This is a genomic window from Candidatus Pantoea gossypiicola (assembly GCF_008632075.1).
Classification (GTDB): domain Bacteria; phylum Pseudomonadota; class Gammaproteobacteria; order Enterobacterales; family Enterobacteriaceae; genus Pantoea; species Pantoea gossypiicola.
In genome coordinates this window covers 1-115,343 of the sequence record NZ_VWVM01000001.1, presented here as the reverse complement: position 1 = coordinate 115,343, position 115,343 = coordinate 1, and the positions used below count along the sequence as shown (strand labels likewise).

92 protein-coding genes, 1 pseudogene and 1 other annotated feature (1 of these 94 running past the window's edge) are annotated in these 115,343 nt (G+C 53.6%); of the genes and pseudogenes, 54 read left to right on the top strand and 39 right to left on the bottom strand.

Annotated elements, in window-relative coordinates:
- From F3I20_RS00485 to F3I20_RS00420, 12 genes are all read right to left on the bottom strand, one after another.
- A protein-coding gene (locus F3I20_RS00485) for a mannitol dehydrogenase family protein (protein ID WP_150037008.1) crosses the window boundary here: on the bottom strand, nt 1-603 show its start. It extends 858 nt beyond the left edge of the window; the window shows 603 of its 1,461 coding nt (coding positions 1-603); its start codon is at nt 601-603; the stop codon falls past the left edge of the window.
- 67 nt (nt 604-670) lie between these two features.
- Nucleotides 671-1,954, bottom strand: a complete 1,284-nt coding sequence (locus tag F3I20_RS00480) for an MFS transporter (protein ID WP_150037009.1) — start codon at nt 1,952-1,954, stop codon at nt 671-673.
- An 81-nt stretch (nt 1,955-2,035) separates the two neighbouring features.
- Complete coding sequence (locus F3I20_RS00475; protein ID WP_150010397.1) at nt 2,036-3,046, bottom strand: Zn-dependent oxidoreductase; 1,011 nt, start codon at nt 3,044-3,046, stop codon at nt 2,036-2,038.
- Nucleotides 3,047-3,056: 10 nt separating this feature from the next.
- Nucleotides 3,057-4,271 carry a D-mannonate dehydratase ManD gene (gene manD / locus F3I20_RS00470; RefSeq protein ID WP_150010395.1) on the bottom strand — a complete coding sequence of 405 codons (1,215 nt, stop codon included), beginning with the start codon at nt 4,269-4,271 and terminating at the stop codon, nt 3,057-3,059.
- Between the two features lie 482 nt (nt 4,272-4,753).
- Nucleotides 4,754-5,653 (bottom strand): lipid kinase YegS, encoded by a 900-nt coding sequence (yegS, locus tag F3I20_RS00460; protein WP_150037011.1) that lies wholly within the window; start codon nt 5,651-5,653, stop codon nt 4,754-4,756.
- A 221-nt stretch (nt 5,654-5,874) separates the two neighbouring features.
- Nucleotides 5,875-7,257: a prephenate-dependent tRNA uridine(34) hydroxylase TrhP gene (trhP, locus tag F3I20_RS00450; protein ID WP_150053154.1), complete on the bottom strand. Its 1,383-nt coding sequence runs from the start codon at nt 7,255-7,257 to the stop codon at nt 5,875-5,877.
- Nucleotides 7,258-7,377: 120 nt separating this feature from the next.
- Nucleotides 7,378-8,085, bottom strand: a complete 708-nt coding sequence (baeR, locus tag F3I20_RS00445; RefSeq protein WP_150037013.1) for an envelope stress response regulator BaeR — start codon at nt 8,083-8,085, stop codon at nt 7,378-7,380.
- Nucleotides 8,086-8,091: 6 nt separating this feature from the next.
- A complete protein-coding gene (gene baeS / locus F3I20_RS00440) occupies nt 8,092-9,480 on the bottom strand; it encodes an envelope stress sensor histidine kinase BaeS (protein ID WP_150010389.1) in 1,389 nt (462 codons plus the stop codon).
- Nucleotides 9,477-10,883, bottom strand: coding sequence for an MFS transporter (locus F3I20_RS00435; protein WP_150037014.1), 1,407 nt, complete (start codon nt 10,881-10,883; stop codon nt 9,477-9,479). The genes baeS and F3I20_RS00435 overlap by 4 nt, the downstream gene beginning before the upstream one ends.
- A gap of 51 nt (nt 10,884-10,934) precedes the next feature.
- Nucleotides 10,935-14,009, bottom strand: coding sequence for a multidrug efflux RND transporter permease subunit MdtC (gene mdtC, locus F3I20_RS00430; protein WP_150037015.1), 3,075 nt, complete (start codon nt 14,007-14,009; stop codon nt 10,935-10,937).
- Nucleotides 14,006-17,128 (bottom strand): MdtB/MuxB family multidrug efflux RND transporter permease subunit, encoded by a 3,123-nt coding sequence (locus F3I20_RS00425; protein WP_150010383.1) that lies wholly within the window; start codon nt 17,126-17,128, stop codon nt 14,006-14,008. The genes mdtC and F3I20_RS00425 overlap by 4 nt, the downstream gene beginning before the upstream one ends.
- Nucleotides 17,128-18,366: an MdtA/MuxA family multidrug efflux RND transporter periplasmic adaptor subunit gene (locus F3I20_RS00420; protein WP_150037016.1), complete on the bottom strand. Its 1,239-nt coding sequence runs from the start codon at nt 18,364-18,366 to the stop codon at nt 17,128-17,130. Before F3I20_RS00420 ends, F3I20_RS00425 begins: the two co-directional genes overlap by 1 nt.
- A gap of 239 nt (nt 18,367-18,605) precedes the next feature.
- Here F3I20_RS00420 and F3I20_RS00415 point away from each other — a divergent pair, with 239 nt between their 5' ends.
- Nucleotides 18,606-19,565 carry an aldo/keto reductase gene (locus F3I20_RS00415; RefSeq protein WP_150010379.1) on the top strand — a complete coding sequence of 320 codons (960 nt, stop codon included), beginning with the start codon at nt 18,606-18,608 and terminating at the stop codon, nt 19,563-19,565.
- Between the two features lie 208 nt (nt 19,566-19,773).
- Entirely contained in the window at nt 19,774-21,117 is a 1,344-nt protein-coding gene (locus F3I20_RS00410) for a carbohydrate porin (RefSeq protein WP_190286135.1), read from the top strand.
- A 370-nt stretch (nt 21,118-21,487) separates the two neighbouring features.
- On the opposite strand, the gene yegD is transcribed toward F3I20_RS00410, so the two are convergent.
- From yegD to F3I20_RS00395, 3 genes are all read right to left on the bottom strand, one after another.
- Entirely contained in the window at nt 21,488-22,840 is a 1,353-nt protein-coding gene (yegD, locus tag F3I20_RS00405; protein ID WP_150010377.1) for a molecular chaperone, read from the bottom strand.
- 75 nt (nt 22,841-22,915) lie between these two features.
- Nucleotides 22,916-26,251 carry a diguanylate cyclase gene (locus tag F3I20_RS00400; RefSeq protein ID WP_150010375.1) on the bottom strand — a complete coding sequence of 1,112 codons (3,336 nt, stop codon included), beginning with the start codon at nt 26,249-26,251 and terminating at the stop codon, nt 22,916-22,918.
- Nucleotides 26,252-26,414: 163 nt separating this feature from the next.
- On the bottom strand, nt 26,415-27,029 hold the full coding sequence (locus F3I20_RS00395; RefSeq protein ID WP_150010373.1) for a phosphatase PAP2 family protein: 615 nt from the start codon (nt 27,027-27,029) through the stop codon (nt 26,415-26,417).
- A 284-nt stretch (nt 27,030-27,313) separates the two neighbouring features.
- Between F3I20_RS00395 and udk the strand changes: the two genes are divergently transcribed.
- From udk to asmA, 3 genes are all read left to right on the top strand, one after another.
- Nucleotides 27,314-27,955, top strand: coding sequence for a uridine kinase (gene udk / locus F3I20_RS00390; protein ID WP_004571279.1), 642 nt, complete (start codon nt 27,314-27,316; stop codon nt 27,953-27,955).
- Between the two features lie 81 nt (nt 27,956-28,036).
- The gene (gene dcd, locus F3I20_RS00385) at nt 28,037-28,618 is read left to right on the top strand and encodes a dCTP deaminase (RefSeq protein WP_150010371.1); all 582 of its coding nucleotides are present in this window, start codon (nt 28,037-28,039) and stop codon (nt 28,616-28,618) included.
- Between the two features lie 12 nt (nt 28,619-28,630).
- Entirely contained in the window at nt 28,631-30,454 is a 1,824-nt protein-coding gene (asmA, locus tag F3I20_RS00380; RefSeq protein ID WP_150010369.1) for an outer membrane assembly protein AsmA, read from the top strand.
- Nucleotides 30,455-30,484: 30 nt separating this feature from the next.
- Here asmA and F3I20_RS00375 read toward each other — a convergent pair whose 3' ends face one another.
- Entirely contained in the window at nt 30,485-32,056 is a 1,572-nt protein-coding gene (locus F3I20_RS00375; RefSeq protein WP_150010367.1) for a TerC family protein, read from the bottom strand.
- A 790-nt stretch (nt 32,057-32,846) separates the two neighbouring features.
- On the opposite strand from F3I20_RS00375, the gene wbaP reads away from it, so the two are divergent.
- The 27 genes from wbaP to gnd all read left to right on the top strand — a co-directional run bounded on the left by wbaP (nt 32,847) and on the right by gnd (nt 68,579).
- On the top strand, nt 32,847-34,280 hold the full coding sequence (gene wbaP, locus F3I20_RS00370; RefSeq protein ID WP_150010365.1) for an undecaprenyl-phosphate galactose phosphotransferase WbaP: 1,434 nt from the start codon (nt 32,847-32,849) through the stop codon (nt 34,278-34,280).
- 294 nt (nt 34,281-34,574) lie between these two features.
- Nucleotides 34,575-35,714 carry a polysaccharide export protein gene (locus F3I20_RS00365; RefSeq protein WP_150010363.1) on the top strand — a complete coding sequence of 380 codons (1,140 nt, stop codon included), beginning with the start codon at nt 34,575-34,577 and terminating at the stop codon, nt 35,712-35,714.
- 9 nt (nt 35,715-35,723) lie between these two features.
- Nucleotides 35,724-36,158, top strand: coding sequence for an arsenate reductase/protein-tyrosine-phosphatase family protein (locus tag F3I20_RS00360; protein ID WP_150010361.1), 435 nt, complete (start codon nt 35,724-35,726; stop codon nt 36,156-36,158).
- Between the two features lie 12 nt (nt 36,159-36,170).
- Nucleotides 36,171-38,348 carry a tyrosine-protein kinase Wzc gene (gene wzc, locus F3I20_RS00355; RefSeq protein WP_150037017.1) on the top strand — a complete coding sequence of 726 codons (2,178 nt, stop codon included), beginning with the start codon at nt 36,171-36,173 and terminating at the stop codon, nt 38,346-38,348.
- Between the two features lie 275 nt (nt 38,349-38,623).
- Complete coding sequence (locus F3I20_RS00350) at nt 38,624-39,763, top strand: EpsG family protein (protein ID WP_150010357.1); 1,140 nt, start codon at nt 38,624-38,626, stop codon at nt 39,761-39,763.
- Nucleotides 39,764-39,774: 11 nt separating this feature from the next.
- On the top strand, nt 39,775-40,479 hold the full coding sequence (locus F3I20_RS00345; RefSeq protein ID WP_150010355.1) for an SGNH/GDSL hydrolase family protein: 705 nt from the start codon (nt 39,775-39,777) through the stop codon (nt 40,477-40,479).
- Nucleotides 40,480-40,513: 34 nt separating this feature from the next.
- Entirely contained in the window at nt 40,514-41,692 is a 1,179-nt protein-coding gene (locus F3I20_RS00340; protein ID WP_150010353.1) for an acyltransferase family protein, read from the top strand.
- Nucleotides 41,693-41,766: 74 nt separating this feature from the next.
- Entirely contained in the window at nt 41,767-42,684 is a 918-nt protein-coding gene (locus F3I20_RS00335; RefSeq protein WP_033733239.1) for a glycosyltransferase family 2 protein, read from the top strand.
- A 69-nt stretch (nt 42,685-42,753) separates the two neighbouring features.
- On the top strand, nt 42,754-43,506 hold the full coding sequence (locus tag F3I20_RS00330) for a glycosyltransferase family 2 protein (RefSeq protein WP_150037018.1): 753 nt from the start codon (nt 42,754-42,756) through the stop codon (nt 43,504-43,506).
- A gap of 46 nt (nt 43,507-43,552) precedes the next feature.
- Entirely contained in the window at nt 43,553-44,587 is a 1,035-nt protein-coding gene (locus tag F3I20_RS00325) for a glycosyltransferase (RefSeq protein WP_150010349.1), read from the top strand.
- Between the two features lie 82 nt (nt 44,588-44,669).
- Nucleotides 44,670-46,886, top strand: coding sequence for a phage tailspike protein (locus F3I20_RS00320; RefSeq protein WP_150037019.1), 2,217 nt, complete (start codon nt 44,670-44,672; stop codon nt 46,884-46,886).
- A 158-nt stretch (nt 46,887-47,044) separates the two neighbouring features.
- On the top strand, nt 47,045-48,307 hold the full coding sequence (gene wcaK, locus F3I20_RS00315) for a colanic acid biosynthesis pyruvyl transferase WcaK (RefSeq protein ID WP_150037020.1): 1,263 nt from the start codon (nt 47,045-47,047) through the stop codon (nt 48,305-48,307).
- Between the two features lie 4 nt (nt 48,308-48,311).
- Nucleotides 48,312-49,535, top strand: coding sequence for a glycosyltransferase (locus F3I20_RS00310; protein ID WP_150037021.1), 1,224 nt, complete (start codon nt 48,312-48,314; stop codon nt 49,533-49,535).
- A complete protein-coding gene (locus F3I20_RS00305; RefSeq protein ID WP_150010341.1) occupies nt 49,532-50,872 on the top strand; it encodes a lipopolysaccharide biosynthesis protein in 1,341 nt (446 codons plus the stop codon). Before F3I20_RS00310 ends, F3I20_RS00305 begins: the two co-directional genes overlap by 4 nt.
- Before the next feature lie 277 nt (nt 50,873-51,149).
- Nucleotides 51,150-52,052 carry a UTP--glucose-1-phosphate uridylyltransferase GalF gene (gene galF, locus F3I20_RS00300; RefSeq protein WP_150013637.1) on the top strand — a complete coding sequence of 301 codons (903 nt, stop codon included), beginning with the start codon at nt 51,150-51,152 and terminating at the stop codon, nt 52,050-52,052.
- 42 nt (nt 52,053-52,094) lie between these two features.
- The gene (galE, locus tag F3I20_RS00295) at nt 52,095-53,108 is read left to right on the top strand and encodes a UDP-glucose 4-epimerase GalE (RefSeq protein ID WP_150037022.1); all 1,014 of its coding nucleotides are present in this window, start codon (nt 52,095-52,097) and stop codon (nt 53,106-53,108) included.
- 434 nt (nt 53,109-53,542) lie between these two features.
- Entirely contained in the window at nt 53,543-54,622 is a 1,080-nt protein-coding gene (gene rfbB / locus F3I20_RS00290; RefSeq protein ID WP_150037023.1) for a dTDP-glucose 4,6-dehydratase, read from the top strand.
- Nucleotides 54,622-55,509, top strand: a complete 888-nt coding sequence (gene rfbD, locus F3I20_RS00285; RefSeq protein ID WP_150037024.1) for a dTDP-4-dehydrorhamnose reductase — start codon at nt 54,622-54,624, stop codon at nt 55,507-55,509. The genes rfbB and rfbD overlap by 1 nt, the downstream gene beginning before the upstream one ends.
- A gap of 44 nt (nt 55,510-55,553) precedes the next feature.
- The gene (gene rfbA, locus F3I20_RS00280) at nt 55,554-56,435 is read left to right on the top strand and encodes a glucose-1-phosphate thymidylyltransferase RfbA (RefSeq protein ID WP_150037025.1); all 882 of its coding nucleotides are present in this window, start codon (nt 55,554-55,556) and stop codon (nt 56,433-56,435) included.
- Nucleotides 56,435-56,968 (top strand): dTDP-4-dehydrorhamnose 3,5-epimerase, encoded by a 534-nt coding sequence (rfbC, locus tag F3I20_RS00275; RefSeq protein ID WP_150037026.1) that lies wholly within the window; start codon nt 56,435-56,437, stop codon nt 56,966-56,968. Before rfbA ends, rfbC begins: the two co-directional genes overlap by 1 nt.
- Nucleotides 56,969-57,253: 285 nt before the next feature.
- Entirely contained in the window at nt 57,254-58,090 is an 837-nt protein-coding gene (locus F3I20_RS00270; protein WP_150037027.1) for an ABC transporter permease, read from the top strand.
- A complete protein-coding gene (locus F3I20_RS00265; protein WP_150037028.1) occupies nt 58,080-59,471 on the top strand; it encodes an ABC transporter ATP-binding protein in 1,392 nt (463 codons plus the stop codon). The genes F3I20_RS00270 and F3I20_RS00265 overlap by 11 nt, the downstream gene beginning before the upstream one ends.
- Complete coding sequence (locus tag F3I20_RS00260; RefSeq protein WP_150037029.1) at nt 59,464-63,390, top strand: glycosyltransferase; 3,927 nt, start codon at nt 59,464-59,466, stop codon at nt 63,388-63,390. The genes F3I20_RS00265 and F3I20_RS00260 overlap by 8 nt, the downstream gene beginning before the upstream one ends.
- Before the next feature lie 44 nt (nt 63,391-63,434).
- Complete coding sequence (locus tag F3I20_RS00255; protein WP_150037030.1) at nt 63,435-65,222, top strand: HAD family hydrolase; 1,788 nt, start codon at nt 63,435-63,437, stop codon at nt 65,220-65,222.
- The gene (locus F3I20_RS00250; protein ID WP_150037031.1) at nt 65,216-66,148 is read left to right on the top strand and encodes a glycosyltransferase family 2 protein; all 933 of its coding nucleotides are present in this window, start codon (nt 65,216-65,218) and stop codon (nt 66,146-66,148) included. Before F3I20_RS00255 ends, F3I20_RS00250 begins: the two co-directional genes overlap by 7 nt.
- Before the next feature lie 13 nt (nt 66,149-66,161).
- Entirely contained in the window at nt 66,162-66,977 is an 816-nt protein-coding gene (locus F3I20_RS00245; RefSeq protein WP_150037032.1) for a glycosyltransferase, read from the top strand.
- 192 nt (nt 66,978-67,169) lie between these two features.
- Nucleotides 67,170-68,579 carry an NADP-dependent phosphogluconate dehydrogenase gene (gene gnd / locus F3I20_RS00240; RefSeq protein ID WP_010248093.1) on the top strand — a complete coding sequence of 470 codons (1,410 nt, stop codon included), beginning with the start codon at nt 67,170-67,172 and terminating at the stop codon, nt 68,577-68,579.
- Between the two features lie 35 nt (nt 68,580-68,614).
- Here gnd and F3I20_RS00235 read toward each other — a convergent pair whose 3' ends face one another.
- The 12 genes from F3I20_RS00235 to hisL all read right to left on the bottom strand — a co-directional run bounded on the left by F3I20_RS00235 (nt 68,615) and on the right by hisL (nt 78,695).
- On the bottom strand, nt 68,615-69,913 hold the full coding sequence (locus tag F3I20_RS00235) for a succinylglutamate desuccinylase/aspartoacylase family protein (RefSeq protein WP_150013665.1): 1,299 nt from the start codon (nt 69,911-69,913) through the stop codon (nt 68,615-68,617).
- Between the two features lie 106 nt (nt 69,914-70,019).
- On the bottom strand, nt 70,020-70,811 hold the full coding sequence (locus tag F3I20_RS00230) for an ABC transporter substrate-binding protein (RefSeq protein WP_150037033.1): 792 nt from the start codon (nt 70,809-70,811) through the stop codon (nt 70,020-70,022).
- Nucleotides 70,812-70,877: 66 nt separating this feature from the next.
- A complete protein-coding gene (locus F3I20_RS00225) occupies nt 70,878-71,354 on the bottom strand; it encodes a YbaK/prolyl-tRNA synthetase associated domain-containing protein (RefSeq protein ID WP_150037034.1) in 477 nt (158 codons plus the stop codon).
- Nucleotides 71,355-71,468: 114 nt separating this feature from the next.
- Nucleotides 71,469-72,080 carry a bifunctional phosphoribosyl-AMP cyclohydrolase/phosphoribosyl-ATP diphosphatase HisIE gene (hisIE, locus tag F3I20_RS00220; RefSeq protein WP_150037035.1) on the bottom strand — a complete coding sequence of 204 codons (612 nt, stop codon included), beginning with the start codon at nt 72,078-72,080 and terminating at the stop codon, nt 71,469-71,471.
- On the bottom strand, nt 72,074-72,850 hold the full coding sequence (gene hisF, locus F3I20_RS00215; protein ID WP_033783632.1) for an imidazole glycerol phosphate synthase subunit HisF: 777 nt from the start codon (nt 72,848-72,850) through the stop codon (nt 72,074-72,076). Before hisF ends, hisIE begins: the two co-directional genes overlap by 7 nt.
- Complete coding sequence (gene hisA, locus F3I20_RS00210; RefSeq protein WP_150037036.1) at nt 72,832-73,569, bottom strand: 1-(5-phosphoribosyl)-5-[(5-phosphoribosylamino)methylideneamino]imidazole-4-carboxamide isomerase; 738 nt, start codon at nt 73,567-73,569, stop codon at nt 72,832-72,834. Before hisA ends, hisF begins: the two co-directional genes overlap by 19 nt.
- Complete coding sequence (hisH, locus tag F3I20_RS00205) at nt 73,569-74,159, bottom strand: imidazole glycerol phosphate synthase subunit HisH (RefSeq protein ID WP_150013675.1); 591 nt, start codon at nt 74,157-74,159, stop codon at nt 73,569-73,571. Before hisH ends, hisA begins: the two co-directional genes overlap by 1 nt.
- Entirely contained in the window at nt 74,159-75,226 is a 1,068-nt protein-coding gene (gene hisB, locus F3I20_RS00200; protein WP_150013677.1) for a bifunctional histidinol-phosphatase/imidazoleglycerol-phosphate dehydratase HisB, read from the bottom strand. Before hisB ends, hisH begins: the two co-directional genes overlap by 1 nt.
- On the bottom strand, nt 75,223-76,299 hold the full coding sequence (gene hisC / locus F3I20_RS00195) for a histidinol-phosphate transaminase (RefSeq protein ID WP_150037037.1): 1,077 nt from the start codon (nt 76,297-76,299) through the stop codon (nt 75,223-75,225). The genes hisB and hisC overlap by 4 nt, the downstream gene beginning before the upstream one ends.
- Entirely contained in the window at nt 76,296-77,600 is a 1,305-nt protein-coding gene (hisD, locus tag F3I20_RS00190) for a histidinol dehydrogenase (protein ID WP_150037038.1), read from the bottom strand. The genes hisC and hisD overlap by 4 nt, the downstream gene beginning before the upstream one ends.
- Before the next feature lie 3 nt (nt 77,601-77,603).
- A complete protein-coding gene (gene hisG / locus F3I20_RS00185) occupies nt 77,604-78,503 on the bottom strand; it encodes an ATP phosphoribosyltransferase (protein ID WP_098052877.1) in 900 nt (299 codons plus the stop codon).
- A 48-nt stretch (nt 78,504-78,551) separates the two neighbouring features.
- Nucleotides 78,552-78,672, bottom strand: a sequence feature (His leader region).
- Nucleotides 78,648-78,695: a his operon leader peptide gene (gene hisL, locus F3I20_RS00180; protein ID WP_100396937.1), complete on the bottom strand. Its 48-nt coding sequence runs from the start codon at nt 78,693-78,695 to the stop codon at nt 78,648-78,650. (Overlaps the previous feature by 25 nt.)
- A 179-nt stretch (nt 78,696-78,874) precedes the next feature.
- On the opposite strand from hisL, the gene F3I20_RS00175 reads away from it, so the two are divergent.
- The 8 genes from F3I20_RS00175 to F3I20_RS00140 all read left to right on the top strand — a co-directional run bounded on the left by F3I20_RS00175 (nt 78,875) and on the right by F3I20_RS00140 (nt 87,289).
- Nucleotides 78,875-79,702 carry an SDR family oxidoreductase gene (locus F3I20_RS00175; protein WP_150037039.1) on the top strand — a complete coding sequence of 276 codons (828 nt, stop codon included), beginning with the start codon at nt 78,875-78,877 and terminating at the stop codon, nt 79,700-79,702.
- 342 nt (nt 79,703-80,044) lie between these two features.
- The gene (locus F3I20_RS00170) at nt 80,045-81,163 is read left to right on the top strand and encodes an NAD(P)/FAD-dependent oxidoreductase (protein WP_150037040.1); all 1,119 of its coding nucleotides are present in this window, start codon (nt 80,045-80,047) and stop codon (nt 81,161-81,163) included.
- Between the two features lie 2 nt (nt 81,164-81,165).
- Nucleotides 81,166-82,170, top strand: a complete 1,005-nt coding sequence (locus F3I20_RS00165) for a glycosyltransferase family protein (protein WP_150037041.1) — start codon at nt 81,166-81,168, stop codon at nt 82,168-82,170.
- A 15-nt stretch (nt 82,171-82,185) separates the two neighbouring features.
- Entirely contained in the window at nt 82,186-82,959 is a 774-nt protein-coding gene (locus tag F3I20_RS00160; protein ID WP_150037042.1) for an NAD-dependent epimerase/dehydratase family protein, read from the top strand.
- Entirely contained in the window at nt 82,956-83,789 is an 834-nt protein-coding gene (locus F3I20_RS00155; protein ID WP_150037043.1) for a sugar phosphate isomerase/epimerase family protein, read from the top strand. The genes F3I20_RS00160 and F3I20_RS00155 overlap by 4 nt, the downstream gene beginning before the upstream one ends.
- A complete protein-coding gene (locus F3I20_RS00150; RefSeq protein ID WP_150037044.1) occupies nt 83,786-84,142 on the top strand; it encodes a DMT family transporter in 357 nt (118 codons plus the stop codon). The genes F3I20_RS00155 and F3I20_RS00150 overlap by 4 nt, the downstream gene beginning before the upstream one ends.
- 13 nt (nt 84,143-84,155) lie before the next feature.
- The gene (locus F3I20_RS00145) at nt 84,156-84,962 is read left to right on the top strand and encodes a glycosyltransferase family 2 protein (RefSeq protein ID WP_150037045.1); all 807 of its coding nucleotides are present in this window, start codon (nt 84,156-84,158) and stop codon (nt 84,960-84,962) included.
- Between the two features lie 20 nt (nt 84,963-84,982).
- Complete coding sequence (locus tag F3I20_RS00140) at nt 84,983-87,289, top strand: hypothetical protein (RefSeq protein WP_150037046.1); 2,307 nt, start codon at nt 84,983-84,985, stop codon at nt 87,287-87,289.
- A 37-nt stretch (nt 87,290-87,326) separates the two neighbouring features.
- Here the strand turns inward: F3I20_RS00140 and F3I20_RS00135 are convergent, their stop codons facing one another.
- From F3I20_RS00135 to puuD, 3 genes are read right to left on the bottom strand one after another with little or no spacing between them, the layout of a single operon-like run.
- Nucleotides 87,327-88,604, bottom strand: a complete 1,278-nt coding sequence (locus F3I20_RS00135; RefSeq protein WP_150013685.1) for an NAD(P)/FAD-dependent oxidoreductase — start codon at nt 88,602-88,604, stop codon at nt 87,327-87,329.
- A gap of 19 nt (nt 88,605-88,623) precedes the next feature.
- Nucleotides 88,624-89,181, bottom strand: a complete 558-nt coding sequence (gene puuR / locus F3I20_RS00130; RefSeq protein WP_150013687.1) for an HTH-type transcriptional regulator PuuR — start codon at nt 89,179-89,181, stop codon at nt 88,624-88,626.
- Entirely contained in the window at nt 89,174-89,941 is a 768-nt protein-coding gene (gene puuD / locus F3I20_RS00125) for a gamma-glutamyl-gamma-aminobutyrate hydrolase (protein ID WP_150037047.1), read from the bottom strand. Before puuD ends, puuR begins: the two co-directional genes overlap by 8 nt.
- A 204-nt stretch (nt 89,942-90,145) precedes the next feature.
- Between puuD and F3I20_RS00120 the strand changes: the two genes are divergently transcribed.
- Together F3I20_RS00120 and F3I20_RS00115 are read left to right on the top strand one after the other, a co-directional pair.
- The gene (locus tag F3I20_RS00120; protein WP_150013691.1) at nt 90,146-91,561 is read left to right on the top strand and encodes a glutamine synthetase family protein; all 1,416 of its coding nucleotides are present in this window, start codon (nt 90,146-90,148) and stop codon (nt 91,559-91,561) included.
- 402 nt (nt 91,562-91,963) lie between these two features.
- Complete coding sequence (locus F3I20_RS00115; RefSeq protein WP_150013693.1) at nt 91,964-93,322, top strand: APC family permease; 1,359 nt, start codon at nt 91,964-91,966, stop codon at nt 93,320-93,322.
- A 49-nt stretch (nt 93,323-93,371) separates the two neighbouring features.
- Here the strand turns inward: F3I20_RS00115 and ygbI are convergent, their stop codons facing one another.
- Nucleotides 93,372-94,133, bottom strand: a complete 762-nt coding sequence (ygbI, locus tag F3I20_RS00110; RefSeq protein WP_150037048.1) for a DNA-binding transcriptional repressor YgbI — start codon at nt 94,131-94,133, stop codon at nt 93,372-93,374.
- A gap of 267 nt (nt 94,134-94,400) precedes the next feature.
- Here ygbI and ltnD point away from each other — a divergent pair, with 267 nt between their 5' ends.
- The 5 genes from ltnD (at nt 94,401) to F3I20_RS00085 (ending at nt 99,473) form a co-directional block, all read left to right on the top strand.
- Nucleotides 94,401-95,306, top strand: a complete 906-nt coding sequence (gene ltnD, locus F3I20_RS00105; protein ID WP_150037049.1) for an L-threonate dehydrogenase — start codon at nt 94,401-94,403, stop codon at nt 95,304-95,306.
- Nucleotides 95,306-96,568: a 3-oxo-tetronate kinase gene (otnK, locus tag F3I20_RS00100; RefSeq protein ID WP_150013699.1), complete on the top strand. Its 1,263-nt coding sequence runs from the start codon at nt 95,306-95,308 to the stop codon at nt 96,566-96,568. Before ltnD ends, otnK begins: the two co-directional genes overlap by 1 nt.
- Complete coding sequence (gene otnC / locus F3I20_RS00095) at nt 96,561-97,205, top strand: 3-oxo-tetronate 4-phosphate decarboxylase (RefSeq protein WP_150013701.1); 645 nt, start codon at nt 96,561-96,563, stop codon at nt 97,203-97,205. The genes otnK and otnC overlap by 8 nt, the downstream gene beginning before the upstream one ends.
- A complete protein-coding gene (locus F3I20_RS00090) occupies nt 97,205-97,990 on the top strand; it encodes an HPr family phosphocarrier protein (protein ID WP_150013703.1) in 786 nt (261 codons plus the stop codon). Before otnC ends, F3I20_RS00090 begins: the two co-directional genes overlap by 1 nt.
- Nucleotides 97,991-98,117: 127 nt before the next feature.
- Nucleotides 98,118-99,473, top strand: a complete 1,356-nt coding sequence (locus F3I20_RS00085; protein ID WP_150037050.1) for a GntP family transporter — start codon at nt 98,118-98,120, stop codon at nt 99,471-99,473.
- Between the two features lie 60 nt (nt 99,474-99,533).
- Here F3I20_RS00085 and sbcB read toward each other — a convergent pair whose 3' ends face one another.
- From sbcB to F3I20_RS00060, 3 genes are all read right to left on the bottom strand, one after another.
- Complete coding sequence (gene sbcB, locus F3I20_RS00080; protein ID WP_150013707.1) at nt 99,534-100,961, bottom strand: exodeoxyribonuclease I; 1,428 nt, start codon at nt 100,959-100,961, stop codon at nt 99,534-99,536.
- Between the two features lie 589 nt (nt 100,962-101,550).
- On the bottom strand, nt 101,551-102,042 hold the full coding sequence (locus F3I20_RS00070; RefSeq protein WP_150019393.1) for an Hcp family type VI secretion system effector: 492 nt from the start codon (nt 102,040-102,042) through the stop codon (nt 101,551-101,553).
- Between the two features lie 248 nt (nt 102,043-102,290).
- Nucleotides 102,291-102,809 carry a DUF2778 domain-containing protein gene (locus tag F3I20_RS00060; RefSeq protein ID WP_150037051.1) on the bottom strand — a complete coding sequence of 173 codons (519 nt, stop codon included), beginning with the start codon at nt 102,807-102,809 and terminating at the stop codon, nt 102,291-102,293.
- Between the two features lie 523 nt (nt 102,810-103,332).
- Between F3I20_RS00060 and dacD the strand changes: the two are divergent.
- The 3 genes and pseudogenes from dacD (at nt 103,333) to tmaR (ending at nt 106,277) form a co-directional block, all read left to right on the top strand.
- Nucleotides 103,333-104,471: pseudogene (dacD, locus tag F3I20_RS00055) on the top strand (serine-type D-Ala-D-Ala carboxypeptidase DacD).
- 260 nt (nt 104,472-104,731) lie between these two features.
- Nucleotides 104,732-105,790: an FUSC family protein gene (locus F3I20_RS00050; protein WP_033733196.1), complete on the top strand. Its 1,059-nt coding sequence runs from the start codon at nt 104,732-104,734 to the stop codon at nt 105,788-105,790.
- A gap of 160 nt (nt 105,791-105,950) precedes the next feature.
- A complete protein-coding gene (gene tmaR / locus F3I20_RS00045) occupies nt 105,951-106,277 on the top strand; it encodes a PTS system regulator TmaR (RefSeq protein WP_004571340.1) in 327 nt (108 codons plus the stop codon).
- Nucleotides 106,278-106,366: 89 nt separating this feature from the next.
- Here the strand turns inward: tmaR and F3I20_RS00040 are convergent, their stop codons facing one another.
- From F3I20_RS00040 to F3I20_RS00025, 4 genes are all read right to left on the bottom strand, one after another.
- Nucleotides 106,367-107,428 carry a LacI family DNA-binding transcriptional regulator gene (locus F3I20_RS00040; RefSeq protein WP_150037052.1) on the bottom strand — a complete coding sequence of 354 codons (1,062 nt, stop codon included), beginning with the start codon at nt 107,426-107,428 and terminating at the stop codon, nt 106,367-106,369.
- Nucleotides 107,429-107,555: 127 nt separating this feature from the next.
- A complete protein-coding gene (locus F3I20_RS00035; protein ID WP_150037053.1) occupies nt 107,556-108,470 on the bottom strand; it encodes a ketopantoate reductase family protein in 915 nt (304 codons plus the stop codon).
- A 180-nt stretch (nt 108,471-108,650) separates the two neighbouring features.
- Nucleotides 108,651-109,424 carry a phosphate/phosphite/phosphonate ABC transporter substrate-binding protein gene (locus F3I20_RS00030; protein ID WP_150037054.1) on the bottom strand — a complete coding sequence of 258 codons (774 nt, stop codon included), beginning with the start codon at nt 109,422-109,424 and terminating at the stop codon, nt 108,651-108,653.
- On the bottom strand, nt 109,417-110,379 hold the full coding sequence (locus F3I20_RS00025) for a fatty acid desaturase (protein ID WP_150037055.1): 963 nt from the start codon (nt 110,377-110,379) through the stop codon (nt 109,417-109,419). Before F3I20_RS00025 ends, F3I20_RS00030 begins: the two co-directional genes overlap by 8 nt.
- 208 nt (nt 110,380-110,587) lie before the next feature.
- Here F3I20_RS00025 and F3I20_RS00020 point away from each other — a divergent pair, with 208 nt between their 5' ends.
- The 4 genes from F3I20_RS00020 to F3I20_RS00005 all read left to right on the top strand — a co-directional run bounded on the left by F3I20_RS00020 (nt 110,588) and on the right by F3I20_RS00005 (nt 115,192).
- Nucleotides 110,588-111,610, top strand: coding sequence for an LLM class flavin-dependent oxidoreductase (locus F3I20_RS00020; RefSeq protein ID WP_150037056.1), 1,023 nt, complete (start codon nt 110,588-110,590; stop codon nt 111,608-111,610).
- Between the two features lie 443 nt (nt 111,611-112,053).
- On the top strand, nt 112,054-114,273 hold the full coding sequence (gene katG, locus F3I20_RS00015; protein WP_223813079.1) for a catalase/peroxidase HPI: 2,220 nt from the start codon (nt 112,054-112,056) through the stop codon (nt 114,271-114,273).
- Between the two features lie 328 nt (nt 114,274-114,601).
- The gene (locus tag F3I20_RS00010) at nt 114,602-114,859 is read left to right on the top strand and encodes an AbrB/MazE/SpoVT family DNA-binding domain-containing protein (RefSeq protein ID WP_150013725.1); all 258 of its coding nucleotides are present in this window, start codon (nt 114,602-114,604) and stop codon (nt 114,857-114,859) included.
- Nucleotides 114,860-115,192 (top strand): type II toxin-antitoxin system PemK/MazF family toxin, encoded by a 333-nt coding sequence (locus F3I20_RS00005; protein ID WP_150037057.1) that lies wholly within the window; start codon nt 114,860-114,862, stop codon nt 115,190-115,192.
- Nucleotides 115,193-115,343 lie beyond the last annotated feature (151 nt).

Below are 115,343 nucleotides of genomic sequence, written 5' to 3'. Positions count from 1 at the left end.
CTGCCGCGCCAGTTGCACAATCACGTTGCGGGTGACGTGACCATTTTCCGGCATGTTGTCACAGGACATCACGCTGAAGGCAGGTAACCCCTGGTCACGGCGGCGGCGGATCGCGGCCAGAATCAGACCTGGCAGCGAGCGCGGCGCATCCGGATGCTGCAAATCATGGACGATATCGGGATGATCGGGATTTAAATTGCCACTGGCGGGCTGATGGCAGTAGCCTTTTTCAGTGACGGTCATGGAGACAATCGCCACTTCAGGTTGACTCATGGCGTTAATCACCGCCTCAATACCGTCACTTTTACCGTGCAGCGCCTGGGTAATAACGCCAATCACCCGGGTATGCAAAGAATCATCGGCCATCTCTGTCAGGGTATAGTGCAGATGCTGCTCACGCAGGGCCTGAATCAGCGCGCCGCTGTTGAGGTTAACTTCGCAATATCCCCAGTCGCTGCCCTGTTCAGCCAGCCTGTCGCTGCAGAGTGCCTGATGAGCGCGATGAAACGCACCAAAACCGATATGCACCATGCGGGTTTTTAACTGGCTGCGGTCGTAAGCGGGGCGCCGGACCTCAGCGGGGAGGCGATCAATCTGTAACATAGTCCGTCCTTATGGCAAACGGGGCGCAAAGCGCCCCAAAATCATCGTTCTGTTAGCGGAACAACACTCAGACCGAAACCGGTTTATCCTCAGGTTTCGGACTGCGAATCACAAACAGCACCAGGAAAGCCCCCAGCGCGGCGATACAACCCGCCAGCACAAAGGCGCTATCGAATTTACCAGTGTGCTGAACAATAAAGCCGGTGACGATCGGCCCGATGATGCCGGAAAGGCTCCCCACCAGATGGATAAAGCCGCTGATGCTGCCGATACGGCTCTTGTGCACCACATCCTGAATAATCGCCCAGTAGATCGCGCCGGTGATGTAGAGAAAGAAAATGGAGACCGACATCATCATCACGGCGGGAACCACCTCTTTTATCGTACCCGCCAGCGCCACACAAATCGCGGCTGCCAGCAGTGAGACCACCAGCACAATTTTGCGGGACAACAACAGTTTGCCGGTGATATTAAAGATTTTATCGGAGATCCAGCCACCCAGTGCCAGGCCAACGAACCCGACAATCCACGGGATCATGGTGGTGATACTCATCGATTTGATATCCAGGCCGTGCGCCTGTACCAGATAGGCCGGGAACCAGCTCAGGAAGAAGAACAGGATGTAGTTGTAGCTGAAGAAGGCGAACGCCGTGACCAGGATAATCGGCTGGCGCAGATAGTAACCAAAGGGATGCGGCGTTTCAGACAGGTCTACCTCATCATTCGGGCTGGTGGCTTTCAGGCGATCGATCAGCTGACGCTCTTTTTCGGTGACAAGTTTGCTCTTCGCCGGATTATCAGCGGCAAAGAAAAGCCAGAACGCCATCCATACCAGACCGATACAGCAGACGATCACAAAGGCCGGACGCCAGCCGTAGGCCAGGGCAAGATAACCAATGATCGGGCCGGCGACTGCGCCACCTAAGGGTGACCCGGCACTCAGTAAGCCCATCGCCGTGGCGGCCTGTTTCTTCGGGAACCAGCCATTAATCGCTTTGTTAGCTGAAGAGCAGATCGGGCCTTCAGCCATACCGAACAGCACTCGCAGGATCAGCAGCGACCAGAAGCCGGTGGCCAGCGCGGTCATGCCGCAGAAAATGGACCAGGCACCCACGGCCACGGCCAGCACGATTTTGGGTCCATAGCGGTCAGTGGCGAGGCCACCGACAAAGTTAAACAGGGCATAGCCGAAGAAGAAGCTGCCGAAGATCATGCCGAACTGCTCAGCATTAATCGCCAGATCTTTCTCAACCAGCGGCACCGTCAGCGACAGGGCAACACGATCAAGGTAATTGATCATATAAACCAGGAACAGCAACAAAACGAGGGTCCAGCGCAGATTCTTGAACATACATACTCCGTGATCTGTTTTATCTTTTTAATTATGCCGGCGGGTACACACCGGCAGAGGAGACCTGGTGTTCAGTAGGCATTAACCCATCTGAAGGATCACTTTGCAGCAGGTGCGCGGATCTTTTTCGAACAGGGTCATCGCGCGTTCAATCTCCTGCAGCGGGAAGTAGTGGGTGACCAGCTTCTCTGGCTGGATTAACCCTTTTTCCATCCATTCAATCACCTGCGGGAAGCGGTTACTGTTAAGACGCGACGTAAACAGCGACAGCTCTTTGCTGGTAAGACTTTGCTGAGTAATGCTGCACGGTTCGCCGGAGAAGCCCAGCAGACCGATGCGCGCGGCGGGTGAGGCGAGAGCAGCCGCCTCTGCCAGAATGGTGGGGTGGCAGGCTGCGTCGATAACCAGCGTAGGCTGCACGCCCTCAAGCTGCGCCGCCAGAGGGATTTCGCTGTTATCGAACAAGTGATCGGCACCGCTCTGCTCAGCCAGCGCCAGACGTTCCGGCAGGCGATCCACTACCATCACCGTTTTCACCTGATAGACGCCCTTCAGCACCTGAATGGCGGTGAGCCCCATCGGACCGGCACCATAAATCAGCGCCACATCATCCGGCTGTGGCTTGAGGAATGCCGTGATATTGGCGGCGATAGTGAAAGGCTCGACCAGGCTGGCGAGTTTATCGGGAATCGCGTCCGGCAGGTGCCAGGCATTTCTGGCCGGGGCCAGCGCATACTCGCTAAAGCCGCCGTCGCGGTGCACGCCAATTACCTGCAGGGTGGTACAGACATTCGGACGGCCTACCGAGCAGGGATAGCAGTGACCGCAGCTTACCACCGGATCGACTGCGACGCGCTGGCCCAGCCGTGCCGCGTCGACACCGTCACCCACCGCATCAATCACGCCAAAAAACTCGTGACCAATCACTCGCGGATATTTCGCGAACGGGTTATGACCGTGCCAGATGTGCACGTCCGATCCGCAGATGCTGGCATAGGCCACTTTAACCCGGACTTCGCCCGCCGCGGGTTGTGGCAGTGGACGTTCAGCTACCACCAGTTCACCCGGCTGTTCAATAACAACACTTTTCATGTGTTTCTCCTTACCAGTTCCACAGCGTGCCATCTTCAAGACGGGCGACCGGCAGATAGGCAGGCTCATAGGGATATTTCGCCGCCAGTTTCTCGTTGAATTCAATGCCCAGGCCCGGCTTGTCGCCAGGATGCATGTAGCCCTGGTCAAAGGTCCAGTTAGCATCAAACAGTTCCATCATCTGTTCGGAGAAGCCCATGTACTCCTGCACGCCGAAGTTCGGCACCCAGAGGTCAAAGTGCAGTGCAGCCGCCATGCAGACAGGGGAGAGATCAGAAGGACCGTGCGAGCCGGTGCGTACCTGATAAAGCGAGGCAAAATCAGCGATGCGCCGCATCCCGGTAATACCGCCTGCGTGAGTGATGGTGGTGCGGATGTAGTCGATCAGCTGCTCTTCAATCAGCTGCTTACAATCCCAGATGCTGTTAAACACTTCACCTACCGCAATCGGCGTGACGGTGTGCTGGCGGATCAGACGGAAGCATTCCTGATTCTCGGCAGGCGTCGGATCTTCCATCCAGAACAGACGATAATCTTCCACGCTCTTGCCGAAGCGCGCCGCTTCAATCGGCGTCAGGCGATGGTGCATGTCATGCAGCAGATGCTCATCGAAACCGAATTTATCGCGGATCGCGGCAAAGAGTTTAGGGGTGAAATCGAGGTATTTTTCCGTTGACCAGAGCTGCTCTTCCGGCCAGTTACCTTTGGTTGCAGGTTCGTAGGCCAGGCCTTTGCCTTTTGCCATGCCGTAGGTGGTTTTCATGCCCGGTACGCCGCACTGCGCGCGGATCGCTTTGAAGCCCAGCTCTTTGTGTTTCGCGTAGTCATCCATCACTTCATCGATGGTGTGGCCGGTGGTGTGGCAATAAACCATTACGCCGGTGCGTGAAGCGCCACCCAGCAGTTGGTAAACCGGCATATTCGCGGCTTTACCTTTGATATCCCACAGCGCCATATCAACCGCAGAGATAGCCGACATGGTAACCGGACCACGACGCCAGTAAGCGCCTTTATAAAAGTATTGCCAGATATCTTCGATCTGATGCGCATCGCGGCCAATCAGCTGTGGGCAGACATGATCTTTCAGGTAGGAGGCGACCGGCAGTTCGCGGCCATTCAGCGTGGCATCACCCACGCCAGTCAGCCCCTGATCGGTGGTGATCTTCACGGTAACAAAGTTTCTGCCTGCGCAGGTTACAAATACTTCCGCCTTAACAATTTTCATCCGGTTTGCCTTTCAGTCAGCGTTCAATGATGAAAAAATACGCGGTTTAATACTACCATACAAGTTTGCCTGGCAGAGTTGTGAAGCCAGTCACAGAGAGTTTTCTGGGGTAAAAAGGGGTGGTGAACAGCAGTATCATTGTCACGCGTTGGCCCGTTTACGGGCGCACCTCAGGGATGAGGTGCGTACTAAAAACGCCGGGAGCGTTTTTGAACAACGCCACGCGTTGGCCCGTTTACGGGCGCACCTCAGGGATGAGGTGCGTACTAAAAACGCCGGGAGCGTTTTTGAACAACGCCACGCGTTGGCCCGTTTACGGGCGCACCTCAGGGATGAGGTGCGTAATCGCGCGGGCCGAGCGGCCATGGAGGGGTTAAGCGACTTTCCAATCTGCCCGTGTTCCCTTCACAGGCTCGGTCTTACAGGTGACTGGGGCAGACTTTGCCAACACTCTCAGGGGACTTTCATCCCCTTAATCATCTTCAGGCAAGTAAATCACACTGTGGTGGCAGGCGACAGCTCAGCGCACCCGCCATCACCTCAATCACGAATTCACGCCCGGAGAGCGGTTCACCATCAAGGTTAAAGGTCATCTCGTGCGGAGAGCGAATCGTCAGCGACTCCAGTTGCGTGGTGACAATGCCGGGATTGTCATCGTCGCCGGTCAGCGAGTGCAGCAGCGTCGGCAGCAACTCCTGCGCGGTAACAATACTGACGTCAAGCCGGCCATCGTTGATCAGCGCACCAGGGCATAAGCGCTGACCGCCGCCCGCCTGACGCCCGTTACCGATACCGATAACCAGCGCATCACCCTGCCAGGCGAAATCGGGACCGCTGATTTCGCAGGTATCGGGTTTCAGCGTATCCATGCGCATCAGGCCGTGAATAAAGTAGGAGACACCACCCAGCGCGGATTTCAGCTTTTCCGGTGTTTCTGTGGTGATGCGGGTGCCAAATCCGCCTGTTGCCATATTGATAAAGTAGTGGCTCTTGTTGACTCTGGCCAGATCGATGGCATTCGCTTTGCCCTGAATCGCCAGTCGCAGTGCCGGTTCCATCTCTTCCGGGATGCCGACGCTGGTGGCAAAGTCGTTGGCGGTTCCCAGCGGCAGGATACCCAGCACCGGGCGATGATCGGCATCTGATGCCGCCAGCGCTGTCGCGATCTCATTTATGGTGCCATCGCCACCGCCTGCAACGACGGTTTCCGCCTGCAGCGCAATCGCCTCTTTGACGTACCTGTCGCCATCGCCTTTTTCGAACGTGACACGCACCGCAATGTTGAAGCCTTCTTCACGCAGGGTGGTAATGGCTTCGCGCAGATCATCATTACCCGCGCCTTTCCCATTCAGGATGAGCAGCGTAAGCGGTTTATTATCCATTTTGCGTTCCTTGAAGAACTACAGAGTAAGAAGGGAATGTATAGCACAGCTGCCAGCAGTAAATTATTGGCGAAAGAGAGGAAAAAGAAAACCCGCACGGGGGAGCCGGGCGGGTAAATGAGGTGGTTCCTGGTAAATCTGCCGTTAGTTGTTACTCGTTAGCAGCAGGCGGGACTATAAAGCAGCGCTACGCAGGGGTCTGTGATCCTGTTCTGATTTCCTCAAATTGTTTCCGTTGGTAAACGATTATGAGGATCCCGGGTATCTTCGCTATGGTCAAAGTTGCGCAGCAGCAGCGCAAAACGCAGATCGACCTCTTCCGGCACCCGCAGCCAGACGCGATGGCCATCGCCGGGTGCGACCTCCGTGGGTTCACCGCGGGCATTCTGCAGCGCATCCAGCTGACCATTCAGGTTGCCTTCGGGCGTCATGATCTCCACGCTGTCGTGCAGCATAAACTTGTTCTTCACGGCCACTTCCGCCCATTCGCCCCGACGCTCGCCGGTAAATTCACCAACAAACTGCTGGCGATCCGAGACCGAAAAGCCCTGCTGATAATTCTGGTAGCTGTCGTGAGTATGACGGCGCAGGAAACCTTCGGTATAGCCGCGATGGGCCAGGCCTTCCAGCGTTAACAGCAGTGTGGGATCAAACGGCTTACCGGCCGCGGCATCATCAATCGCCCGGCGATAAACCTGAGCGGTGCGGGCGCAGTAGTAGTAGGACTTGGTGCGTCCCTCAATCTTCAGTGAATGTACGCCCATCTCGCTGAGCCGCTCCACGTGCGCCACTGCGCGCAGATCCCGTGAGTTCATGATGTAGGTGCCGTGCTCATCTTCGAACGCGCTCATCACCTCGCCCGGCTTCATTTTCTCTTCCAGCAGAAATACCTTGTCGGTGGGCTGACCGATGCCCAGCGTGGGCATCACATCCTGTACCGGGATAGGCTCATGAATACCGACGATATTCCCCACTTCATCCTGCTGGCCTTCCGCCACTTTATATTCCCAGCGACAGGCGTTGGTGCAGGTGCCCTGATTCGGATCGCGTTTATTCATATAGCCCGACAGCAGGCAGCGACCGGAATAGGCCATACAGAGCGCGCCATGAACAAAGACTTCCAGCTCCATCTCCGGCACCTGCTGGCGGATCTCAGCGATCTCCTCCAGTGACAGCTCGCGTGACAGAATCACCCGGCTCAACCCCATCTGCTGCCAGAATTTTACCGTGGCCCAGTTGACCGCATTGGCCTGTACCGACAGGTGAATCGGCATCGTCGGGAAAGCCTCACGTACCAGCATGATCAGGCCGGGATCGGACATGATCAGCGCGTCGGGCTGCATCGCCACCACTGGCGTTAAGTCACGAATAAAGGTTTTCAGCTTGGCGTTGTGCGGCGCAATGTTCACTACCACATAGAATTTTTTTCCCAGCGCGTGCGCTTCGTTGATGCCCAGTGCGAGATTCTCGTGGGTAAATTCGTTGTTGCGCACCCGCAGGCTGTAGCGCGGCTGGCCAGCGTAGACGGCATCGGCACCATAAGCGAAGGCGTAACGCATGTTCTTCAGCGTGCCGGCGGGGGAAAGCAGTTCGGGTTTCATGATGTTCTCACTGATGTCAGGTCAGTATGCCGCCTTAAGCGGCAGAAGCAGGGCCGTCAGGCCCTGCAAAAGGTGCGGAATTGTAGGCAGTGAGAAAAGGGAAGTAAATTGATCGGGATCAAACTAGATCAAATGACAGGCGTCCGCTTCCCAGCGATAGCCCATGCCGTAAACGGCACGAATAAAGGGCTGCTCGCTGTCAAGATTCTCCAGCTTGCGTCGCAGATTCTTGATATGGCTGTCGATGGTGCGGTCGGTGACCACGCGATAGTCATCATAGAGATGGTTGAGCAGCTGTTCGCGTGAAAAGACCTTGCCCGGCTCCAGCGACAGGGTTTTCAGCAACCGGAACTCCGCCGGGGTAAGATCCAGCGGCTTTTCACGCCAGCTGGCGAAGAATCGGCTCTCATCAACCCGCAGTAACGAGGCGCTCTGCGGCTCCTCCGCCGACCGTTTTACCCGGCGCAGAATGGTTTTGACCCGCGCCACTACTTCACGCGGGCTGAAGGGTTTACAGATGTAGTCATCCGCGCCCAGCTCCAGCCCCAGCAGCCGATCAATCTCTTCAGTGCGGGCGGTGACCATAATAATCGGCAGCTCGGAATGACGACGGATTTCGCGGCACAGCGTTAAGCCATCAGTGCCCGGCAGCATCAAATCCAGCAGCATTAAATCGGGTGGCGTCTGGCGCACATACTCCAGCACCGCATTGCCGTCGGCGATGTGATGGGTACGGTAGTTCGAGGCGTGCAGATAATCGATCATCAGCTGCGCCAGTTTCGGCTCATCTTCGATCACCAGAATCAGCGGGTCATGGTTTTCCTGGCTCATAAGCGTCTACACAGGGGGAACATAGCGCAAGTGTAGCGCGATTTTCAGTCCACCTAAATCAGAGTGCGCCGCATGAATGTCGCCGCCGTGCGCGTCAGCGATATTTTTACAGATGGCCAGGCCCAGGCCCGAGCCGCCGCTGGCGCGATTGCGCGAGCCTTCGGTGCGGAAAAAACGCTCAAAAATCTGCACCTGATGTTCTCTGTCCACCCCTGGTGCGCTGTCATCAAACTCGATGTGCCAGTGGGGGGCTTCATACTTCAGCGTCACTTCAACCCGTCCACCGCTGTCGGTGTAGCGCAGGCTGTTCTCAAGCAGGTTGGTGAACAGCTGAATCAGGCGGTCGGGATCGCCGAAGAAAGGGGCGTGGTCGGGCAGATTCAGCTTCAGCGTCAGGCCGTGCGCGCGATAACGTTCGGCAAAGCTGCCTGCGGTCACTTCCAGCAGTTGCACCAGATCGGTCGCCTGCTTGCGGTAGGCGAGGGCACCCACGTCCGACAGCGACAGCTGATGCAGGTCTTCGACCAGCTTGGTCAGCACCACGACTTCACTCTGCAGTGAGGCGATAGCGTCTGGCGTCAGTTTGCGTACGCCATCCTGCATCGCTTCCAGTTCACCGCGCAGGATCGCCAGCGGCGTGCGCAACTCATGGGAGATATCAGCCATAAAGGCGCGGCGCATGCTTTCGTTTTTCTCCAGTGAGCTGGCCAGCAGGTTAAAGTCACCGGCCAGCTGGCCCAGCTCATCCCGGCTGCTGACTTCAACGCGGGTGGCAAAATTACCCGCCGCCAGATGATGCGTGCCGTCGACCAGCCGCTTGACCGGTGCCAGCAGGCCACGCGCCATCAGCCAGGTCGCCAGCGCCGCCAGCAGCGTTGACAGCCCCACGATAATCCAGCTGGTTCGCCGCTGCTGTTGATCAAAGTTAATATCGGTACTGCGCGTCAGCCGCTCCGGCGGCGAGCCGATGACCCAGCCGACCACCTTGCCGGTGCTGGTGGTAATGTTGCGGCGTGTCCCCTCCGGCGGCACCGGCGCACGTGGCCCGACCATCACTTTATATTGTTGATCGAGGATCCAGAACTGGGTGCGCCAGCCGTGTGGCGGCAGCTGGCTGTTGCTGTCGGGATTCTGCTCCAGTGAACGCAACATGGTGAAGACCAGCCGATCGTTGTGGCGCAGAAAATCCCAGTTACCGTGTTGCTCATACTGATCGGCCAGCGCATCGCTGAGCAGATTTAACCGCTGCTCATTGCCGCGCTTGATATAGTCGACAAAGCCGTGTTCGAAACTGAGACGAACGCCCCAGTGCATGGTGATCAGCACCAGCATGCAGGTGGCGAAAATCGCCATAAACAGTTTGGCCCCGATGCCCAGGCGCAGGTTAACTCTCATTTTTTTCTCCGGCGTCGCAGATCAACGTTGGTACTTACCTGTGGCGGGACGCGCCAGAACACCAGCGCGGGCAGGATGATAATCAGCGACATGCAAAGGTAGGTATAAATAAACATCTGGTGCTCCGCTGCGCTGTTTGCTGCGCTCTCCTGGGCAAACGCGCCCAGCAGCAGCCCGGCCACAGTGACGCCAATACTCATCGACAGCTGCATAATCATCGACAGCAGACTGTTCCCGCTGGAGGCCAGCTCATCGGGCAACTCCTTCAGCGTCAGGGTATTCATTGACGAGAAGCGGATGGCGTTGACCATGCCCTGCAGAAACAGCACCAGCGGCAGTAGCCAGACCCAGCCCAGGATTGCCACCAGCGGGAACAGCAGGACCACCAGCGCCAGTGCTATGGTCGACATCACCAGCACATTGCGGTAGCCATAGAGATTGACGATGCGCACCACAATGCGCTTCATTCCCATGTTGCCCAGCACCATCGGAATCATCATCAGACCGGCGTGAAACGGGCTGTAACCCATGCCGAGCTGCAGAAAGATTGGCGTCATAAAGGGCAGCATACCGCTGCCGATGCGACCGGTAAAACTGCCGAGCAGGCCAATAGCGTAAACGCGATGATCAAACAGCTTCAGGCTGAACAGAGCGTTATCATTGCCGCGCGCATGCATCAGGTAAAACAGCAGAGAGAACAAGCCAGTGAGTATCATGGCACCCAGCAGCAACGGCGAACCGCCGCTGCTGCGCTGACCATCCAGCGCCAGTGTCAGGAGGGCCATGCCGGTTGCCAGCAGGATAAAGCCGCCGAAATCAAAGCGGCGTGTCTGCATGCTGTAGTTGGGCATCAGCATCAGGGTGGCGATAGCGCCTGCAATGCCGACCGGGATATTAATCAGAAAGATCCAGTGCCAGCTGGTGTACTCCACCAGCACACCGCCCAGCGCCGGGCCGAGCAGCGGACCAATCTGACCGGGGAGGGTCACAAAGGTCATGGCGGACATATATTGCTCGCGCGGCACGATTTTCATCACCGTCAGGCGACCCACCGGCACCATCATGGCCCCGCCAATCCCCTGAACCACGCGCGACAGCACCAGCTGATCCAGCGTGCCGGACAGAGCGCACAGCAGCGAACCCAGGCTGAACAGCACAATCGCGCAGAAGAAGATGTTGCGCACGCCAAAGCGATCCGCCAGCCAGCCGCTGACCGGCAGCATGACGGCCACCGTCAGCACGTAATAGACGATCACCGAGTGCATGTGCAGCGGGCTGACGCCCAGGTCGTGTGCCATCGACGGGATCGCGGTATTGACGATGGTGGTATCCAGCGTCTGCATAAAGAAACCGATGGCAACAATCCACAGTTGCCAGCGGACGTTAGTGCTTTGCGTAGTCATCAATCCCCCCGATCAAGGCGTCACATCCGCCGTCCGTCGTCGCCAGACCCATTACTGTTGCTGCGCGGTGGCCAGCGGGCGTTTTCTGCGCCGCAGCTTATCCATCATTAAATAGACCACCGGCGTTGTGTAGAGCGTCAGCAGCTGACTCATCACCAGGCCGCCCGCGATGGTAATCCCCAGCGGCTGGCGCAGTTCCGCACCGTCGCCGCTGCTCAGCACCAGCGGCAGCGCGCCAAACAGCGCCGCCAGCGTGGTCATCATAATGGGCCGGAAGCGTAACAGGCAGGCCTGGAATATCGCCTCCCGCGCGCTGAGCTGGCCGTTGCGTTCGGCTTCCAGCGCAAAGTCGACCATCATGATGGCGTTCTTTTTCACGATGCCGATGAGCAGCAGAATCCCGATCAGCGCAATCAGGCTGAAGGGCGTATCGAACAGTTCCAGCGCCAGCAGCGCACCGACACCCGCCGAAGGCAGGGTAGAGAGGATTGTCAGCGGATGGACATAGCTCTCATAGAGGATCCCCAGCACGATATAGACTGCCGCTATCGCCGCCAGCATCAACCAGAGCTGGCTGCTCTGCGACTGCTGAAACACCTGCGCGGTTCCGGCAAAGCTGCCGCGCACGCTGGATGGCACGCCGATCGCCGTCATGGTGCGTTCAATCGCTTCCGACGCCTGTGACAGCGATACACCCTCTGGCAGGTTGAACGAGATGGTCGATGCCGCCGACAGCCCTTCATGGTTAACCGACAGCGGCGCATTCGCTGGCTGCCAGTGGGCGAACCACGACAGCGGTATCGCTTTACCTTCGCTGTTAATGACAAACATCTGCGACAGGGCGCTGATATCCTGGGTGTAGCGTGGATCGACCTCCATCACCACTTTGTACTGGTTTAATGGCTGATAGATGGTAGAAATCTGACGCTGACCAAAGGCGTTATTCAGCAGGGCATTGGCCTGAGAGACGTCGATACCGAGCCGCGCCATGCTTTCGCGGTCATAGGTCAGCGCCATCTCGCTGCCTTTATCCTGCTGATCGGAGTTCACGTCCGCCAGCTGCGGCAGGGCAGAAAACGCCTCGCGGATTTTCGGCTCCCACGTCCGCAGCGCGGCGAGATCGTCCGACAGCAGTGAATACTGATAGCCGGCATTCGACTCCCGGCCACCGACCCGCAGATCCTGCACCGCATTCAGATAGAGGCTGGCACCCGGCTCTTTTGCCAGCTTTGTGCGCAGCCGCGCGATGATCTCCACGGCACTCTCTTTGCGCTCTGACAGCGGCTTCAGGGAGATAAACATTGAGCCGCTATTGGTCCGCATGCCACCGGTAAAGCCCACCACGCTGTCTACAGCGGGATCGGCACCGACGATCTCCATAAAATCCTGCAGCTTACTGCGCATCGCCTGAAACGAAATGCTCTGGTCAGCAGAGATAAAGCCGGAGAGTCGCCCGGTATCCTGTTCCGGCATAAAGGTCTTTGGGATATGAACAAACAGCCAGCCGGTCAGGAAGATGGTGGCGAAAAGCAGCAGCATGACCCAGCGTGCATGGTTCAGTACCACGTTAAGCGAACGACCATAACCCTGCTGAATCGCCATCAGCAGCCGGCCTGCGCCGCGCCGACGGGGCTGGCTGCGCGGCCCGTGGGGCTTCAGCAGATACGCGCACATCATCGGTGTCAGGGTGATGGAGATAAATAGCGAGATGATGATCGACACCGACAGCGTAATGGCAAACTCAGAGAAGAAACGACCAATCAGTCCGCCGATCATCAGCAGCGGCAGGAACACGGCAACCAGCGACAGGCTCATCGACAGCACGGTAAAGCCGACTTCCCGTACCCCTTTCAGCGCGGCGGCCAGCGGTTTCATGCCCGCTTCGACGTGGCGGGCAATGTTCTCCAGCACCACAATCGCATCATCCACCACAAAGCCGGTGGCGATGGTCAGCGCCATCAGCGACAGGTTATTCAGGCTGAAGCCGCACAGGTACATTGCGGCAAAGGTGCCGATCAGCGAAACCGGTACGGCGACGGCGGGGATCAGCGTGGCGCGACCGGAGCGCAGGAAAACAAACACCACCAGAATCACCAGCGCCACGGCGATTAACAGAGACTGCTCCACTTCATGCAGCGAGGCGCGAATGGTGGGCGAGCGATCCTGAGCAATCTGCAGATCGATGGCGGCCGGTATCACCTCATGCAGCAGCGGCATTTCGGCACGGATGCGGTCAACCGTATCGATAACGTTGGCTTCAGGCGTTTTGCGGATCAACAGCAGCACGGCCGGTTTACCGCGTGACATCCCGGCGTTGCGTACGTCCTGAACCGAATCTTCCACGGTCGCCACATCTGACAGCTTCACCGCCGCGCCGTTTTTATAATGCACGATCAGCGGCTGATACTCGCGGGCGGTCTGCAGCGCGTCATTGGTGCGCAACTGCCAGCGCTGCTGCACATCATCCAGTGCGCCCTGCGGGCGGCGCTGGTTGGCGTTCGAGATCGCGGTGCGCACCGCATCCAGCGAGACACCTTGATTAAACAGCGCCTGCGGATTCAGCGCTACCCGCACGGCGGGCAGCGAACTGCCCCCCACGGTAACGTCGCCCACGCCCTCGATCTGCGACAGCTTTTGTGCCAGCTGGGTCGAGGCGTAATCATAGAGCTGACCGGGATTGTAGGTATCCGAGGTCAGCGTCATGATCATAATTGGCGCATCAGAGGGGTTCACTTTGCGGTAAGTCGGACGTGAGGGCATCCCGGTCGGCAGCAGGCTTTGCGCCGCATTGATCGCGGCCTGCACATCGCGCGCCGCGCCGTTGATGTCACGATCAAAATCGAACACCAGAATGATGCGGGTGCTGCCCAGCGAACTGGTGGAGGTCATTTCACTGACGCCCGCGATGCGTCCCAGCGAGCGCTCCAGCGGCGTGGCCACCGACGACGCCATAATCTCCGGTGAGGCACCCGGCAGTGATGCCGAGATAACAATCACCGGGAAATCGACCTGTGGCAGCGGGGCAACCGGCAGCAGCCGGAACCCCAGCATGCCCGCAAGGGCGATGGCCAGCGTCAGCAGGGTCGTCGCGACGGGCCGGTGGATAAACAGGGCAAAGAATTTCACTCTGCGGCCTCCGTGCGGCCAAAGCGGCGGCGGGTGGCATACGCCAGCCGATCAAACAGCAGGTAGATCACCGGCGTGGTGAACAGCGTCAGCACCTGGCTCAGAATCAGCCCGCCGACCATGGCAATGCCCAACGGATGACGCAGCTCGGCACCTACGCCGGTGCTGAGCATCAGCGGCAGCGCGCCAAGCAGGGCCGCCAGCGTGGTCATCAGAATCGGGCGGAAGCGCAGCAGGCAGGCCTGATAGATGGCATCTGCCGGCTTCATACCCTGTTCACGTTCGGCTGCAAGCGCAAAGTCGATCATCATGATGGCGTTCTTTTTCACGATGCCGATCAGCAGGATGATGCCGATAATCGCCACGATATCCAGCTCATTGCCGCTGAGCATCAGCGCCAGCAGTGCGCCGACACCTGCGGTGGGCAGCGTCGAGAGAATGGTGATCGGGTGAATAAAGCTCTCATAAAGCACGCCCAGCACGATGTACATCGCGACGATGGCCGCCACAATCAGCCAGACGGTGCTGCTCAGTGCGGCCTCAAACGCCAGCGTGCTGCCCTGGAACTGAGTCATCAGCTCGGCGGGCATGCCAAGCTGCGCTTCCGCCTGCGACACGGCTTTTACCGCGTCTTCCAGTGAATAGCCGTCAGCCACGTTAAACGAGAAGGTCGCCGACGGGAACTGGTCGAGATGGTTAATACTCAGCGGCGTGTGGCGCTGCTCGATGCGGGCAATGGCGCTCAGCGGCACGCTGCCGCCGTCGCTGCTGTTCAGGCGAATCGCATCCAGACTCGCCAGCCCTGGCGTGGCGTTGTTATCCTGCTCCAGCACCACACGATACTGATTCGCCTGGGTATAGATAGTGGAGATCAGCCGCTGCCCAAAGGCGTTATAGAGCGCATTATCGACATCCGCCATGCTGATGCCGAGGCGGCTGGCACTGTCGCGGTCCACGTTGACATAGGCTTCCAGCCCCTGATCCTGCCAGTCGCTGCTGACATCGCGCAGTTGTGGCAGGGTGCTGAGCCGGGTCAGCAGGGCCGGAACCCAGGTGCTGAGCGACGACAGTGAACCCGATTGCAGTGTGAACTGGTACGGTGTGCGGCTGGCCTGGGTATCAATGGTGAGATCCTGCACCGCCTGCAGCCACAACTGCACGCCCGGCACTTCACTGACCTGCTGTTGCAGGCGCTGCTGAATAGCAGGAATACGATCGTCGCGCTGATCCAGCGGCTTGAGGTTGATCTGCAGCCGCGCGCTGTTCAGCGAAGCATTGGTGCCATCCACGCCGACAAACGAGGTCATGCTCTCAACCGCCGGATCTTTCATGATGATGGAGGCAACATCGCGGGTGCGCTGCGCCATACTGGCGTAGGAGACCGACTGCGGGGCCTGCAGCGTACCCTGAATAATGCTGTTGTCCTGCTGCGGGAAAAAGCCTTTCGGGATCACCATCCACAACAGCAGCGTCAGGACCAGCGTGCCCAGCGCCACCGACAGCGTCAGCCAGGGATGATTCAGCACCCGGCTCAGGCCACGACCGTAGGTGGCGACGATACGATCAAACATCGCTTCACTGGCCCGCGAAAAGCGGTTCTGTTTGCGCAGCGACTCCGCGCTCAGCATTCTGGCGCACATCATCGGCGTCAGGGTCAGTGACACCACCGCTGAAATCAGAATCGCCACCGCCAGCGTGACGGCAAATTCACGGAACAGGCGGCCAATCACGTCGCCCATAAACAGCAGCGGAATCAGCACCGCAATCAGTGAGAAGGTGAGGGAGATGATGGTGAAGCCAATTTCTCCGGCCCCTTTCAGCGCGGCGGTCAGCGGTTTTTCCCCTTTCTCGATGTAACGCGAGATGTTCTCAATCACCACGATGGCATCATCGACCACAAAGCCGGTGGCGATGGTCAGTGCCATCAACGTGAGGTTATTAATGGAGAACCCGAGGAAGTACATCGCCGCAAAGGTACCGATCAGCGAAAGCGGCACCGCTACCGCCGGGATTAGCGTGGCGGGTACGTTGCGCAGAAACAGATAGATGATCATCACGACCAGCGCCATCGCCAGTATCAGCTCAAACTGCGTATCGTTGACCGAAGCGCGAATATTGGTGGTGCGGTCAGTGAGCAGTTTAACCTCTACCGATTTTGGCAGAGCGGCGGTCAGGGCGGGCAACATGGCACGGATATTATCTGCCGTGGCGATGATATTGGCGCCAGGCTGACGCTGAACGTTGAGCACAATCGCCGCATCGCGGTTGGCCCAGGCACCGAGCCAGCTGTTTTCTGCTCCCTGTTCGATGGTTGCCACATCCCCCAGACGGACCGGCGCACCATTTTTATAGCTGATGATCAGCTGGCGATAATCTTCTGCCGACTTCATCTGGTCATTGGCTGACAGGGTAACGGAGCGTGTCGGGCCATCCAGGCTGCCTTTAGCCGAGTTGACGTTGGCATTGCTGATCGCGGTCCGCACCGTTTCGCTGGTCAGGCCCAGTGCCGCCAGCGCCTGCGCATTCATCTTCACCCGCACTGCCGGACGCTGACCGCCTGACAGCGTCACCAGCCCGACGCCGCTGACCTGAGAGATTTTCTGTGCGACGCGCGTTTCCACCATATCCTGCACCTGCGTCAGCGGCATGCTGCGAGTGGTAACGGCCAGCGTCATGATCGGCGGATCGGCCGGATTCACTTTGCTGTAGACCGGCGGATTAGGCAGGTCGTTGGGCAGCAGATTAGTGGCAGAGTTAATGGCCGCCTGCACCTCCTGCTCGGCCACATCCAGCGGCAGCGTCAGCTGGAACTGCAGCGTCACTACTGAGGCACCGCCGGAGCTTTGCGACGCCATCTGTTTCAGGCCGGACATCTGACCAAACTGGCGCTCAAGCGGGGCAGTAATCGATGAGGTGACCACATCCGGGCTGGCACCCGGATAGAGCGTGACGACCTGGATGGTCGGATAGTCGACTTCGGGCAGCGCCGAGACCGGCAGGAAGCGGTAGCCCAGTATCCCGGCCAGCAAAATCGCAATCATCAACAGCGTGGTGGCGACCGGGCGCAGAATAAACTGGCGTGACGGCCCGCCACTGTGATCGGGAGGCATGACCTGCATTACTCACGCTCTCCTTTTGACGGCAGGGTCGCGCAGGTGGCGCGCGGCGCGTTGCTCTGTGGCGCGACCACCTCAACTTTCGCGCCTTCGGTCAGGCGATCCAGCCCGTCTGTCACCACGCGCTCACCCGCCTCCAGACCGGCGCTGATCACCACTTTCTCACTATCCTGCAGGCCAGCAATTACGCTTTTTTTGCTGACCTTATTGTCACTGTTAACCACCCAGACAAAGTGGCCTTCGTTGCCCATCTGCAATGCGGCAGGCGGAATGACCACCGCATCCTGCAGGGTGTTGACCTTCAGCCGCACATTGACGAACTGGTTAGGGAACAGCGTGTCGTCCTGATTATCAAAGCGCGCTTTAATTTTGATGGTGCCGGTGGTGACATCAATCTGGTTATCCAGGCTCAGCAGTTTGCCGCTGGCGATCAGATTCTGATTACTGCGATCCCAGGCCTCCACCAGCAACGGCTGGCCGCTTTTCTGCGCCTGCAGAATCGAACTGATGCTGTTTTCTGCAAGGGTAAAAACCACATCAATCGGATGCGTCTGGGTGATCACCACGATACCGGTGGTGTCGCCGCTGGTGACATAGTTGCCAACATCCACCTGTTTCAGCCCGACACGGCCAGCAATCGGCGCGGTGATCCGGCTGTAGGTCAGATTAAGCTGTGCACTGGCGACGCCGCCCTCATCCGCTTTCAGGGTGCCGAGCGTTTCACTCACCAGTGAGCGCTGAGTGTCCAGCTCCTGTTGCGATACCAGCGAGGTTTTTGCCAGCTTCTCGAAGCGTGCCAGGTCGCGACGGGCATTCGCCAGCGTCGCCTGATCTTTCGCCAGCTGGCCCTGAGCCTGGGTTAACGCCACCTGATAAGGCCGCGGGTCGACTTCTGCCAGCAGATCGCCTGCGTTAACCTGCTGGCCTTCGGTGAAGTGGATCGCCAGCAGGTCGCCATTGACCCGACTGCGCACCGTGGCCGTGTTAGCGGCGGTCACCGTTCCCAGTCCGCTGAGGAACTGCGGCACGCTCTGTCGGGTGGCGGTTGCCGCCTGAACCGGTGCGAGGGGACGACGCGCGCCATCACCCCCGCCTTTGCCGCCACGCGGCGCTGGCGAATCGGTCTGGCTGCTGCTCTGCGGCTGGGCATTGTGATGCCAGGCGTAGTAGCCGCCAGCGGCCACGGCGATCAGGGCCAGCACGATCAGGGTTTTCTTCATAACAGGATGTCGGGTGCTCATGATTGTTGATGCTCTCCAGCAGTGACGTAGTCCCAGGCGCAGGCATGAAAGGGGTAGCCTGCAAACGAAAGATTGTAGTCGCCTCTGACCGGCAGAAGTTGAAGGAAATAAGGATATCTGTCAGGGCGGGGTAATTATGCCTGTTCCTGCATTAATCGCAGCACAATCGTCATAAAGGCGTGAAATGACTTTGCTATGCTAAAAAACAGACCGTTTGTCAGGCAAATCAGGAGCAGATAATGAGTCAGAATCAAACCCGGCAGTTGGGTGACAGTGGTATTACGGTGCCGTTACTGACGTTTGGCGGCAACGTGTTTGGCTGGACAGTGGATCAAACCACCTCCTTTTCGCTGCTGGATGCGCTGGTGGATCGAGGGCTGTGGTTTATCGACACCGCCGATGTCTATTCCCGCTGGGCACCCGGTAACAAGGGCGGTGAGTCGGAAACCATTATTGGTGAGTGGCTGAAAAAAAGCGGCAAACGCGATCGGATCGTGCTGGCAACCAAAGTCGGTATGGAACTGTCGCCGGAAAAAACCGGGCTGAAGCCGCAATATATCCGTCAGGCGGTCGAAGATTCACTGCGCCGGTTGCAGACCGACTACATCGACCTCTATCAGGCGCACCGTGACGACCAGGATACGCCGCTGGCCGACACCCTGAGTGCCTTTGACAGTCTGATCCGCGAGGGGAAAGTGCGCGCCATTGGGGCCTCTAACTACAGTGCGGCGCGGCTTGAGGAGGCGTTGCAGGTCAGTGAAACGGAAGGGCTGGCGCGTTATGAAACTCTGCAACCTGAATATAACCTCTATGATCGTCAGCCCTATGAGTCGGAGCTGGAACCAGTGGTCAGGGCACAGGGTCTGGGCGTCATCAACTACTACTCACTGGCCAGCGGTTTTCTCAGTGGTAAATACCGTGATGCAGCGGATGCCAGTAAAAGTGCGCGGGGGCAGGGCGTGGTAGACAAATACCTTAACCCGCGTGGTTTGCGGATCCTCGACGCGCTGGATGCGATTAGCGACGCGCATCAGGTGACACCGACGCAGGTGGCGCTGGCCTGGCAGATTGCCCGGCCCGGTATCACCGCACCGATTGTCAGTGCTACTTCACTGAAGCAGCTCGACGATTTGACGGGCGCGACGCAACTCACGCTGACCCCGGCACAGATTGATCAACTGGACCAGGCCAGCCGCTAATCACAGGGGCGCTAGCGCCCCTTTTTACTTTGTGCCTGTTAAAAAGTGCGCATCCTGCCCGAAGAATAACCATTCAGAGATCCCGATCACAAATGCGTTAATAAACTGATGTTTCAGGAAATTATGCGCACGTATTTACAATAAATGAAGATTAGCCAGCATTATCCTCTGCCCGTCACTTTCCGTAACTTACATAAGAATAAGCAAGATGAAAAACAGACTCGCAGAACAGCGTTTTCCGCTGCGCCGTGTGGCAACCGGCACCCTGATCATGGCCATGTTTTCCGCACCGGCCATCGCCGCTGATGCTTTCAACCCGGACTCCGAATGGATGTTTGGTGACTGGGGGGGTTACCGAACGCAGTTGCAGGACGACGGCATCAAATTTGACGTCAACTACACCATGGAAAGCGCTGCTAACTTAGGCGGCGGAGCAGATACTAACACCACCATGCGCTACAGCGACCAGTGGACGTTCGGCACCAATTTCGACCTGCAAAAGCTGCTGGACTGGCAGGATGCCGAGTTTCAGATGACCGTCACCAGCCGTAACGGGCAGAATCTTTCCGATCAGGTCGCCGATCAGCGCACCGGCATGCTCTCCTCAGTCCAGGAAGTTTACGGTCGTGGTCAGACCTGGCGTCTGACGCAGTTCTGGTTGCGCAAAGGGCTATTCAACAATGTGGTCGATATTAAAGCCGGGCGGGTAACGGTGGGTGAAGATTTCGATAATTTCGATGGCAATCTGTTCCAGAACCTGGCGCTGGGCAGCGGACAGGCGGGTAACTGGCGTGGCGACCGCTGGTTCAACTGGCCGGTGTCGCAGTGGGGTGGCCGGGTTAAACTCAATATCACGCCGGACGTCTTCTTCCAGGTCGGTTTCTATAATCAGAACCGTGCTAACTACGATCGCGGCGATGGGTTCCGTCTGGATACCAGCAACTCCGAGGGCAATCTGGTGCCGGTCGAACTGGGCTGGAAACCGACCTTCGGGCCGGAGAAATTACCGGGTAACTACCGTATCGGCTATTACTATTCGTCAGTGGATGGCGATGTCTATGGCAGCTGGCGCAACGGCGGCTATCAGGATCAGGCCCATTCCTATGGCGGCTATCTGCTGTTACAGCAACAGCTGACCGCGCAGGATGGCGATGTGAACCGTGGTCTGGGCGTGCGTGTTCAGGCGGTGATGAACGATCACAAGACCTCAAAGACCGATAACTACCAGTCTATCGCCTTTACCTGGACTGGACCGTTCGATGCCCGTCCGCAGGATGAGATCGGTGTGGGCGCATCGCGTATTCACGTGAACAGCGACTATACCCGCTCATTGCGTCAGCAGAATCAGGCCAATGGCGAGAGCCGCTTTGACAGCCCCACTTATCTGCCGATTCAGGAAGGTTCAGAGTACAACTATGAGGTTTACTACAACGCCAAAGTGACGAACTGGATGTCACTGCGACCTAACCTGCAGTATGTGGTGGCACCGGGTGCGGTGAGCGAAGTGAAGGATGCGTTTATCGGCGGTATCAGCGCAAATATCGCATTCTGATTTTCCGGGCGAGCGAGCCGCAGTGCGGGCCTGAGCACCTCTGCTGCTGCCGGGCCGTCCTCGCGCCGCTCACGCGGGACCTTCGGCTTTGACGTCATGCCGACGAACCGTTCGGGGCTGGCCGGCCCCGAACTGTCCACGCTTCCCGGCGTGGACTTCTGGCCCACCGTCACGCCTCAGCGCTGCGGATAGCCCTCTCAGCAGCAGAGGCGCTCAGGCCTTCACTCTCGTACCCTTTTTAACAATACACACTGAAGTTTAAGAGCAGGCCCCTGCCCGGCACCAGACTGCGTTATCACCTGTCGCTTAACTGACTGGCATTACACCTTCAGGTGCCGTTTTTTTGATTACAGAGCAGGGCATAGCACGATTAGCGGAACATCACTTCCGCCCAGCGGGCCAGCCCTGCGGTGACGGAGGCGAAATCATCGCCGCCGGCAATTGGCGTGTCCGGCAGCGTCTGCTGCAGCGCTGCGCGCAGCAGTGGCGAACGCGCACTGCCGCCGGTAAGGTAAATGACATCGGGCTTGATCTGGCTGGTGGCCAGCGCGAGCTGCACCTGCTCCAGAATTTTCTCCAGCGGCTGACTGATGGCGTCCTGCAGCTGACTCACCCCAATCTCTGTCTCAAGTGCCGCGGCAATAAAGTCCAGTGAAGCGGTATGCACCGGGCTGGCAGACAGCGCAATCTTGCTCTCTTCTGCCGCACGCACCAGCCGGTAACTGAGCTTCTGCTGCCACACTTTCAGCAGGCGAGCCACGACGTCACCCTGTTCAGCATCCCGCACCAGATCCCGCAGCCACTTACCGCAGGCCGGACTGTAAAAGTCACTCTGCGCCGGAACATCATTGATAGCGATGGCGTTCCACCACGGCAGGGCAGGCAGCGCGGTGCCTTTCTGGGTGTTACCGCCCAGGCCCAGCAACGGCATCAGGGTCTTAAACGTCAGCATGATATCCAGGTCGTTTCCGCCCACGCGGCAACCGCTGTGACCCAGCAGGCTTTCACGGCGGTCCGCCTTATCACGCCATTTTGGTCCCATCAGCAACATCGAGCAGTCAGTCGTACCGCCGCCGATATCCACCACCAGAACCGTCGTCTCCTGCTTCAGCGTCGCTTCGAAATCGAGTCCGGCAGCGACCGGTTCAAACTGGAATTCCACGTCGCGGAAACCGGCGCGGTGGGCGGCACGCAGCAGAATGCCTTCTGCCTGCTGGTTAGACTCTTCGCTGCCCAAGCCCTGGAAGTTGACCGGCCGCCCGATTACCGCCTGATCGATGGCCTGATCAAGCTGGCTTTCACCCCGCTGGCGGATGTGCAGCATCATGGCGCAGACCAGATCTTCAAACAGGGCGATCTGCTGCGGCTTCAGGCCACTGGCACCGAGGAACGATTTGGGGGATTTAACGAACCAGACATCTTCGGGGTCGGCCATGTAATGCTGCAGCGCGGTGAGGCCGAACTGCACGCTGTTGGGCTGGACCTCGATATCCTCTTCGCGGTTATAACGCATCGCACGCTGCAGCAGCGCCGTGGTCTCGCTGTCTGGTGTCGCCACCTGATGATGACGATAGAGCCATTCGCTAATCGACTCGCGGGTCGGCGCACAGATCATTGACGGCAGCAGGCGCTGATCATTTTCCAGCGTTAACAGACGTGGCGCGCCATTTTCGCTGACTGCAATGGAGCAGTTAGCCGTGCCGTAATCGAATCCTATGAACATTTTCGCCCCCATGCCGGAAAAAAGGGGGCGACTTTAGCGCAGCTTCAGCAGGGTGGCAAGCAGGCAGCGCGGGAATTAACGGATAGCGAAGATGTGATCTTCAGCCAGTGAACGCAACGGCTGGCGCTCGGCTACGGCACTGCCCCAGACGCCATCCACGTCAAGGGTAGCCAGCGTGCTGAGTACGGCGGGCACTGAAATCGGACCGGCCAGCACCGAGATATTACGCTGTGTTGCCAGGCCCTGAATGATGGTCAGCAGCATCTCGTCCATCAGGTTATTATGAACGTTAGCAACCAGTTCAGGGGCCAGCACCAGATAATCAACCACTTCGTTACTCAGCAGATTGAAGGCATCCAGATTACGGCCAAAATGCTGTAACACGATACGACAGCCACACTGACGCAGTTGCATCAGCGCGGCATAAATCTGGTCGCCTTTGCTGAGCACGCTGGCGGCAGGGAAAGCTAAACCACAGCGGCTGTCACAGAGACCTTCAGCAACAAAGCGCTGACAGAGTTGCTGCACGAAGGCGGCATCGCTCAGTACCTGTGCATTGAGTGGCAGGATCACCGGAATGCCTTTGTTATTGAGCTTCTGCACATCATGACGAAAAAAAGCATCCACAATAGCGTTATCCAGCCGGCGACGCAGCGAATCGTCAGGCAGGTTATTGCGCAGCAACGTTTCATCCACCAGCAGCCCGTCAGCCGTTAATAACTGCACTTCAAGCAGCCAGATAAAGGCCGCCTGCGGTGTTTTGGGCGGAGCCACGGCCCAGGCTGGCAGTTCAATCTGCAGCGCATCAACCATTGCTGCATTCATGCCCTGATGATTACCTGGCAGCGGTAACCGATGCTGTTCATAGATGACCAGCCGTCCGCGTCCGCTGCGTTTGGCGTTATAACAGGCGATATCCGCCTGCGAAAGCACGTCGCCGCTCTGGCAGTTATCCGCTGAAATCTGCGTTACGCCCGCGCTGGCCCCCACATGATAAAGGCGGCCCAGCCACTGGAACCGGTAATCATTGACCGCGGCGACGATGCGCTGCACCACGTCACGTGCCTGAGCGACTTCGCAATCGGGCATCAGCAGCGCAAACTCGTCGCCGCCCAGTCGGGCCAGGAAATCGCTGCTGCGCAGATGGTGCTGCATTAAATCGGAGAGCTCACGCAGTAACGCATCGCCTGCGGCGTGTCCGGCGCTGTCGTTGACCGCTTTAAACTTATCCAGGTCGATAAACACCAGCACATGCTGATGCTGATGCTCAGCGGCATCAAACAGCAGGCGCTTAAGCTGAAGCTCGAAACTGGCACGGTTCGGCAGGCGGGTCAGGGTGTCATGCAGCGCGCTGTAGCTCAGCCGCTTCATCAGTTTGCGCGATTCGCTGACATCCTGAATAACCATTACGGCACCCTGTTCCAGGCCCGCTTCGGAGCGCAACGGCGTGATGCTGTAGTGAATATCGATATGACCGCCATCGGGCGTATGCAGCACCAGATCTTCCGCGAGCCCGGGGGTGATTTTTTCCGCTGGTAGCTGGCATAACAGCAGATTCTCGACTTCGGGACCGTTACGCCCCTGAGTGATATGCAGCAGTTCACTCAGGGGCTGACCGGCTGCCTGTTCCTGCGACAGGCCACTCATCTTCTCAGCTACCGGGTTCATAAAGGCGACGCGCATCTCTTTATCGGTGCTGATCACCGCTTCGCCGATGGAATCCAGGGTGATCGCCATGCGCTCTTTCTCCTGAAACAGCGCTTCATTCAGGTTGCGGAGTGGCGTGATATCCTGGCAGATACCCAGCATGCGCTCAATGCGCCCCTCTTTGCTCAGTTGCCGGTTAGCCTGGGTACGTACCCAGCGCTGTCCTTCAGCATTGACTACGCGATACTCCATGTGAAACGCGCTGCGCAGTTCAATTGCCTGCTGTACCGTCATCGCGGCATATTCCCGATCGGCGGTGTGCAGCAGATGGATCCAGAGGTCATAGCTGGGTGACTCATGCGGCGCAAGGCCAAACAGGGCGTACATGCGCTTGTCCCACAACATCTCGCCGGTCAGCAGGTTCCACTCCCACACGCCGATGCCGCCCGCCTCGTTGGCCAGCGTAATACGCTCCATCAGCCGGCGGTTTACCTGCTCACTCTGCTTCAGCTCTGAGATATCGATAATCTGCGCAATAAAGTAGAGCGGGGCATGACTGCTGTCGCGCACCAGCGAGACCGTCAGCCGCGCCCAGACAATTTCGCCATCCTTACGGAAATAGCGCTTTTCGAAAGTATAAGTATCAATCTCGCCTTTCAGCAGCCGACTCACATGCTGCAGATCGAGTGACAGATCGTCGGGATGGGTAATCTGCTGAAAGGTCAGACGCTTCAGCTCTTCTGCCGGATAACCCAGAGTCTGACAGAGAGATCGATTCACCTGCAGCCAGTTGCCCTCCGGTGCGACGAGCGCCATACCGATGGCGGAGTACTCCATAGCATGCCGGAAGCGGGTTTCGCTGTCGGTAATGTGGAGTTTTTCGCGTCGGGACGCATCCATCACCAGCGACATAATGTGGCTGGGGATTAACACCAGCAAAAACGGCAGCCATCTGGAGACCGGGCCGAGGGCGCTATTGTTATTGACCACGTTGACCAAATCAAACGCCAGCAGCATCGAGATAAAACTGGCGTTCAGGAAGAACAGGACAAATGCCTGCAGCTTGGGCAGGCGAACGGCGCACCAGAACAGGATCACCACAATAAAGGTAAAGGGCCACGGCAAAAAACGCAGTGCCAGATAACTGGCTCCGAGGGTAAGCAGCAGCGTCAGCAGAGATTCGGCCAGGCGCAGATCGCTGAACTGTGCGCGCCGCAGCGGCCAGGGCAGCAACAGCAGCATCGGGCCTAACACCAGCATGCCGATGATCTCGGAAATGACCCAGGTATAAAAGAAGGGAAATGAAGCGTGGCCACTGACCTGCAGCGTCCAGAGCGCGAGCAGGCCGCCGAGCAGCGGGGTCACGATGCCGACTGACACCACCATCCTTGCCCAGTCATGCAGCGAGTTCAGCGGCGCGCGCCTATCCAGCAGGGCGCGCAGCAGCATGCCACCCACGCCGGCCTGAATAAGATTAAGCAGCGCGAATTTAATATTAGCGAGGGCAGGTCCGATGATGATGGCATTCGCCCCCGCGGTGCCCAGCACACAGGCGGTCAGCAGCAGCGGCAGCTGTCGCGACGGGCAGCGGAAAACCACGACGGTCATTAAGGTGGTCGGGAACCAGAGCGGGGAAATCTTCCCACTGACAACAATCAGTTCAAGACAGAACATCGTCAGGACAAACACCACGCAGCCAAGCACCAGGGCCGAGAGCCAGCGGTTTGGCATATTATTTTGCGGGGAAAGGATCTCTATCGTCATGCGGACTTCCGGCAGGGTGCAGGGCTCCGCAACGGCGAATCAGGCACCAGTCATTCTCTGACTGCATGCTAGCACATTCGGCAAAGAAAAAAGGTGTGAAATCAATATTGCCCGTTATTCGGCGAATTGACGGGCAGGGTAAAAATGATTGCCAGCGTATTGATTACTGGCGGAAAAGGTCGGCGCGGGTGTAGGGTTTCTCCAGGCCCGCGAGGCTGGCGGAGAAGCGCTCCAGAAACTGCTGCGTCGTCGCGACGCGACCGTGACCCATTAATACAAACGGCACTAACAGCGCGGCACCCACCTGTGGCCAGCTGAAGCCTTTTAATGAGGTACGGCGCTGGGAGATCAGAAACGCGGTGCTCAGCGTAAAGCCCAGCAGCAGACCGGTAGCGACCTCACTTTTAGAGTGGGCGTGGATCACCAGGCGGGAGAAACCGACCATCAGGGGGATCAGATAACCGACGCCAATCGCCGCGATGCGCCACACGGCTTTCCAGCGTCCGGAAATCAGCCATAACATGACCGGCCACAGCGTGGCGGACATGGCGCTGTGACCGCTGAAACCGGTGAAATTAAAGCGGGCGCTGCCAATGCCAAATCCCAGAAACAGGATTTTCGAGAGGCTGACTGTCAGCCCAGCCAGGCCAAAGGCCACAATCCAGTAAAAGACCGTAAGACGATTGTCACTCTTCCACGGCAAAATCAGCGCAATAATCACCGCTGTCGGAATCAACAGCATGCTGTCGCCAAAATAGGTCAAAGTCTTCCAGTGCATACCACTCCTGATGCATCATTCGGTCGGAACGTTTGTGGCACGCGTCATCAGAACAGCGTGCCGTGCAGGCCATTTTATTTATTGTAGGGTGTGACGTTAGTTTATCGGTGAAATGAGTGGCGTCCAAAGGAGAAAGTCTGAAAAGTCGCCGACGCCATTTTTGTGGCATCAAAAGGCCGAAATCCCTATACTTAGCGCGAACACACCCTCTCCATTTCGGCCCGTCCACTGCCCGCGTAATGTGTGACCAGTGGCAGGCTCCAGTTATCAGGTCCTAAAATAGTATGACTGACAAGTCTCATCAGTGCGTGATTGTAGGCATTGCCGGCGCTTCCGCATCCGGTAAAAGTTTAATTGCCAGCACGCTCTATCGTGAAATCCGTGATCAGGTAGGTGACGAGCACATTGGGGTTATCCCGGAAGATGCTTATTACAAAGATCAAAGTCACCTCACCATGGAAGAGAGGGTTAAAACCAATTATGACCATCCGAGTGCGATGGATCATGATTTGCTGTTGCAGCATCTGCAGGCGGTGAAAGCCGGTCAGGATATTGAGCTGCCGGTTTACAGCTATGTTGAACACACCCGCACCCAGCAAACGCAACACCTGAAGGCCAAAAAGGTCATTATCCTTGAAGGTATTCTGCTTTTAACCGATGCCCGTCTGCGCCAGGAGCTCAATTTCTCTATCTTTGTGGATACGCCACTCGATATCTGTCTGATGCGCCGCATGAAACGTGACGTCAATGAGCGTGGCCGTTCAATGGATTCAGTCATGAGTCAGTATCAGAAGACCGTGCGTCCGATGTTCCTGCAGTTTATCGAGCCATCAAAACAGTACGCCGATATTATTGTGCCGCGCGGCGGAAAAAACCGTATCGCCATCGATATTCTCAAGGCGAAAATCAACCAGTTTTTTGAATAACGCACGTCCGTCCGGACGTGGTGCAGACCGGCGGCAGGCACGCATGCCGGTTTGCTACACTAATGTCATGGAGTTACCGCAATGAGATTATGCGATCGCGATATCGAAGCCTGGCTCGACAGTGGCAAACTGGCCATTGAACCGCGGCCGCCGGTCGAGCGCATTAATGGAGCCACGGTCGATGTGCGTCTGGGCAATCAGTTCCGTACCTTCAGCGGTCATACCGCGGCTTTTATCGACCTGAGCGGCCCAAAACAGGAAGTGAGTGCGGCACTGGACCGGGTGATGAGCGATGAGATCGTTCTGCCTGATGGCGAAGCCTTTTTCCTTCATCCGGGTGAACTGGCGCTGGCGGTGACGCTGGAGTCCGTGACCCTGCCCGATGATCTGGTCGGCTGGCTGGATGGCCGCTCATCGCTGGCGCGTCTCGGGCTGATGGTTCACGTGACGGCTCACCGCATTGATCCAGGCTGGCAGGGCCGTATCGTGCTGGAGTTTTACAATTCAGGTAAACTGCCGCTGGCGCTGCGTCCCGGTATGTTAATCGGCGCGTTGAGTTTTGAACCGCTTTCAGGCCCGGCTGCACGCCCCTATAACCGGCGTGAAGATGCGAAATATCGCGGTCAGCAGGGCGCTGATGCCAGCCGTATCGATAAAGACTGATTTGAGGATGTAATGAAAAGAGTGATAACCACGCTGGCCATCCTGTTAGTGGTGGTCGTAACGGGAATGAGCGCGCTGGTGCTGCTGGTCAATCCCAACGACTTTCGTGCCTATATGGTGCAACAGGTCGAACAACGCAGTGGTTATCGCCTTGACGTCAGCAGCGATCTGCGCTGGCACGTCTGGCCTCAGCTCAGCATCCTGGCAGGGCGGATGAGTCTCACCGCGCCGGGTGCCAGCCAGCCGCTGGTCTCGGCAGAAAATATGCGGCTTGATGTTGATCTCTGGCCTCTCTTATCCCACCAGCTCAGCGTCAGCCAGGTGCTGTTGAAAAATGCGATTGTGCGGGTCACGCCAGAGAGCAGCGCGCAGCGTGCTAAAAATGCGCCTCAGGGGCCGCGCGATGCGGAGCCCGCCTCGGCGTCCAGCGGCTGGTCATTTGATATCGCTAAACTGCGGGTAGCCGACAGTCTGCTTATCTGGCAGCAGCCGGGCGGCGACGAATATAATTTCCGCGACCTCAACATCAATATGGAACAGGACGCGAACAAGCTGGCGACCCTGTCGCTGAGCACCAGCCTGATGCGTAATCAGCGCAACGCGACCCTGAATCTCAAAGGCCAGCTCGATGCCGCGCAATATCCCCATCGTCTCAGCGGCCAGCTGCAGCAGCTTGATTACGCCCTCTCCGGTGCCGATATCCCGGTTCAGGGAATCAAAGGCTCACTGAGCCTGCAGGGCGAATGGAATGGCGACCGCCAGCAGTTCTCCTTCAGCAATCTGCAGCTCACTGCCAACGACAGTATGCTGACCGGCCAGGGCAGCGGACAGGTTGCCCTGCCACAGCAGCTCGTGCTGGATCTGAAAGCCAGCACGCTAAATCTTGATAATTTACTCACCAGCACGCCTGTCCCGGAAACACCTGGCGTGCAGCATGCTACTGTGGCCCGTTCGCCAGTGATTGCGGCCCCCCGGGAGCGCAGCAATGCCGACTCTCCGCTGAATGACCTGAACCTGGCGCTGAAATTACAGGCGGACAGTGTGGTGTGGCGCGGCCTCTCCCTGACCGGCCTTGTGGTAAACGCCAGCAACCAGCAGGGACTGATGACACTAAACACGCTCAGCGGCAAACTGGGCAATGGCAGCTTCTCGGTTCCCGGCAGCATTGATATTCGTCAGCCGGAAACGCAGGTCAGCCTGAAACCCCAACTCCGGTTGATTGCCATTCAGCCACTGCTTAAAGCGTTTGAACTGCCGGAAAGCCTGCAGGGAAATCTGAGTCTTGATGGCGAGCTGTCGGGCAATACGCTGACTGTTGACGCGGCCAAACGAAGCTGGCAGGGCAGGGCGACCGTCAGCGCCAGTAACCTGAAGCTGGCACAGCTTAATCTGCAGCAGATGGTGCAGCGTGCCGTGGCACGGGTCAGTGATAAAGTCAGTAGTCAGGAAGCTGTCGATGAAGGCATTGAGTCGATCAGTGGTCAGGTCGCGCTGAATAAAGGCGTTATCAGCTTCAGTGATATCAATGGCAATGGTCAGAATCTGGGCCTGCAGGGCGCGGGTAAAGTCGACATGGTGCAGCAACAGCTCGACGTCACGCTGGGGCTGAAAATCAGTGGCTGGCATGGGGACGAGGCGCTGGTGAAGACGCTCTCCAGTCAGCCGGTTCCACTGCGTATGTATGGTGACTGGAACAGCCTGCAATATTCTCTGCCGGTGGATGCCGTGCTGCGTGACCGTCTTCAGAGTGAAGCGAAGTCCCGGCTGAATCAGTGGATCGATCGTCAGAAAGAGGGCGAGAACAAAGAGAACCTGAAGAAAATCATGCGCCCGTAGCGGGCGCATGCTGTCAACCTGGGTGACTGCTTACACCTCGTCATCGTTATCGGGCTGCAGCAGAATTTCGACTTTCTGAATCCGATGATTTTCCACCTGCAGGGTTCGCAGCAGATAATCACCCAGCTGCAACATTTCCCCCTCCTGAGGGATATGTTGCAGCTTATCCATCAGTAAACCTGCCAGCGTATGATAGTCACGCTGCTCGTCCAGCGGCAGTTTCACATAAAGCGCCAGATCTTCCAGCGGCATATGGCCGTTGGCAATCCAGTGTCCCTCTCCCTGAATCTGAATATCGTAGCGGGCATCAATCTCTCCCGCCTCATTGGGCAGATTACCGGCGATGGTCTCCATCACATCGCTCAGCGTCACCACGCCCTCCACTGAACCAAACTCATCCACGACAAAAGCAAAGTGAGTGTGAGCCTGACGGAACTGTTCCAGCGCCTGCAACAGGGTCAGCCGCTCAGGAAAGACCAGCGGCTGACGAATCAGGGCGCGCAGATCGAGTGAATTATGGTGCAGCGACTGGTGCAGCAGATCGATAACGTGCACTACGCCCAGCGGTTCGCTGGAGTTGTCCGTTATCAGGATGCGCGTGTGCTGATTGCGGTCGAGGCGGGACATGATCTCGACCGGATCGTCACTGAGGTCGATATGGTCGACGTCATGGCGCGACGTCATGATGCTGTTAACGTGGCGCTGACCCATGCCCAGCACCCGGGCAATCATCACCCGTTCCTGCCGGTTGAACAGCATGCTGGCGTCGCTGTCAGCAATCAGGGACGACGTTTTCGCATCCAGTTCCGCCGGTTCCGCGGCACCCCGCAGCATCCGTAACACCGCTTCCGCCGTGCGCTGGCGCAGCGGGCGACCCGCCGACAGCACACGGCGGCGGTTAAAGTGAGCCAGCTGGTTCAGTGCCTCAATGATTACCGAGAAGCCGATAGCCGCGTAGAGATAGCCTTTAGGTATGACAAAGCCAAAGCCCTCCGCCACCAGGCTGAAGCCAATCATCAGCAGGAAGCTTAAGCAGAGGATGACAATAGTAGGATGGCTATTCACAAAGCGGGTCAGCGGCTTGCTGGCAAGCAGCATCAGCAGAATGGCGATGGTGACCGCAATCATCATGACCGGCAGGTCATTTACCATGCCGACAGCGGTAATCACCGCATCCAGCGAGAAGATGGCATCCAGCACCACGATTTGCGCCACCACCGGCCAGAATTTAGCGCCGCCTTTTTGTTGACCGGCATCTTCATCATGACCTTCAAGGCGCGCATTCAACTCTGTTGTGGCTTTAAATAACAGGAAAATCCCGCCTGACAGCAGCAGTAAGTCGCGCGCACTAAAGGGGTGGCCCGCCAGCGTAACCCAGGGTTCTTTGAGCGTAACCAGCCAGGAAAGCGAAGCCAGCAGCAATAAGCGGCACACTAACGCCAGTAGCAGTCCGATGATGCGTGCGCGGTCGCGCAGGGGGCCGGGAAGTTTCTCAACCAGGATGGCAATGAAGATCAGATTGTCGATGCCTAAAACCAGTTCCAGAACGATTAGCGTTACTAATCCCGCCCATAGCGAGGGATCTGCAATTACCTCCAGCATGCGTTGTTCACCTGAATGTCTTAAATTGGGTTTTCTCTGATGATAGTGGAGTGCGAAGCCGCGTACAAATGGCAGGACAGGGGAGGATAACCCGCACAGCGCAATATATCGTGCAAAATCTGAACATAACAGTGTGACGCTTTGATTAAATTCACAGGGTTCAGGGGAGACTATTCTGAGTCATTTTGTCACGGGAAAGTGATATTCACCTGCCGGGCTTATGAGATTTATCCCACCGCGAGTATGGCATTAATCCGAATTGTACAGAAAGGATTGCACTGCCTGTCAGGCATCAATACTAATTGCTGGTAGTCTTTTTCCTAAAATAGTCCAGGGATGGCGGGACCTGCTTGTAAACAAGCCAGTAATAACTAGTATAGCAACAAGTTAGCAAACTCTGCCCCAGAGTCGTAATTTGCGTACCGATTCTACATTAATCGCAATGTAAGGAATCAGTAATTCATCTATGAACACTTGTATGATGAGTTACGGTTACCTGTTACTGGGAGCAATATGAATGATGACAGCGATATTGGCAGCGACAGCCAAGGGCGGTAGCGTGCCTGAATCGCGTTTTTCGTTGATTAAATGAGCAATGCTGGCGGTGATTAAAGTCAGAGTAATCTGTTGGTATTCATCACAATATTATTGGTGTCATAGTTAAGATCACGGGCGTAAACGCCGCAGGAGCTCCCCTTAGAAACGGCTCAGTCTGGAAAGGTTTCATCGCTTAACGATTAAACAGGCGATAGCCGTTGCGGGTTTAAGGAAATAAAATAAAGAGTTAAATATGCGCGATACAGAATTTACGTTTAAAAGTCTTATTACCAAATTAATGCTGGCATGTTCAGATTTAATTTGTTTCAACGCAGCGTTATTTGTGGCGATGATGCTAATTAATGCTCAATCAGGTTCGCCGCTGGCAGATATTTCTGAAAAAGAAATGAATTTAAAAATTGCCACACACATTTGTCTGTCGGTAATTTGTATTGGCTGGTTCTGGGTAAGGCTGCGTCACTACACTTACCGCAAACCTTTCTGGTTCGAATTAAAAGAAGTTTTTCGTACCATTCTTATATTTTCTGTTATCGACCTGTCGATTACCGCGCTGTCACAATGGCAGATGTCGCGTTTCGTCTGGTTACTGACCTGGGTACTGGCGCTGATTTTGATTCCGACCTGTCGCGCGCTGGCGAAACGTCTGCTGAATAAAAATGGCTTGTGGAAAAAACAGACCATTATTATCGGCAGCAGCAAAAATGCGCACGAAGCCTGGCAGGCGCTGCAAAGCGAAGAGGTCATGGGATTTGACGTCATCGCCTTCTATGACGTTGATGGAACCTGTCCTCAGGAGATCATGAACGGCGTACCCGTTCTGCGCGACGAACAGGAACTCTGGAGCCTGACGAACAGCGAAACCCAGTTTATTGTGGCAGTAGAATATGAGCAGAGTCAGTATCGTGATGTGTGGCTGAAATCGCTGGCGATGCACAACTGCCGTTCAGTTTCTGTCATCCCGACGCTGCGTGGTGTACCGCTTTACGGTACGGATATGGCCTATATCTTCAGCCACGAAGTGATGATCCTGCGCGTTCAGAATAACCTGGCAAAACGCACTTCGCGTTTCCTGAAGCGAGCCTTTGATATCGTCGGTGCGCTGTCAATTATTCTGATGCTGATGCCAGCGCTGCTGGTGCTGGGCTTCCTGGTTGGCCGTGATGGCGGACCCCCGATTTATGGTCACGAACGTGTCGGCATGAATGGCCGTAAATTCAAATGTCTGAAATTCCGTTCGATGGTGATTAATTCAAAAGAAGTGCTGGAAGAAGTGCTTCGTACCGATCCGATTGCGCGTGCGGAATGGGATAAAGATTTCAAACTCAAAAATGATCCACGTATTACTAAAGTGGGCCACTTCATCCGTAAAACAAGCCTCGATGAGTTGCCTCAGCTCTGGAACGTAGTGCGCGGTGATATGAGTCTGGTCGGGCCTCGTCCGGTCATTGAAGATGAACTCTGTCGTTATGCTGGTGATGTTGATTATTACCTGATGGCTAAACCAGGCATGACGGGATTGTGGCAGGTCAGCGGTCGTAATGATGTTGACTATGAAACCCGCGTCTATTTCGACTCGTGGTACGTGAAAAACTGGTCACTGTGGAATGACATCGCCATTCTGTTTAAAACAGTGGGCGTGGTGTTGAAACGCGACGGTGCCTATTAATCGTGAGTCGGAATGAGCGTGCTCACGCGCGCTCCGAGGTGTTATGCCGTTGTCAGGCGTGTCGTTAATAGCGGCCATCATCAGGGATATCGCAGTGCATCCAGAGTCCGCTATGATGCAAGGCGTTTCGGGTACACCCTGATTGATGGCCACTACTTATAACAAGTGGAGCAAGGATAATGAACGACAGGTTCAGAGCTTAAGGCTTAAGTCAGCCAGGATTTACTTTTTGTTGGACGCTTACACAGCGGCGGTTTCGCCTCTATCAATAAATAACTGATAGCGAAGATCTAAATGATTACAATCAAAATGAAATTGATACCCTTGCTGGTATCCGCCACATTCCTTGTCGGGTGTACAGTCGAACCCGGTTCTCGTCTTTCTACATCAGGAAAAGATGTTATTGAGCAACAGGATAGCAACTTTGACATTGATAAATATGTCAACGTCTTCCCATTAACGCCTTCACTGGTTGAGAAAATGCGTCCTAAGCCTCTGGTGGCTCAGGCGAACCCTTCACTGCAGAACGAAATTCAGAACTATGAATACCGTATCGGTGTAGGCGATGTCCTGACCGTGACGGTCTGGGATCACCCGGAACTGACAACCCCTGCGGGTCAGTACCGTAGCGCCAGCGACACCGGCAACTGGGTACATTCTGACGGCACTATTTTCTATCCCTATATTGGCCGTGTACGTGTAGCAGGCCGTACTGTTAGCGAAGTGCGTAATGAAGTGGCACGCCGCCTGGCACAGTACATTGAAAGCCCACAGGTTGATGTGAGCATCGCCTCGTTCAAGTCACAGAAAACCTATGTCACCGGTTCGGTGACGACCTCAGGTCAGCAGCCAATCACTAACGTGCCATTGACGATTCTGGACGCGATTAACGCCGCTGGCGGCCTGGCCGCTGATGCTGACTGGCGTAACGTTGTACTGACGCACAATGGCCGTGAACAGCGCGTCTCTCTGCAGGCACTGATGCAGAATGGCGACCTGAGCCAGAACCACCTCCTCTATCCAGGCGATATCCTTTACGTTCCGCGTAACGATGATCTGAAAATCTTCGTGATGGGTGAAGTGAAGCAGCAGGCGACCCTGAAAATGGACCGCAGCGGCATGACGCTGGCGGAAGCACTGGGCAACGCGGCTGGGATGGATCAAACCACCTCTGATGCCACCGGCGTCTTCGTTATCCGTCCACTGCGCGGCACCGATCGCAATAAGATTGCCAACATCTATCAGTTGAACACCAAAGATGCGGCATCCATGGTGATGGGAACCGAATTCCAGCTTCAGCCATATGACATCGTATATGTCACCTCAACGCCGCTGACGCGCTGGAACCGTGTGATCTCGCAATTACTGCCAACCATTGCGGGTATCAACGATGTGAGCGAGAGCGCACTGCGTATCCGCAACTGGTCGAACTAAGGTCTGACCATGATTACGTCCGTGTTAGTCGTTTGCGTTGGCAATATCTGCCGCTCTCCGACCGGAGAGCGCCTGTTTAAACGTGCGCTGCCCGATTTAGATGTTCGCTCTGCCGGCCTGGGGGCGCTTGTCGGCCACCCGGCCGACAAAATGGCATCCTCCGTTGCCGAAGCGCAGGGTCTGTCGCTGGAAGGCCATCAGGCACAACAGTTAACGGCCGAAATGTGCCGCCACAGTGACCTGATTCTGGTCATGGAGAAGCGACATATTGAACAGGTGAATCGCATCGATCCCGCCGCACGTGGCAAAACCATGTTGCTTGGGCACTGGCTCAATCAGAAAGAAATTGCGGATCCGTACCGAAAAAGCCGTGAGGCCTTTGAAGAGATTTACGGATTACTGGAAAACGCTACCCAGAAGTGGGTCAACGTATTAAGCCGATAGTTGGGATTATCCATGAATATAAAAAATAAGGTCAGAACCGCGCCGGGCGAGGAGTCGAATGGATGGGATCTGGCGCATCTTGTGGGACAGCTAATTGACCATCGCTGGATCATTGTTGCCGTTACTGCATTTTTCATGCTGGCGGGAACACTCTACACACTGTTTGCGACACCGATTTATAGCGCTGATGCGTTAGTTCAGGTCGAGCAGAAGAATGCCAGTACCGTTCTGAACGAGATTGACAGCATTCTGCCACCGACGCCTGCCTCTGATACGGAAATCGAGATTCTGGAATCCCGTATGGTCATCGGCAAAACCGTTGACGATCTGGGTCTGGATACCGTGGTTGAGCAGAACTACTTCCCGGTCATCGGCAAGGGGCTGTCGCGTCTGATGGGCAACAAACCCGCCAGCATCGCGATTTCGCGCCTGGAAATCCCACGCACTATCGACAAACGTAACGTTGAACTGGAAGTGACCGGTCCGGATAGCTACACCGTCTCTAAAGATGGCGATGAGCTGTTCAAAGGTAAAGTTGGCCAGCTGGAGTCGCACGGCGACATCAGCATGCTGGTCAGCGAGATTCACGCCGATGAAGGCACCAGCTTCACCGTGACCAAGCTGAATGACCTGCAGGCGATCCGTTCTGTGCTCTCTAACCTGACCGTGGCAGACAAAGGTAAAGACACCGGCGTGCTGGGTCTGGAGTATCTGGGTGAAGATCCGGAGCAGATCAGCAAAGTGCTGAACCAGATTGTAAATAACTATCTGTTACAGAACGTTGAACGCAAGTCAGAGCAGGCCGAGAAAAGCCTGGAGTTCTTACGCACTCAGCTGCCTGCCGTTCGCAGCAAGCTGGATGAAGCAGAGAACAAGCTGAACACCTTCCGTCGTCAAAATGAATCTGTTGACCTGTCACTGGAAGCGAAATCTGCCCTGGACTCCTCTGTCAGCGTGCAGAGTCAGTTAAACGAACTGACCTTCCGTGAAGCAGAAGTCTCACAGCTGTTCACTAAAGATCACCCGACTTACCGCGCGCTGCTGGAAAAACGCAAAACGCTGGAAGGTGAGCAGGCTCAGCTGAACAAGAAAATTTCTGGCATGCCACAGACTCAGCAGGAAATCCTGCGTCTGACCCGTGACGTTCAGTCTGGTCAGGAGATCTACATGCAGCTGCTGAACCGTCAGCAGGAGCTGGGCATTAGCAAGGCGAGCACCGTGGGTGATGTCCGCATCATTGACAGCGCGCAGACAGCTAACGCGCCGGTTGCACCGAAGAAGATGCTGATCATTGCCGCAAGCCTGATTCTGGGTCTGTTCGTGTCAGTGGGTCTGGTTCTGCTGAAAGCACTGCTGCATCACGGCATCGAGAACCCGGATCAGCTGGAAGAGCTGGGTATGAATGTCTATGCCAGCGTTCCACTGTCTGACTGGCAGCGTAAAAAGGATACCGAAGCACTGGCGCGTCGCGGCAGCAAGGTGAAAACCGATCCGCACGAAACGCTGCTGGCATTGGGTAATCCGACTGACCTCTCCATTGAAGCGATTCGTAGCCTGCGTACCAGCCTGCATTTCGCCATGATGGAAGCGAAGAACAACATCCTGATGATCACCGGTGCCAGCCCGGGTATCGGTAAAACCTTTATCTGTGCCAACCTGGCGACGCTGGTCGCGAAAGCAGGTCAGCGTGTTCTGTTTATCGATGGCGACATGCGTCGTGGTTATACCCACGAACTGCTGGGCGCGGATAACAAATCTGGCCTGTCAAACGTGCTGTCTGGCAAAACTGAGTTCAGCCCGGCGCTGATTCAGCAGGGCGTGTACGGTTTCGACTTCCTGCCACGTGGTCAGGTTCCGCCAAACCCGTCTGAGCTGCTGATGCATCGTCGCATGGGTGAGTTGCTGGATTGGGCGAGCAAGAATTACGACCTGGTGTTAATCGATACGCCACCAATTCTGGCCGTTACCGATGCCTCCATTATCGGTAAGCTGGCCGGCACCTCACTGATGGTGGCGCGTTTCGAAGCCAACACCACCAAAGAAGTGGACGTCAGCTTCAAACGCTTTGCCCAGAACGGTATTGAGATTAAAGGTGTGATCCTCAACGCCGTGGTGCGTAAAGCGGCTAATTCATATGGCCATGGTTATGACTACTATGCCTATGACTACAGCAAGCCCGAAAAAAGCTGATCATTGAGTAATAAACAGGGGGCGGTCTGACCGCCCCTTTTTATCGTCCCTTTGAATGACGACACGCATCAATTTACACAGGTTATTCTGTCCAAACCCACTAAAGCGATACCTCTATAAATCGCATGGCGAGCGTCACTCAACAGAATTCATCACCAGCATGGCATCGCCTGCACGCAAATTGTGACCGTGCTATCAGACCCGGAAAAGCAAGCCGGGAAGGCGAAGCGTGATTATTGCTGGCATGAGAACTTGTGGAATTAAGGAATCACACCATGGCTCCATATTGGTATGTATCAGGCTTTTTACTGCTGCTTTCGCTGTTTGAAATATTGCTGAAAAAAGACGAACGCACCTCCCATATTCTGACTTATCTGCTCTGCATCGCGACCGTGACGCTGATTGTGTTCGGCGGTATCCGCGGACTTGGCACGGGCATGGATGATTATCAGTACCGCAGCTTCTTTGAAGATTTCGTCCGGCGCATCGAGGTCAATGGCTTCTTCAATACCGTGGCATTTTTCCGCTATGAACCGCTGATCTTTGCCATTGCCTGGCTGACCAGTCTATTTTCCCATAATGCCAGCGCCTTTCTGTTTGTCTTCGCGATCCTCGCGGTGGGGACGAACGCCATCTTCTTTAAAAAGATGTCACCTTATCCGGTGCTGGCACTGGCGCTCTATTCGGCCCATATCTTCATCAACAAAGATGTTAACCAGATCCGTTTTGGTCTGAGCTCGGCACTTTTTCTGGGGGTGCTCTGGACGCTTTATCTGAAGCGTTACTGGCTGGCGTTTGGCTTCTTTGTTCTCTCATTTATCAGCCACAATACCGCGGTCATGGTGGTCACGCTGATCCCCTTCCTGTTCCTGCGTGAACGTCGCTGGTTCCCGATTGCGATTATTGTATTGAGTATTCCGGCGTCGAAAGTGGGTGGGATGGGCTTCGTTACAGCCATTGCCGGCCATCTGGGGGGATTAGGGGAGAGGGCCGCTGGCTACAACAATGACAACGCAGCGACAGCCAGTACCGGCAGTGTTTTCTCGGTCTCGAACCTGAAAAACGTGGCGCTGGTCTTTATTTTTGTCTACTTCATGCTGTCGAACCGCCTGAAGCGTGACAATTATGATGTCTGGCGACTGAATTACCTGCTGATTATTACCTTTGCAATCGGCGGGGGTATCAGGATCTTTTTGTACAACTACTCATCGGGCGCTCGTCTCTCAAACTACCTCCTGCAGGTAGAGCCAATAGTGCTGACGCTGTTGATCTACCAGTCTAAGAGAGCCTGGAAGCCCGCGATGTTTGCGATGTTTGTCTTCTTCCAGATGTACTACCTCTACTACAACACCATCTCGCTTAAACAGGCGGTTGTTGGGTATGAAGTGGCGCGTGAATTTAAGTTAGTTCACTAAGAGAGCTGAAAATGATTCGACTCCTTCCCCTGTTAGTGCTTGCTGCACCGTTACTGGTGCAGGCAGCAGATGCGCCGGCTGCGGTTGTCATCGCAGCCTATGGCGACTCGACAACCGCCGGTGTGATCTCTTCTGGCGGACGTAATGTCATCAGCAAAGAGAATGAAATGAGTTATCTGCAGCAGATGCTGCAGGAAAAATATGGCCCGGATATCCGTATTGAGAATCATGGTTCGCCAGGCGCGCAGGTTTCAGAACTGATTAACGCGAAAGAGAGCTGGGAACAGCGTATGGCGCAATCCGATGCCAGCATCATTCTGATCAACTATGCCATCAATGATGCGCGCGTCTTTTCCGGTAAGAACCACGCTCATGGCGCGGAAAGCCCGCAGGATTTTAACCGTATCCTGACAGAACTGGTGAAAACGGCTAAAGCGCATGGCAAACAGGTGGTGCTGCAGCAGCCTAATCCGCTGTGTGGCCGTGCAGAGCAATGGAATGTCTGGCCTTATGTCTATCAGATAAATGCGGTAGCCCGCGAACAGCAGGTTCCGGTGGTAAGACAGTATGAACTGATTAAGCAGCAGAAAACGTGGAACAGCCAGATGTCTCCTGACTGTATTCACCCGACGAAAGAGCTTTATCAGATAAAAGCACAGCAGACGTTTGCGCTGCTGAGCCAGAATTTTGATGCCGTTTTTAAATCGACTCACTAATTAAGTTATTTAAAAACAGAAGGAGCAGGGCGGTATGTACGTACTCATGATGGTGCTGTCATTAATTATGGCACTGATGGTATTACGGTTGTTTTCATTCCATCGCGGCGTTTATAACGGCAGCGGTATTAAAAGTATCTCGGGATTGCGTGCGCTGCTGGCCAGCATCGTCGCCTTTTCACACTTTGCACATTACGTCTATTCACTCGACCATGAGTGGGTTTTTGATAAAGACTATTTTGCATGGGTGTCGCAGGGAAACTTTTTTGCCAACTCCGGTAAATTTGGTGTCGCCCTGTTTTTCATGATCTCTGCTTTTCTGTTCTATCGCTGGCTGGACAACGACAAGCTGACTCCCGCTGAACTGACACGCAAATTGCTGAAGTCACGCGTGCGACGCATTGTGCCGATGTTCTGGTTCTCTGCACTGCTGATCGTGGTCATCGGCTGGTTCAGTGGGGATGTGGTTGCGAGCGGCGCAATGCTGGTGGACGGTCTGCGCTGGTTCCTGTTTATCGGCAATTACCATATCGGTTCAATTCCGACGGCTAATATCAACGCCGGTGTCGAGTGGACGCTGCGACTGGAATGGCTGCTCTATCTGTCGATTCCGTTCATCTACCTGCTGAATCGTGCCACCGGTGGCCGCTTTAAGATGCTGCTGATCATGGGGTCGATTGGCGGGATTTTAGCCGTCGCTATCGCGCTGCGTCTCTGGGGCACCGCCTATACCGATCCCCGTCCGGTGCTGGGCTTTGCAACCGGCTATCTGGCATGGCATTACCGCGACCGCTTTATGGCTTTCCGCTCCTCGGGTCTGGCGGCGGCACTGGCCATTGCTCTGGCCGTTATCGCGCTGTTCTTTACCAGTAGTACGTTCTACTACCTGATTTTCCTCTGCCTGCTGGCCGTGGTGTTTTTCATTATCAGCAGCGGCAATTCGCTGTTCGGCCTTCTGGAAAGTAAAACCCTGATGTCGGTCGGTGAGGTCAGCTACAGCCTCTATCTGATCCACGGCATCGTGCTCTATTTCATCAAGATGATTCCAGAATCATTGATTCAGCATAACTTTATCTTCTACACCTTGCTTTCCACGCTGTTCTTTGTGGCCTCCTTCTATATCGCCAGACTGACCTATCTCTGCGTTGAGAAGCCATTTATCACCAGCAGTCAGAAGAAAAAAGAGGCGGCCAACGCTTCGGCAACAATTTAGGACATCACCGGTTACCCTGCCACGTCCAAACGTTATATATTTGAATTGTAATTGTTTTTAATGAGGTGCTGGCAATGAAGGACATTCGCTTCTCTATCGTGATCCCCGCTTACAATGCGTCAGAATCGATTGTAACCACGCTGGATTGCGTTAAAGCGCAGACGTATCGCAATTTTGAAGTCATCATCGTGGATGATAAATCTGCGGATGCCGCCGCGCTGGCGGAGGTGGTTCGCAGCGAACGCTACCAGGATCTCGACATTAATCTTGTGCTCTCTGAGGTCAAGCTCAACGGGGCCGGTGCGCGTAACAAAGGTATCGAGCTGGCGACCGGTGATTATGTCAGCTTCCTTGACGCCGATGATGAGTGGGCCGCGGACAAACTGCAGCAGGTGAGCGAAAAAATTGCGCAGCTGGAAGCCCAGGGCAAAAAGAACGTCGTTATTTTCAGCCAGGTGAATATCTATCAGGATGGCACCTTCCTGAAAGTGATGCCGATGCAGCCACCGGGTAAAAATGAAACCGTCGCGGAATATCTGTTCGGCTGCTATGGCTTTATCCAGACCAGCACCATTGTGCTGAAGCGCGAAGACGCGGCGAAGATTCAGTTTGATACCCGCTACATCCGCCATCAGGATTATGATTTCTGCATTCGTGCCGACCGCATGGGCTATGACTTCGTGATGATCGCCGCACCGCTGGCGAACTACCACCTGGTCACGAAATTTGGCTCTAAACACAAAGGCGAATCGGTGAACTACTCGATGTTCTGGCTGGATAGCATGAAGCCGCATCTTACCCCGCGTGATATCCACACCTACAAAGCCTTTAAGCTGCCGCTGCGCTACAAAATGGATGGCAAGTCGCTGATGGCGAGTCTGAGCTTTGCGCGTTACTTCTTCCTCACCAATAAAGACAACCGTGCTTATTTTATGAACCGGGTTAAAGACAAGGTCAAAGCACGTTTCGGCGGTGAGAAAGCACTCTCCTGACGCGCGCCGCGCCTCGTTCTGCTCCTGACGCCGGGAGCACCTCTCTTTTCGTTTAATTCAGGGTTGAAGATGAATAATTCTGTTGGAACCGTTGGCATTGTCATGCCTATGTATAATGCACGTCAGACGGTATTACGCGCTGTGCAATCGGTTATCAATCAGCGCTATACCGACTGGCACCTCTATCTGGTCAATGATAAGTCCACCGATGACTCGCTGGAATTTGTGCGCGAGCATTGTCAGGATCCGCGCATTACTATTCTGGATAACGCGGTCAACATGGGCGCAGCAGAGACCCGCAACGTCGGGCTGCGCGCGGCGACTGAAGAGATTATCGCTTTTCTCGACAGCGACGATGAGTGGCATGCCGATAAACTGACCCAGCAGGTTGCGGCCATCGCGGCCGGTGATGATTTTGTCATTACCGAGTATCACTACAAAACCCGCAAGGCTGAGCACGACATCACCTACAGCAAACCGTACCTGCAGCAGGAAAACTTTGTGAAGAAACAGTATCGCGTCTGTTTTTCTTCCGTCTGTTTCCGCCGTCCACCCCAGGGGCTTTTCTTTCAGCGCAAAGGCCATGAAGATTTCCTGTTTTTGTATGAATTATTCACCCGCTATAAGCAGGCGCGCGTAATTCAGACGATTCTGGTCAACTATTACGAATTAGGCGATTCCCTTTCACGCAATAAAAATAAAGCTGCCCAATGGCACCTCGAATTATTAAGAATTATCTATAAAAACAATCCTTTAAAAATCTATTACTATTACGCCTGGTATATGGTGAATGGTGTGCTGTTTACCCTTAAGCATCGTTAAGCCTGTCGGCAGGATTGTCTTTAAAATTTGAGGTGGATAGCGTTTCATGAAAAAAATTGTCCTGGTGATCAAAGATGCTTATTCGTATGCGGGCACCGAGAACATCTGTAACTTTATGTCAGAGTGTCTTGGCGAAACGCATGACGTCACCATCTACTCGCTGGAAGGCAGCGGTAAAACCTTTTATCCGTTTGAGCATGTCAGAGAAATCGTCAGCTTCGAAGGCCAGAGCAACCCGATTAAAAGCGCGGTAGCGCGAATCAACGAAGAGGGTTTTGATACCGTCTTCCTGATCAGCATGGGTCGCCTGAGCGTGATGTTCGCCTTCTGGAATCTGCTGGCCATGAAGAAGAAGCGGGGCAAAGCCTACGCCTGCGAACATATCGCCATTAACTCCTTCAGCAAACCGATTAAGTTCCTCAAGTTTCTGCTGCTGCGCTACTACGACCGCGTGATTGTTCTGACCGAAAAAGATCATCAGGTGTTTAGTCGCTGGCGCATTCCCAGCAAGCCCATCCCAAACCCGGTGGTCTACAAAGGCTATCAGCGTCAGACCCGCCATCGTCAGGCGCTGGCGGTGGGCCGTCTGGATAACCAGAAGGGCTTTGATCTGCTGCTGGATATCTGGCGCGACTTCGTCCGTACTCATGCTGACTGGACGCTGGTGATTGCCGGTGACGGCGAACTGCGTCAGCAGCTGCATGATCAGGCGGCCGTGCTGGGCATTACCGACAGCGTGAAGTTTGTCGGCAAGGTCAGCAATATCAATGATTACTATCGCGACAGCGATATGGCGCTGATGACGTCGCGCTATGAAGGTTTGCCACTGGTGCTGCTGGAAGCGAAATCCTGGTCACTGCCGGTCGTCGCGTATGACTGCCCGACCGGGCCGCAGGAGATCATCAACCACGGTGAAGATGGATTCCTGGTCCCGATGAATGACAAAACCACGTTTCTGGCCCGAATGGAGCAGCTTGCCAGCGATGACGCGCTGTTCTATGCCATGAGCGAAAAAACCAAACAAACCGCGCTGAAATTTGACGGTAACCAGATTAAGCAAAGCTGGCTGTCATTGGTTTAACAGAAGCTGGAAAAGCTCACTTGCGACGTGCCTCAGGGACACCGCCATGGCCAGTGGCCTTATTGACTACGGGAATTGATGCATGAAAAGAAGAGAAGTTTTACAGACCGCCGCCTCCGCTCTGGTGGGGGCTCTCTCCGTGAGCACCTTTTCCAGCTACGCTGCAAAAAGTAACGGCATTGCCCTGAAGCCGGTTGATGCGGCTGCTATCCCTAAAGGCGACGTGCCTATCCTGACGCCAGAGAATGTCTACGCCATGCCACCCCAGTTCTGGCAGGGTTTTGAGGGCAAACTCTGGATTGGTAAAGCGGGTGTGGATGCCAGCAAACCGGGTAACCAGATTCCGGTCTTCCTGCGTGATGCCAGCGGGAAAGTGTCTGAGATTGCTCAGCCTATCGCGCTGAACAAGGGCAACTTCGCCCAGTTTATTCAGGACAACGCTGCACTGATTGCCGATCCTTCTCATTCGATGACGGTCGAGGACAATAACGGTCAGACCCTGTTTAATATCGCCGATGTCAGCCGTCCGGGTGCTGCTGATTTCAGTCAGCGTCTGGCGCAGCCGGCGGGTTATCAGCTGATTGGTGAGATCGCGTCTGTCGCGGAGTTACGTAAAACCCGTCCGCTGTTTGAAGGGGCCAAGGTTAAGCTCAAAAGCTGGCATGAAGGACGCGAAGTGGGCGGCGGTGAGTTTGTCGGTAGCTTCCAGTCCACTCAGAATGATGGCGGCGTAAACATTGCCGGTGAAGGCTTCTCATGGCGTCGTGTGGTAGACGATTTCAACCGCCTGACGCTGTTTGATTTCGGTGCGATTGCCGATGGCCAGACCGATACGGCCCCGGCCATTATGGCGATGTTCAATTGGTCGCAACAGGCTAACCAGCAGATCTGCGTCCAGTTCCCGGCCGGTACTTTTATGGTGTCCGCCTGTAACCTGGGCGAGAAGAATCTCAATCTATTCCGCATCTCAGGGGCGATGGTTAACTTCGGCTACTTCCCGGCGACTACAATTGTCTCTGATGGTAAGTCAGATTTCGTTTTTGAGATGAATGCCCGTCGGGTCGAGCTTTCTAATCTTATTTTTAACGGTAATAGCGATAAAAGCCCGAATCAGCAGGGCTTTTTCCATAACACTTGTCCTGGCGGACAATTTTTCCGTGGGGCCTGCCTGCGCTTTACCGCAGTAGGCGGCACGGCCATCAGTCTGCAGGATACGCTCGATTGCAAAATCGATCAGTGGTATGCCTCACGCTGCTCAGGTGATGTTATTAAGTCGGGCTGGTCAGGGCAGAAACAGGGCAACTGGGATCACAGCACCGCCATTGAGCTGTCAAACTTCAATGCGCAGCACTGTCGCGGCGGCAAGGTGCTTAACCTGGCGCGCTGCGCCCAGTCGATAATTCACAATGGCTGGATTGAGCACTGTGATAACCCAGGCGATATCTCCAATGGCCAGTGGATTATCGATGCACTAAGCCTGGAGGATTGTAAGAACCCGCTTATCGCCCATAACAGCCGCCTGAATATGCGTCAGACCAGTCTGCAGTCGGGCAGCTGGATCGACAATTCCATGCAGGGCGATCGTCTGCTCAGCATCTGGGAGATGGGATCGACCCGTGTGGAGTCTTACGGCGTCGCCCTGGATGGCAGCCTGAATTATAACTACATCACCTCGCGCTGGCGTTTAGAGAACAATACGAACCAGGAGACCTGGTTTGATCTCGGTAGCCTCTACTCACCGACGGTGGGGGATTCGTGGGAGATCGAAATCTTCGGTCAGTCGCAGTTCAGTAACGGCAGTGGCGATAAACCGCTGATGAACCTGATGGGTGACAAGACCACCGGCGGTCGCGCAGTGATCCACGTGCAGCGCAAGAAAGACCTGTCGGAAGCGAGCTGGTCGGCAGAAGGCAGCAGCCCGATTGTCGATGTGCGCTATGTGGCTGAGCATGACAGCGATGTCCGTATCTTCGTCAAACTGGCGGGCTGGACGCCATCGGCGGCCGTGCTGGTGAAAACCACCGGTAAAGATCGCTTTGTGACCGGTCGCTGTGCGCGGGTCAACGCGAAGATGGAGAAGGGTAATCCGCCATCGGGCGACGCGGCCAAACGCGCGCCGCAGCGTTTCAGCCTGCATAACGGCAAAGCGGGCGTGGGGGCCAACGAGCAGGGCGATCTGCTGATGGCTTCCCGTCCGCTCTCCGCCGATCAGGTCGATACCAGTAAGCCGGAAGGCTTTGTTTCCGTGGTGATCAACGGTAAACAGGTTGCGCTGCCTTACTTCGCGATTAAGTCATAACCCCTTGTATCAGGGCCGCCAGAATGGAGGCGGCCGGTTTAACAGGAGCAGTACCTTTGGGTGCGTTATCCCGTAAAGCATTACTTTAAACAGAGTTCATTTTGCCCATTTCGGATCTGGGCGGCTTACAGAATTAAAAAAATTCATTCGGAGTTGTTATGAAAATTTTATTGGTGGGTAACCATACGTGTGGAAATCGCGGGGATGGCGCGATTCTTCGTGGACTGATCGATTCGATGAAGTCTGCACGCAGTGATTTAGACATTGATGTTATTAGCCGTTATCCAACCAGCTCCGGTTATCTGCTCCAGCAGGATATTCAGCAGGATGCGCTGTATCTGCACAACAGCAAATCGGGTAAAGGCCTGGTCGGTTCGTTTAAGCGTAAAGTGGCGAACCGTCTGATGCCCGATATCATGATGGCGCACCTGGGCAAAGGCGGGATCTTTAAGTCGTTCGCTGTGCCGCCTCACCTGAAGGCCTTTACCGAAAGCCTGGCAAAATATGATGCGATTATTCAGGTGGGCGGATCCTTCTTCGTCGATCTCTATGGCGTGACCCAGTTTGACCATGCGCTCTGTGCGCTGATGGCGAAAAAGCCGATCTATCTGATCGGCCACTCAGTGGGACCTTTCCAGAACCCGCGCGTCAATGCGCTGGCAAATTTTGTTTTTGATCGGGTCGACAGCCTGGTGCTGCGCGAATCGGTCAGCCTTGACCTGATGAAGCGCGATGGCGTGACCAGCTCTAAAGTTGCCTCTGGCGTGGATACGGCATTCCTGGTGCGTGCGCGTGAAGTGGAGAATCCGAGCCACAATCTGCGCTACTGGCAGGGTATTATCGATGGCCGTAAAACCATCGCGATCACCGTACGTGAACTTGCGCCATTTGATAAACGTCTGGGCGTGACGCAGAAGGAGTATGAAGCAGCCTTTGGCCAGGTAATCAATGCGATGATTGCTGAAGGCTATCAGGTCGTCGCCTTCTCCACCTGTACCGGCATCGACAGCTATGCCAAAGATGACCGTATGGTGGCGCTGACGCTGCGTGACCACGTGGCGCAGCCAGAACATTACCATGTCATTATGGACGAGTTTAATGACCTGGAACTGGGCATCCTGCTGAGTCACTGCCATCTGACCATCGGTACACGCCTGCACTCGGCGATTATCTCCATGAACTTTGGCACCCCGGCTGTGGCGATTAACTATGAGCACAAGTCGATGGGTGTGATGAACCAGCTTGGTCTGCCGCAGATGGCAACCGATGTGAAAAGCCTGATGGATGGCTCGCTGATCGACAAGGTGAAAACGGTCCTTGCCGACTACGACAACATCAAGCTCAAGGTCGACACGGCCGTTGCGAATGAAAGGGAAATTGGCAACCGGATCACTGAAGAGATTCTCAAAGTATTAGGGTAATGTGATGAAACTGACTTTTTTCACCATGCGTTTCCCGGTTGCCTCTGAGACATTCGTACTAAATCAGGTGACCCATTTTATTGATGCCGGTTACGAGGTGGAGATTATTTCAGTCTTTCCCGGCGATTTAGTGAACCGGCATGCGGCGTTTGATGAGTATGGTCTGGCGGCGAAGACCCACTATCTGCTGCCGGAAGAGAAAGTCTCGATTGTTGATAAGCTGAACCAGCGTATCAAACTGGTGCTGCCAAAAGTGACGAAGCCGTCGCTGCTGCGTTCGCTGAATGTGCGCCGTTATGGCGCGCAGTCCAGCAAACTGCTGCTGCCGTCGATTGTGGCGAATGCTAAGCAGACCTTTACCGCAGATGTGTTTCTGGTGCATTTCGGCTATGCCGGTGCACTGGCAAACAAGCTGCGTGAACTGGGCGTGCTGAAGGGTAAACAGGCGACCGTGTTTCATGGCGCTGATATCTCCCGCCGTCACATTCTGGAAGAGCACAAACTCGATTACGTCAATCTGTTCCGCCAGAGTGAGCTGATGCTGCCTATCAGCCATCTGTGGGAGAACAAGCTGATTGAGATGGGCTGCCCGCCGGAGAAAATTCACGTGACGCGTATGGGCATTGAGCCGGAGAAGTTTAACTTCCAGCCGCGCCAGGCGTTCCATAAACCGCTGCGTATCGTTTCGGTGGCGCGTCTGACCGAGAAAAAAGGGCTGGATGTCGCGGTGAAAGCCAGCGCCATCCTGAAACAGCGTGGCGGTCAGTTTCAGTACACCATTATTGGCAACGGCGATCAGGATGAGATGATGCGTGATTTCATCGCCCGCGAGGGGATGGAAGATTGTGTCAGCATGCCGGGCTTTAAGCCGCAGGAGGAGATTCGTCGTGCGCTGAGCGAGGCTGACATCTTCCTGCTGCCGTCTAAAACCGCCGCAGATGGCGACATGGAAGGGATTCCGGTCGCACTGATGGAAGCGATGGCGGTTGGCCTGCCCGTGGTCTCTACCTTCCACAGCGGCATTCCGGAGCTGATTGAGAACAATGTTTCTGGCTGGCTGGTGGAAGAGGACGACCCCGATGCGCTGGCGGAAACGCTGCTGAAGTTGTCTCAGGGTGAAGTGGATGTGGCACCCGTGGTTGCTGCGGCACGCCACAAAGTCGAGACTGAATTTAATCAGCATATCGCCTACGGCGAACTGGCACAGATTCTGGAGCGACTGGTGTGAGTGGATTTAAGTCACAGGCAATTTGGCTGTTCGGCAGCACCTGCTTTTCTGCGGTGCTGCAGGTTGCACAGCTGAGCTTTCTTGCCCGCAAACTGGAAACCCACGAGCTGGGGCTGTTAGCCATTATCAACGCCATCCTGGCGGTGGCGGGTGTGCTGCAGGATATGGGAATGAGCAGTTATCTGGTGCATCGCCAGAACATTACCCGTCGTGAGCAGAGCACTATCTACTGGGTCAACGTCTCCCTCAGCCTGTGTACCGGGTTGATCATGTTGCTGATCGCCTTCCCGGTCTCCTGGTTCTATCACCTGCCGGAGCTGACCGGGCTGATCATGCTGACCAGCCTGAACTTCCTGGTGCTGGGGCACCTGTCGCAATATCAGGCGCACTACATCAAAACCAAGCGGATGGTGTCGCTGGCGAAGATTGAGATGGGCACCAAGCTATTTGCCTTCCTCTGTGTCGTGGCGATGCTGGAGTTCACCTCGCTGACGGTGTCGGCGGCGATTCTGGGTCTGTTCATCAACGCCTTTACCCGCATTCTCTGCATGATTGCACTGGGTGAGAAGTCATGGCGTCCGACCTGGGAGTTCGACAAAGCGACCTTCTTCGGCGCGATTCGTTATGGCAGCTATCAGCTCGGTTCGCAGACCATTAATCAGCTGCGTACCCAGGCAGATGCGCTGGTGGTCGGTAAAGTCATGGGCGCTGAGATGCTGGGCGTTTACTCGCTGGCGAAAGAGCTGGTGCTGCAACCGCTGAAGCTGGTCACGCCGGTCATTAACCGTCTGGCACTGCCGCGCTTTGCTGAGAAACAGCACGATGCCGAGCAGCTGAAAAAGCTGTTCCTGAAAGGCACGCTGGGGATCATGCTGTTCAGCAGCGCCATGTATCTGGCTATTGGTATCTTCTCGCCGGTTATCGTGCGTGTGCTTTATGGCGCGTCACATGAGCAGGTCTATCATCTGATCCCGCTGATGCTGCTGTTTGGTATGCTGCGGCCGATGGGGGGGCTGACCGGCGCGATTTCCCAGGCCAACGGACGTACCAACGTTGAGTTCTACTGGAACATCGTGGCGAGCATTGTGGTCCTGATGGTACTGGCAACCACCTTTATCTGGCCAAACGTGCTCTACGTCGCGCTGACGCTCTCCATCTCGCAGATCCTGATCTCGGCACTGGCTCATCCGTTCTTTATCAAGCCGGTAATTGGCATTCGGTTTATTCCTTATGCCCGGCAGTGGGTGGCCGTGTCGGTGGTATTTGTTGGCGTGATGCTGCTGGTAAATCACTTTAATCTGTTTGTGATGCCAGAGTGGTTTGAAGGCTGGCTCTGATTATAAAGCGTTATATCGACGGGCGGCCTGAGGGTCGCCCGTTTTCATTTATAGCTGGTCTCAGCCCTGCAACGAAAAGTGCTGTAGATCACAGTAGTAATATTCGATTACTGATTGTCTTTATTCAGTTTATGGTGTCGCTGGCAATGGGCAAAATGCCGAATTTCCAAGTTATGACAGAGAGTTACTGTCCGCTTTTCAGATAAAGATTATACTTGCTCTTCCGGCCGATCCTGCATAATCGACCCACATCTTCATTTTATTAAACGGAATAAATATGACCAAGCTTAAAGCAGTAATCCCGGTTGCGGGCCTCGGTATGCATATGCTCCCTGCGACTAAAGCCATTCCGAAAGAGATGCTGCCTGTCGTCGACAAACCGATGATTCAGTACATCATTGACGAGTGTGTTGCCGCAGGTATTAAAGAGATTGTGCTGGTCACGCATGCATCGAAAAATGCCGTAGAAAACCACTTCGACACGACCTATGAGCTGGAAGCGCTGCTTGAAGCGCGCGTGAAGCGTCAGCTGCTGAGCGAAGTGCAGTCTATCTGCCCGCCAGGCGTAACCATCATGAACGTGCGTCAGGCACAGCCGCTGGGCCTGGGCCACTCCATTCTTTGTGCCCGCCCGATGATCGGTGATAACCCGTTCGTGGTCGTACTGCCAGACGTTCTGCTGGATGACTCTACCGCTGACCACATGCGTTACAACCTTGCTGCGATGGTTGCCCGTTTTGAAGAGACCGGCCACAGCCAGGTCCTGGCGCAGCATATGCCGACGTCCGATCTTTCTGAGTACTCCGTGATCACTACCGAAGAGCCGATCGATCACCCTGGCGACATCAGCACCATTACCGATTTCGTCGAGAAGCCTGAAGATACAACCGGACTGAACTCTGATCTGGCTGCGGTAGGCCGCTATGTGCTTTCTGCTGATATCTGGGCGGAACTGGAGCGCACTGAGCCAGGCGCCTGGGGCCGTATCCAGCTGACCGATGCGATCGCCAGCCTGAGCAAGCATAAAACCGTTGATGTTTCTCTGCTGACCGGTCAAAGTTTCGACTGCGGTCGTAAACTCGGTTACATGCAGGCGTTCGTCTCTTACGGACTGCGTAACAACGCGCAGGGTCGCGATTTCCGCGAAGCTATCCAGACGATTCTCGCAAAACAAAAGTAATTAAATCGCCGCGTCATACGCGGCAGATTGAAAGGAGCTCACATGGCAATTTTAGTCACGGGCGGAGCAGGCTATATCGGCTCCCATACGGTACTGGCGCTGTTGCAGCGCGGTGATGATGTTGTGGTTCTGGATAACCTCTGCAACGCCTCACGCGAAGCCATTAACCGCGTGGAGAAACTGGCGGGTAAAAAAGCGACCTTCGTTGAGGGCGATATCCGTGACCGCGCCTGTCTGCGTGACCTGTTCGCAGCCAACAGCATTTCAGCCGTTATTCACTTCGCAGCGCTTAAAGCGGTGGGGGAATCGACGCGTATGCCGCTGGAGTACTACGAGAATAACGTGGCGGGTACTGTCGTACTGCTGGAAGAGATGCGTGATGCCGGTGTCTGGAACTTCATCTTTAGCTCATCAGCGACCGTCTACGGCGCAGATGCACCGGTTCCTTACGTTGAGACTACGCCAATTGGTGGCACCACCAGTCCGTACGGCACCTCCAAGCTGATGACCGAATTCGTCATGCGCGACTTCGCCAAAGCAGAGCCGAAGTTTAAAGCGATTGCCCTGCGTTACTTCAACCCGGTTGGCGCGCACGAGTCTGGCGAAATCGGTGAAGACCCGACTGGCATCCCGAACAACCTGCTGCCCTATATCGCGCAGGTCGCGATTGGTCGTCTGGAGAAGCTGGGCGTGTTTGGTGGCGATTACGATACGCCAGACGGAACCTGTCTGCGTGACTACATCCACGTGGTTGACCTGGCGGAAGGGCACCTGAAAGCGCTGGACCATCTGAACAAAGTTGAAGGTTACACTGCCTTCAATCTGGGCGGCGGCAAAGGCTTCTCCGTGCTGGAGATGATCAAGGCGTTTGAGCAGGCTTCCGGCAAGGCGATCCCCTTTGAGATCAAGCCGCGCCGTGACGGCGACCTGCCTGCGTTCTGGGCCGATGCGTCCCTGGCGAACCGTGAGCTTGATTGGCGCGTGACGCGCGGCATCGATGAGATGATGTGTGACACGTGGAACTGGCAGAGTAAGAACCCGGATGGGTTCAGGTAGTTGAAAAGAAAAGGCGAACTTTGGTTCGCCTTTTTTATATTTGAGTTGAATTATCTTAAAAGCCTTTTCCCACTATTCTGATTGCATCATCCTGACGCATCAGCAACTATCCCCTGCCTGATAAAATGCTCATTAGTTGAACTAACACCCCAGGCATAATCGCATTTTATTCGTAATAGCTATACCTGAGTGATAGAATTTACGATTGTTGAATGATAAACCCACTTAAATAATTTCATTAATAAAGTGATATCAATCAACGAAATGCTGGACATCTGGCGGGTTCATGTTGTCAGCACACTCATTCGGTCAAAGATAATCAGCATCGTGGGAGCTGTAACCCAGGGGCGGTAGCGTGCTCTGAAAACGCTTGTGATTGTCTGCTTTTTTTCAGGCACCCATGCCTCAGATAGCTTGTCAGGAATAAACACGTTATGAAGATACTTATCACTGGTGGTGCAGGTTTTATCGGTTCAGCGGTTGTACGTCATGTTATCAACAATACAAATGATGAAGTCATAAACGTTGATAAACTAACCTATGCAGGCAATCTTGAATCGTTAAAAGAGGTAAGCAGCAATCCACGCTACACCTTTAAGCAGATCGATATTTGCGACGGTCAGGCTATTACTGAAGCATTAAATGAATTTCAACCGGATGCCATCATGCATCTGGCCGCTGAAAGCCACGTAGACCGCTCAATCACTGGCCCGGCTGAGTTTGTTCAGACCAACGTGGTGGGTACCTATGCACTGCTGGAAGCGACCCGCCAGTACTGGAGCGCCTTGCCGGAAGAACGTAAAGCAGCTTTCCGTTTTCATCATATCTCGACTGATGAGGTTTATGGTGACCTGCCGCATCCGGATGAAATGGATGGTGAATTGCCGCTATTCACCGAAGAAACCCCTTATGCACCCAGCAGCCCTTATTCCTCAACGAAAGCAGCCAGCGATCATCTGGTTCGCGCCTGGGGCCGCACCTATAAATTGCCAGTCATCGTAACCAACTGCTCTAACAACTACGGTCCTTACCATTTCCCGGAAAAACTCATTCCACTGATTATCAGTAATGCGCTGGAAGGCAAACCGTTACCCATCTATGGCAAAGGCGACCAGATCCGTGACTGGCTCTATGTTGAAGACCATGCGCGTGCGCTCTATACCGTGGTGAAAAATGCACAGACCGGCACGACTTATAACATCGGTGGACATAACGAAAAGAAAAATATCGATGTTGTGTTGAAAGTCTGCGAACTGCTTGATGAGCTGCGTCCAAAAGATACACCTTACAGCGCTCAGATTACCTATGTTCAGGATCGTCCAGGGCACGATCGCCGCTACGCCATTGATGCCGCTAAGATTGAAAAAGATCTGGGCTGGAAACCTGAAGAGACCTTTGAAACGGGTTTGAAGAAGACCGTTGAATGGTACCTTAACAATTCAGAGTGGGTTGAGCATGTGAAGAGCGGTGCGTATCAGAACTGGATCGAACAAAACTACGAGAAGCGTAGCTAATGGATATTCTGCTTTTTGGTAAAAACGGACAGGTGGGCTGGGAATTGCAGCGTGCATTGGCTCCGTTGGGCAATTTAATTGTGGTTGACCGTCATTCCCGTGACTACTGCGGTGATTTTGAAAATCCTGAAGGTGTTGCTGAAACGGTTCGCAAAATTAAGCCAGCGGTTATCGTTAATGCGACCGCCTACACGGCGGTGGATAAAGCGGAATCTGAACAGGACAAGGCCCGTCTGGTTAATGCCACCTCAATCGCGGCATTGGCAGAGGCCGCTGAGGAAATCGGCGCATGGTTAATCCATTACTCCACAGATTATGTGTTTGATGGTACGGGTGATAGGCCCTGGCGCGAAGATGATGCAACCGCTCCGTTAAATGTCTATGGACAGACAAAGCTGGAAGGAGAGCAGGCCATCGTCAATAACATGTCGAAATACCTCATCTTCCGCACCAGCTGGGTCTACGCTGCGAAGGGAAATAATTTCGCTAAGACAATGCTAAAGCTGGCTAAAGACAGGGACACCTTGTCCGTGATTAATGATCAATTTGGCGCACCCACTGGCGCTGAATTGATAGCAGACAGTACAGCACATGCGATAAGAGTGGCACTAAATGACAGCAGCGTTGCTGGCTTGTATCACCTTATTGCAGCGGGTGAAACCACCTGGCATGCCTACGCTACCAGTGTGATCGATTTTGCTAAACAGCAGGGTGTAGAGCTTAACGTTCAGGTGATTAATCCTGTTCCGACCAGCGCATTTCCTACACCTGCCAGACGTCCTGCAAACTCACGACTGAATACAGAGAAGTTCCAGCATACCTTTGGTTTGACGCTTCCAGACTGGCAAAAGGGTGTTGAACGTATGTTGCTTGAGACTCTTAAATAATTAGAACAGGACGTTAAAGTGTCCTGACTACGTAAGGTAAAATTGTGAAAAAGAATAAAGGTATTATTCTCGCTGGTGGTTCTGGAACCCGTCTTTACCCGGTAACAATGGCAGTAAGCAAGCAGTTGTTACCCGTTTACGATAAGCCAATGATTTACTATCCACTGAGCACGCTGATGCTTGCTGGGATCAACGATATACTCATCATCAGTACGCCGCAGGACACGCCACGCTTTGAAAGCTTACTGGGTGATGGCTCTCAATGGGGTATCTCCATTCAGTATAAAGTGCAACCAAGCCCGGATGGCCTTGCTCAGGCGTTCATCATTGGTGAAGAGTTTATTGGTAATGATTCTGTCGCACTCATCCTGGGTGATAATATCTTCTACGGGCATGACCTTTATAAGCAGCTTGAAACCGCATCTCTTAAGGATAATGGGGCAACCGTCTTTGCTTATCATGTTACCGATCCTGAGCGTTATGGCGTTGTGGAATTCGACAGCGAAGGCAAAGCAATTTCACTGGTAGAAAAACCTGAACATCCACGCAGCAACTATGCGGTAACCGGACTTTATTTCTATGACAATAGTGTTGTAGAAATGGCTAAAAACCTGGCACCATCACCACGTGGTGAACTTGAAATTACGGACATTAACCGTATTTACATGGAGCAGGGTAAGCTTTCAGTTTCCATTATGGGCCGTGGACATGCCTGGCTGGATACCGGTACGCATCAGAGTTTGATGGAAGCCAACAATTTTATCCAGACTATTGAATCACGTCAGGGTTTAAAAGTTGCCTGCCCGGAAGAAATTGCCTTCAGAATGGGTTTTATTAACAAAGAGCAATTACAGGAACTCGCTAAGCCGTATCTTAAAAACGAATATGGCAAATACCTGATGGCTTTGGTTGAAGGACGTTTATAATGAAGATTATTGATACGAAAATTGCTGATGTAAAAATTATTGAGCCTAAAGTTTTCGGTGATGAGCGCGGGTTTTTCCTGGAAACGTTCCAGAGTGAAAAATATAAGCGTGCGCTCAATATCGAAAGTGAATTTGTACAGGACAACCATTCGCGCTCAGCAAAAAATGTGTTAAGAGGTTTGCATTTCCAGCGAAATAACCCCCAGGGCAAGCTGGTCCGTGTGGTAAGAGGTGAAGTATATGATGTCGCAGTCGACATCCGACCTGAATCACCAACTTATAAACAGTGGGTTGGCGTTTATCTTTCGGAAGAAAACAAGACGCAATTCTGGGTTCCGCCGGGCTTAGCACATGGCTTCGTTGTTATTTCAGACTATGCAGATTTCGAATATAAATGCACTAACTATTATGACCCTTCAAGCGAAGGTTGTCTGGCATGGAATGACCCTGAACTAGGCATTGACTGGCCTGTTTCAGAGCCTATCCTATCTGAAAAAGACAAAGCCGGACAACTGCTGTCCGAACTGAAATAATTATATTTAATCATTGAAATTAAGGATGAGCCAGGTAAAAAGGCCATCCTTGACTTATTTTAAGGCGTGGTACCTGAAATTTCACCACAGGCTAACTTAATAAAGATTTAGAAGAAAATTCAGTTACGCCAGACTTTTAATGGACAGGGAAAATTACCTTTCAATAGTGTTAAAACAGTCATCATCGGGTTTGACAATCATCATTGTCGGGACTGCATCAATTGAGAATCAAAATTAGTTCGTGATAGCAGTAAAACTCCAGCTCAAGCTTTTAAGAGATTACTAATGAATCCGCATAGTTCGAGATCTACCTCACTCTTTTCTCTGATTCGTCAGACATGGGCAAATCGAAATCTCATTTTCCAGATGACTAAACGAGAGGTTGTTGGTCGTTATCGCGGTTCGACAATGGGAATTTTGTGGTCTTTTATTAACCCCATTTTTATGCTCATGGTTTACACTTTCGTTTTTTCAGTCGTTTTCAAAGCCCGGTGGGGAACCACTGGAGCACTGAATGAATCAAAGACTGATTTTGCCGTGATTCTGTTTGTCGGTCTGATTATTCATGGTCTTTTTGCCGAAACGCTCAGTCGTGCCCCCTCCCTGATACTTGGCAACGTAAACTATGTTAAAAAAGTGGTGTTTCCTTTAGAAATATTACCGGTTGTAAGTTTTTTGAGCGTGCTCTTTCATAGCTTTATTAGCATGCTCGTTTTAATTATCGCCTTTTTCATATTCAATGGTTACATTCATTGGACACTCGTTTTTATACCCGTTGTCATTTTGCCATTGGCCTTACTGACGCTGGGGCTGACCTGGTTTTTATCATCATTAGGCGTCTATCTGCGAGATGTGGGGCAGACAATTACCATAATCATGACCGTAATGATGTTTTTATCACCGGTATTTTATCCGATATCTTCTCTCCCCGAGAACTTGCGCCCGCTGATAATGCTTAATCCGTTAACGTTCATCATTGAGCAGGCCAGAGCGGTACTTATATGGGGCAAGTTACCTGATTTTTCTGGTATTGGAATCTATACACTTATCTCACTATTGGTAATGTGGCTGTGCTACGCCTGGTTCCAAAAAACAAGAAAAGGTTTTGCTGATGTCCTTTAATGAAAATGCGATTGTAATAGATGGCGTAAGTAAATGTTTTCAGGTGTATGAAAATCCAGTAAGAAGATTAAAGCAGTTTATTGTGCCAAAAGTAGACCGGGTGGTGGGTCGTGAAAGCCGTGCTTACCATGAAGATTTTTGGGCTTTAAAGGATGTTTCTTTTGTTTTACCCAAGGGTGAAACAATGGGGATAGTCGGACGAAATGGCTCAGGCAAATCTACGTTACTTCAGATTATTGCCGGGACATTAACTCCTACATCCGGGAATGTCACTGTTAACGGGCGTGTCGCCGCGCTGCTGGAGCTGGGTGCAGGCTTTAACAGTGACTTCAGCGGACTTGAGAACGTTTACCTCAATGCTTCCCTGATGGGATTGACCCGTGAGGAAACGGAAGCAAGACTTGATGACATTCTTTCGTTTGCTGATATTGGCCACTTCATCCATTCTCCCGTCCGCTCATATTCAAGCGGCATGCTGGTTCGACTGGCTTTTGCTGTTCAGGCTCAGATTGAACCGGAAGTATTAATCGTTGACGAAGCCCTTGCCGTGGGCGATGCAAAGTTTCAGGCTAAATGTTTTGCCCGTTTGAAAAAGCTCAAACAAAATGGCACCTCAATTCTCTTTGTTTCACATGCCACAGAGCAGATCGTGACACATTGCGACCGGGCATTACTCCTGGACGGAGGCGTAACACAGGAGTGTGGTGCACCCCGTGAAGTCATAAACCGCTATCTGGACATTCTCTTCGGGAAAAAACGCGAAAACGACAGCACGCGTGCCGATGTGGATAAGCAAATTGCGCTGGCGGCTAAAGGTGAAGAGGAACGGCTGAAGCGGGAAACCGATTTGGAAAAAACGGAAGAGGCTAAAACAGAAAGCCAGCTCAGGCTGAACAGCGTGTTTGATGAACGGCCTCATTACAATCCCTCGGAGTACCGGTGGGGAGATAAGGCAGCAGAAATTTATGACTATCATTTTGATCAGGATGGTCAGGCGTTCCCGGGGATCTTTGAACCCAAAAAGCCTATTAATTTTCTGTTTAAAGTCATTTGTCATGACTATGTTTTCAGACCTATTTTTGGCTTTGCGATCAAAACTAAAGAAGGCGTCACCGTTTACAACACCAACAGTGAGTGGCAGGCAGTATCGATCGTTGAAGAGGTGAAGCCCGATCAATCGTTTATCGTATCAGTAACGTTGCCAAATCTTCTTTTTGAAGGCGACTATTTTGTTTCTGTGGGTATCGCGAGTAGTAACACCCAAGGCGAAATAATCCCTCATGACCGTCGCTATGACTCAATTCATTTGCCTGTAGGACCTGTGGGTACTTTTACCGGTTTGGCCGATCTAAACGCGAGAATTAAACTTGAAAATGGCTAATTTAGAAAAAATTTTATCAGATGCTGGTTTTCATAAAAATGAAGAGACGGCGCTGTGGTCGCCCGCAGATATGAAGGATTTTGCGTATAGCGACGGCGAAGAGACTGAAAACTACATCTACAAAATAATCAGTGAAGTCTCAGACGTCAGCGTTGACTCAGAAGAATTAGAACCCTTCATTGTAGACTGGCCCTCAACCTATCATCTTAGTCCCGTACGTTCGAACCTGCTACGTCCATTCCAGGAGTGGATGAAGGGCAAAAGAATATTAGAAATCGGCTGTGGATGTGGCGCAATCAGCCGGTTTCTAGGCGAGAATGCTGCAGAAGTTGTCTCTGTGGAAGGGAGTTTCCGTCGCGCAACGATTGCCCGCTCACGCTGCCGCGATCTTCCGAATGTTACTGTCATCTGCGCTCCTTCCGATACGCTCCCGGATTTCGGCGATTTCGATGCGGTTTTACTGATTGGTGTCCTTGAATACGCACGTGTTTTCGTGGGTGAAAATGGTGAGCAGGGACTTTTACAAGCGTGCAAGAAGCGTTTGAAAAAGGATGGGAAATTATTTGTTGCGATTGAAAATAAACTGGGTATCAAATATTTTTCAGGCGCTCGTGAAGACCATGTAAACCTGCCGATGTATGGCATTAACAATAGTTACGATGAAAAAAGCGTTGTCACGTTTGGTCGCAAAGAGCTGTTAAATGAACTGAATAAAGCCGGTTTTAAGGATACTCTGGAATATATTCCGTTACCTGATTATAAATTACCATGCACAGTTGTTACTCCACTGGGCTGGCAAAAGCACTCCATAGCGCTGAGTCAGTTAGCAATGGAAAGCGCGCATAAAGAAAAGCAAATCGTTCCACAGCATCTGTTCTCAATTGAGCAGGGCATCAAAAACATCTGGAACAATGAAATTGCTGCTGATCTCTCAAGTTCGTTTTTAATGGTCTCAAGCGCAATTAAACAGGATGTTATTCATGAAAACGTGGCGGCTATTTACTATTCAGATGAACGGAATGCCGACAAGAAGAAGAATGTAGAATTTATACAGACGGATGAAGGCTTGTCTGTATTCTCTGGCTCCAGCCAGGACGGCAATGTCAGGTCGGCTGATATGGAAAGATTCATTTATGGTCAATCTCTCTGGACCGATCTTTTACGCATTATTAATCGTCCCCACTGGCGTATTGATGAATTAGCGGCCTGGGCTAAAGGGTGGCTTGATCAACTTCAGCTCAAAGCGCAGGTGCCGCTGGAGACAGATAAAGATATTGTCCTGCCCGACTCTTACCTGGATGCCTTGCCCTTTAATGTGATCAGAAAAAACAATGGTGAATTTGTTTTCTTTGATCAGGAGTGGCAGGCTGGCGAGACCATTACGCTGGGTTATGTAGCCTATCGTGGTATCTATCATTCCCTGTTACGCGTGACGTCTGCTGGCAATAGCCGAAACTGTAATAGCAACAACATTGCTGAGCTGACGACAGCGGTGTTAAATGCTATGGGCTTTTCATGCTCAAGTGCTGAATCACGAAAATATCTGAAGCAGGAGTCAGCGTTTCTGGCGAAAATTCAGCACAAAGATGCTGAAAATATTTATACAACGCTCAAAGGTTTTTCCCTTTCTGTTCGTGCTGAATACTGGACTGACCTGAATGATCTCAATTCATTGAGAAGTTACGAAAAAAACATCAACGAGCAAAATGAGGTCCGTATTACAAATCTGGAAGAATCGCTGAAAAATGAGAGCGAGCGTGCCAGTCGGTTGCAGGAAGAGTTAAATCAGATTCATGCCCTTTATGAACATCAGGGCCATGTTTTGAACAAGTATCGACATGATGTCGAAACCATTCTGAACTCTGCCAGCTGGAAAATTTCCGCTCCGCTACGTGTTGCAGGCCGCCGGGTTCCATTAAAGATAAGGCAACCAGTAAAGAGACTCTTTTTCAGATTGTTTTATCTGGGGCAGAGAGTAAAAGTAAAATCAGGTAAGGTTATTGCGCAGGTCACATCTAATAACAGTGGTTTAAAAAAGCGCGTGAGAGAAGTTTCGCGAAACATCTATATGCAGTTGCCAGAGCGATATAAAGAAAAAGCGTTAAAAGTCGCTATGAAAGTGCGTCCTGCTTGGTTCAGGCATCACCCTGCCTTTAACCAGGCTCTGTATGAAAAGACTATTATCAATAATAGTAAGGGGACTCAGCCAGTCTTCCTTTCGCATAGTAATAATGGAACCTATTCATTCTCTGATCGTCCGGATGAGTACGTTTACATTCCGGCCAAAAAGCCGAATTATTTTAAAGATATTCTTAATGAGTTTGAGGTCAAGCCGCTTTTCTCAATAATTGTACCTATCTACAATACGCCACTGGACCTGCTGGCATTGATGGTTAAGTCGGTAGAAGATCAATGGTATGACAACTGGGAATTAGTGCTGGCTAACGACTGCAGTCCTGATGAGGAGACTGCACCCGCTCTCGACGCTTTAAAAGATCCCCGAATCAAAGTCATTCACATGGAAAAAAACCAGGGGATTGCTGGCGCAACTAACGTTGCAATAGAGAATGCAAGCGGTGATTACATTGTCTTCCTAGATCATGACGATGAGTTAACGCAGGATTGCCTGTACGAATTTGTAAAATGCATCAACGAAGAAGATCCTGATTTTATTTATAGTGATGAGGATAAATTTACGCCGGAAGGGAACTATTCTCAGCCTCACTTCAAACCCGACTGGTCACCAGATACCATGATGGGCACCATGTATACCTGCCATGCTGCCTGTGTTCGCCTGAGCACTGCCCGCCAACTGGGAGGATTACGGACAGAATTTAATGGTTGTCAGGATTGGGACTTCATTCTCAGATTAAGTGAGATAACGCAGAGAATTTCGCACATTCCGAAAATTCTGTATCACTGGCGCATCATCCCGGCCTCGGTCGCGTCTGATATCACCGCTAAGCCCTATGTCTTAGCCGCTTCTAAAGCGGTACGTGAAGATGCGCTTAAGCGACGTGGTATTGAGGGGACTGTTGAAGAGCTGCCTGGCTATCATGGATATTTCCGCGTTAATTATGATCTCCGTCCGGAGACCCTGATTTCAATTATCATCCCTACGCGGGATAATCATGACGTGCTTGCGCGCTGCATTAATTCAATCCGCAGTAAAACCCGCTGGAGCCATTACGAGATTATTGTTGTTGATAATGGATCTCAGAAGCCCGATACGCTTACGTATCTTGATGAACTTAAGTCCCAACGCTTTGCCACTGTCATAAGACATGACCAGCCTTTCAATTTTTCTGAGCTGAATAACATCGGCGTTGCCCATTCTGAAGGTAGCCTGTTACTTTTCCTAAACGATGATACTGAAGTACTGCAGGATGACTGGCTGAACAGACTGGGTGGTTACGCTCAGCAGAAACACGTGGGGGCTGTTGGCGCTAAACTGGTCTATGCTGACGGGCAGACTATGCAGCATAGCGGAGTTCTTAATCTCCAGACCGGCCCTGTTCATGCCTATATCGGTCAGGATAAAAATCACCCCGGCTATTTTTTACGCAATCAGATTGAATATAACTGGCTCGCCGTAACAGGAGCGTGTCTGATGGTTGCGCGTGATAAATTTGAATCGATAAACGGTTTTGATGAATCATTCCCTATCGCTTATAACGATGTTGATATCTGTATGCGTCTGGTCGAAAACGGTTACTATAACGTTATGTGTCAGGCGGTTACGCTTATCCATCATGAGTCTGTTTCGCGTGGGCTTGATCACATGGATGCTGAAAAAGTAAGACGTTTGCAAAATGAACTGAGTCGTCTAAACAGTAAACATCCGCTGTACTATCAGTACGACCCTTTCTACAACGTCAACTTTGCTTTTAACGGACATAATTTCGAGATCATGAAATGATTAATTGCGATAACACTGTTAACCCTGCTTATACGAAAGAAGAGATGGATCTGATTTCACTTCGTCATTTAGCTAAAGACGCCAGAGTTATCTCTTTTGATTTTTTTGATACTCTTTTTATTCGCCCGCTTGACAATCCTGAAGATGCATTTGATCTGTTAGCGAATAAGTTTTCTATTCCTGACTTCAGGCAGTTGCGCCGCAATGCACAAAAAAATGCTTTTGCACAAATGGTTAAAGAGGGCAGGAAAGAAATAACCCTGAGAAATATTTATAACAACTTTCAGGGCACACGTGGCGATACTGAAAGTCTGATGGAAGCTGAATATCAGCTTGAGCTGGCGCTGGTCGAGCCAAATCCTTTCTTTATTAGTTTTTTCAACGATTTAATTTTATCAGGTAAAACCGTCGTTATTACCTCAGATATGTACCTTGAAGAGGATTTCTTCCGTGCGGCGTTGAAGAAGTATGATATGCCGGACGTCCCGTTGTACATCTCTGCAAGTCGCAATGCGACAAAGCGGGATACGGGTGAGATATTTGATTATCTGCTTGCAGAATGCGAGGTGGAACCGCATCAGGTGTTGCACATCGGTGATAATGAAATGGCCGATTTCATCAAGCCCCGCGAAAAAAGTATCAACGCATGGCACTACCAGTCGCCTCATCTGGTTAACAAAGGAAAAAAACAGCCTCTTGCTTCGTCGCTGATCAACGGCATGATTCGGACCCTGCGGCCAGATAATGTCGCTGCCGGTTCATTTCAGCAGCTGGGATACGAATACCAGGCACCCGCGACCTGGGGCTTTCTTGAGTGGATTCGCAAACAATGCCTGACAGACAATGTTGATAAACTCTTGTTTGTTTCCCGTGATGGTTATGCGCTAGAAAGACTGGCGTCGCGCTATTTTACGGAAAAGCTGCCTTCGTTCTCCTATTTCATGGGTTCACGTATTGCTTTCAATCTCTCTCTGATGGATGAAGAGAACTTCAGCCAGAACCTTGCTTTCCTGATGTCAGGTTCAGATGGATTATCCCCAGGGGAATTACTTGAACGCATTGGTGTAGAGCCACCGGCAGATCACGTAATGATGTCGGCAGGAGTTGCACCTGACCTGGTCATTGCGCCGGAAAATTACGAGCTAGTCGAAAAGTTTCTCATCGCGCTCCGCGCTGAGATTCTTAAGGTATGTCAGCGCAACCGTCGGGGGTTGTTCATCTATCTTCACTCCCTGGGCATCAAAGAGGGCGATACTGTCGCTATGGTAGATGTAGGCTGGAGCGGAACGACGCAGGAAGCGTTTATCCATACCGTTAAGAAATTCATGAACATAAATGTGATTGGCTATTATTTTTGTATTGCTAATACCTTTGAAAGAAAGCGCCGTACGCCACATCAAAAAATGAAGGCATTTATTGATAACGATACGACCAGTCCGACTTTAGTGGACAAGATTTACGAGAATCGCGTGGCCATAGAGCTATTTTTCTCTGCGCCGCACAATACGGTCATTGGCTATAAACCTGTCAAAAACGGCGTGTGTCCAGTCACCGATCCTGGCCGGACGAAATCAAAAGATCATAATTTGATCAATGCACAACTGACCGAGGGTGTGGACAGATTCTGTAATGATTTTCTGGCAATGTTAGCAAGACTACAGGTCAATCTTACGCCAATGCAGTTGGCTGAACCGCTCATCTCGTTGACAACAAAAGATGACTGGCGCAGAAATCATCTTTTCATGCAGATTGAAAATTTTGACTCCTGGGGCAGCACACGTAATAAAGTTGTCAAGTTTCAGGATTACTTCAAGAACAGTTCCACATGTTAATAACCGGCCAAAAGGGACATGTTGCTGTTCTTATGGGCACCTATAATGGTGCCGCTTTCATAGAGAAGCAGCTGCAGTCTGTAAAAGATCAGGACTGGAAAAACTGGTCTTTATGGATTTCTGATGATGGATCTGAAGATGATACCCGCTCGATTACCGAGCGGGTTTTTTCGGGTGCAGAAAACAGCTGTACCCTTCTGGCCGGTCCGCAAAAAGGCTTTAGCGAAAACTTTAAGTCTCTGATTGGCAATCCGGCAATAGAAGCAGATTTTTATGCTTTTGCTGATCAGGATGACATGTGGCGTCCCGCAAAACTTTTGCGTGCCGTTGAGTATCTGCAATCTCTGCCCGAAGAGGTTCCTGCGCTCTATTGCACCCGAACCCGGTTAATTGACGAGCATGATCAGGTCCTCGGTTTATCGCCGCTTAATGCTAAAAGACCCGGTTTCCCTAACGCATTACTGCAAAATATTGCCAGCGGGAACACGATGGTCTTTAACGCAGCGGCGCGGCAGCTTTTTCTGAAGATACTCGACTTACCTGTGATCGCTCACGACTGGGCGCTTTATCTCATCGTAAGCGCCTGTGGCGGCAACGTGTTTTTTGATCCCGAGCCATCAGTCTTATACCGACAGCATAACGCGAATGTGATTGGCAACGGAATGAACCTGACACAGCGGGTCAGCAATTTCGTCGATGCTCATCAGGGACGCAACCGACACTGGAATGATGTAAACTTCCGCTTTCTGACGCAGCTAAAAGCGGAAATGACGCCGGAAAACCGGGTTATTTTTGAGGCTTTTCGTCATATCCGGGATAACACATTACCTGCGCGTTTAAAATTATTCAAAGCTTCAGGCGTCTACCATCAAAATCGCCTGGGTCAGATGACGAATTTCTCTTACGCTCTATTTAACAAGTTCTAATTTTGGTAATCTTGTGAAAATAATCGCATCGCTTGTACTATATCGTCATGCTTATGAGGATATTTCACGCACGCTGGATTCATTGCTGGCTGAAAAAAGTATTGATAAAGTTTGCATCGTTGACAATGGCTGTCACTGTAATTGGTTAAGTGATTATTCGCATCCGAAAGTTTCAGTTTTACCTATAGCAAATAATAACGGATTTGGCGCTGGACATAATAAAGCCTTTCAGGAATATAAAAATCAGTGCGAATATATTTTGATTTGCAATCCTGATATCAGCTTTGACTGTGGAGAAGTTGATTCTCTTTATCACTTTACCAAAGAAAACAACCTTTCACTGACCATTCCTAAAGTGATTTACCCGGATGGAAGTCTTCAGCACAGTTGTAAGCTGTTGCCAACGCCTAATCAGCTTTTTATGAGACGCTTTTTCTCGCGCTATATGAAAGTTTCAAATGGTGAATACGAGCTTCATCATGCTGATTATAGCCGACCCTTTTATGCTCCGTCACTTTCTGGCTGCTTCATGCTTATCAGCCAGCAGGCGCTAAATCACACAAATGGTTTTGACGAACGTTTTTTCCTCTATATGGAAGATGTGGACTTATCCAGGCGTGTCTCCGCTTCGGGATTAGGCATCCAGTATTGCCCTGAATCAACAGTTGTGCATGAATCACAACGACGCTCATATCAGGATTTTAAATTTCTTTTTTATCACATTGTTTCCGCTGTCCGATATTTCAACAAATGGGGATGGTTAATTGATCGCGAGAGAGAGTTGTTTAACACTAAATGCCTTTCTCAGTTTAACTGTAAGAATTCGTAATAAGTCAGGTTTGTGATTTTACTTATTGTCGCCTGTCTTATTGTTCAGTCGTGCTTTCTACAAACATGTCTCTGGTGTTACGGATAACATTTTTTAAAGAAATGTTGTATTGTAATCGCTAAGTTAAAATTGTCTGAATTCATAAGTGGGATAGAGCTGAACGGCTCTGTATATATTGATCAGGAGTAAAATATGTCCAAGCAACAGATCGGCGTTGTAGGTATGGCAGTGATGGGCCGCAATCTGGCTCTTAACATTGAGAGCCGCGGTTACACTGTTTCAATCTTCAACCGCTCACGCGAAAAGACTGATGAAGTCATCGCCGAGAACCAGGGCAAGAAGCTTGCTCCTTTTTACACCGTTGAAGAGTTTGTTGAATCGCTGGAAAAACCTCGTCGTATCCTGCTGATGGTTCAGGCGGGTGAAGCGACTGATAAGACTATTGCTTCACTGACTCCACACCTGGATAAAGGCGACATCCTGATCGATGGCGGTAACACCTTCTACAAAGACACCATCCGTCGTAACAAAGAACTTTCTGACCAGGGCTTCAACTTCATCGGTACCGGCGTTTCCGGCGGTGAAGAGGGCGCACTGAAAGGTCCATCTATCATGCCTGGCGGCCAGAAAGAAGCGTACGAGCTGGTTGCCCCGATTCTGGACAAAATTGCTGCACGTGCGGAAGATGGCGAAGCCTGTGTGGCTTACATCGGTCCGGACGGTGCGGGTCACTATGTGAAGATGGTGCATAACGGCATCGAGTACGGCGACATGCAGCTGATCGCAGAAGCTTACGCGCTGCTGAAAGGCGCACTGGGCCTGAACAACGAAGAGCTGGCTGAAACCTTCACCGAGTGGAACAACGGCGAGCTGAGCAGCTACCTGATCGACATCACCAAAGATATCTTCACCAAGAAAGATGAAGAAGGTAAATACCTGGTTGATGTGATTCTGGATGAAGCAGCGAACAAAGGCACCGGTAAATGGACCAGCCAGAGTTCACTGGATCTCGGCGAGCCTCTGTCACTGATCACCGAGTCTGTTTTCGCTCGTTACCTCTCCTCGCTGAAAACCCAGCGTGTCGCAGCCTCTAAAGTTCTGAGCGGCCCACAGGCCAAAGCTTTTACGGGCGACAAAGCGGAATTCATCGAGAAAGTTCGTCGCGCTCTGTATCTGGGTAAAATCGTCTCTTATGCGCAGGGCTTCTCACAGCTGCGTGCTGCGTCAGAAGAGAACAACTGGGATCTGCACTACGGCGAAATCGCTAAGATTTTCCGCGCTGGCTGCATCATCCGTGCTCAGTTCCTGCAGAAAATCACTGATGCTTATGCAGAAGATGCAGGCATCGCTAACCTGTTGCTGGCACCGTACTTCAAAGATATCGCCGATCAGTATCAGCAGGCGCTGCGTGATGTGGTTTCTTACGCGATTCAGAACGGCATCCCGACGCCAACCTTCTCTGCGGCGATCGCTTACTATGACAGCTACCGCTCAGAAGTGCTGCCTGCCAACCTGATTCAGGCGCAGCGTGACTACTTCGGTGCGCATACTTACAAGCGCATTGATAAAGACGGTGTGTTCCACACCGAGTGGTTAGATTAATCACTGAAAAGGGCTTCCTTCGGGAAGCCCTTTTTTTATCCTACCAGCAAATCCCCGCTCCGAATCTCACGCTCTCCCGCCAGCCGCACAACGAGCATGCCTGCCGTCGCAAACCTTACCCAGTGCCTTGCATAGAGAATACCGCCATACTCCGCTACGAGCGGGGTGATGTGGTCCGTAAGCGGATCAACAATCTCTGCCACCACTTCTCCCGGACGAATCAGTGCGCCCAGCGGTTTGCGATGGAGGATCAATCCTGACACCGGCGAATGAATATATTCACAGCCCGCTAACGGTGTCGGCGGGTTTTTAAGGGCAGGGGAGGTCGCCGCCGATCCCTCGCTGTGACGTTCTTTAATCACACCTGCTTCCCCCGGTGCTTCAGCCACGTCAGGCACGGTTAAGCCAATCGGCCCGTCATTGATCGCCACAACATCATCACCGCCCGCGTTGGCAGGAACCAGTTCATCACCCCCGATAACGGGCGCGGCCACTTCTACTGAAATCGACGGCTCGCTGTAGCCGATATAGCCGCCTTCCTGCAGCGCCGAAATAATCGCATCTGCATCTTTCTCCGCCTGTTCTGGCGAAACATCACGCACGCCACGCAACTCAAGCGTCACCGGCAGCAATCCGCGCGGCATCGGGTAATCCTTGCCAAATCGCTCTGCCAGCGTCAGCCAGGGTTCGCAACAGGCTTCATCAAACGGCTCTCCACCGGAGATCTGCGCCAGCAGCTGTACTTCACTGCCTAACCAGCGCGCCAGCGGCTCGATGTCTGGCCAGGCATGGGGTGTGGTATAGAGATGTGGCACGGCTTCCCAGTCACAGTGCAGGTCAATCATCAGATCGGCCTGACTGGCCATGCGCATCAGCGTATAGCGCTGCGCATCCAGCTCGGTTTTTGGCACGGTATCGCGATAATGACGATCAATCGCATCGCGGATAAGGTTCCTGTTCTGTGATTCACTCTGGGTCAGACTCTCAGCCAGCCCGGCGGCCAATGTTGTGCCCAGTGACGGGAAGCGGCGATTAAAGTCCTGACCGGAAAGTGTATGGAAGCGGCCCAGATGAGTACCGTGCCAGTGCTGTCCCAGCGCCAGAGGATTGGCTACCGGCACCAGGGTAAATGCAGCTTTAAGCTGTCCGGCGGACTCCAGCGCCTGCAGCCGCTGCTTTAAAAACCAGGCTACCGCCATGCCGGGCAGTTCGTCGCCATGCAGCGCAGCCTGGATATAAACCTGACGTTCATTGTCCTCAGCAAAATGGAAACTGATGATTTCACGCTGGGTGCCTAAAGAGGCGCTTAACAGTGGATGATGTTGTTGATGCATACCGTGTTAATGTCCTTTAATCGGCAAGGGACGACAGCGCGCCGTCCCGAAAAAGTTACAGTATAGTGCCGGATCGCGGTGAGGACGAAAAAGGGCGACCGCGAGGTTACTGCTGGATAGAGATATCCGTGGCGAAGTAGCGCTTCTGAATCTGATCGAAGGTGCCGTTCTTTTTGATTTCGGCAAAGGCGTTATCCAGCGCCGTTTTCAATTCGGTATCGCCTTTGCGCAGGCCTATTGCTGTGCCGGGACCGATAATCGGATCCTGAATAATCGGGCCAGCCAGTTCAAAGTCTTTGCCCTGCGGCTGCTTCAGGAAGCCAATCGCCGCCTGTGCCGCGTCGGTAAAGACGGCATCCAGTCGGCCGGAAACCAGATCGCTTTCTACCTGTGCCTGATCGCCATAGGGCACCACGGTCACCCCATGAGGCTGCCATTTCGCCAGCGCATAACGCTCCTGTACCGTTCCCTGTTCTACGCCGACCGTTTTCCCTTTCAGAGACTCAGCGGTGGGCAGGATGCCCGCGCCTTTACGCGCAATCAGTTGCGTATGGGTGTCATAGAGTGGAACAGTGAAATCGATCTGCTTCAGGCGCTCTTCAGTAATGCCCATGTCAGACAGAATGGCATCAAACTTACGCGCTTTCAGCGCCGGGATCATGCCGTCAAACTGGCTTTCAACCCAGACGCATTTCGCCTGCATCTGCGTGCAGAGCGCATTACCCAGATCGATATCAAAGCCGACCAGCTTGCCTTGTGGCGTTTTCGATTCAAACGGCGGATAGGTGGGATCGACCGCGAAACGCACCTGTTCGATTTTTGCCTGAGCTGCAAACGCGTAACCCGCCATAACCGCTACAGCCAGCGTCTGGCGCAGGCGTTGAGTGAAAATGTTCATGATTTTGCTCTTATTTTGTCGTGATGAGTGATTATGCAGAGTATCGCCGGGCTGCCGGGATGGCAATTACTGCGTTATCTCCATCACGTCAGCCTTGCACAGCGCCCGGTAATCTTCGGTGTTCAGGATCACTGAGCGCTCCAGCAGCCCGGCGTTAAATGCGATCTCCGGATAACGTTCAAACAGCGCGGGATCCACGACCAGCCTGAGGTCGGGATGAAAGCTGAATGGCGGGATCGCCCCGAATACGCAGCCGGTCAGCTGATCGGTCTCTGCCGGGCTGGCGAGTGAGGCGCGTCGTCCACCGACCGCCGCGGCGACTTTGCCCAGATCGGCCTGCCGGTCGGCCGGTAAAACCGCCAGCACATGCTGTTTTATGCCGTTGCCTTTTACATGGCAGACCAGCGCTTTCGCGCCCTGACCGATTTCGGTACCGCGTATTGCCGCGACCGCCTCGCATTTACCGGTCGCCTCATGTTCCATAAGGCGATAGCGCGCCTGATGCTGGTCGAGCAGGGCGATTAATCTTTCATGGGTGGTCACGGTTCTCTCCCGGAGGTTTGCGTCGCCGTTATTGTGCGGGATTGGGATGAGGATTGAGAAGGATTCTGCTCAGAATCCGCATAAAAACGAAATTCTGAGCAGCATTTTGCACGATTACTTGTGGCGGGCGCGCAGGTTATTAATCACGGCGCTAAAGTCGAGATCCTGATCCTGTAACAACACCATCAGGTGATAGACCAGGTCAGAGGCCTCATTGGTGAGTTCATCCCGATCGTTGACGGTTGCTGCCAGCGCGGTCTCAACGCCTTCTTCGCCCACTTTCTGCGCGATGCGCTTGGTACCGCTGGCGTAAAGCCGTGCGGTGTAAGAGCTTTCAGGATCAGCCGTTTTGCGCGACGCCAGCAGCTCTTCCAGCTGATATAGAAAGGTCCATTCAGGCACAGCCGGCGAGAAGCAGCTGGTGGTGCCCAGATGGCAGGTCGGGCCAATCGGGTTCGCCAGGATCAGCAATGTATCGTTGTCGCAGTCAGGCGTAATGCTCACCACCTGCAGAAAGTTGCCGGAGGTTTCACCTTTGGTCCACAAACGGTTTTTGGTGCGGGAGAAAAAGGTGACGTTGCCTTCAGCCAGCGTTTTTTCCAGTGCCGCCGGATTCATGTAGCCATGCATCAGGACTTCGCCTGAGACATTGTGCTGCACGATGACCGGCATCATGCCCTGTGTTTTGTCCCAGTCGAGAAGGGCCTGTTGTTGTTGAGTTAGCACGCGCGAATCTCCACTCCGTTGTCGATCAGAAAGCTCTTCAGCTCACCAATATTAATAATCTGCTTATGGAATACTGAGGCGGCTAACGCGCCATCGACATTCGCCTCGGTAAACGCCTCCAGGAAATGCTGCATGGTGCCTGCGCCGCCAGAGGCGATCAGGGGCACGTTGCAGACTTCACGCATTTTCTTCAGCTGCACCAGGTCATAGCCGTTACGCACGCCATCCTGATTCATCATGTTCAGCACGATCTCGCCTGCGCCCAGCTTCTGCACTTCCTGCACCCACTCCAGCGTTTCCCACTGCGTCACGCGGGTACGCGCTTCGTCACCGGTATACTGATTCACCTGATACTTGCCGCTGGCCTCGTCAAACCAGGTATCGATGCCGACCACGATACACTGCACGCCAAACCGGTCCGCGAGGCGGGTGATGAGCGTGGGATCGGCCAGCGCCGGGGAGTTAATCGAGATCTTATCCGCACCAAACTCCAGAATACGCGCTGCGTCTTCAGGGGTTTTGATGCCGCCCGCGACGCAGAATGGAATATCGATCACTTCCGCAACGCGTGATACCCAGCTTTTGTCGACAACCCGGCCATCGGATGAGGCGGTGATGTCATAGAACACCAGTTCGTCGGCTCCTTCAGCGGCGTAGCGCTGTGCCAGCGGCACGATGTCGCCGATGATCTCGTGATTACGAAACTGTACGCCTTTGACTACCTGACCGTCACGTACGTCCAGGCAGGGAATTATCCGTTTTGCCAGCATGAGATCGCCTCCGAAACTGTGAATTTATCTTCCAGCAGCGCACGTCCGACAATTACGCCCTGAACGCCGCTGCCGCGCAGGGCGGCGATATCATTGAGGTCGCCAATACCCCCCGAGGACTGGAAAGCGATCGTCGGGAAGCGCGCCGTGACTTCCTGATAGAGCGCAACATTGGAACCGCTCAGGGTGCCGTCGCGGGAAATATCGGTGCACAGCACATGCTTCAGTCCCACCTGCTGAAAATCGGTAATCACCTCTTCCAGGGTGACCCCCGCCGCTTCCTGCCAGCCACTGATCGCCACTTCTTTGCGGTTACTGGCGTCAATGCGCACATCTAATGCCAGCACAATCGCCTCTGCGCCAAACTCCGCGAACCACCGTTTTACCTCTTCCGGCTCTTTCACAGCAGTGGAACCGACCACCACACGACTCGCACCCGCTTCAAGCAGCGCGTGCACATCGTCACGGCTGCGAATACCGCCACCCACCTGCACCGTCACATCAACACCGTCCAGCAGGGTTTTCAGCAGCGCGATCTGGCGTTTCGCCGGATCTTTCGCGCCGGTTAAATCCACCAGATGCAGCACGGTTGCACCCTGGCTGATGTAATCCTGCAGACGTGGCAGCGGATCGCTACCGTAATCACGCTGCTGGCCATAATCGCCCTGATGCAGCCGAACCACTTTGCCGTCAATTAAATCTAACGCGGGGATAATCATTACATCTCCAGGAAGTTTTTCAGCAACTGCGCGCCTGCTTTGCCCGAGCGTTCCGGATGGAACTGGACGCCGAAGAAGTTATCTTTCTGCACCGCGGCGGTAAAGGCTTCACCATAGTGACACTGAGCGATGGTGCTGGCGTTGACCGGCATGGCGTAGCTGTGGACGAAGTAGAAATAAGAACCTTCATCAATGCCGCGGAACAGATGATTGCCCGCCTGCGCGGTAATCTGGTTCCAGCCCATGTGCGGCAGCGGCAGGCCGTGGGTATCCATCAGTGACACTGGCTCATCGATAATGCCCAGCGTCGGCACGCCGCCGTTTTCGTCGCTTCCGCGTCCCAGCAGCTGCATACCCAGGCAAATGCCCAGCACCGGCTGGGTACAGGCTTTCACCAGTTCGATCAGGTCACGCTCTTCCAGCTGATTCATTGCTGCCTGCGCGGTACCTACACCTGGCAGAAACAGTTTGTCGGCACGCAGTACCACATCGGAATCGCGGCTCACCTCCGGGGTATAGCCCAGACGTTCAATGGCCCATTTCACCGACGAGAGGTTGGCGCAACCGGTATCCATGATCACCACGTTCATCACAGCACTCCCTTCGAGCTCGGCAGGGTATTACCCTCAACGCGGATCGCCTGGCGCAGCGTACGGCCAAAGGCTTTAAACAGGCTTTCGACACGGTGATGGTCGTTCTTGCCTTTGGTTTTAAGGTGCAGGGTGCTCATCATGGCGTAAGAGAGCGAACTGAAGAAGTGCTCGACCATCTCGGTGCTGAGGTCGCCCACGCGCTGATAATTGAATTCGGCTTTGAACTCGATGTGCGGACGGCCGGAGATATCCAGTGCGCAGCGCGCCAGGCATTCATCCATCGGCAACACAAAACCAAAACGGCCAATGCCGCGTTTGTCGCCCAGCGCTTTCAGTAATGCTTCGCCCAGTGCCAGACCGGTATCTTCCACCGTGTGGTGATCGTCAATATAGAGATCGCCTTTCACTTCGATGTTCATGCGAAAGCCGCCGTGCACCGCAATCTGGTCCAGCATATGGTCGAAGAAACCCACGCCGGTATTTATCTTGCTGCCGCCTTCGCGGTCCAGCCAGAGTTCGACCCGAACCTGTGTCTCTTTGGTGTTGCGCTGCACCAGCGCATGGCGGTCACGCTGAGTCAGACGCTGCTGGATGGTCTGCCAGTTCTCGCCGTCAGCACCGTAGCGGATAGGCTGAATGCCCATGTTCTCCGCCAGCTGCACGTCGGTCAGACGATCGCCAATCACATAACTGTTGGCGGTATCCAGCGCGCCTTCTGCCAGCCAGGCTTCTACCATTTTCGTTTTCGGCTTGCGGCAGTCGCAGTGATCGTCCGGCATGTGCGGGCAGATCAGCACATCGTCAAACGCGATGCCTTGCGAGGTCAGGACCTGCATCATCAGATTGTGCGGCCCATCAAAATCCGCCTGCGGGAAACTGGTGGTGCCAAGACCATCCTGGTTGGTGATCATCACCAGGCGATAACCGGCGGCCTGCAGCGCCAGCAGCGCCGGGATAACATCTGGCTCAAACGCCAGCTTATCCAGTCTATCCACCTGATAATCCTCAGGCGGCTCAGAGATTAATGTACCGTCGCGGTCGATAAAAAGGGTCTTCTGACTCATGCTTGCTCCAGAGAAAAGGCTTGCAGCGCGGCGATCACTCGTTCGCACTCTTCACGCGTGCCGATGGAGATGCGCAGGCATCCCGACAGGCCCGGATTTTTGTTCTGATCACGCAGGATAATGCCCTGATCCCATAAGGTTTTGAAGACTTTTGGTGAATCGGTAAAGCGCGCCAGCACATAGTTGGTTTCGCTGGGGAACACCTGCTCAACGCAGGCCAGCTGCGCCAGTTCAGCCAGCAGCCAGCTGCGATTGTCGTTCAGCTGGGCCACATGTTTACGCATCAGCGCAATGCCTTGCTCGCTCAGCGCCTGACCCGCCACGTCCGCTACCGGCGTCGCCAGCGGGTAGGGCGCAATCACCTTCATCAGCAGGTCGATCACCGGCTTATTCGCCAGTGCAAAGCCACAACGCAGGCCCGCCAGCGCAAAGGCTTTTGAAAGGGTACGCAGAATGACCAGATGCGGATAATCTTTCAGCCAGCCGGTCAGCGTCGCCTGCGGGCAGAACTCAATATAGGCCTCATCGGCCACCACCAGCGCTTTACCGGCGGTCATCGTCAGCAACTGGCGGATGTCGTCCTGATTAATCAGGTTGCCGGTCGGGTTGTTCGGGCTGCAAAGGTAAACGACTTTGACGCCATCAAGCTGTTCCGCGATAGCGGGCAAATTCAGCTGCCAGTCGCTAAGCGCCGGGACGGTGCGATATTCAATGCCGATGGTTTCGGCGCTGACGCTGTACATGCCATAGGTCGGCGGGCAGAACAGAATGGCATCCTGGCCCGGCTCACAAAAAGCACGCATGATCAGTTCGATGGCTTCATCCGCGCCACGGCTGACCAGTACCTGCTCCGGCGTTAAACCCGCGTAAGCGGCATAGTGCTCAATCACCAATTTAGGCTGACATTCGGGATAGCGGTTCAGCGTCTGCTGCGACAGCTCAAACGGCACCGGCAGCGGGAATTCGTTGGCATTCAGCCAGACATCCCCGTTGCCACCCAGACGACGCGCCGACATATAGGGCGTCAGGGCGCGCACATTGGCGCGCGCCAGCTGCTCAATATCCTGACTCATGCTTGCTCCTTCAGTGCGGCAACGCGCAGGGTGACGGCATTTTTGTGGGCATCCAGCTGCTCGGCGGCGGCCAGGGTTTCAATCGTGGCGGCCAGATTCAGGAAGCCCTGCGGCGTCAGCTCCTGCACCGTCATGCGTTTCTGGAAGTCGGCCAGGCCCAGGCTGGAACAGGTCGAAGTATAACCGTAGGTCGGTAACACATGATTGGTGCCCGAGGCGTAATCGCCCGCAGACTCCGGCGACCAGTCGCCTAAGAAGACTGAACCGGCGCTGGTGATAGACTCCACCAGATCGCGCGGCTGACGGGTCTGCAGAATCAGGTGCTCCGGGCCGTAGAGATTGGAAATCTCAACGCATTGCTCAAGGTCGCGCGCCACGATCAGGCGGCTGCTCTCCAGCGCCTGACGCGCCGTGGCCGCACGCGGCAACTGCGCCAGCTGCTGTTCAACCGCGTCGGCAACCGCCTCTGCCAGCGTCAGTGAAGGCGTCAGCAGAATCACCTGAGAATCAGGACCGTGCTCGGCCTGTGAAAGCAGGTCGGAGGCGACAAACGCGGGCGTGGCACCTTCATCTGCAATCACCAGCACTTCAGACGGACCGGCAGGCATATCAATCGCCGCGCCATCGAGTCGCTGACTCACCTGACGTTTCGCTTCGGTCACCCAGGCGTTGCCCGGACCAAATATCTTATCCACACGCGGCACAGTTTCCGTGCCAAAGGCCAGTGCTGCAATGGCCTGCGCGCCGCCCACCTGGAACACTTCCTCTACGCCACACAGCTGCGCAGCATAAAGGATCTCATCGGCAATCGGCGGAGGTGAACAGAGCACCACCCGACCACAGCCGGCGATACGGGCAGGCGTCGCCAGCATCAGCACGGTAGAGAAGAGCGGGGCGGAACCACCAGGAATGTAGAGTCCGACCGACTTCACCGGACGGGTGATCTGCTGGCAGCGCACGCCGGGCTGCGTTTCCACATCCACTGGCGGCAGAATCTGCGCGTTGTGGAAGGTTTCGATATTGCCCACCGCGACGGCCATCGCCTGCTTCAGCTCGTCACTCAGACGTAAGCTGGCGTCTGCGATTTGCTGCGGCGTCACGCGCAGGTTTTCAACCTGCGCCTTGTCGAAGCGGGCGCTGAACTCGCGCAGCGCGTCATCGCCGTTCAGCTTTACCTGCTCCAGCACGTTACGCACCGTCAGCGTGACGTTTTCAGAAGCGGCGATGGCAGGACGCAACAGCAGCGCCTGCTGCTGTTCGGGGGTGCACTGCTGCCACTCAATCGGGGTAGAAAAGGCCATGGCTTACTCCATCATCTTCTCAATAGGCAGCACCAGAATTGAACTGGCACCCAACTCTTTCAGTTTTTCCATGGTTTCCCAGAACAGGGTTTCACTGCTGACCATGTGCATCGCCACGCGGCTGACATCGCCTGCCAGCGGCAGAACGGTCGGACGTTCAGCGCCAGGCAGCAGGCTGATTACCTCTTCCAGGCGCTCACTCGGTGCGTGCAGCATGATGTACTTCGATTCACGCGCTTTAATCACGCCCTGAATACGGGTCATCATCTTGTCGATCAGCTCCTGCTTGGCGGCAGGCATTTCGCCGTCGCGCTGGATCAGGACGGCTTTTGAACGATAGATGACTTCAACTTCACGCAGGCCATTCGCTTCCAGCGTGGCACCGGTGGAGACCAGATCGCAGATGGCATCCGCCAGACCGGCACGGGTCGCCACTTCAACAGAACCGTTCAGCATACAGGTTTTAAAGCTGACGCCTTTTTTGTCGAGGTACTGTTTGAGCAGGTGCGGATAGGAGGTGGCGATGCGGGATTTATCGAGGCATTCCGGGCCGGTGTACTCGGCGTCGGTCGCCATCGCCAGTGAGAGACGGCAACCGCCGAAATCCAGGCGACGCAGCGTAAAGTAGCGCGGATCTTCGCCCTGAGCACGGCGAGAGAGTAATTCCTCTTCCAGCACGTTCTCACCGATAATGCCGAGATCGACCACACCGTCCATCACCAGGCCAGGGATATCGTCATCGCGCACGCGCAGGATGTCGATCGGCATGTTCTCCGCAAACGCAATCAGGCGCTGTTGCTGAAGGTTGATTTTTACGCCGCAGCGCGCCAGCAGTTCACGTGAATCATCACTTAAACGGCCAGATTTCTGCATAGCTATGCGTAAACGGGTGTTGTCTAACATGGTTCCTGTCCTCTTAATCCTGTCCTGAATGTGTGGTTACGTCAGCCCATAAAAAAACCCCCGGAAGACGATCTTCCGGGGGTTCTCTTGCGTTCACACCACTGGAAGATCTTGAAAGTCTTCCAGCACCAATCGCCTGAAAGACTAGTCAGGATGATGGTGGTGATGATGGTTGAACTGAACGCGTGTCATAATAATCTCGTCGATGAATGCGTATTCATTTGTGGGGTTTAACCTAGCGAAGATGGCAGCACTTGGCAACACTTTTTTAAACAGGCGATTCGGAAAGCGCTGAAACAGGTTGTTGTGGTTTGCAATCCGGGGGCAAACTACGGTGAAGTCAGGGTTGATGTTTCACGTCAGGAGTCAAAATGAAGAAGGTCGCGATTGTGGGACTGGGCTGGCTGGGTATGCCGCTGGCCACGGCGTTAACGGCGCGAGGCTGGCAGGTCACCGGCAGCAAAACCACGCCAGACGGAGTTGAAGCCGCACGCCGCTGCGGCATTGAGGCGTTCCAGCTGGAACTGACGCCGGAACTGCTGTGCGATGCTGACGATATCGAGCCGCTCTTTAACGTCGATGCATTGATTGTCACGTTACCTGCCAGCCGTACTGCGGAAGGCGGTGAAGCTTATCTGCAGGCGGTGCAGAATGTGGTGGATACCGCACTGGTGTATAAAGTGCCGCGCATCATCTTTACCAGCTCAACGTCAGTCTATGGTGGCAGCTCTGGTATTAAACGGGAAAACAGCCCGCTGACCGCCGAAACGGTAGCCGGTAAAACGCTGGTCAAGCTGGAGAGCTGGCTGCACGATCTGCCAGGGACCAGCGTGGATATTGTGCGTCTGTCCGGTCTGGTCGGGCCAAAGCGCCATCCGGGTCGCTTCCTGGCCGGTAAGCAGGATGTGGCGAATGGCTCGCAGGGCGTGAATCTGGTGCATCTGGATGACGTGGTCGAGGCAATTACACTGCTGCTGCAGTTGCCAAAAGGGGGAAGGGTTTACAACCTGAGTGCGCCAAAACATCCGACGCGCGACACCTTCTATCCCGCAGTGACGCGCCAGCTTGGTCTGCAGCCGCCGCAGTTCGCGCCAGAAACCGTAAAAGACAGCGGCAAGCTGATTGATGGGTCGCGTATCTGTAACGAACTCGGGTTTGAGTATCGCTATGACGATCCGGTGAAGATGCCGCTGGAGTAATAAAGTACCTGAACAGGAGCCACCGGCCCCTGATAAACGAAAAGTCATTATTAGAGGTCGGGGCATTTACTGTTATTAATGTTTATAAGAAATGTTAACCATAAAATTCCGCAGCCAGCGTCATGAATGTTGATGCCGAATCCTGTTACAGACGCTGATGAGAAGAGACTGGCGAGACTTTTACGTAAACGGTAACGGCAAAAAATTAGTTAGCTTAACCTTTCCCTGAGATTTCATTTTCAGTATCATCGCCGACGTTCAGATTATGTAAGAAAAATAACAGTTCTTCGCTTTGGGCCGGAGCTGGCGGCCTTGATTTTGGGTGAAATTTGGAGATAGCGGATGTTGGCTCAGAAGAATATAGCTATCGCGGGGGGAGGTTTTTTTGGCTTGTATCTGGCAGAGCAACTTGCGCTTCGCGGTTGCAGCGTAACTGTTTATGAAAAAAGCCAACACCTGATGTCCCGCGCCTCTTATGTTAACCAGGCCCGCGTGCACAACGGTTATCATTACCCGCGCAGTATTCTTACTGCCCTGCGTTCTCGTTTATCTTTCCCGCGATTTGTTAATGAATTTCGTGATTGTATAGATGATGAGTTTGAAAAATATTATCTGATTGCAGGCTCACTGAGCAAAGTGACGGGTGAGCAGTTTAGGCGCTTTTGTCAGCGCATTGGAGCAGACTGCGAAGAAGCCCCAGCTTCTGTGACTAAAATGGTTAATCCGGCTTTAATTGATACTATTTTCACCACTACAGAGTATGCTTTCGACTCATTCAAATTACGCGATATCATGATTGATCGCCTTTCAGAGGCCGGGGTACGCGTCATCACGGATGCGGTCGTTGAAAAAGTCTGGTCATACAATGACGGGCTAAAGCTTGCTGTCACTGTCTCAGGCGGGCAAGACATCGTCTATGCAGATCACCTTTTCAACTGTACTTACTCACGAATCAACTACTTACTAAACAGTTCCGGTCTTGAACTCATTCCATTGCGTCATGAAATGACTGAAATGTGTCTGGTCGACGTTCCTGACGAATTCAGGAAAATGGGATTGACGGTAATGTGCGGGCCGTTCTTTTCTGTGATGCCTTTTCCTTCAGCACAACTGCACTCCTTTAGTCACGTCCGCTACACGCCGCATCATCAATGGCGTGATGATGCGGACAATCCTTATGAAGACTCCCATGGAAAATATGATGAATATTCACGTCAGTCTGCCTGGGGACATATGATTCGCGATGCACAGCGTTATGTGCCTGCATTGAGTGAATGTAAATATAAGCGGTCTATCTGGGAAGTTAAAACTATTCTGCCTCGCAGTGACAGTGATGATTCTAGACCCATCCTTTTCCGTAAAAACCACGGTCTGAAGGGATTGCATTGCATCATGGGTGGAAAAATCGATAACGTTTATGATGTCTTGCAAGAAATTGAGCGGCTGATTGAGTTGAACTAAAAATGATAAAAAGTGAATCTTTTGTTTCTGTCGTTACCGTTATATATGGTCATCTCGAAGAGGTTTATGAACCTCTTAAAAAGTTAAGCTTGACGCTGGATGAAAGCTACAGCGATTATGAAATTGTCGTTGTCGTTCCCGGCGTTAATTCTACCAATGCACAAATTGAAGATCGCATTCTGAAAGATATCAACTGTGTGCGAATCATTCTCCTTTCCAGCCCGGTTTACCATGACGTTGCGCTCGCCGCTGGTCTGGAAAACGCGATTGGTGACTTTGTTGTCTTGTGGAATCCTGTTTCTGATCCCGTTGACGTTGTGCATCAAATCGTTGAGCAATGCCGTGCAGGAAGCGATATCGTTATCGGTGTAACAAACAAAGCCCGCTCCCTGCGCTATAGCCTCATTCGTAAAATGATGAATGTGGCATTACGCACGATAGATTACGATATTCCGGCTAACTCAACCAGCCTGCGTTGTTTAAGCCGCAGAGCCGTGAACGCCGTGACCCGCATTGGTAAATTTCACCATCAGTTTTATTTACGTATTCAAAAAACCGGGTACACCGCCTCAGCTTTCAATTACATGCCTGTAAAAGAAAATGAAGGTGCAAAAATCATTGAATCCTTACGACGTTTACTTCGTCTGATGGTATTTAACTCGGCACGCCCTTTACGCTGGATGTCCATGCTTGGCTTCTTTGGCAGCGTAGCAGGGTTACTGTTCGCCTGTTATAGCGTGCTGATCCACCTGATTAATGGCCATGTTGTTGAAGGCTGGACTACCACCATTCTTTTCATGTCCGTCATGTTTATTATCCAGTTCGTCATGATGGCATTTTTTGGCGAATATCTGGGGAGAATGCTGGATGAAAACAGCGCCCAGGCAGGCTATGCAGTCGTTTATGAGCGTAATAGTGATGTCATGGTCAATGTAGATCGGGTCAATGTTCTTGAGACTTCGCTAATGCATGAACCTAACAATGTTCAGACCGGACGCGATAAATAAATTCTGGAGATGAAGATGGACGCACTTATTGGCTTTTCAGGTTTTGTCGGTCAGACGCTGCTCAGACAGCGTCAGTTTGACTCACTTTACCGCTCAACAAATATTGATGAAATAATCGGCCAGTCTTTTGGAACCGTCGTCTGTGCGGCTGCGCCTGCGCAGAAATGGCTGGCAAATAAAGAGCCTGAAAACGATCTTAAGCTTATTGAAAGCCTGATTGAAAAACTGAAAACTCTGACCTGTGAAAAATTCATTTTAATCAGCACGGTGGATGTTTTCAAAACGCCTGTAAATGTTGACGAAAATACGTGTGTGGAAACAGATGGATTGCATGCTTACGGCTTACATCGCTACTATCTTGAGCAGTTCGTCAGCCAGCATTTCCCGGATGTCTTAATCGTACGTCTGCCAGGCCTGGTTGGCCCCGGCTTGAAGAAAAACATTATTTACGATTTTCTGAATAATAATAATCTTAATCAAATTGAAAGCCGTGGTGTTTTTCAGTTCTATCCGATGATTAACCTTTGGTATGACATTGAAATTGCATTGAAAAATGACATCAGGCTTTTACACCTTACCGCCGCACCAGTCAGTGTTTCAGACGTGGCCAGATACGGATTCGGCTTTGAGTTCGAAAATCATGTGCAACAGCAGCCCGGACACTATGATATGAAAAGCTGCTACGCTTACCTGTTTACAGACGGTAAAGATTATCAATATAGCTACCGTGAATCACTGATGTCTGTTCGTGCCTATGCTCAATCCGAAGCAGGAAAGAAAGCAGAATGAATATTTCCATTTCGAATATCGCTTGGGACATTAAAGATGATGACGCCATGTGCTCACTTCTTCAGCGCCATCAAATCCGTGCTATTGATATTGCGCCTGGAAAATATTTTCCTGACCCAAAAATAGTAAGTGATAAAGACATTCTTACCGTTCGCAATTACTGGGAATCGCAGGGAATCTCTCTTATCGGGATGCAATCACTCCTGTTTGGCACTCAGGGTTTAAACCTGTTTGATGAGCAGTCTGTTCAGCAAAAAATGCTGGAACATTTGCAGGCAGTGAGCCATGTTGCGGCGGGATTAGGTATAACGCGTCTGGTGTTCGGGTCGCCTAGAAATCGTTACCGCCCGGATATCAGCGATGAAGAGACGCGCGCGATTGCCCACCACTTCTTCACACTTTTAGGTGACATTGCCCGTCAGGAAGGGGTTGTTATCTGTCTGGAGCCCAATCCGGCTTGTTATGGCGCTAACTTTATGACCGATAGCGCAGAGACTGCTGAGATGGTCAGACTAATCAATCATTCCGCAATAAAAATGCAACTGGACACTGGAGCCATTGCAATTAATCACGAAAATGTAGCCCAGGTAATAAGTGATAATCAGGATATTATCGGGCACGTACATCTTAGTGAACCGAACCTTATTCCGCTGGGACTGAGTGATGTGAATCATGCTGACGTCGCGGCTGTGTTAAAACGTTTGGTTCCGCAGCATATCGCTACTATCGAGATGCTGGTGCCCAAAAATGAGAAAGCCCTGGCGACCATTGACGAGTCGCTCTCATTTGTGACGAAACACTATCGGAATTTGTCGGGAGATGCTTCATGAAGTGGTTAATCCTGATTTTGGGTATAGCCTGTAATGCATCCGCCAGCGTGCTGATCAAGCTAGCGATGACGCCTCCACGCAGGCTTCCCAGCCTGTCCGAACCTCTGGCTGTGCTGAGTAATTTCCCGCTATTACTGGGAATATTCCTCTACGGCATGGCATTTCTACTTTATGCCGCAACACTGGCATTTTTACCGTTAAATGTGGCACACCCTGTTTTAACTTCTGGCGCTATTGCCTGTGTCGCCCTGATGTCAGTCGCGCTATTTAAAGAACCTGTTTACTGGTCCACTATTGCCGGCATTCTGATGGTAATAGCCGGTGTTGTACTTATTACCCTAAAAGTTAAATGAGATGGAAAAGAGAATGAGCGATTCGTTGAATGCACCAAATACTGACTGGGAAGTTCCATCTTATGAGCGTCAGTTATGGCAGGGTAAACAGCATGATTATTGCGTGATCATCCCCGTCATCAACGAAGGGGCACGCATCCGTAATCTGTTAAGCCGAATGGTGGCGGTCAATGTCCATACCTATGCGGACATTATCATTGTCGATGGTGGCAGTCGTGACGGTTCACTTGAACTCTCCGCGTTGCAGCAACTTTCGGTTTCTGGCCTGCTGCTTAAAACGGGTCAGGGAAAATTAAGTTCTCAGCTTCGCTGTGGATATGCTTTTGCTTTAGAGCAGGGCTATCAGGGTATCGTGACGATTGATGGAAATGATAAAGACGACCCGGATGCTATTCCTCAGTTTATAGAGGCAATAAAACAGGGTTATGACTTTGTTCAGGCATCCCGTTTCGTTAAAGGTGGCGTTGCCGAGAACACACCAGCATCACGCGATTTTGCCATTCGTTTCATCCATGCACCGATGCTCTCTCTTTTTTCCGGCTTTAAGTGGACCGATACAACGCAGGGCTTTCGTGCTTATAGCCGGAAAATGCTCCTCGATCCGCGCGTAGCGCCGTTCCGCAATATTTTTCAGACTTACGAATTGCTGGCTTATCTTTCATACTGTGCACCAAAATTAGGGTTCCGCTGTATCGAAATCGCAACAGTTCGTCGTTATCCAAAAGGCGAGGTTCCGACGAAAATCAGCGCCATCAGTGGTAACTGGGCTGTTTTGTCGATTTTATTTTCTGCATGTTTTGGCAAGTACAATGTCAAATAAAGGTTAAATTGATCTGAACTATGCTTACATTATTACGTATTTATGGTCTGAATCATAATAAAACCATGGCAGAGCTTTTCAAGCTCTGCCAGTTTTTTATGCTGATGTTTGCGATTATAGTTGTTGAAATAAATCAGCAACCACTTTTTATATCGCTGGACCGCGTACTGGAACAGTGGTCAACTCTATTGCCAGATTTTTTTGTCGGTAACCAGGATTTTTTATTCAGTTATGGGCCGTTATACTGGCTTCAGGGCAGCCCGGTAGTACAATTTTCAAAAACAAGCTATTTTATTTCATTGTTTTTTATAAGCGTTTATTGTGCTTTGAACTGGGCTTTACTGTTGCGAGTGGCAATTAATGCCAAAAGTGTGCTTTATTTAGCAGTGATCTATATTGTTTTTATAAAAATATATAATGCTTATGCTATATTCTTTACTTTGCCTTTGTTTATTATAGTTTACCTTCGACAGAATAGTCTGGATAGTCTTTGGGATAAAAAAATATTCCTTGTTGGGGCAGGGTTGCTTGTTGTTTTTCTGTTTTATTTCCGTTTTTTTTATGGGGTTGTTGGGCTTCTTACGATAGGTAGCTATTTATTCTCAACTCGGGTATTAGAAAGACATTATTCATCTTTATTGATTTTCACAAGCGTTACAGTGATGCTATACATTGCATTCGGTATGGCAATATTCCATGACTCAAAAAATATTATAAATTATACAATAATTAATTCACAGTTGAATTTTGGCAACTCCGTTGATATGAATTATGACGTGGATGTAAAAAAACAAGCATATTTGGTCGTTCTTGTCACTTTTATTCTCTTTAACTTTTATCTTATAAGAAACCAGCGAGCATTATTGCTCACTATTAATGGCCTGTTGATTATTTTTTTAAAGATTGGTTTTTCAAGAGTAGATCATTATATTTCATATTTTATAATGCCCGTCGCGCTGTTGTCTTTACTATTAGCTATTAATGGTGATAAGTTAATGCGCTTGCTGGCTGCAATAATTTTATTGCTTCTTTTTTATCTAGGTAACATGCCAGTATACGACGGCGCCAAGGTGATTAAAATATTTGATACTCATGAAGACTTTTCTATCAGTTTCCGTGATCGTGCAGCTCAGCGCTATCATAATTTCAAGCTGCCTCAGGATATTGTTACTGAAGTTGGAAGTAATACTATTGACGTCTATCCATACAATAACGAATATATTATAGCTAACAAATTAAATTACTGGCATCGCCCATCATTTCAAAATTACATGACATTAACACCAAGTTTAGATCAGTTGAATGCTGATTTCTATGCAAGTAATAATAAACCTGAGTATATTTTATGGACAGCCAGCATTACCTGTGGTTCTAATGATTGCCGGGTTTTTGACGATTTTGACGACAAATATGTTCTTAACGAAGATCCACTCACGACGATGGCTATTTTAAAAAACTATAAGCCTATCCGCGTTATGTTTGCACTGAATCATAAGCCCGTCATGCTGATGAAAAAAAATCTTCATGTTCAGGATATGAACATGGAAAAAAAAGTAGATGTTGAGGCAAACTTTGGAGAATGGATTAAAGTTCCACGTACTGATAGTACACTTATAAAATTAAAGCCTCAGTTTAAATTAACAATCTTAGCTAAATTGCAGAATCTATTTTTCCATGGCTCTGTACTTTATGTTAATTACAGGCTCTCAAATGGAGAGGTAAAAAAATATCGTCTGAATATCATTAATGCTCAAAGTGGTATATGGGTTTCACCATTGCTCGATACTTTACCGCTTGAGGGGCCGCGTGTTTTAGAGGTCATGATTGAAACCACTGATAAACACTATTTTGAACCAAAATTCAAAGCGCATTTTGAAACATATCAACTTCCCGGCGTTAATTTCAATGACAAAGCCGTTACCGGATTTACAACTGATAAGCCTGCCGGACTTACCAGTTCTGTTGCCATGTGTGATGCCAGCATTGATAAGCTGGAACTATCAAATTTCACTCTTGATAATATCTTCGTTAAACGATTAAAGAGCGAGGGGTGGGCAGCATTCTCTATAGAAAAAAATCTTCCTTCACAAGCCTTATGGCTGACGCTACAGGATGATCAAGGACGAAAGTTTTTTGTATCTGTGGATAAAACGCCCAGACCCGATGTAGCTAAAGCTTTCAACAAATCCAACTTAGTTGATGCGGGATATAAAGTATTCGCTGATATCACCGCCTTTAAAGGCCATTACAAAGCTGGCCTTGCTATGGCAGGAGAGGGCAAACTTATCGAATGTGATAACTTTGCAAAACCCATCACCATTCCGTAAGTCACTGTAAAAAATAGGGGAGCAATGCTCCCTTACTTCACACCCCCAGCCGATCCCTCAACGCATACCATACCGCGCCCATCGCCGTCAGCGGCACCTTAAACCGCCGCCCGCCGGGAAACGGCAGGTGAGGCAGGCGGGCAAAGGCGTCAAACCGCTCGGCATCGCCGCGTAATACTTCGCTAATCAGCTTGCCGGAAAGATGGGTACTGGTGACGCCATGACCGCTGTCGCCCTGCATAAAATAGACATTCTTCTCCATCCGGCCAAACTGCGGCATACGCGACAGCGTCAGCAGGAAATTGCCGCTCCAGCTGAAGTCCAGCTTCACGTTCTGCAATTGCGGGAAAGTACGGCGCAGCTTGGGCCGGATCAGCGCTTCAATATCGGCCGGTTCCCGCGCGCCGTAGACCACGCCGCCGCCATAGAGTAGCCGGTTGTCGGCGGTCAGACGGAAGTAATCCAGCAGATAGTTACAATCCTCCACACAGTAATTGTTCGGCATCAGCGACAGTGCCTGGTCGGGTGTCAGCGGTTCGGTTGCCACAATCTGCGAGCCGCATGGCATGCTTTTTCTGCTCAGGCGTGGCTCCAGCTGAGGTGACAGATAGGCATTACCGGCGAAGATCACAAATGTCGCACTGACTTCGCCCTGAGCAGTCTTCACCCGGTTAGGCGTGCCATAAACGACATCTGTCGCCGCGGACTGTTCATAGATGCGTCCACCATGTCGACGAATTGCCTCCGCTTCTCCCAGCGCCAGGTTCAGCGGATGCAGATGGCCGCCACGTCGATCCAGCAGCCCGCCAACATAACGTTCGGTGGCCACTTCGCGGCGAATGCCCCGTTCGTCCAGCAGTTCCAGATCGTGATTGCCATACTGCTGCCATCGCGTTTTCTGTTTTTGCAGATGTGCCATCTGTCTCGCATTCAGCGCTGCAAAAATGCCGCCAGGCCGGTAGTCACAGTCAATTGCATACCGCTTAATGCGATCGCGGATAATCTCAGCGCCTTCAAACATCATGCTGCCCAGCATGCGGGCGCTCTCTTTGCCGTAGCGTTGTTCAATCACATCCACATCGCGGCTGTAGGAGTTCACCACCTGACCGCCGTTTCGCCCGCTGGCACCGAAGCCAACCCGCGCCGCTTCCAGCACGACCACGTCGTAGCCCACCTCGGTCAGATGCAGCGCCGCTGAAAGACCCGTGAAACCGCCGCCAATAATGCAGACGTCACACTGAATGCTCTCCTGTAAGGTTGGCCAGGGCGCATGCGGATTGGCGGTCGCTGCGTAATAACTCTCCACATAATTCATAACAACCTCCGGGAAGCGCCTAAAAGTTGGCTGGCGTGTGGGCACTGACAATGCGGCAGGGGAATTCAGCCCTGTTGGTGAAGCTGTGCGGTAAGCCGGTATCAATTACATAGCTCTCTCCGGCGGAGAGATGAAACTGCTGACCGTTAATGACCAGCGTAATTTCGCCTTCCAGCAGCGTGCCGGTCTCTTCGCCCGGATGACGCAGTTTTTCGCCGGTGCTGGCACCGGGTTGATAGGTCTCCAGCAGCATGCCCAGCGTGCGCTGCGCACGACCATTGTCGATGAGCTTAAGCGACACACCCTGGCTGCCAATCTCCAGCAGATCGCTGGGGCGGACAATCACCTTTGGCTCTGCATGGGGTTTGGGTTCCGAAAAAAATTCCGACAGTGACAGCCCATAGACTTTCAGCAGCTTCTGCAGGGTGCTGACCGCCGGGCTGACCTTATCCTGCTCAATGGTGCTGATGGCGCTGTGGGTCAGTCCGGCCAGTTCAGCTACGCGACGTTGCGACAATCCCATCGTCTGTCGAATCTGCGCCAGCCGTCGTCCCGGTGCCAGCGTGACATCACTCATCTGCTTTTCCCCTGTGATAGCGAATGGCGGCCTGAATAAAGCCGCTGAACAGTGCCTGCGATCCCGCCGTGCTTTCCGGCTGCCACTCGGGATGCCACTGCACCGCTAGGCTGAAGGGATGATGACGCAGACTCACCGCCTCAATCAGACCATCCGGCGCGCGTGCCTCAACGCGCAGTTGCGGCCCCGGTTCGCGTATGCCCTGATGATGCAGAGAATTGACCCCAAGCGATTTGCTGCTGTCCAGCAGCGTTGCCAGCAGGCCATCCGGTTCGATAGTGATCGGATGCGCTGTCGCATACTGCTGCTCCAGTGGCAGCGTCTCATCTTCATGATGACGCTGAAATTCTGACTGCTCACTGAGATCCCGCCACAGCGCGCCACCATTGGCCACCACCAGCTCCTGCAGTCCACGGCAGATGCCCAACATCGGCATTTTGTGGCTGGTGGCCCAGGTGATCAGCTGAAAGGCGAGACGGTCGCGGCCCGGATCGGCGTGCGACTCTTCACCGGCTTCGCCATAATGCCAGGGTTCGATATTGCTGGGACTGCCGGTGAGCAGCAGGCCATCCAGCACAGCCATAGCGTTTTCTGATAGATGAGGCGCATTAATAAGACTATGGGGCAGGGCGAGGGGCACGCCACCCGCCAGGACAACCGCATCAATATATTTGTTATGCACCGTCTGAGTCGCATGGCCGCCCAAATTTTTCTGGCACATCACTACGCCAATCAACGGTTTGTCAAAAATAATGCCCATCTTACGTCCTCGCATTACTGGTCGAAATATCTACCGAAAAGGCACGTCTGGCGGTTAAGTGTGCAATATTTTTTCAATCTAGCAATCTGCTGTTTGTTCTTCAAACAGATTTGTTACATTTGCACACTTTTTATGTTGGCGCTATGTTAGTGGTGTGGCTGTTATTTTGAGCATTACGCAAACCTAATAGGGGCGGGTGAGATCATGACTAACCTGGTAGAAGTGGAAGACTTCACGCTTCACAGTGAAGAGAAACGAACCAGCGCGTTCCAGCTTGAGGTGAAAACCTGGCTGGAGCGCCATCCTGAAACGCAGTATGTCGACATCCTGTTAAATGATTTAAATGGTGTGTTCCGCGGCAAGCGCATTCCGGTCTCTGCGCTGCCTAAGCTGGAAAAAGGATGTTATTTCCCCGCCTCAGTGTTTGCCATGGATATCCTCGGCAACACGGTGGAAGAAGCGGGACTCGGCCAGTCTCTTGGTGAACCCGATAATCTCTGTCTGCCCGTTAGCGGCACGTTAGTTCCCTCCGCCTCTGACCCTGAACACATTGCGCAGCTGCTCTTAACCATGTGCAACCAAGATGGCACTCCCTTTGACGTTGAACCCCGAAATGTCCTCAACCGACTGTGGCAACAGTTGCGCAACCGAGGTCTGTTTCCGGTGGTAGCGGTAGAGCTGGAGTTCTATCTGGTAGATAAAAAGCGCGATGCTGAAGGTTTTATTCAGCCGCCCTGTTCGCCTGGCAGCGATGAACGCAATATGCAGAGCCAGGTCTACTCGGTCGATAATCTCGATCACTTCGCTGATGTCCTGCGCGATATTGACGATCTGGCCCGTCAGCAGGGCATACCGGCTGATGGTGCGCTGGCGGAAGCCTCCCCCGGACAGTTTGAGATCAACCTGCATCATACCCGCGACGTGCTACGTGCCTGCGACCATGCGGTGCAGCTGAAGCGCCTGATTCGTCAGGTCGCGGAGAATCACGGCATGACCGCCACCTTTATGGCGAAGCCTTACGAGGAGTATGCGGGCAGCGGGATGCACGTGCACATCAGCATGCTGGATGCCGCCGATCACAACGCCTTCGCCTGCGATGACGGCAGCGATTCACCGCTGATGAAACGTGCGCTGGCGGGCATGATCGACCTGATGCCTGCGTCAATGGCGCTGCTGGCACCCAATGTAAATGCCTATCGCCGCTTTGTCCCTGAAGCCTATGTGCCGTTACAGGCTTCGTGGGGTCATAACAACCGGACCGTTGCGCTGCGCGTGCCGTGCGGAGATATCGATAACCATCGCATTGAGTATCGGGTGGCGGGCGCTGATGCTAATCCCTATCTGGTCGTCTCGGCTATCCTTGCCGGGATGCTGCATGGGCTGGATACGCAGCTACCATTACCGCATCCGGTCACCGGCAACGGACACCATGCCGAGGGGCTTGCCCTGCCAATCCGGCAGAGCGATGCGCTGTATGAGTTTGACAGCAGCTATCCGCTGCAGAAGTTACTGGGCGAACGCTTTGCCAGTGTCTGGCACAGCTGCAAGCATCACGAACTGATGCAGTTTGAACGACTGATTACGTCTACGGAAATAGACTGGATGCTGAAAAACGCCTGATGGTTTTTTCAGCGTTACTCTGTCGCGATTTTTTTTGCATAAGATGCCCCAACGGCTTGTATTACTGCCACGGGTTAGGGCAGAATACGCGGCCTGCAAAATCAGTGATAACCGACGCTTAACGCGCCGGTTATTTTTTTGCATCCAGTTTTAACAAAGCGTTTTTACTGACTTAACCGAGGCCGGGCACGCACCCGGATAGATAAACACTGAAAACACGCGTAAGCGTGAGATTGAGGATGACAAAGATGGGGATGTTTTTCACTCTGCCAGCCAACGCTGGTACGCGTTTTCGTGATGACTACGGTGCCGCGTCAACCACTAACCTTACTCCCTGTCGCTTAATGCGCAGTTGCCCTGTGACCCAGCCCAGCCAGGTTGTCGCACATGGGGGACTGAAGCATGTCGCTTAATACCTCCGCCGCACCGCAGCGTGCACAACTCAAAAAGACGCTAACGTTACTTCCGGTCGTCATGATGGGCTTAGCCTACATGCAGCCTATGACCCTGTTCGATACCTTTGGCATCGTTTCCGGGCTGACCGATGGTCACGTCGCCACCGCTTATGCTTTCGCGCTGATTGCGATTCTGTTCACTGCCGTGAGTTACGGTAAGCTGGTACGCCGCTTCCCCTCTGCGGGCTCCGCTTATACCTACGCTCAGAAGGCGATCAGTCCGCACGTCGGCTTTATGGTCGGCTGGTCATCACTGCTGGACTACCTGTTCATGCCGATGATCAACATCCTGCTGGCTAAAAACTATTTCGAATCACTGGTGCCGGGTATCCCGTCGTGGATCTTCGTGGTGTTGCTGGTCGGCTTTATGACGCTCTCTAACCTCAAGGGCATCAAAACCGTCGCCAACTTCAACAGTCTCATTGTGGTGCTGCAGGTCATTGTCATGGTCGGGATCACCGGCATGGTGATCTACGGTGTGGCAAGCGGCGTCGGTTCCGGTACGCTGGTGAGCAGTCGTCCGTTCTGGTCTGAGAATGCGCACGTGGTGCCGATGATTACCGGTGCGACCATACTCTGCTTCTCGTTCCTCGGCTTTGATGGCATCAGTTCGCTGTCGGAAGAGACCAAAGATGCTGAACGCACCATTCCACGCGCTATTTTCCTGACGGCGCTGATTGGCGGCGTGATCTTTATCGCGGCATCTTACTTCCTGCAACTCTACTTCCCGGACATCACCCGTTTCCAGGATCCGGACTCCTCACAGCCTGAGATTATGCTGTTCGTAGCCGGTAAAGCGCTGCAGGTCGGTATCCTGATCTTCTCGGTGGTCACGGTACTGGCATCCGGTATGGCGGCGCACGCAGGCGTATCGCGTCTGATGTATGTGATGGGCCGTGATGGTGTATTCCCGGAGCGTTTCTTCGGTTACATCCATCCAAAATGGCGTACTCCGTCGCTCAACGTGCTGCTGGTGGGTGCGATTGCGCTGATGGCGATTAACTTTGACCTGGTCACCGCGACCGCGCTGATTAACTTCGGTGCGCTGGTGGCGTTTACCTTCGTGAACCTGTCGGTGATCGCACAGTTCTGGATCCGTGAGAAGCGTAACCGCACGCTGAAAGATCACGTTCAGTATCTGCTGCTGCCGCTGCTCGGCGCGATAACGGTCGGTGCGTTGTGGGTGAATCTGGAAGAGAGTTCAATGGTTCTGGGCCTGATCTGGGCCGCCATCGGGATTATCTACCTGGCATTCGTGACCCGCAGCTTCCGTAATCCGGTGCCACAGTTCAGCGAAGAAGTTTAATCGTGCTCACGTTGCCGCCTTCCGGGCTTTATCGGGAAGGCGGCAACCGTTAACCGGCCAGCACCAGTTCCAGGTTGCCCGCGCTTAACAGTGCCCGCCCCGCATCACTCAGTTTGTTGTCCGTCACCACCTGATCAAACCTCTCCAGCGGTAACGCCAGAAACGTCGCTATTCTGTTGTACTTCGAACTGTCGCTCAGTAAAACCCGTTTGCTGCTTACTTCGCTTACTGCCTGCTTCACCATCACTTTATCTTCATCCGGTGTAAACAAGCCGCGTGGCCCCCAGCAGGAGGCAGAGATAAAGGCGATATCAATAGCCAGATTGCGCAGGCTGCGTGCTGCGGATTCTCCGACGCAGGAGCGGTTCTCCCGGAACACGGTGCCGCCCGTGTGGATCACCCGGCACTGACTCGCTTCCATCAGCAGATTCGCCACCATGAAATCATTGGTCACCACCAGTAAATCATCACGATCAACCACTTCCTGTGCCAGCGCTAACGTCGTGGTCCCGGCATCCAGATAGATGCAGCTGTTACGGGGAATGTGACGGGCAGCGGTGCGGCCAATAGCGCGCTTTTCATCGTTGTACAGAGTGCTTTTGGTCAGATGGGAAGGCTCAGCCGCCAGTCGATCGGCAGAACGCACCCCGCCGGAAACCGACAGCACAGCACCTTGTTCCTCCAGTTTCTGCACATCCCGGCGTATGGTCATGTGTGACACGCCAAGCCGCTCAGTTAACTCAGCAATGCTCACCACACCACGATCGGCCACCAGTGCCAGAATCTGTTGATGACGTTCAACCGGAATCATATCTGCTCCCTGATAATTACCATTTTTTCACATTATAAAGTATCTGCCATTCAACCAGAACAAAAAATAACAGCTGATACAGGACGGAGAACGGGGTTTATCGGTCTGATTTAAGGTGCATACAGTAAAATATGCGATGTTAAAAATTGTTCGCGTTCACATTATCGATGTTTTTATGTGAGGAGCGGCACATTTTTGTCAACCGGAAGCTGGCAGGATTAACAGTAACAAACAAATAATCACTTAATTTAACAGTGGAGGCGTAACGTGCCAGCTGAAAACATCTGTGTTATCGGGTTAGGTTCCATGGGGATGGGTGCAGCGAAGTCCTGTCTGCGCGCCGGACTCAACACCTGGGGCGTCGATTTGAATCCTGCAGCCCTGGAGAGCTTACGCCAGGCCGGCGCACGTGATGCGCAGACTTCCGCCTCTGCCTTTGCAGACCAGCTCGATGCCATTTTGCTGCTGGTGGTCAATGCAAAGCAGGTTAACGCCATCCTGTTCGGTGAAGATGGCCTGGCCGCAAAACTGCGTCCGGGGACGGTGGTGATGGTCTCATCCACACTTTCCGCGCAGGATGCGCAGCAAATTGAACAACGGCTGGCTGAACATCAGTTGCAGATGCTGGATGCCCCGGTCTCGGGCGGCGCGGCCAAAGCGGCCAGCGGTGAAATGACGGTGATGGCATCCGGCAGTGATGCGGTCTTTACGCAACTGCAACCGGTGCTAAATGCCGTCGCCGCCAAAGTTTATCGCGTGGGCAGTGAGATTGGCCTTGGGTCAACGGTCAAAATTATTCATCAGCTACTGGCGGGCGTTCATATTGCGGTGGGCGCAGAGGCGATGGCGCTGGCGGCGCGAGCCGGTATTCCGCTGGAAACCATGTATGAAGTGGTCACCAATGCCGCAGGCAACTCGTGGATGTTCGAGAACCGTATGAAGCATGTGGTAGACGGCGACTACAGCCCGAAATCAGCCGTCGATATCTTTGTGAAAGATCTCAACCTGGTGGCCGATACCGCGAAGTCACTGCACTTCCCGCTGCCGCTGGCCTCGACCGCCCTGAATATGTTTACCGAAGCCAGCAACGCCGGTTATGGCCGGGAAGATGACAGTGCGGTGATTAAGATCTTCAGCGGTATCACGCTGCCGCAGGCAGGGGAGAACAGTTGATGCGTCTTGGTGTTATAGCGGACGATTTTACCGGCGCAACGGATATCGCCAGTTTTCTGGTTCAGAACGGCCTGACGACCATTCAGTTCAACGGCATTCCCGCCAGCGAAGAGATGACAAAGGCACAGGCGATTGTGATCAGCCTGAAGAGCCGTTCCTGCCCGGCTGATCAGGCGGTTGCGCAGTCGCTTGCCGCGCTGGCGTGGCTGCAAAAGCAGGGCTGCGAGCGCTTCTACTTCAAATATTGCTCCACCTTCGACAGCACCGCGCAGGGCAATATCGGTCCGGTGACCGATGCGTTGCTGAATGCGCTGGGTGAGGCGCAGACGGTCATCTGCCCGGCGCTGCCGGTGAACGGGCGCACCGTCTATCAGGGTTATCTGTTTGTCGGCGATCAGCTGCTGTCCGATTCCGGCATGCGGCACCATCCGGTTACGCCGATGCAGGACAGCAACCTGATGCGTCTGATGACCTCGCAGGCAACCGGCAAAGCCGGGCTGATCGCCGCAGCACAGATCGATCAGGGCGCGGAGTCAGTACGTCAGGCGCTGGACCAGCTGGCGGAGCAGGGCATCAACTACGTTGTCACTGACACCCTGCATCAGGGGCATCTGTTGACGCTGGGTGAAGCACTCAGTGACAGGCGGCTGGTGACCGGCGGCTCCGGGCTGGCTATCGGTCTGGCGCGGCAGTGGGCGACGGCTGAGACGGATGCAGAGGCGGAAAAGGCAGGCCGTCCGCACGGCGATCGCGCCGTGGTGCTCTCCGGTTCCTGCTCGCAGATGACTAATCGTCAGGTTGCCGCGTACCGCCAGCTGGCACCGGCCTGCGAAATAGAGATTGAACATTGTCTGGAAGATGCAGAGGGGTATGCCCGGCAGCTGTGCGACTGGGTGGAAGCCAACAGCCATCAGACGCTGGCCCCGCTGCTTTATGCCACCGCTGATGCGCAACAGTTGCAGGTGATTCAGCAGCGCTATGGTGCGCAGCGCAGCAGCGAAGCCGTTGAGCAGCTGTTTGCCGCCGTCACCCGTGAGCTGAAAGGGCGCGGCTGGCAGCGCTTTATTGTGGCGGGAGGGGAAACCTCCGGCGTGGTGGCGCAGAGCCTGGGCGTAACCGCCTTTCACATCGGTCCGACCATCTCGCCCGGCGTGCCCTGGGTGCGCGACATTCATCAGCCGCTCTCGCTGGCACTGAAATCGGGCAATTTTGGCGACGAAGATTTCTTCCGCCGCGCGCAAACGGAGTTTACCTATGTCTGAATCTTTCCTTTTAGCGGAGCAGCAGGCGCGTGATGAAATGGTCCGTCTCGGGGCCTCGTTCTTTCAGCGTGGCTATGCCACCGGTTCAGCGGGCAACCTCTCAATGTTGCTGGCGGATGGCAATCTGCTGGCGACCCCTACCGGCTCCTGCCTCGGGGAATTACAGGGTGACCGGCTGTCGAAAGTGACGCCTGAGGGGGAATGGCTCTCTGGCGATAAACCCTCCAAAGAAATTGCGTTTCACCGCGCGCTCTACCTCAATAATCCCGACTGCCGCGCAGTGGTGCATTTGCATAGCCACTACCTGACGGCGCTCTCCTGTTTACAGGGGCTGGATACGGACAGCTGCATCCGTCCGTTTACCCCTTATGTGGTAATGCGCGTCGGTGATGTGCCTGTTGTGCCTTATTACAAGCCGGGCGATGAACGTCTGGCCGACGATCTGGCGGTGCTGGCGCCGCGCTACCGCGCCTTCCTGCTGGCGAATCACGGCCCGGTGGTGGTGGGGAAATCCTTACAGGAAGCGGCGGACAATACAGAAGAGCTGGAAGAGACCGCCCGTCTGATCTTTACCCTGGGTGACCGCCCGATCCGCTATCTCAATGATGCCGAAGTGGCAGAACTCAGGAGCCGATAATGCCGAAGTTTGCTGCTAACCTTTCGACGCAGTTTAATGAGTATCCGTTCGCTGAGCGTTTCGCCGCGGCTGCGGAAGCCGGTTTTACGGCGGTCGAATTTCTGTTTCCTTATGACTATCCCGCCGCGCAGATAAAACAGTGGCTCGATGAGAACCTGCTGCAACTGGTGCTGTTCAATACCGCGCCGGGCAATGTCGCAGCGGGTGAGTGGGGCGTCTCCGCCATCCCCGGACGGGAAGCGGAAGCAAAGGCGGATATCGACCGCGCGCTGAGCTATGCGCTGGCGCTGAACTGCCCGCAGGTTCACATTATGGCGGCGACGGTGCCGCCCGGTGCCGATCGTCAGCGCTATGTTGAGACCTTTATCAGCAACATGCGCTATGCGGCTGAGCGCTTTGCGCCGCACGGCATCAGCCTGCTGATCGAAGCACTTAACCCTGTAACCAAACCCAATTATCTCTACGCCAGCCAGTATCAGACGCTGGAGATGGTTGAACAGATCGACCGGCCGAACGTGTTCACTCAGCTCGACCTGTTTCATGCACAGCGGGTAGACGGCAACCTCAGCCATCTGATTCGACACTATGCGGGACGTTATCGCCACGTACAGATTGCGTCAGCACCGGATCGCCATGAGCCGGATGAGGGGGAAGTTAACTATCCCTGGCTCTTCTCACTACTGGATGAGGTTGGCTATTCCGGCTGGGTCGGCTGCGAGTATATCCCGCGTGGCGACACCAACGCTGGCCTGAGCTGGTTTGCTCCCTGGAAATTAAAAGCCTGATTTAACGCACTGTAAAAAAACCGGTGTTTCAGCACCGGTTGGGACAGGCTCGCCCTTTATCTGGCCCTGCACCTGCTTACCCTGTACGTCGATAACCCAAAAAATATAACAATTTCTGAGGTTTACTATGTCCACCGCACTGCTGTTAGCCATAGCGACCGCCAGCATCGTGATCCTGCTGCTGCTGGTCATCAAAGCCAAAGTTCATCCGTTTGTCGCCCTGCTGATTGTCAGCCTGCTGGTGGCTATCGCGACCGGCATTCCGGCTGAGAAAATCATGGAGACGATTATCACCGGGATGGGCGGGTTGCTCGGTCATATCACCATCATCATCGTGCTGGGAGCCATGCTCGGGGCGATTATTGAAGCCTCAGGGGGCGCTGAATCGCTGGCGCAACGCTTCAGTAAAACGCTGGGGCTGAAGCGCACCGTCGCCGCTTTAACCATGGCGGCTTTTATTCTGGGTATTCCGGTCTTTTTCGAAGTGGGCTTTATTATCGTCATCCCGCTGATTTATGGCTTCACCAAAGTGGCGCGGGTTTCACCCCTGAAGTTTGGCCTGCCGATGGCGGGCGTAATGCTGACGGTGCACGTGGCGCTGCCGACTCATCCGGGTGCGGCGGCGGCGGCCGGGATCCTGCATACCGATATGGGCTGGCTGATGATGCTGGGTATCGCGATTTCCGTGCCGGTCGGGATCATTGGCTACTACGTGGCGAAAGTGATGAACCGTCGCCATTATCATCTGTCGGTCGACGTGCTGGAACAATTGCAGATGGCGAAGCCAGAGGGGCAGGAAAAGAAGCATGAACCGGCCCCGCCTGGCGCGCTGACCATCAGCGGTCTGATTGTGGTCCCGATTGTATTGATCGTACTGGGAACGCTGTCCCACACGCTGCTGGCTGAAGGCAGTCTGCTGCGTAACGTCATGACCGTGATTGGCACGCCGCCGATTGCTCTGCTGATTGCCTTAGGACTGGCGGCCTGGTTGCTGGGCGTGCGGCGTGGCTGGAGCAAAGATAAGCTGGAGGATCTCACCGGGCGGGCCATTCCCACCTCTGCCAGCGTAATTCTGGTGGCCGGCGCGGGTGGGGCCTTCGGTAAAGTGCTGGTGGAGTCAGGGGTCGGGAAAGCGCTGGCGGTCACGCTGGAAACGCTGCATCTGCCGCTGGTGCCGGCTGCGTTTATCCTGTCGCTGGCGCTGCGTGCGTCACAGGGCTCAGCCACCGTCGCTATCCTGACAACCAGCGGTCTGCTGACGCAGGCGGTGACCGGCGTCACGGATATGCAGCGGGTTCTGGTCACACTGGCGGCCTGTTTCGGCGGCCTGGGTCTGTCTCACGTCAATGATGCGGGATTCTGGGTGGTCACCCGTTATCTGGGACTTTCCGTGGCCGACGGTTTACGCACCTGGACGGCGCTGACGACAATAATGGGATTAAGCGGTTTTGTGCTGACCTGGCTGGTGTGGACGGTGCTCTGATTGAGCAAGACAGGAAAGCCTGGCCCGGCAGGGGATGCCGGGTCAGGCTTTCTCATGGGTTCAGGAAACCAGCTCCTGCGCATAAAGATAGAGCGCTTTGAGCTGCCCAACCTTTTCTGCATCAGCTTCATGCAGATTAGCCAGTCCTTCCAGTTCCTGCATAAACGCCTGCACCCGATCACCGTTCAGCACGTCACGGCGATGCTGCAACCAGCGCTGTTGCTCGGCATCATCCAGCGTGCCGGGGAAGTTACGCGCCCGGTAGCGGAACAGCAGTTTCGCCACCCGCGCACTCTCAAAGCTCAGGTCAAGCGCAGGCAGATTGGCGGGCGCGGTCTGGCGGATAATATTCATTCCGGCACGGTCGGCATCACTGAAGAACCCATCATAGAGCTGCGTGTCCACATCGTCTGACGGTGTGAACGGCTCGGCTTCGGCAAACAGCGTGACCAGTTTTTCCCGCACGTCAGGCTGCTGACGCAACAGGGCCAGATTCGCCAGGCAGTGCTGACGATCGATGCCCAGACGGGCCGCATCTTCCGGACGCAGCGTACTGGCAGGAGCCAGCACCGGACACTTGTTAATATGTACCAGTTTAACCGGCACCGCAGGCAGATCGCCGAGGTCGTTTTTCGCCGTGTAAAGACGTTCACGCAGCGTGTCAGCATCCAGTTGCAGCAGCGGTGACATATCGCCCGCCAGATCCACCACAATCAACGCATTGCGGTTATCGGGATGCCAGGCCAGCGGCACGATCCAGCTGGTGTTGCCACGCGCCGCGCCGAACATGCCAGAGACATGGACCAGCGGCTTCATCTGCGGGATGTCGATCAGGTTCATCAGCTTGTTTTTATTGCGATGGGTAAACAAAAACTCAAACAGTTTCGGCTGCTTCTCTTTTACCAGCTTTGCCATCGCCAGCGTGGCGTAAACATCGGACATCGCATCGTGCGCATTTTCATGGGCCACGCCGTTGGCTTTGGTCAGATGCTCCAGCCGGAAGCTGGGATAGCCTTCTTCATTTTCCGGCCAGTTGATCCCGTCAGGCCGCAGCGCATAGCAGGCACGCATCACGTCGAGCAGGTCCCAGCGTGAGTTGCCGTTTTGCCAGGCCCAGCCGTAAGGATCAAAAAAGTTGCGATAGAAGATATTTCGCGTCACTTCATCATCGAAACGCACGTTGTTGTAGCCCACCACGCAGGTTTGTTCGGTGGTGAACAACTTATGAATGCGTTCGGCAAACTCTGCTTCGATGACGCCGCGGCTCATCGCTATCTGCGGGGTGATGCCGGTAATCATTACCGCTTCGGGCTGTGGCAGATAGTCATCAGGCGGACGGCAGTAGAACACTTCTGGCTCGCCGACCGGATTGAACTCACTGTCGGTGCGCAGGCCGGCAAACTGGGCGGGCCGGTCACGAGAGGGGCTGGTGCCGAAGGTTTCGTAATCGTGGAAGAGGAAGGTAGGTTGTACGCTGTCGTTTTTCAATGTGCATTACCGTTCGTCATTGTTCATTAACAGGCTGATTTAAAACATTTTTAATCATTTTATCGCCTTTATTTGGTCACTCTTGCCTATTTTTGTTTGTTGCTGTTCGCAGATGTACATTCAATATTGTGTACCATTCCAGTACCGAAACCACATTTTGCTGCGTACCAAAAATTATTATGGCGCTGAGTGACACTAAATTACGCTCTATACATGGTAAACCATATTCCGGTCCGGCTGAAATTTCAGATGCGGATGGGCTGGGGACACAGCTCACCAAACAGGATAGATTCTGATTCAGTATCGCTACAGGCTGAACGGTAAAAGCCCAGCGGCTGAGTTTAGCTGATATCCTGCACTGGCTCTTCAGGATGCCTGAAATCGGGTTAAAGCCATTGCCATACTGCGTGTAATCTGGTCGCAGATGCAGGGAGTCTGGCAGTGAAAAGGGGGATGGCGTGGGAATGGGTAGTAGTTGGATGTGCGGTAGGGTGGTCAATAATACCCGGACTTGTAAAACTATTCATATGCTAGGGCTTTACTTTTTATCTGCCAACACCAGCCCGGCTATTGCCGGGCTTTTTATTACCTAGACTGTATGCCTTTCATTCCATGCGTCTGCATGCTGAATATTACCGTCTACAATTTTCCAGGTGATTTTTTCATATTGCATGCTCACACTTTCAACATGATTCATCTTATCATTTCCCGCTAACTTTACATTAGGCACGCCGCAATTGACGCCGGTAATTTTTACATTCTCCATTAAGACACTGTAATAACAAACTTCCTGCCCAGCATCATTTATATGGTAAAATTTAATCTCGGCGCTTTTTAGCGTCTGGCCTGTAGCTGCTGCTTTATAGAGATACGGCGTAGAGCTATCAACCTCCTTTTCAATCATCATAGGAGAGTGCTGCCGCGTACCCGTTATTCTGCCGTTTGCGCTGTCCACTGGCAGGTTAATACCGTGGCTTAGCCCGATAATTTCGATACTGCCGTCACGGTCTTGCACATCCACGGACCCTTTGATATCAGCGCCGCCGTCGTCTTTGAGCCACATATATGGAGGGATTGGCATTTTACTTGCTCCTTAGTTTTTTGATTAACTTCATTGTCAGATAATAAATAAGTGTTGTTATTGGGAAGACTGTTATTAATGATATGTAAAAATACATGTCATAAAAATTGTCAGCCCCTATTTCTCCTGGGCCGTGGAGGAGGTGACCCAGCTGATTAGTTAAATCGTCGTTCATCCAAATTTCTGGGTTGCCTAGTGTTCGGGCTACGATTAATGACACGATGATGTAATAGGCAATCTTTAAGAACTTATGGGCAAGTGTTTTTATAACCATCAATTACCTCCACCCAGCCCCTGGCCATGAGTGAACGCATGCAGGGAACCTGCATTGGTGCCGTTCTTAATAATGCATTTCTGATAAGAGCATAATCAGAGTTGTGGGCTATTGTGATGCAGCCCTCAGAAACCGTTCCCGGATGTAACCTGAATAGGCCACGGTGAACACCGTTTATCCACGTTCCATCATCAATACCCCAATCATCCTTGTATAATGCAAACCACTCATCACGACCAAACTCAGCTCCATAATAGACTTTGTTAAAAAGATCCTGGGCTGTTGCTTTAGCCCAAGAAAGCAAGCCCCCCGCCCCCCTTTCAACTATCCAGTACTTCCCTGGAGGTAGCGGGCCATCACTCGGAATCGCTGAACACGCGCCTTTGTTGCGATACATACCCTTCCCAGAATGCGCCATAAATACCCCGACGCCATACAGATTAAATGGCGCGTAATCAGCGCCATTGAGAATCATTTTTCCATGTAGTGCCATGCTGAATCCCTTAGCAAAAAGTGAGAGTTAATTACTCACCGGATAAACCTCTGACTGCTGCATGCTAAAACAAGGCGATTAACCATGCTAAAACTAAGGTCTTGTGGTTGTTTTGTAAACAGAAAAGTGATCTGACATGGGCTGTCAATGCTTTTGAAATAACCGCACCTATGCTCTGCACAATAGGGGATGCTGGTAAGCATGGGATTTGAAGTGAGACATTTCAGTATCTCTATTCGCTCTCTGCGCCTCTGCACGCAGTAGGGTGAGGGAAGATCGTTGTCTGTTTCACGCCTTTATGATCCAGCGTGACCGAACCCCTATAGCGGTCCCGAGCCTGTCCCTGTGGTAAGCCATATTGTTACGCGCCAGAAGTTAAGGGCTTTCCCCGAAAACGCCGAGGCATCCCGGTTCATACTTTTTTTCAATTTATTCAAACCTTCACAGCGCTTTTGCCGTAAAACGTGCGGCTGTTTCCGTTTCGTTTTTAGAAATTTTTCCCCGTGCAATTAAGGATGAAGTGTTGAAAAGGCGTCTGTTGTTCTCCGTTACCGCTACTGTTTTCTGGGCCTCGCTGGCACAGGCTGATACGATCCCCTTTCCTGTGACGCCTCCGGCGATTGATGCGGCTTCCTGGGTATTGATGGATGCCACTACCGGACAGGTCCTGACCGCGGGCAATCCCGATGAACGCCGCAATCCCGCCAGCCTGACCAAACTGATGACCGGCTATGTAGTCGATCGCGCTATTGACCAGAAGAAAATCAGCCGGGACGACATGGTCACGGTTGGAAAAGATGCCTGGGGTGCAGGGAATCCGGTGTTTAAAGGGTCCTCCCTGATGTTCCTGAAGCCAGGCGATAAGCTGAGCGTCCGTGATTTAAGCCGCGGCGTGATCATCGACTCCGGCAATGACGCCTGCGTTGCGCTGGCGGATTACGTGGCGGGTAGCGAAGCGAACTTCGTCGGCATGATGAATCATTATGTTGAGAAGCTCGGCCTGCAGAATACGCATTTTGAAACGGTTCATGGTCTGGATGCGCCGGGTCAGTACTCCAGCGCGCTCGACATGGCGAAGCTGTCACGCGCCATTATTGATGGTGAGCCTGACTTTTATGCCATGTACAGTGAGAAAACCCTGAGCTGGAACGGCATTACTCAGAACAACCGCAATGGTCTGCTATGGGATAACAACCTCCACGTTGATGGGCTGAAAACCGGTCACACTGAGACCGCGGGTTTTAACATCATCGCCTGATTGCTGTCGTCATGGGTGGTAAAAGCCCAAAAGGCCGTGAAGAGCAGGCGCGTAAACTGCTGGTCTGGGGCCAGAACACCTTTGATACCGTTCAGCTGTTCCATGCCGGTAAGAAGATTGGCAGTGAAAACGTCTGGTACGGCAATCCGCATCAGGTCGAGGTGGGAACGGCAGAAGATGTCTACCTGTCTCTGCCGCGTAGTGAAGTGCAGAACGTGAAGGCGAAGTACGTCATCGATCGTAAAGATCTGGAAGCGCCGCTGAAAGCCAATGAAGTGATTGGTGAGATTCAGGTGATGGATAAAGATCAGCAGATTGCTCACTATCCGCTGGTGGCGCTGAGTGCCGTTGAACCTGCCGGTGTTATTACGCGACTGACAGACTATCTTAAACAGAAATTCTGATTAACCGCCGGGCAGTACAGAAAACGGGTAGCCTGCGGGCTGCCCGTTTTCACATTTATTCCCTGAGCCTGTTACTGATTCCTGAGAAAGGTTAAAAAGCCGTATTAAGTTGTTCATGACTTCCGGTCAGGTATGTGAGTCGGATGTTGATAATTGTAAGCGAACGTCAAAACCGTTTTGAAATATCCGGCCCGCGCTAAGCCCGAGCCGCTTTCAGGGTTAAGATAGCCCCATCATGTTCCTGTAACCGGAAAGTCACATTGCGTCCTGACAAGCCCATATCGAAACTGGAGTTCTGGTTTTATCGCCATTACCGATCCGTCCACGGCGTGCGCATTGCCATCGCCTTTTTACTCTGCTTTATCTTTGTCCGGGCGACTGGTATTCCGGAAGGCACCTGGCCGCTGATCACGCTGGTGGTGGTAATGGGACCGATTTCCACCTGGGGAAATGTCTTTCCGCGCGCCCTGCAGCGCATCTGCGGCACGGTGGCGGGCTCGATTTCCGGCCTGATTGCCCTGAAGCTGGAGCTGATCTCCATGCCGGTGATGCTGGCCTGGTGCGGCATCATCATGGTGATTAGCGGCTACCTGACGCTGGGCAAACATCCCTACATGGCGCTGCTGATTGGGATCACGCTGAGCGTGGTGGTGGGTGCGCCAACCGGCGATTTCACCGTGGCGCTGTGGCGGGGTGGTGATGTCATTCTGGGATCGCTCATGGCGCTGCTGTTTACCGCTATCTGGGCGCAGCGCGCCTACACACACTGGCGCATTCAGCTCTCCGACACGCTGGCGGGCATGGCAAAAATCTATCACGCCGGCTTCTCGCCTAACCTGGTTGAAAAGCCGCGTCTTAATAAGCCGCTTGGCAAGTTGCTGACCAGCGTGATCAAAATGCGGGCGCTGCTGGAGCCGTCGAGCAAAGAGACCCGCATCCCGAAGTCGGTGCTTGAAGCGATTCAGACCATAAACCGTAATATGGTTTACACCATTGAGATGCAGATTAATGCCTGGTGGGCCTCGCGTGAGAGCCACCTGATTATGCTTAACGCGCCTGCACTTCGCCGCACGCAGCAGATGACCGAGAATACGCTACGGGCGCTGTCGGTGATGGCGATTGAGGGTGAGACAGAAGAGGTGATTGCCAATAGCCATGAGCTGACCGAAATCAGCGGCGAACTGCGCAGACTGATTGCTGAAGCAGGCAGCGACGGGTTGGAAGAGACGCCAATCTACGGTTACGTCTGGCTGACGCTGGAACTGGCGAAACAGCTGGAGCGGATGACCGATCTGATGCGGATGGCGCTGCGCAAATAATCACCTCAGACAATGACTTAATGTGAAACCGGGTTTCTTTGCGCTAAGATAAGAGCCAGTCTGAATTTAGCTGCGAAAATTGCTTACCTGGCGGGCTAGCCGCTAAGCTGATCGTTTTGACTCTCTCCCTGCGTCAGCAGGCTTAAAGAAAGGTGCCATCATGGAAAATGCCAAGCAGTCATTTCAGGACGTCCTGGAGTTCGTGCGTATGTTCCGCCGCAAAAACAAACTGCAACGTGAAATTGTCGATAACGAGAAGAAAATCCGCGATAACCAGAAGCGCGTACTGCTGCTCGACAACCTGAGCGAATACATCAAACCTGGCATGAGCGTTGAGGCTATTCAGGAAATCATCGCCAGCATGCGTGTGGATTATGAAGACCGCGTGGATGAGTACATCATCAAAAACGCCGACCTGTCTAAAGAACGTCGCGAGCTGTCGAAAAAAATCAAAGCGATGGGCGTGGGCGAACACCCGAAAGCATAAGAACAGGGCGCTTATGCGTTTTGCGTTCCATGCGAACCCGCATTCACTTCGGTGGTGCGGGTTTTTTTATTACCTGTCTCAGGGCAGAATTATTTACCCACCAGCCTGCGGGCAATCCCCTGTAACTGCTGTGACAGCGCCACTAAATCGATCCGCTCATCAGCAGGCGGGGCGGTGGTCTCACGGAGCACCAGCGTAGTTTCCAGCGCATTATCTGGTGCCTCGTCACCCTGAAGCCGCGCCAGCATGCGCTCAACACTCTGCGCGCCAAGATAGTGTAAATCCTGCCGCACCGTGGTCAGCGGCGGCTGATACCACGCGCTCTCGGCGGTATCGTCATAGCCAATCACGGAGATCTCGCCGGGAATGGCGACACCATACTGATGCAGCGCCCGCATCGCACCTAGCGCCATCTGATCGTTGGCCACCAGCAGCGCCTGCGGCAGATCATCGGGAAGCTGGGTCAGTAGCGCCTGATAACCCGACTGTGCGCTCCAGTCACCGCGCAGCGCGCAGTGCGGCGTTAGCTGATGATCGGCCAGCGCCTGACGCCATGCATTTTCGCGCTGACGGGCCGAAACCGAGCGCAGCGGCCCGTTTAACAGGCCAATCTGACGATGCCCCAGCGCCACCAGATGTTCAACGGCGGCACGTGCGCCGGACTCATTAGGATACTGACACTGTGCCACCGCCGCCTGCGGTTCGACATCCAGAAACAGCACCGGCTTGACGCCACACAGCAACTGGATCTGCTGCGCTTCATCGGCATCCAGCGGCAGGTTAATCAGCAGCCCATCGACCCGCTGAGCCAGCAGTTCATTAACGGTGGCGGCCGCATCGTGACCGCTGTCCATCGCAATCACCAGATGATAACCCGCCCTCGCAGCACGCTGCTGAATCGCCGAGGCAATCTGCGCCGGTGCCATCAGGGCCAGGTCGCTGGTGGCGAGACCCAGCGTGCGCGTTGCTTTGCCCGCCAGCTGCTGCGCCACCCGATTGGGCACATAATTGAGCTGTTGCATCGCCGCCTCAACCCTTTCCCGCGTGCGGGCTGAAACCTGTTCAGAACGATTTAAAACACGTGAAACGGTTTGATATGAGACGCCAGCCAGTTGAGCGACATCATCAAGGGTCACGGAGCGGGAAGTCATTGAACTCTCCAAAAGATGAAGCGACGAGTGTAACAAATTTTCATGCTGTACTGCTGCTGCCGGCCACACTTTCACCACCACGCCAGCCGGGATGGGGCGGCACCCGACCCGCGAACGTTGCCGGTTGTTAGCGCTGCTGCAGATAGACCTGCAGGTTCACATCCACCGCATTCAGCAGCGGCGTGGCAAGTCCGTTTCGTTTTGCCCGCTGCAGCAGGTCGCCGATGATCTGATCGGCTTCAATATCATAACCCTGGGTGAGATCGCGGTACATTGAGGAGGTCATCGGGGTCGCAGGATCGTTTAACAGCTCAAAAATGCGGGCCGTCACCGCCGGGCGAGGCTGATAGCCTTCGGCAGTAATGACGGACAGAATCTCCGTAAAGATCCCCTGTAGCAGCGCTTCGCCGCCGCGCGAGCTGAGGATCTGCCGGGTGTCGCCGCGTGCCTGGCAGCAGACCGCGCCAAGCGTGCTGAGCAGCAGCCACTTCTCCCACAGCTCATCCATAATGTTATCGCTGAACAGGGTATCAACCTGACAGTCGCGCAGTGCAGCATCAACCCGCTGCAGCCGTTCATCATTGTTGCCGTCCAGCGCGCCGTAAACGATCTGATGCAGCGGTGTCATCTGGATGACTTCGCCCTGTTCGCCCAGCGTGGCGTTGATTTTGCACAGGCCGCCAATCACCTTATCTTCGCCGAAGCGCTGTTGCAGCGTCGCGATGTGCCGCATTCCGTTAAGAATCGGCATAATCAGCGTGTCCGGGCCGACGGCCGGCGCAATGTCCTCCATCACCTGATCAAGGGCAAAGCTTTTTACCGTCACAATAATCAGATCAAAGTGACCCGTCAGGGTGCTGGCCTGCGTCAGCTGCGGCAGTAACGTTTCGGTGCCCTGCGGCGTCTGCAACACCAGCCCGTTGTTTTGCAGCTGCTGATAACGGCGTTCACGCACCAGAAAAGTCACATCCTGACCTGCCTGAGCCAGTCGTGCACCAAAGTATCCACCGGTCGCGCCGGCACCTGCCATCAGAATCCGCATTCCACTCTCCCTTTGCTGAAAGCCTTTACCTTAAAACGCCGCGAGCGTGCTTACCAGCGTTAGCCTCCGGCATAGCGTATCGGGGTGCGTGAAAAAACAGGCAGGGAAAGCGTGAGCAGTGAGGCGAGGATGCAGAAAAATCAGATTTTCCCGGTCAGAAGGGCGAATCAGCGTGCGGCGTTAAAGCCGGGTGACGCCCAGCGCGGCAGCCTGCTGTTCCCACGCCAGCACGTCCTGATAATCGTCTCGCTGCACCGGGCTGAATCCACTGATGAGATTATCGTCGCAGACGCCGCGAAAGGCGGGATCGCTGACCAGTTGATATAGCGCTGTACGCAACCTCTCCAGCCGGGCCGCTGACGCTGAGGCGGCCGTGATCAACGGCAATCCGGGTGCGGCGGGCGTCTCACCGATGATATGCAGGTCACGCAGTTCATCCGGCGCATAACGCGCCAGCAGCGCCCAGCTCACACAGTCGACAGCGGCGATATCTGCCTGTGAATCACGCAGTGCCGCCAGCGACTGACGGTGTCCGCCACTTAGCAGCAGCTGTGAAAAAGTCACGCCCTGAAGCGCCGCCACAAACCGCAGCGCGTTATAGCCGGAGTGCGAGTCCTGGCTATTAGCTACGGCCCGCTGACCGTTGAAATCGGCCAGCGTCGCCTGTTTATTACGCGCCACCAGCCAGCTGCGATAATTGCGCCCGCTGCAGCCCGGTGCCTGATAGTGAAAGGTGCCGACCAGCTGAACCGCTGGTAACTGACTGACCAGCGGATAGCCGCAGGTCTGGCTCAGCAGCAACCGGTCATCACGCCAGAGGGCCAGCAGATCGTCAGGCCAGACCGGCTGCGCCTCTGTGTCATGCTGCGCCAGCAGCATCACCACAGCCTGCATCAATGCCCGTGTGGCAGGTGGATGGAGGGCATACATGGGCAAAGCGAGCAGATTATTCATGGGTTTTCTCCCCTGAGCGGCCCGGATGGGCATTGACACTAACTGGCCTGGCCCAGAACAGACGCAGCCAGACCCGATAGCCCGCCACCCGAAAGCCGTGGTTGCGCTGATAGTAGTGCTCGCGGTCGCGCAGATAGAGCGGGCGCAGGCCATACCAGGGAACACCAGGCAGATCGTGATGCACTGAATGGTAGTTCAGATTCAGGAACAGTATGCGCCAGGGCCAGGCCGCTTCATTATTCACCGAACGTGCCAGCGGATCGTCCGCTGCACGGTGCTCGTAAAAGGATCGCACCTTGGTCAGCGCCAGCGCCGGATAACTTACCGCCAGCAGATACCACAGCGGCGAAAACCCGAGCTCCGCCATCCAGTAAAACAGCAGAGCCAGCAGCGCGCCATGCAGCAGCCACATGCCGGTCGCAGGGCGATCGCCACGGCGCAACGCCTGCCACATCCCGCCAACGGTCGACGCGATATCCAGCAGCGGGCCGAGCAGCAACCGTCCCGGAAACGTGTTGCGCAGATGAATCAGCTGCTGCTGCCAGCGTGGCAACTGCGCCCAGCGTGCAGCGGAAAAATAGTAGGTTTCCGGGTCTTCGTCCGGCTCGGTCAGGGTGTGATTGCGATGGTGGGCCAGATGAGAGTCGCGATACAGACCATAGGGATACCAGACCGCCAGCGGCAGGGTGCCGAACAGTTGATTCACCCGCGGCCAGCGCGTGGGATGACCGTGGATCAGCTCATGCTGCAGTGACATATACCAGGTGGTGAAAACAATCAGCAGCAGGGTAGCGGGCATATGCCCCAGTATCTGCCAGTTCAGCATCACCGAGAACCAGCCACCGTAAATCACGCCCATCAGCAGCCAGGTCGGCAGTTCGCTGCGCCAGAGCCAGCTGCGCGCGCGCTGTTTCAGCCAGGCGCGCTGCTGTAAAGAGAGATAACCGTTGTGCATCGTTCACCTGACAGCAGAAGCGGGAGTCTGGAGAGTGAAAGAAAGCGCGGATAAAGACAAAGTAGATAATCTGCTTAGCTATGTCGAAATTCCTGAATATAGCGCTGAAAGATATTGACTATCCGTAGCCGCGCGGAGGGCGTAACCTTCCCCTATCAAAAATCGGCTCATGTCCACAGGCGTTTATCGCTTGTCAGGAGAAATACAGATGAAAAATATCGGCTTCTTATCTTTTGGCCACTGGACGCCTTCAGCGCAGTCCGCCACCCGCACCGCGCAGGATGTGTTACTGCAATCGATCGATTTAGCGGTCGCTGCTGAGGAGCTGGGCGCAGATGGTGCTTATTTCCGCGTCCACCATTTTGCCCGTCAGCTCAGCTCACCGTTCCCGCTACTGGCTGCCGTGGCAGCCCGTACCAGCAAAATTGAGATCGGTACCGGTGTCATCGACATGCGTTACGAAAACCCGCTTTATATGGTGGAAGACGCCAGCGCGGCAGACCTCATCTCCAACGGTCGCCTGCAGCTGGGTCTGAGCCGCGGTTCACCGGAGCAGGTGATCGATGGCTGGCGCTACTTTGGTTTTGAACCGAAAGCGGGTGAAAGCGATGCGGATATGGGCCGTCGTCATACCGAAGAGTTTCTGGAGGTGCTGCGCGGCGAAGGCTTTGCTAAACCGAATCCACAGCCAATGTTCCCGAACCCGCCGGGTCTGCTGCGACCAGAGCCGCTTTCGGAAGGGCTGCGTGACCGCATCTGGTGGGGGTCCGGCTCCAATGCCACCGCAGAGTGGGCGGCAAAAATGGGCATGAACCTGCAAAGTTCAACTCTGAAAGATGATGAGACCGGCGAGCCGTTCCACATTCAGCAGGCGAAACAGATCCGCGCCTACCGCGAGGCCTGGAAAGCGGCGGGGCATCAGCATGCGCCACGCGTTTCCGTCAGTCGCAGCATCTTTGCGCTGGTGAATGATATGGACCGCGCCTACTTTGGCCGCAGCGGTAACGATCAGGATTCGGTTGGTTTTCTGGATGAGAAAACCCGCGCTATCTTTGGCCGTAGCTATGCCGCAGAGCCTGAAGTACTGATTAAGCAGCTGGCGCAGGATGAGGCGATTGCCGAAGCAGATACGCTGCTGCTGACCGTGCCGAACCAGCTTGGTGTCGCCTATAACGCCCATGTGATTGAGGCGATTCTGAAGTATGTCGCCCCGGAACTCGGCTGGCGTTAAGTGACTACCCGAGCGCCCGCACAAGCGGGCGCTCTGTTGTTTCGCCATAAACCTGTGTTACCTGTCATTCACCTCTGCGATCGTTAACGTTTTTTAATCATTTTCTCTTTTTGTCTTTCGGCCGCTCTTGTCTGGCGTGTGATCTGACCATCCCATCAACTACACCGGTTTAGCCAGCTACCGCGGCTATAGCTGGTCAGGCCGCTGCTCTGCCAGCCATGAATAAGAGGGTTGTGCAATCGGTTATGCCGGAATAGTCTGATTAGCATCGATGCCGCTTCGTTGATGATTCCGGGTAGTAACATCCGATGCGCCATTGCTGGAAGCTGTTGAAACAAACCTTATTCAAAGGGATAAGCTATCAATCTTATAGGATGAGACAGGTGTGAGTTCCTGAAAATCCTCTATAGAGTAGCGATGAAAATACAAAAAGAGGTGTGACCATGAGCAATTCCATTGATGAAGATGCAAAAGATGCAAAGCCTATTGTTGAAGCCGATCGCGAAGCGCCTGAAAGCAAATGCCCCTTTCATGCAGGCAAGCCAGCGCAGCCCAATCAGGCGCCGGGTGGCGGAACAACCAACCGTGACTGGTGGCCTAACCAGCTCCGCGTTGATCTGCTGAATCAGCACTCATCCCGTTCAAACCCGCTTGATGAATCCTTCGACTATCGTAAAGAATTTGCCAAATTAGATTACTCTGCGCTGAAAGCTGACATCAAAGGGTTGCTCACCGAGTCACAGGCCTGGTGGCCCGCTGACTGGGGCAGCTATATCGGCCTGTTTATTCGCATGGCCTGGCACAGCGCCGGAACCTATCGCTCCGTGGACGGACGCGGTGGTTCAGGCCGTGGTCAGCAACGTTTCGCCCCCTTAAACTCCTGGCCGGACAACGTTAGTCTGGATAAAGCGCGCCGCCTGCTGTGGCCGATTAAACAGAAATACGGCCAGAAAATCTCCTGGGCTGACCTCTACATCCTGGCGGGTAACGTTGCGCTGGAAAACTCCGGCTTCCGTACCTTCGGCTTTGGTGCCGGACGTGAAGATGTCTGGGAACCGGACATGGATGTGAACTGGGGCGAAGAAGCCGCCTGGCTGGAGCATCGTCACCCGGAATCCCTGGCACAGTCACCTCTGGGTGCCACCGAGATGGGTCTGATCTACGTGAACCCGGAAGGCCCGGAACACAGTGGCGATCCTGCCTCTGCAGCCCCGGCGATTCGCGCCACCTTTGGCAACATGGGCATGAACGACGAAGAGATCGTGGCACTGATTGCTGGTGGACATACGCTGGGTAAAACCCACGGTGCGGCACCGGCCAGCCACGTGGGTGTCGATCCTGAAACCGCACCGATTGAAGCGCAGGGCCTGGGCTGGGTCAACAGCCACGGCACGGGTGTCGGCCCGGATGCGATTACCTCCGGCCTGGAAGTGATCTGGTCGCAGACACCGACCCAGTGGAGCAACTACTTTTTCGAGAACCTGTTCAAATATGAGTGGGTGCAGACGCGCAGCCCGGCGGGTGCGATTCAGTTCGTGGCAGCTGATGCGCCGGATATCATCCCGGATGCGTTTGATTCCACTAAGAAACACAAGCCGACCATGCTGGTTACCGACCTGACGCTGCGTTTTGACCCGGAGTTTGAAAAAATTTCGCGTCGTTTCCACAACGATCCACAGGCGTTCAACGAAGCCTTTGCCCGTGCGTGGTTTAAGCTGACGCACCGTGATATGGGACCGAAAGCGCGCTACATCGGACCAGAAGTGCCACAGGAAGATCTGATCTGGCAGGATCCGCTGCCTGCACCGGTTTATCACCCCACCGTGGCAGATATCGCCCAGCTGAAAGAGAAGATTGCCGCCTCCGGCCTCAGCGTCAGCGAGCTGGTCTCTGTTGCCTGGGCATCAGCATCGACGTTCCGTGGTGGCGACAAACGTGGCGGTGCCAACGGTGCCCGACTGGCGTTGCTGCCGCAGCGTGAGTGGGACGTCAATGCTGTCGCAGCACGCGTCCTGCCTGCGCTGGAAGCCATTCAGCGCGAAGCCCACAAGGCTTCACTGGCGGATGTTATTGTACTGGCGGGTGTGGTCGGTGTTGAGCAGGCGGCGAAAGCGGCTGGTGTATCGATCGACGTGCCTTTTACCCCGGGCCGTGTTGATGCCCGTCAGGATCAGACCGACGTTGAGTCGTTCAATCTGCTCAAACCGCGTGCCGATGGTTTCCGTAACTACGGCACCGGTTTTGGTAAAACGACCACCGAAAGCCTGCTGATCGATAAAGCGCAGCAGCTGACCCTGACCGTGCCGGAGTTAACGGTGCTGGTGGGCGGGATGCGTGCGCTGGGCACTAACTTCGATGGCAGCCAGCACGGCATCTTCACGCACAATGTGGGATCGCTGAACACAGACTTCTTCGTGAATCTGCTGGATATGCGTACCGAGTGGAAAGCGACTGATGGCAGCAATGAGAAATTCATCGGACGCGATCGCGTCAGTGGCGAAACCCGTTTCACTGCCACCCGTGCCGACCTGGTGTTTGGATCTAACGCAGTGTTACGCGCTTCGGCGGAAGTTTACGCCAGCAGCGACGCCCGTGAAAAATTTGTCAAAGACTTTGTCGCCGCCTGGACCAAAGTGATGAATCTGGATCGGTTTGATATCTGATAGCTGCTGACGTTGTTAAAGCCGTAATTCGCTAATACTCAACTGCACCCTAAAAGTCGGTGGTCCGACTGATTAAGGTGCAGTTTTTTTTGCCAGATTTCTTCTGATTACTGGCCTGTCGTCTGCGTATGGAAGCCGCGCCGCAACTTTTTCATCGGATTTAGCCCAATCCTTTGCCTCCCTGGAAACGTTTTTTATTCTCATCCTGATGAAAACAGTTGATCCCCGTGCAGGTCCGGTTCAGGAGAATAAGAGAATGGAACTGATTAATAATTGCTCGCCATTGTCCGCCGGTGTTATATTAAAATATAACATCAGGAGGTGTTTTATGTTTATCACGCGTCTTAAAAAGGTTGGCGGATCGGTCATGCTGGCGGTTCCTCCCGCCGTTCTGAAAACCCTGGCATTGTCGACAAACAGCGAAGTCGGTATGACTATCGATAATGGTTATCTGATCGTTAAGCCTCAGAATCGCCCGCGATATTCACTCGAGGAACTGCTGGCGCAATGCGATCCACACGCTGAAATGAGCAAAGAGGATCGGGAATGGATTGATGCGCCTGCAGCAGGTAAGGAGAACCTCTAAATGGAGAGAGGGGAAATCTGGCTGGTAACACTCGATCCCACCGCAGGTCATGAACAAAGTGGAAAGCGTCCGGTGCTGATCGTTTCTCCGGCCTCGTTTAACACGTTCACCCGATTACCGATTGTGGTTCCGGTCACCAGTGGTGGAAACTTTTCCCGCGCAGCAGGTTTTGCGGTTTCACTGGATGAGGCGGGGTGCAGGACAAAGGGCGTCATTCGCTGCGATCAGCCGAGGACGCTCGATATGGAAGCCCGCGAAGGCAGGCGGCTTGAGCAACTACCTGACGCTATCGTGAATGAAGTGCTGGCACGTCTTGAAGCCATTCTGAACTGAATAGCTTGCGTGGATAAAAAAATCAGTAAAAATCCGCCTTCATAGAAGGCGGCTTTGTTTTCCGCCCCATAGGGGCGTACTAAGTTCGGACTCTTAGAGCCCTCTCTTCACACCTCATGAAGCGACAGTTGTTTATCTTCAACTTCATGCT

Coding starts and splice junctions, on each gene's coding strand:
- F3I20_RS00400 (WP_150010375.1), bottom strand. CDS start 26,251: ATGACGATAGAGATCCTTTCCCCGCAAAATAATATGCCAAACCGCTGG.
- F3I20_RS00175 (WP_150037039.1), top strand. CDS start 78,875: ATGAAGAAGGTCGCGATTGTGGGACTGGGCTGGCTGGGTATGCCGCTG.
- F3I20_RS00010 (WP_150013725.1), top strand. CDS start 114,602: ATGTTTATCACGCGTCTTAAAAAGGTTGGCGGATCGGTCATGCTGGCG.
- galE (WP_150037022.1), top strand. CDS start 52,095: ATGGCAATTTTAGTCACGGGCGGAGCAGGCTATATCGGCTCCCATACG.
- F3I20_RS00165 (WP_150037041.1), top strand. CDS start 81,166: ATGATAAAAAGTGAATCTTTTGTTTCTGTCGTTACCGTTATATATGGT.
- katG (WP_223813079.1), top strand. CDS start 112,054: ATGAGCAATTCCATTGATGAAGATGCAAAAGATGCAAAGCCTATTGTT.
- F3I20_RS00020 (WP_150037056.1), top strand. CDS start 110,588: ATGAAAAATATCGGCTTCTTATCTTTTGGCCACTGGACGCCTTCAGCG.
- tmaR (WP_004571340.1), top strand. CDS start 105,951: ATGGAAAATGCCAAGCAGTCATTTCAGGACGTCCTGGAGTTCGTGCGT.
- udk (WP_004571279.1), top strand. CDS start 27,314: ATGACTGACAAGTCTCATCAGTGCGTGATTGTAGGCATTGCCGGCGCT.
- F3I20_RS00475 (WP_150010397.1), bottom strand. CDS start 3,046: ATGAAAAGTGTTGTTATTGAACAGCCGGGTGAACTGGTGGTAGCTGAA.
- baeR (WP_150037013.1), bottom strand. CDS start 8,085: ATGAGCCAGGAAAACCATGACCCGCTGATTCTGGTGATCGAAGATGAG.
- rfbB (WP_150037023.1), top strand. CDS start 53,543: ATGAAGATACTTATCACTGGTGGTGCAGGTTTTATCGGTTCAGCGGTT.
- F3I20_RS00365 (WP_150010363.1), top strand. CDS start 34,575: ATGATTACAATCAAAATGAAATTGATACCCTTGCTGGTATCCGCCACA.
- puuD (WP_150037047.1), bottom strand. CDS start 89,941: ATGGGCATTATTTTTGACAAACCGTTGATTGGCGTAGTGATGTGCCAG.
- hisH (WP_150013675.1), bottom strand. CDS start 74,159: ATGAACGTGGTGATCATGGATACCGGTTGCGCCAACCTCTCGTCGGTG.
- F3I20_RS00120 (WP_150013691.1), top strand. CDS start 90,146: ATGACTAACCTGGTAGAAGTGGAAGACTTCACGCTTCACAGTGAAGAG.
- F3I20_RS00260 (WP_150037029.1), top strand. CDS start 59,464: ATGGCTAATTTAGAAAAAATTTTATCAGATGCTGGTTTTCATAAAAAT.
- F3I20_RS00375 (WP_150010367.1), bottom strand. CDS start 32,056: ATGCTGGAGGTAATTGCAGATCCCTCGCTATGGGCGGGATTAGTAACG.
- F3I20_RS00480 (WP_150037009.1), bottom strand. CDS start 1,954: ATGTTCAAGAATCTGCGCTGGACCCTCGTTTTGTTGCTGTTCCTGGTT.
- F3I20_RS00150 (WP_150037044.1), top strand. CDS start 83,786: ATGAAGTGGTTAATCCTGATTTTGGGTATAGCCTGTAATGCATCCGCC.
- F3I20_RS00090 (WP_150013703.1), top strand. CDS start 97,205: ATGCCGAAGTTTGCTGCTAACCTTTCGACGCAGTTTAATGAGTATCCG.
- hisD (WP_150037038.1), bottom strand. CDS start 77,600: ATGGCCTTTTCTACCCCGATTGAGTGGCAGCAGTGCACCCCCGAACAG.
- F3I20_RS00145 (WP_150037045.1), top strand. CDS start 84,156: ATGAGCGATTCGTTGAATGCACCAAATACTGACTGGGAAGTTCCATCT.
- F3I20_RS00140 (WP_150037046.1), top strand. CDS start 84,983: ATGCTTACATTATTACGTATTTATGGTCTGAATCATAATAAAACCATG.
- yegD (WP_150010377.1), bottom strand. CDS start 22,840: ATGTTCATAGGATTCGATTACGGCACGGCTAACTGCTCCATTGCAGTC.
- ygbI (WP_150037048.1), bottom strand. CDS start 94,133: ATGATTCCGGTTGAACGTCATCAACAGATTCTGGCACTGGTGGCCGAT.
- F3I20_RS00235 (WP_150013665.1), bottom strand. CDS start 69,913: ATGCATCAACAACATCATCCACTGTTAAGCGCCTCTTTAGGCACCCAG.
- F3I20_RS00270 (WP_150037027.1), top strand. CDS start 57,254: ATGAATCCGCATAGTTCGAGATCTACCTCACTCTTTTCTCTGATTCGT.
- dcd (WP_150010371.1), top strand. CDS start 28,037: ATGAGATTATGCGATCGCGATATCGAAGCCTGGCTCGACAGTGGCAAA.
- wcaK (WP_150037020.1), top strand. CDS start 47,045: ATGAAAATTTTATTGGTGGGTAACCATACGTGTGGAAATCGCGGGGAT.
- F3I20_RS00345 (WP_150010355.1), top strand. CDS start 39,775: ATGATTCGACTCCTTCCCCTGTTAGTGCTTGCTGCACCGTTACTGGTG.
- puuR (WP_150013687.1), bottom strand. CDS start 89,181: ATGAGTGATGTCACGCTGGCACCGGGACGACGGCTGGCGCAGATTCGA.
- F3I20_RS00410 (WP_190286135.1), top strand. CDS start 19,774: ATGAAAAACAGACTCGCAGAACAGCGTTTTCCGCTGCGCCGTGTGGCA.
- F3I20_RS00415 (WP_150010379.1), top strand. CDS start 18,606: ATGAGTCAGAATCAAACCCGGCAGTTGGGTGACAGTGGTATTACGGTG.
- F3I20_RS00155 (WP_150037043.1), top strand. CDS start 82,956: ATGAATATTTCCATTTCGAATATCGCTTGGGACATTAAAGATGATGAC.
- F3I20_RS00085 (WP_150037050.1), top strand. CDS start 98,118: ATGTCCACCGCACTGCTGTTAGCCATAGCGACCGCCAGCATCGTGATC.
- hisC (WP_150037037.1), bottom strand. CDS start 76,299: ATGAGTCAGGATATTGAGCAGCTGGCGCGCGCCAATGTGCGCGCCCTG.
- yegS (WP_150037011.1), bottom strand. CDS start 5,653: ATGGATAATAAACCGCTTACGCTGCTCATCCTGAATGGGAAAGGCGCG.
- F3I20_RS00060 (WP_150037051.1), bottom strand. CDS start 102,809: ATGGCACTACATGGAAAAATGATTCTCAATGGCGCTGATTACGCGCCA.
- F3I20_RS00325 (WP_150010349.1), top strand. CDS start 43,553: ATGAAAAAAATTGTCCTGGTGATCAAAGATGCTTATTCGTATGCGGGC.
- wbaP (WP_150010365.1), top strand. CDS start 32,847: ATGCGCGATACAGAATTTACGTTTAAAAGTCTTATTACCAAATTAATG.
- F3I20_RS00230 (WP_150037033.1), bottom strand. CDS start 70,811: ATGAACATTTTCACTCAACGCCTGCGCCAGACGCTGGCTGTAGCGGTT.
- hisB (WP_150013677.1), bottom strand. CDS start 75,226: ATGAGTCAGAAGACCCTTTTTATCGACCGCGACGGTACATTAATCTCT.
- wzc (WP_150037017.1), top strand. CDS start 36,171: ATGAATATAAAAAATAAGGTCAGAACCGCGCCGGGCGAGGAGTCGAAT.
- F3I20_RS00360 (WP_150010361.1), top strand. CDS start 35,724: ATGATTACGTCCGTGTTAGTCGTTTGCGTTGGCAATATCTGCCGCTCT.
- rfbD (WP_150037024.1), top strand. CDS start 54,622: ATGGATATTCTGCTTTTTGGTAAAAACGGACAGGTGGGCTGGGAATTG.
- F3I20_RS00255 (WP_150037030.1), top strand. CDS start 63,435: ATGGATCTGATTTCACTTCGTCATTTAGCTAAAGACGCCAGAGTTATC.
- F3I20_RS00320 (WP_150037019.1), top strand. CDS start 44,670: ATGAAAAGAAGAGAAGTTTTACAGACCGCCGCCTCCGCTCTGGTGGGG.
- F3I20_RS00030 (WP_150037054.1), bottom strand. CDS start 109,424: ATGAATAATCTGCTCGCTTTGCCCATGTATGCCCTCCATCCACCTGCC.
- F3I20_RS00160 (WP_150037042.1), top strand. CDS start 82,186: ATGGACGCACTTATTGGCTTTTCAGGTTTTGTCGGTCAGACGCTGCTC.
- baeS (WP_150010389.1), bottom strand. CDS start 9,480: ATGAGAGTTAACCTGCGCCTGGGCATCGGGGCCAAACTGTTTATGGCG.
- F3I20_RS00330 (WP_150037018.1), top strand. CDS start 42,754: ATGAATAATTCTGTTGGAACCGTTGGCATTGTCATGCCTATGTATAAT.
- F3I20_RS00035 (WP_150037053.1), bottom strand. CDS start 108,470: ATGCGGATTCTGATGGCAGGTGCCGGCGCGACCGGTGGATACTTTGGT.
- rfbC (WP_150037026.1), top strand. CDS start 56,435: ATGAAGATTATTGATACGAAAATTGCTGATGTAAAAATTATTGAGCCT.
- galF (WP_150013637.1), top strand. CDS start 51,150: ATGACCAAGCTTAAAGCAGTAATCCCGGTTGCGGGCCTCGGTATGCAT.
- F3I20_RS00005 (WP_150037057.1), top strand. CDS start 114,860: ATGGAGAGAGGGGAAATCTGGCTGGTAACACTCGATCCCACCGCAGGT.
- F3I20_RS00435 (WP_150037014.1), bottom strand. CDS start 10,883: ATGACTACGCAAAGCACTAACGTCCGCTGGCAACTGTGGATTGTTGCC.
- gnd (WP_010248093.1), top strand. CDS start 67,170: ATGTCCAAGCAACAGATCGGCGTTGTAGGTATGGCAGTGATGGGCCGC.
- asmA (WP_150010369.1), top strand. CDS start 28,631: ATGAAAAGAGTGATAACCACGCTGGCCATCCTGTTAGTGGTGGTCGTA.
- F3I20_RS00350 (WP_150010357.1), top strand. CDS start 38,624: ATGGCTCCATATTGGTATGTATCAGGCTTTTTACTGCTGCTTTCGCTG.
- manD (WP_150010395.1), bottom strand. CDS start 4,271: ATGAAAATTGTTAAGGCGGAAGTATTTGTAACCTGCGCAGGCAGAAAC.
- hisG (WP_098052877.1), bottom strand. CDS start 78,503: ATGTTAGACAACACCCGTTTACGCATAGCTATGCAGAAATCTGGCCGT.
- F3I20_RS00115 (WP_150013693.1), top strand. CDS start 91,964: ATGTCGCTTAATACCTCCGCCGCACCGCAGCGTGCACAACTCAAAAAG.
- otnC (WP_150013701.1), top strand. CDS start 96,561: ATGTCTGAATCTTTCCTTTTAGCGGAGCAGCAGGCGCGTGATGAAATG.
- F3I20_RS00265 (WP_150037028.1), top strand. CDS start 58,080: ATGTCCTTTAATGAAAATGCGATTGTAATAGATGGCGTAAGTAAATGT.
- F3I20_RS00395 (WP_150010373.1), bottom strand. CDS start 27,029: ATGCACTGGAAGACTTTGACCTATTTTGGCGACAGCATGCTGTTGATT.
- F3I20_RS00040 (WP_150037052.1), bottom strand. CDS start 107,428: ATGACTTCCCGCTCCGTGACCCTTGATGATGTCGCTCAACTGGCTGGC.
- hisF (WP_033783632.1), bottom strand. CDS start 72,850: ATGCTGGCAAAACGGATAATTCCCTGCCTGGACGTACGTGACGGTCAG.
- otnK (WP_150013699.1), top strand. CDS start 95,306: ATGCGTCTTGGTGTTATAGCGGACGATTTTACCGGCGCAACGGATATC.
- F3I20_RS00420 (WP_150037016.1), bottom strand. CDS start 18,366: ATGAGCACCCGACATCCTGTTATGAAGAAAACCCTGATCGTGCTGGCC.
- F3I20_RS00135 (WP_150013685.1), bottom strand. CDS start 88,604: ATGAATTATGTGGAGAGTTATTACGCAGCGACCGCCAATCCGCATGCG.
- F3I20_RS00340 (WP_150010353.1), top strand. CDS start 40,514: ATGTACGTACTCATGATGGTGCTGTCATTAATTATGGCACTGATGGTA.
- hisA (WP_150037036.1), bottom strand. CDS start 73,569: ATGATTATCCCCGCGTTAGATTTAATTGACGGCAAAGTGGTTCGGCTG.
- F3I20_RS00335 (WP_033733239.1), top strand. CDS start 41,767: ATGAAGGACATTCGCTTCTCTATCGTGATCCCCGCTTACAATGCGTCA.
- F3I20_RS00025 (WP_150037055.1), bottom strand. CDS start 110,379: ATGCACAACGGTTATCTCTCTTTACAGCAGCGCGCCTGGCTGAAACAG.
- F3I20_RS00250 (WP_150037031.1), top strand. CDS start 65,216: ATGTTAATAACCGGCCAAAAGGGACATGTTGCTGTTCTTATGGGCACC.
- F3I20_RS00170 (WP_150037040.1), top strand. CDS start 80,045: ATGTTGGCTCAGAAGAATATAGCTATCGCGGGGGGAGGTTTTTTTGGC.
- F3I20_RS00310 (WP_150037021.1), top strand. CDS start 48,312: ATGAAACTGACTTTTTTCACCATGCGTTTCCCGGTTGCCTCTGAGACA.
- F3I20_RS00070 (WP_150019393.1), bottom strand. CDS start 102,042: ATGCCAATCCCTCCATATATGTGGCTCAAAGACGACGGCGGCGCTGAT.
- F3I20_RS00425 (WP_150010383.1), bottom strand. CDS start 17,128: ATGCAGGTCATGCCTCCCGATCACAGTGGCGGGCCGTCACGCCAGTTT.